The 111,794-nt window shown below is 71.3% G+C and carries 110 protein-coding genes and 2 tRNA genes (2 of these 112 running past the window's edge); 41 read left to right on the top strand and 71 right to left on the bottom strand.

What is annotated here, in order from left to right:
* Positions 1 to 1,061 carry the 5' portion of a GntP family permease gene (locus tag BLR90_RS07380; protein WP_091024038.1) on the bottom strand. Its footprint begins 307 nt before the window's first position, so 1,061 of the gene's 1,368 nt are visible here — the first part of the coding sequence; it begins with the start codon at positions 1,059 to 1,061; its stop codon lies off the left edge, out of view.
* Positions 1,062 to 1,230: 169 nt separating this feature from the next.
* Between BLR90_RS07380 and BLR90_RS07375 the strand changes: the two genes are divergently transcribed.
* A complete protein-coding gene (locus tag BLR90_RS07375) occupies positions 1,231 to 2,712 on the top strand; it encodes a choice-of-anchor Q domain-containing protein (protein ID WP_091024036.1) in 1,482 nt (493 codons plus the stop codon).
* A gap of 14 nt (positions 2,713 to 2,726) precedes the next feature.
* Here BLR90_RS07375 and BLR90_RS07370 read toward each other — a convergent pair.
* The 8 genes from BLR90_RS07370 to eno form a co-directional block, all read right to left on the bottom strand.
* Positions 2,727 to 2,803: transfer RNA gene (locus BLR90_RS07370), tRNA-Leu, on the bottom strand.
* A 64-nt stretch (positions 2,804 to 2,867) separates the two neighbouring features.
* Positions 2,868 to 3,422, bottom strand: coding sequence for a peptide deformylase (locus BLR90_RS07365; RefSeq protein ID WP_091024034.1), 555 nt, complete (start codon positions 3,420 to 3,422; stop codon positions 2,868 to 2,870).
* Complete coding sequence (locus BLR90_RS07360; protein WP_091024032.1) at positions 3,419 to 3,937, bottom strand: glycine cleavage system transcriptional repressor; 519 nt, start codon at positions 3,935 to 3,937, stop codon at positions 3,419 to 3,421. Before BLR90_RS07360 ends, BLR90_RS07365 begins: the two co-directional genes overlap by 4 nt.
* A complete protein-coding gene (locus BLR90_RS07355; protein WP_245715199.1) occupies positions 3,934 to 4,632 on the bottom strand; it encodes a uracil-DNA glycosylase in 699 nt (232 codons plus the stop codon). The genes BLR90_RS07360 and BLR90_RS07355 overlap by 4 nt, the downstream gene beginning before the upstream one ends.
* Before the next feature lie 10 nt (positions 4,633 to 4,642).
* Positions 4,643 to 5,536 carry a Ppx/GppA phosphatase family protein gene (locus BLR90_RS07350; RefSeq protein ID WP_091024029.1) on the bottom strand — a complete coding sequence of 298 codons (894 nt, stop codon included), beginning with the start codon at positions 5,534 to 5,536 and terminating at the stop codon, positions 4,643 to 4,645.
* Positions 5,533 to 6,057, bottom strand: coding sequence for a DUF501 domain-containing protein (locus BLR90_RS07345; protein ID WP_091024027.1), 525 nt, complete (start codon positions 6,055 to 6,057; stop codon positions 5,533 to 5,535). The genes BLR90_RS07350 and BLR90_RS07345 overlap by 4 nt, the downstream gene beginning before the upstream one ends.
* 3 nt (positions 6,058 to 6,060) lie before the next feature.
* A complete protein-coding gene (locus BLR90_RS07340) occupies positions 6,061 to 6,648 on the bottom strand; it encodes an FtsB family cell division protein (protein WP_091024025.1) in 588 nt (195 codons plus the stop codon).
* A 15-nt stretch (positions 6,649 to 6,663) separates the two neighbouring features.
* Positions 6,664 to 7,941 carry a phosphopyruvate hydratase gene (gene eno, locus BLR90_RS07335; protein WP_091024023.1) on the bottom strand — a complete coding sequence of 426 codons (1,278 nt, stop codon included), beginning with the start codon at positions 7,939 to 7,941 and terminating at the stop codon, positions 6,664 to 6,666.
* A 91-nt stretch (positions 7,942 to 8,032) separates the two neighbouring features.
* Here eno and BLR90_RS07330 point away from each other — a divergent pair, with 91 nt between their 5' ends.
* A complete protein-coding gene (locus tag BLR90_RS07330; protein WP_170254410.1) occupies positions 8,033 to 8,857 on the top strand; it encodes a class I SAM-dependent methyltransferase in 825 nt (274 codons plus the stop codon).
* On the opposite strand, the gene BLR90_RS07325 is transcribed toward BLR90_RS07330, so the two are convergent.
* The 14 genes from BLR90_RS07325 to BLR90_RS07260 form a co-directional block, all read right to left on the bottom strand.
* A complete protein-coding gene (locus BLR90_RS07325) occupies positions 8,836 to 9,462 on the bottom strand; it encodes a nucleoside triphosphate pyrophosphohydrolase (RefSeq protein ID WP_091024018.1) in 627 nt (208 codons plus the stop codon). The two genes, BLR90_RS07330 and BLR90_RS07325, sit on opposite strands and share 22 nt — an antisense overlap.
* Positions 9,463 to 9,468: 6 nt before the next feature.
* Entirely contained in the window at positions 9,469 to 10,170 is a 702-nt protein-coding gene (locus BLR90_RS07320; protein WP_143016145.1) for a hypothetical protein, read from the bottom strand.
* Positions 10,171 to 10,184: 14 nt separating this feature from the next.
* Positions 10,185 to 13,757 carry a transcription-repair coupling factor gene (mfd, locus tag BLR90_RS07315; RefSeq protein ID WP_091024014.1) on the bottom strand — a complete coding sequence of 1,191 codons (3,573 nt, stop codon included), beginning with the start codon at positions 13,755 to 13,757 and terminating at the stop codon, positions 10,185 to 10,187.
* Between the two features lie 82 nt (positions 13,758 to 13,839).
* Positions 13,840 to 15,165: a serpin family protein gene (locus tag BLR90_RS07310; RefSeq protein ID WP_091024012.1), complete on the bottom strand. Its 1,326-nt coding sequence runs from the start codon at positions 15,163 to 15,165 to the stop codon at positions 13,840 to 13,842.
* 34 nt (positions 15,166 to 15,199) lie between these two features.
* The gene (locus BLR90_RS07305; protein WP_091024010.1) at positions 15,200 to 15,607 is read right to left on the bottom strand and encodes a VOC family protein; all 408 of its coding nucleotides are present in this window, start codon (positions 15,605 to 15,607) and stop codon (positions 15,200 to 15,202) included.
* A gap of 93 nt (positions 15,608 to 15,700) precedes the next feature.
* Positions 15,701 to 16,540, bottom strand: coding sequence for a phosphate ABC transporter ATP-binding protein (locus tag BLR90_RS07300; protein WP_091024008.1), 840 nt, complete (start codon positions 16,538 to 16,540; stop codon positions 15,701 to 15,703).
* A gap of 99 nt (positions 16,541 to 16,639) precedes the next feature.
* Entirely contained in the window at positions 16,640 to 18,190 is a 1,551-nt protein-coding gene (locus BLR90_RS07295) for a substrate-binding domain-containing protein (protein WP_091024006.1), read from the bottom strand.
* Positions 18,191 to 18,312: 122 nt separating this feature from the next.
* On the bottom strand, positions 18,313 to 19,239 hold the full coding sequence (locus tag BLR90_RS07290; protein WP_091024004.1) for a sortase domain-containing protein: 927 nt from the start codon (positions 19,237 to 19,239) through the stop codon (positions 18,313 to 18,315).
* Positions 19,240 to 19,262: 23 nt separating this feature from the next.
* Complete coding sequence (locus BLR90_RS20945) at positions 19,263 to 21,902, bottom strand: type 2 periplasmic-binding domain-containing protein (RefSeq protein WP_170254402.1); 2,640 nt, start codon at positions 21,900 to 21,902, stop codon at positions 19,263 to 19,265.
* On the bottom strand, positions 21,899 to 23,539 hold the full coding sequence (locus BLR90_RS07280; RefSeq protein WP_091024001.1) for a phosphate ABC transporter substrate-binding protein PstS: 1,641 nt from the start codon (positions 23,537 to 23,539) through the stop codon (positions 21,899 to 21,901). Before BLR90_RS07280 ends, BLR90_RS20945 begins: the two co-directional genes overlap by 4 nt.
* Positions 23,536 to 24,702, bottom strand: coding sequence for a phosphate ABC transporter permease PstA (gene pstA, locus BLR90_RS07275; RefSeq protein ID WP_091023998.1), 1,167 nt, complete (start codon positions 24,700 to 24,702; stop codon positions 23,536 to 23,538). Before pstA ends, BLR90_RS07280 begins: the two co-directional genes overlap by 4 nt.
* Positions 24,703 to 24,707: 5 nt before the next feature.
* Positions 24,708 to 25,682 carry a phosphate ABC transporter permease subunit PstC gene (gene pstC / locus BLR90_RS07270; RefSeq protein ID WP_245715198.1) on the bottom strand — a complete coding sequence of 325 codons (975 nt, stop codon included), beginning with the start codon at positions 25,680 to 25,682 and terminating at the stop codon, positions 24,708 to 24,710.
* 345 nt (positions 25,683 to 26,027) lie between these two features.
* Complete coding sequence (locus tag BLR90_RS07265; RefSeq protein ID WP_091023996.1) at positions 26,028 to 26,828, bottom strand: 3'(2'),5'-bisphosphate nucleotidase CysQ; 801 nt, start codon at positions 26,826 to 26,828, stop codon at positions 26,028 to 26,030.
* A gap of 9 nt (positions 26,829 to 26,837) precedes the next feature.
* Complete coding sequence (locus BLR90_RS07260; protein ID WP_091023994.1) at positions 26,838 to 27,245, bottom strand: NUDIX hydrolase; 408 nt, start codon at positions 27,243 to 27,245, stop codon at positions 26,838 to 26,840.
* Between the two features lie 96 nt (positions 27,246 to 27,341).
* Between BLR90_RS07260 and BLR90_RS07255 the strand changes: the two genes are divergently transcribed.
* A complete protein-coding gene (locus BLR90_RS07255; protein ID WP_091023993.1) occupies positions 27,342 to 28,001 on the top strand; it encodes a hypothetical protein in 660 nt (219 codons plus the stop codon).
* 76 nt (positions 28,002 to 28,077) lie between these two features.
* Here the strand turns inward: BLR90_RS07255 and pth are convergent, their stop codons facing one another.
* The 5 genes from pth to BLR90_RS07230 form a co-directional block, all read right to left on the bottom strand.
* Positions 28,078 to 28,683, bottom strand: coding sequence for an aminoacyl-tRNA hydrolase (gene pth, locus BLR90_RS07250; protein ID WP_091023991.1), 606 nt, complete (start codon positions 28,681 to 28,683; stop codon positions 28,078 to 28,080).
* An 86-nt stretch (positions 28,684 to 28,769) separates the two neighbouring features.
* A complete protein-coding gene (locus tag BLR90_RS07245) occupies positions 28,770 to 29,456 on the bottom strand; it encodes a 50S ribosomal protein L25/general stress protein Ctc (protein ID WP_091023989.1) in 687 nt (228 codons plus the stop codon).
* 193 nt (positions 29,457 to 29,649) lie between these two features.
* Positions 29,650 to 30,435 (bottom strand): ABC transporter permease, encoded by a 786-nt coding sequence (locus BLR90_RS07240; RefSeq protein WP_091023987.1) that lies wholly within the window; start codon positions 30,433 to 30,435, stop codon positions 29,650 to 29,652.
* 10 nt (positions 30,436 to 30,445) lie between these two features.
* Entirely contained in the window at positions 30,446 to 31,219 is a 774-nt protein-coding gene (locus BLR90_RS07235) for an ABC transporter permease (RefSeq protein ID WP_091023985.1), read from the bottom strand.
* On the bottom strand, positions 31,216 to 32,202 hold the full coding sequence (locus tag BLR90_RS07230; protein WP_091023983.1) for an ABC transporter ATP-binding protein: 987 nt from the start codon (positions 32,200 to 32,202) through the stop codon (positions 31,216 to 31,218). The genes BLR90_RS07235 and BLR90_RS07230 overlap by 4 nt, the downstream gene beginning before the upstream one ends.
* 58 nt (positions 32,203 to 32,260) lie before the next feature.
* Here BLR90_RS07230 and BLR90_RS07225 point away from each other — a divergent pair, with 58 nt between their 5' ends.
* Complete coding sequence (locus BLR90_RS07225) at positions 32,261 to 33,421, top strand: SGNH/GDSL hydrolase family protein (RefSeq protein ID WP_091023982.1); 1,161 nt, start codon at positions 32,261 to 32,263, stop codon at positions 33,419 to 33,421.
* Here BLR90_RS07225 and BLR90_RS07220 read toward each other — a convergent pair.
* The 7 genes from BLR90_RS07220 to BLR90_RS07185 all read right to left on the bottom strand — a co-directional run bounded on the left by BLR90_RS07220 (position 33,412) and on the right by BLR90_RS07185 (position 41,349).
* A complete protein-coding gene (locus BLR90_RS07220) occupies positions 33,412 to 34,392 on the bottom strand; it encodes a ribose-phosphate diphosphokinase (RefSeq protein ID WP_281245378.1) in 981 nt (326 codons plus the stop codon). The two genes, BLR90_RS07225 and BLR90_RS07220, sit on opposite strands and share 10 nt — an antisense overlap.
* A gap of 61 nt (positions 34,393 to 34,453) precedes the next feature.
* Positions 34,454 to 35,908 carry a bifunctional UDP-N-acetylglucosamine diphosphorylase/glucosamine-1-phosphate N-acetyltransferase GlmU gene (glmU, locus tag BLR90_RS07215; RefSeq protein WP_091023978.1) on the bottom strand — a complete coding sequence of 485 codons (1,455 nt, stop codon included), beginning with the start codon at positions 35,906 to 35,908 and terminating at the stop codon, positions 34,454 to 34,456.
* A 90-nt stretch (positions 35,909 to 35,998) separates the two neighbouring features.
* Positions 35,999 to 37,255: a lipase family protein gene (locus BLR90_RS07210; RefSeq protein WP_245715216.1), complete on the bottom strand. Its 1,257-nt coding sequence runs from the start codon at positions 37,253 to 37,255 to the stop codon at positions 35,999 to 36,001.
* A gap of 6 nt (positions 37,256 to 37,261) precedes the next feature.
* Complete coding sequence (locus tag BLR90_RS07205; protein ID WP_143016142.1) at positions 37,262 to 38,818, bottom strand: M28 family peptidase; 1,557 nt, start codon at positions 38,816 to 38,818, stop codon at positions 37,262 to 37,264.
* 62 nt (positions 38,819 to 38,880) lie between these two features.
* Positions 38,881 to 39,561: a TetR family transcriptional regulator gene (locus tag BLR90_RS07195; protein WP_091023969.1), complete on the bottom strand. Its 681-nt coding sequence runs from the start codon at positions 39,559 to 39,561 to the stop codon at positions 38,881 to 38,883.
* Positions 39,562 to 39,615: 54 nt separating this feature from the next.
* On the bottom strand, positions 39,616 to 41,238 hold the full coding sequence (locus BLR90_RS07190; RefSeq protein WP_091023967.1) for a glycosyltransferase family 61 protein: 1,623 nt from the start codon (positions 41,236 to 41,238) through the stop codon (positions 39,616 to 39,618).
* Between the two features lie 32 nt (positions 41,239 to 41,270).
* Positions 41,271 to 41,349 (bottom strand) — tRNA-Gln (locus BLR90_RS07185).
* A gap of 42 nt (positions 41,350 to 41,391) precedes the next feature.
* Here BLR90_RS07185 and BLR90_RS07180 point away from each other — a divergent pair.
* Genes BLR90_RS07180 through BLR90_RS07155 form a run of 6 tightly spaced genes read left to right on the top strand, consistent with a single transcriptional unit; the run spans position 41,392 to position 49,497 of the window.
* Complete coding sequence (locus BLR90_RS07180; RefSeq protein ID WP_091023965.1) at positions 41,392 to 42,537, top strand: ATP-dependent DNA ligase; 1,146 nt, start codon at positions 41,392 to 41,394, stop codon at positions 42,535 to 42,537.
* Entirely contained in the window at positions 42,530 to 43,069 is a 540-nt protein-coding gene (locus tag BLR90_RS07175) for a hypothetical protein (protein ID WP_091023963.1), read from the top strand. The genes BLR90_RS07180 and BLR90_RS07175 overlap by 8 nt, the downstream gene beginning before the upstream one ends.
* Before the next feature lie 14 nt (positions 43,070 to 43,083).
* Positions 43,084 to 43,941 (top strand): hypothetical protein, encoded by an 858-nt coding sequence (locus BLR90_RS07170; protein ID WP_091023960.1) that lies wholly within the window; start codon positions 43,084 to 43,086, stop codon positions 43,939 to 43,941.
* Positions 43,941 to 46,625 (top strand): stealth conserved region 3 domain-containing protein, encoded by a 2,685-nt coding sequence (locus BLR90_RS07165; protein WP_091023958.1) that lies wholly within the window; start codon positions 43,941 to 43,943, stop codon positions 46,623 to 46,625. Before BLR90_RS07170 ends, BLR90_RS07165 begins: the two co-directional genes overlap by 1 nt.
* Complete coding sequence (locus BLR90_RS07160) at positions 46,622 to 47,311, top strand: hypothetical protein (RefSeq protein ID WP_091023956.1); 690 nt, start codon at positions 46,622 to 46,624, stop codon at positions 47,309 to 47,311. The genes BLR90_RS07165 and BLR90_RS07160 overlap by 4 nt, the downstream gene beginning before the upstream one ends.
* On the top strand, positions 47,308 to 49,497 hold the full coding sequence (locus BLR90_RS07155) for a glycosyltransferase (RefSeq protein WP_091023954.1): 2,190 nt from the start codon (positions 47,308 to 47,310) through the stop codon (positions 49,495 to 49,497). The genes BLR90_RS07160 and BLR90_RS07155 overlap by 4 nt, the downstream gene beginning before the upstream one ends.
* On the opposite strand, the gene BLR90_RS07150 is transcribed toward BLR90_RS07155, so the two are convergent.
* The 5 genes from BLR90_RS07150 to BLR90_RS07130 form a co-directional block, all read right to left on the bottom strand.
* Positions 49,398 to 51,017: a glycosyltransferase family 61 protein gene (locus BLR90_RS07150; RefSeq protein WP_091023953.1), complete on the bottom strand. Its 1,620-nt coding sequence runs from the start codon at positions 51,015 to 51,017 to the stop codon at positions 49,398 to 49,400. The two genes, BLR90_RS07155 and BLR90_RS07150, sit on opposite strands and share 100 nt — an antisense overlap.
* Positions 51,018 to 51,344: 327 nt before the next feature.
* Positions 51,345 to 52,427: a DNA polymerase domain-containing protein gene (locus tag BLR90_RS07145; protein WP_091023951.1), complete on the bottom strand. Its 1,083-nt coding sequence runs from the start codon at positions 52,425 to 52,427 to the stop codon at positions 51,345 to 51,347.
* A gap of 10 nt (positions 52,428 to 52,437) precedes the next feature.
* Entirely contained in the window at positions 52,438 to 52,848 is a 411-nt protein-coding gene (locus BLR90_RS07140; RefSeq protein WP_091023949.1) for a hypothetical protein, read from the bottom strand.
* Positions 52,848 to 54,089: a fatty acid desaturase family protein gene (locus BLR90_RS07135; RefSeq protein WP_091023947.1), complete on the bottom strand. Its 1,242-nt coding sequence runs from the start codon at positions 54,087 to 54,089 to the stop codon at positions 52,848 to 52,850. The genes BLR90_RS07140 and BLR90_RS07135 overlap by 1 nt, the downstream gene beginning before the upstream one ends.
* 84 nt (positions 54,090 to 54,173) lie before the next feature.
* Positions 54,174 to 55,247, bottom strand: coding sequence for a ferredoxin reductase (locus tag BLR90_RS07130; RefSeq protein WP_091024522.1), 1,074 nt, complete (start codon positions 55,245 to 55,247; stop codon positions 54,174 to 54,176).
* A gap of 92 nt (positions 55,248 to 55,339) precedes the next feature.
* On the opposite strand from BLR90_RS07130, the gene msrB reads away from it, so the two are divergent.
* Positions 55,340 to 55,744, top strand: coding sequence for a peptide-methionine (R)-S-oxide reductase MsrB (gene msrB, locus BLR90_RS07125; RefSeq protein ID WP_091023945.1), 405 nt, complete (start codon positions 55,340 to 55,342; stop codon positions 55,742 to 55,744).
* Positions 55,745 to 55,812: 68 nt separating this feature from the next.
* Positions 55,813 to 56,199, top strand: a complete 387-nt coding sequence (locus BLR90_RS07120; RefSeq protein WP_091023943.1) for a hypothetical protein — start codon at positions 55,813 to 55,815, stop codon at positions 56,197 to 56,199.
* 25 nt (positions 56,200 to 56,224) lie between these two features.
* Here BLR90_RS07120 and BLR90_RS07115 read toward each other — a convergent pair whose 3' ends face one another.
* From BLR90_RS07115 to hemG, 5 genes are read right to left on the bottom strand one after another with little or no spacing between them, the layout of a single operon-like run.
* Positions 56,225 to 56,515 (bottom strand): helix-turn-helix domain-containing protein, encoded by a 291-nt coding sequence (locus tag BLR90_RS07115; protein WP_218029479.1) that lies wholly within the window; start codon positions 56,513 to 56,515, stop codon positions 56,225 to 56,227.
* Between the two features lie 4 nt (positions 56,516 to 56,519).
* Positions 56,520 to 57,146: a hypothetical protein gene (locus tag BLR90_RS20940; protein WP_091023941.1), complete on the bottom strand. Its 627-nt coding sequence runs from the start codon at positions 57,144 to 57,146 to the stop codon at positions 56,520 to 56,522.
* A gap of 38 nt (positions 57,147 to 57,184) precedes the next feature.
* Positions 57,185 to 57,775 carry a hypothetical protein gene (locus BLR90_RS07105; protein WP_091023939.1) on the bottom strand — a complete coding sequence of 197 codons (591 nt, stop codon included), beginning with the start codon at positions 57,773 to 57,775 and terminating at the stop codon, positions 57,185 to 57,187.
* An 18-nt stretch (positions 57,776 to 57,793) separates the two neighbouring features.
* Entirely contained in the window at positions 57,794 to 58,501 is a 708-nt protein-coding gene (gene hemQ / locus BLR90_RS07100; RefSeq protein ID WP_091023938.1) for a hydrogen peroxide-dependent heme synthase, read from the bottom strand.
* A complete protein-coding gene (gene hemG, locus BLR90_RS07095) occupies positions 58,498 to 59,883 on the bottom strand; it encodes a protoporphyrinogen oxidase (RefSeq protein WP_091023935.1) in 1,386 nt (461 codons plus the stop codon). The genes hemQ and hemG overlap by 4 nt, the downstream gene beginning before the upstream one ends.
* Before the next feature lie 110 nt (positions 59,884 to 59,993).
* On the opposite strand from hemG, the gene BLR90_RS07090 reads away from it, so the two are divergent.
* Both BLR90_RS07090 and BLR90_RS07085 read left to right on the top strand, forming a co-directional pair.
* Complete coding sequence (locus BLR90_RS07090; protein WP_091023933.1) at positions 59,994 to 60,959, top strand: DUF4349 domain-containing protein; 966 nt, start codon at positions 59,994 to 59,996, stop codon at positions 60,957 to 60,959.
* Positions 60,960 to 60,993: 34 nt separating this feature from the next.
* A complete protein-coding gene (locus BLR90_RS07085; protein ID WP_091023931.1) occupies positions 60,994 to 61,776 on the top strand; it encodes an NYN domain-containing protein in 783 nt (260 codons plus the stop codon).
* Here BLR90_RS07085 and hemE read toward each other — a convergent pair.
* Positions 61,764 to 62,822, bottom strand: coding sequence for a uroporphyrinogen decarboxylase (gene hemE, locus BLR90_RS07080; RefSeq protein ID WP_176943975.1), 1,059 nt, complete (start codon positions 62,820 to 62,822; stop codon positions 61,764 to 61,766). The genes BLR90_RS07085 and hemE overlap by 13 nt on opposite strands.
* Before the next feature lie 73 nt (positions 62,823 to 62,895).
* On the opposite strand from hemE, the gene BLR90_RS07075 reads away from it, so the two are divergent.
* A complete protein-coding gene (locus BLR90_RS07075; RefSeq protein ID WP_091023928.1) occupies positions 62,896 to 63,549 on the top strand; it encodes a DUF3000 domain-containing protein in 654 nt (217 codons plus the stop codon).
* Positions 63,549 to 64,922 (top strand): HRDC domain-containing protein, encoded by a 1,374-nt coding sequence (locus tag BLR90_RS07070; protein WP_091023927.1) that lies wholly within the window; start codon positions 63,549 to 63,551, stop codon positions 64,920 to 64,922. The genes BLR90_RS07075 and BLR90_RS07070 overlap by 1 nt, the downstream gene beginning before the upstream one ends.
* A 33-nt stretch (positions 64,923 to 64,955) precedes the next feature.
* Here BLR90_RS07070 and BLR90_RS07065 read toward each other — a convergent pair whose 3' ends face one another.
* The gene (locus BLR90_RS07065) at positions 64,956 to 65,318 is read right to left on the bottom strand and encodes a hypothetical protein (protein WP_143016139.1); all 363 of its coding nucleotides are present in this window, start codon (positions 65,316 to 65,318) and stop codon (positions 64,956 to 64,958) included.
* Positions 65,319 to 65,453: 135 nt separating this feature from the next.
* Here BLR90_RS07065 and BLR90_RS21630 point away from each other — a divergent pair, with 135 nt between their 5' ends.
* Positions 65,454 to 65,585: a hypothetical protein gene (locus tag BLR90_RS21630; protein ID WP_281245377.1), complete on the top strand. Its 132-nt coding sequence runs from the start codon at positions 65,454 to 65,456 to the stop codon at positions 65,583 to 65,585.
* A gap of 5 nt (positions 65,586 to 65,590) precedes the next feature.
* Positions 65,591 to 66,106 carry a nucleotidyltransferase domain-containing protein gene (locus tag BLR90_RS07055; protein WP_143016138.1) on the top strand — a complete coding sequence of 172 codons (516 nt, stop codon included), beginning with the start codon at positions 65,591 to 65,593 and terminating at the stop codon, positions 66,104 to 66,106.
* A gap of 151 nt (positions 66,107 to 66,257) precedes the next feature.
* Here BLR90_RS07055 and BLR90_RS07050 read toward each other — a convergent pair whose 3' ends face one another.
* The 5 genes from BLR90_RS07050 to hrpA form a co-directional block, all read right to left on the bottom strand.
* On the bottom strand, positions 66,258 to 67,484 hold the full coding sequence (locus tag BLR90_RS07050; protein WP_091023921.1) for an HNH endonuclease signature motif containing protein: 1,227 nt from the start codon (positions 67,482 to 67,484) through the stop codon (positions 66,258 to 66,260).
* 270 nt (positions 67,485 to 67,754) lie between these two features.
* Positions 67,755 to 69,164, bottom strand: coding sequence for an ABC transporter substrate-binding protein (locus BLR90_RS07045; protein ID WP_170254403.1), 1,410 nt, complete (start codon positions 69,162 to 69,164; stop codon positions 67,755 to 67,757).
* Positions 69,165 to 69,201: 37 nt separating this feature from the next.
* Complete coding sequence (locus BLR90_RS20650; protein ID WP_143016137.1) at positions 69,202 to 69,636, bottom strand: type II toxin-antitoxin system PemK/MazF family toxin; 435 nt, start codon at positions 69,634 to 69,636, stop codon at positions 69,202 to 69,204.
* A 122-nt stretch (positions 69,637 to 69,758) separates the two neighbouring features.
* Positions 69,759 to 70,355 carry a hypothetical protein gene (locus BLR90_RS07040; RefSeq protein WP_091023916.1) on the bottom strand — a complete coding sequence of 199 codons (597 nt, stop codon included), beginning with the start codon at positions 70,353 to 70,355 and terminating at the stop codon, positions 69,759 to 69,761.
* Positions 70,356 to 70,364: 9 nt separating this feature from the next.
* A complete protein-coding gene (hrpA, locus tag BLR90_RS07035; RefSeq protein ID WP_091023914.1) occupies positions 70,365 to 74,153 on the bottom strand; it encodes an ATP-dependent RNA helicase HrpA in 3,789 nt (1,262 codons plus the stop codon).
* Positions 74,154 to 74,243: 90 nt separating this feature from the next.
* On the opposite strand from hrpA, the gene BLR90_RS07030 reads away from it, so the two are divergent.
* Positions 74,244 to 75,782 (top strand): FAD-dependent oxidoreductase, encoded by a 1,539-nt coding sequence (locus BLR90_RS07030; protein WP_218029483.1) that lies wholly within the window; start codon positions 74,244 to 74,246, stop codon positions 75,780 to 75,782.
* On the opposite strand, the gene BLR90_RS07025 is transcribed toward BLR90_RS07030, so the two are convergent.
* Positions 75,779 to 76,183: a hypothetical protein gene (locus BLR90_RS07025; protein WP_091023912.1), complete on the bottom strand. Its 405-nt coding sequence runs from the start codon at positions 76,181 to 76,183 to the stop codon at positions 75,779 to 75,781. The two genes, BLR90_RS07030 and BLR90_RS07025, sit on opposite strands and share 4 nt — an antisense overlap.
* A 110-nt stretch (positions 76,184 to 76,293) precedes the next feature.
* Between BLR90_RS07025 and BLR90_RS07020 the strand changes: the two genes are divergently transcribed.
* From BLR90_RS07020 to BLR90_RS07005, 4 genes are all read left to right on the top strand, one after another.
* Positions 76,294 to 77,031 carry a response regulator transcription factor gene (locus tag BLR90_RS07020; RefSeq protein ID WP_091023910.1) on the top strand — a complete coding sequence of 246 codons (738 nt, stop codon included), beginning with the start codon at positions 76,294 to 76,296 and terminating at the stop codon, positions 77,029 to 77,031.
* Complete coding sequence (locus BLR90_RS07015; RefSeq protein ID WP_091023908.1) at positions 77,028 to 78,383, top strand: sensor histidine kinase; 1,356 nt, start codon at positions 77,028 to 77,030, stop codon at positions 78,381 to 78,383. The genes BLR90_RS07020 and BLR90_RS07015 overlap by 4 nt, the downstream gene beginning before the upstream one ends.
* A 62-nt stretch (positions 78,384 to 78,445) precedes the next feature.
* Positions 78,446 to 79,672: an ornithine--oxo-acid transaminase gene (gene rocD, locus BLR90_RS07010; protein ID WP_091023906.1), complete on the top strand. Its 1,227-nt coding sequence runs from the start codon at positions 78,446 to 78,448 to the stop codon at positions 79,670 to 79,672.
* 48 nt (positions 79,673 to 79,720) lie between these two features.
* On the top strand, positions 79,721 to 81,595 hold the full coding sequence (locus tag BLR90_RS07005; protein ID WP_091023904.1) for an ArnT family glycosyltransferase: 1,875 nt from the start codon (positions 79,721 to 79,723) through the stop codon (positions 81,593 to 81,595).
* Here BLR90_RS07005 and BLR90_RS07000 read toward each other — a convergent pair.
* Positions 81,580 to 82,194, bottom strand: a complete 615-nt coding sequence (locus tag BLR90_RS07000) for a TetR/AcrR family transcriptional regulator (RefSeq protein ID WP_245715197.1) — start codon at positions 82,192 to 82,194, stop codon at positions 81,580 to 81,582. The two genes, BLR90_RS07005 and BLR90_RS07000, sit on opposite strands and share 16 nt — an antisense overlap.
* A gap of 51 nt (positions 82,195 to 82,245) precedes the next feature.
* Between BLR90_RS07000 and BLR90_RS06995 the strand changes: the two genes are divergently transcribed.
* Genes BLR90_RS06995 through BLR90_RS06980 form a run of 4 tightly spaced genes read left to right on the top strand, consistent with a single transcriptional unit; the run spans position 82,246 to position 86,262 of the window.
* The gene (locus tag BLR90_RS06995) at positions 82,246 to 83,709 is read left to right on the top strand and encodes a flavin-containing monooxygenase (RefSeq protein WP_091023901.1); all 1,464 of its coding nucleotides are present in this window, start codon (positions 82,246 to 82,248) and stop codon (positions 83,707 to 83,709) included.
* Positions 83,706 to 84,542 (top strand): SDR family NAD(P)-dependent oxidoreductase, encoded by an 837-nt coding sequence (locus tag BLR90_RS06990; RefSeq protein WP_091023899.1) that lies wholly within the window; start codon positions 83,706 to 83,708, stop codon positions 84,540 to 84,542. The genes BLR90_RS06995 and BLR90_RS06990 overlap by 4 nt, the downstream gene beginning before the upstream one ends.
* Before the next feature lie 34 nt (positions 84,543 to 84,576).
* Positions 84,577 to 85,107, top strand: coding sequence for a ribonuclease FAU-1 family protein (locus BLR90_RS06985; protein ID WP_143016136.1), 531 nt, complete (start codon positions 84,577 to 84,579; stop codon positions 85,105 to 85,107).
* Between the two features lie 24 nt (positions 85,108 to 85,131).
* Complete coding sequence (locus BLR90_RS06980) at positions 85,132 to 86,262, top strand: glutamate--cysteine ligase (RefSeq protein WP_218029481.1); 1,131 nt, start codon at positions 85,132 to 85,134, stop codon at positions 86,260 to 86,262.
* Here the strand turns inward: BLR90_RS06980 and BLR90_RS06975 are convergent.
* The 4 genes from BLR90_RS06975 to BLR90_RS06960 form a co-directional block, all read right to left on the bottom strand.
* Positions 86,259 to 87,368, bottom strand: coding sequence for a DNA polymerase IV (locus BLR90_RS06975; protein WP_091023893.1), 1,110 nt, complete (start codon positions 87,366 to 87,368; stop codon positions 86,259 to 86,261). The genes BLR90_RS06980 and BLR90_RS06975 overlap by 4 nt on opposite strands.
* Positions 87,365 to 88,465: an FUSC family protein gene (locus tag BLR90_RS06970; protein WP_091023891.1), complete on the bottom strand. Its 1,101-nt coding sequence runs from the start codon at positions 88,463 to 88,465 to the stop codon at positions 87,365 to 87,367. The genes BLR90_RS06975 and BLR90_RS06970 overlap by 4 nt, the downstream gene beginning before the upstream one ends.
* Positions 88,466 to 88,485: 20 nt before the next feature.
* Positions 88,486 to 88,818 carry a hypothetical protein gene (locus tag BLR90_RS06965; RefSeq protein ID WP_091023889.1) on the bottom strand — a complete coding sequence of 111 codons (333 nt, stop codon included), beginning with the start codon at positions 88,816 to 88,818 and terminating at the stop codon, positions 88,486 to 88,488.
* A 101-nt stretch (positions 88,819 to 88,919) separates the two neighbouring features.
* A complete protein-coding gene (locus BLR90_RS06960) occupies positions 88,920 to 89,570 on the bottom strand; it encodes an HNH endonuclease family protein (protein ID WP_091023887.1) in 651 nt (216 codons plus the stop codon).
* A 79-nt stretch (positions 89,571 to 89,649) separates the two neighbouring features.
* Between BLR90_RS06960 and BLR90_RS06955 the strand changes: the two genes are divergently transcribed.
* Positions 89,650 to 91,053 carry a WS/DGAT/MGAT family O-acyltransferase gene (locus BLR90_RS06955; RefSeq protein WP_091023885.1) on the top strand — a complete coding sequence of 468 codons (1,404 nt, stop codon included), beginning with the start codon at positions 89,650 to 89,652 and terminating at the stop codon, positions 91,051 to 91,053.
* Here the strand turns inward: BLR90_RS06955 and BLR90_RS06950 are convergent.
* Positions 91,021 to 91,881, bottom strand: coding sequence for an EamA family transporter (locus BLR90_RS06950; RefSeq protein ID WP_170254404.1), 861 nt, complete (start codon positions 91,879 to 91,881; stop codon positions 91,021 to 91,023). The two genes, BLR90_RS06955 and BLR90_RS06950, sit on opposite strands and share 33 nt — an antisense overlap.
* 82 nt (positions 91,882 to 91,963) lie before the next feature.
* On the opposite strand from BLR90_RS06950, the gene BLR90_RS06945 reads away from it, so the two are divergent.
* Genes BLR90_RS06945 through BLR90_RS06935 form a run of 4 tightly spaced genes read left to right on the top strand, consistent with a single transcriptional unit; the run spans position 91,964 to position 94,226 of the window.
* Positions 91,964 to 92,872, top strand: a complete 909-nt coding sequence (locus BLR90_RS06945; RefSeq protein WP_091023883.1) for a LysR family transcriptional regulator — start codon at positions 91,964 to 91,966, stop codon at positions 92,870 to 92,872.
* 5 nt (positions 92,873 to 92,877) lie between these two features.
* Entirely contained in the window at positions 92,878 to 93,153 is a 276-nt protein-coding gene (locus tag BLR90_RS21420) for a sigma factor (RefSeq protein ID WP_245715196.1), read from the top strand.
* Positions 93,154 to 93,192: 39 nt separating this feature from the next.
* Positions 93,193 to 93,384: a sigma factor-like helix-turn-helix DNA-binding protein gene (locus tag BLR90_RS21415; protein WP_245715195.1), complete on the top strand. Its 192-nt coding sequence runs from the start codon at positions 93,193 to 93,195 to the stop codon at positions 93,382 to 93,384.
* Positions 93,381 to 94,226 carry a hypothetical protein gene (locus BLR90_RS06935; RefSeq protein WP_091023881.1) on the top strand — a complete coding sequence of 282 codons (846 nt, stop codon included), beginning with the start codon at positions 93,381 to 93,383 and terminating at the stop codon, positions 94,224 to 94,226. Before BLR90_RS21415 ends, BLR90_RS06935 begins: the two co-directional genes overlap by 4 nt.
* On the opposite strand, the gene BLR90_RS06930 is transcribed toward BLR90_RS06935, so the two are convergent.
* Positions 94,223 to 95,407, bottom strand: coding sequence for a site-specific DNA-methyltransferase (locus BLR90_RS06930; protein WP_091023880.1), 1,185 nt, complete (start codon positions 95,405 to 95,407; stop codon positions 94,223 to 94,225). The two genes, BLR90_RS06935 and BLR90_RS06930, sit on opposite strands and share 4 nt — an antisense overlap.
* 38 nt (positions 95,408 to 95,445) lie before the next feature.
* On the opposite strand from BLR90_RS06930, the gene BLR90_RS06925 reads away from it, so the two are divergent.
* From BLR90_RS06925 to BLR90_RS06915, 3 genes are read left to right on the top strand one after another with little or no spacing between them, the layout of a single operon-like run.
* Positions 95,446 to 96,372 (top strand): matrixin family metalloprotease, encoded by a 927-nt coding sequence (locus tag BLR90_RS06925; RefSeq protein ID WP_091023878.1) that lies wholly within the window; start codon positions 95,446 to 95,448, stop codon positions 96,370 to 96,372.
* Between the two features lie 57 nt (positions 96,373 to 96,429).
* On the top strand, positions 96,430 to 97,995 hold the full coding sequence (locus BLR90_RS06920) for an alpha/beta hydrolase (protein WP_091023876.1): 1,566 nt from the start codon (positions 96,430 to 96,432) through the stop codon (positions 97,993 to 97,995).
* Positions 97,996 to 98,013: 18 nt separating this feature from the next.
* Positions 98,014 to 99,249 carry a phosphodiester glycosidase family protein gene (locus BLR90_RS06915; RefSeq protein WP_143016134.1) on the top strand — a complete coding sequence of 412 codons (1,236 nt, stop codon included), beginning with the start codon at positions 98,014 to 98,016 and terminating at the stop codon, positions 99,247 to 99,249.
* Here BLR90_RS06915 and BLR90_RS06910 read toward each other — a convergent pair.
* Entirely contained in the window at positions 99,227 to 99,700 is a 474-nt protein-coding gene (locus BLR90_RS06910) for a hypothetical protein (protein WP_091023872.1), read from the bottom strand. The two genes, BLR90_RS06915 and BLR90_RS06910, sit on opposite strands and share 23 nt — an antisense overlap.
* A 59-nt stretch (positions 99,701 to 99,759) precedes the next feature.
* Positions 99,760 to 101,007, bottom strand: coding sequence for a glucose-1-phosphate adenylyltransferase (glgC, locus tag BLR90_RS06905; protein WP_091023870.1), 1,248 nt, complete (start codon positions 101,005 to 101,007; stop codon positions 99,760 to 99,762).
* Between the two features lie 44 nt (positions 101,008 to 101,051).
* On the opposite strand from glgC, the gene glgA reads away from it, so the two are divergent.
* Entirely contained in the window at positions 101,052 to 102,239 is a 1,188-nt protein-coding gene (glgA, locus tag BLR90_RS06900) for a glycogen synthase (RefSeq protein ID WP_091023868.1), read from the top strand.
* Here glgA and BLR90_RS06895 read toward each other — a convergent pair.
* Positions 102,221 to 102,673, bottom strand: a complete 453-nt coding sequence (locus BLR90_RS06895) for a hypothetical protein (RefSeq protein ID WP_091023867.1) — start codon at positions 102,671 to 102,673, stop codon at positions 102,221 to 102,223. The genes glgA and BLR90_RS06895 overlap by 19 nt on opposite strands.
* A gap of 69 nt (positions 102,674 to 102,742) precedes the next feature.
* Here BLR90_RS06895 and BLR90_RS06890 point away from each other — a divergent pair, with 69 nt between their 5' ends.
* The gene (locus BLR90_RS06890) at positions 102,743 to 103,426 is read left to right on the top strand and encodes a hypothetical protein (RefSeq protein WP_091023865.1); all 684 of its coding nucleotides are present in this window, start codon (positions 102,743 to 102,745) and stop codon (positions 103,424 to 103,426) included.
* Here the strand turns inward: BLR90_RS06890 and BLR90_RS06885 are convergent.
* Both BLR90_RS06885 and BLR90_RS06880 read right to left on the bottom strand, forming a co-directional pair.
* Positions 103,411 to 104,163, bottom strand: coding sequence for a hypothetical protein (locus BLR90_RS06885; RefSeq protein WP_091023863.1), 753 nt, complete (start codon positions 104,161 to 104,163; stop codon positions 103,411 to 103,413). The two genes, BLR90_RS06890 and BLR90_RS06885, sit on opposite strands and share 16 nt — an antisense overlap.
* Before the next feature lie 33 nt (positions 104,164 to 104,196).
* A complete protein-coding gene (locus BLR90_RS06880; RefSeq protein ID WP_091023861.1) occupies positions 104,197 to 105,408 on the bottom strand; it encodes a lipase family protein in 1,212 nt (403 codons plus the stop codon).
* 66 nt (positions 105,409 to 105,474) lie between these two features.
* Here BLR90_RS06880 and BLR90_RS06875 point away from each other — a divergent pair, with 66 nt between their 5' ends.
* Positions 105,475 to 106,053, top strand: a complete 579-nt coding sequence (locus tag BLR90_RS06875) for a hypothetical protein (RefSeq protein ID WP_091023859.1) — start codon at positions 105,475 to 105,477, stop codon at positions 106,051 to 106,053.
* On the opposite strand, the gene BLR90_RS06870 is transcribed toward BLR90_RS06875, so the two are convergent.
* Positions 106,050 to 107,375, bottom strand: coding sequence for an HNH endonuclease (locus BLR90_RS06870; RefSeq protein ID WP_091023857.1), 1,326 nt, complete (start codon positions 107,373 to 107,375; stop codon positions 106,050 to 106,052). The genes BLR90_RS06875 and BLR90_RS06870 overlap by 4 nt on opposite strands.
* Before the next feature lie 150 nt (positions 107,376 to 107,525).
* Here BLR90_RS06870 and BLR90_RS06865 point away from each other — a divergent pair, with 150 nt between their 5' ends.
* Positions 107,526 to 108,050 carry a hypothetical protein gene (locus tag BLR90_RS06865; protein WP_091023855.1) on the top strand — a complete coding sequence of 175 codons (525 nt, stop codon included), beginning with the start codon at positions 107,526 to 107,528 and terminating at the stop codon, positions 108,048 to 108,050.
* A gap of 350 nt (positions 108,051 to 108,400) precedes the next feature.
* Positions 108,401 to 108,778 (top strand): hypothetical protein, encoded by a 378-nt coding sequence (locus tag BLR90_RS06860; protein ID WP_091023854.1) that lies wholly within the window; start codon positions 108,401 to 108,403, stop codon positions 108,776 to 108,778.
* Here BLR90_RS06860 and BLR90_RS06855 read toward each other — a convergent pair.
* Positions 108,769 to 109,431 (bottom strand): DUF6629 family protein, encoded by a 663-nt coding sequence (locus tag BLR90_RS06855; protein ID WP_091023852.1) that lies wholly within the window; start codon positions 109,429 to 109,431, stop codon positions 108,769 to 108,771. The genes BLR90_RS06860 and BLR90_RS06855 overlap by 10 nt on opposite strands.
* Before the next feature lie 5 nt (positions 109,432 to 109,436).
* Positions 109,437 to 109,601, bottom strand: coding sequence for a hypothetical protein (locus BLR90_RS20935; protein WP_170254282.1), 165 nt, complete (start codon positions 109,599 to 109,601; stop codon positions 109,437 to 109,439).
* 33 nt (positions 109,602 to 109,634) lie between these two features.
* Here BLR90_RS20935 and BLR90_RS06850 point away from each other — a divergent pair, with 33 nt between their 5' ends.
* Positions 109,635 to 110,231, top strand: a complete 597-nt coding sequence (locus BLR90_RS06850) for a hypothetical protein (protein WP_245715194.1) — start codon at positions 109,635 to 109,637, stop codon at positions 110,229 to 110,231.
* An 8-nt stretch (positions 110,232 to 110,239) separates the two neighbouring features.
* On the opposite strand, the gene BLR90_RS06845 is transcribed toward BLR90_RS06850, so the two are convergent.
* The 3 genes in view from BLR90_RS06845 to BLR90_RS06835 are tightly spaced (at most 46 nt apart) and all read right to left on the bottom strand, a layout consistent with a single transcriptional unit that may run on beyond the window.
* The gene (locus BLR90_RS06845; RefSeq protein WP_091023848.1) at positions 110,240 to 110,575 is read right to left on the bottom strand and encodes a TraR/DksA family transcriptional regulator; all 336 of its coding nucleotides are present in this window, start codon (positions 110,573 to 110,575) and stop codon (positions 110,240 to 110,242) included.
* Complete coding sequence (locus BLR90_RS06840) at positions 110,572 to 111,228, bottom strand: hypothetical protein (protein ID WP_143016133.1); 657 nt, start codon at positions 111,226 to 111,228, stop codon at positions 110,572 to 110,574. The genes BLR90_RS06845 and BLR90_RS06840 overlap by 4 nt, the downstream gene beginning before the upstream one ends.
* A 46-nt stretch (positions 111,229 to 111,274) precedes the next feature.
* Positions 111,275 to 111,794, bottom strand: partial view of a class F sortase gene (locus tag BLR90_RS06835; RefSeq protein ID WP_143016132.1) — the 3' end only. It continues 2,117 nt past the right edge of the window; 520 of the gene's 2,637 nt are visible here — the last part of the coding sequence; the start codon falls outside the window, past its right edge; its stop codon occupies positions 111,275 to 111,277.

Genomic DNA, 111,794 nt, shown 5'->3' with positions numbered 1-111,794 from the left:
GCGAGCAGGATGCTGAGGAACACCGGGGCGTTGGCATCGGCGGAGAACAGGTCCTCGAGGGTTGCGTCCATGCCGCTCGCAGCGATGACGGCGCCGAGCGACCCGCCGACGCCGGTGACCAGCAGGATCTCGCCGGTGGTGTGGAAGCCGGCGGTGAGGACCTTGCCGACCCCGTCGGACTCCATCGAGAAGCGCACCATGGCGAAGGCGATCAGCAGGCCCAGGAAGAGGGCGATGTTGGCGTCGCCGAGGAACGCGATCACGTCGTTGGAGGCGTCCGCCACGTCGAGGATCGCCGCGGTGGCGATCAGCACCAGCGGCACCAGGATCGGCAGCAGGCGGACCAGCAGCGGCAGTCGCACGGCGCGCTCGGCCAGGGGTACGTCCTCGGTCTCGTCGTGAGGACGGCCGTCCTCCAGGACCACGTCCTGGTCGTAGTCGGTCTCGTCGTTCCACAGGCCGCGGCCCAGCAGCACCCGGAACAGGAAGGTCGTGACCAGGGCGGTCGTCAGCCCGATCGGGAGGCCGTACATCAGGTAGGTGCCGAGCGGGACGTCCATCAGCCCGGCGATCGCGACCGCAGCGAGGCCGGGCACCACGAAGACGTAGCCCGAGAAGATGCCGATGGCCATCGCCCCGGCGAGCCACGGCAGGCCGTGCTTCCTGTCCACGGCCGGCGCCGACTCCTTGGCCATCGGCGCCGCCAGCACGACCTGCACGTCGACGTAGATGGACGGGAAGATCGTGGAGAGCGTGGCCGCCATGGCGTACGGCAGCCGCCGACCCACCCGGCGCGCGAGGATCTCCACCAGGTCGCGGAAGGTGCCCATCGAGTGGAGCAGCGCCCCGATCAGCACGCCGAATCCGATCAACAGACCCACCTCGGCCATGATCTCGCCGAAGCCTCCGGTGATCGCACTCACGGTGCCCTCGGCACCCTGGCTGGTGGCGAGCCCGAGGTAGACGCACGCCAGCAGCAGCGAGATCACCGGGTCGACCTTGAGGGCGATGATGAGCAGGATGGCCGCCAGGATGGCGATGGCCGAGTGCACGATCTCCATGAGCACGTCCGATCTTCCGAGAGTCCGAGGATCGACACGCTAGTGCCCCCGGTGGGGGTCGAGGGTCCAAGAATCCCGAACGGCGATGCAAGGCGACCGGTTCGACGGTTTCTCGCACCCTGCCGCGGTCCTTTCCGTACGATGACCGACCGTACCCGGAGGTATCTTCATGACTCGTCGCGTCCTGATCGTGCTCGCACTCGTGCTGGCACCGCTGACCCTCGCGCCCGTCAGTCCGGCGGCAGCTGCCGGCTTCACGGTCAACAGCAACAGCGATGCAGCTGACGCCGACCTCTCGGATCCGGCCTGCGCCACCGCAACCAGCGTCTGCACCGTGCGCGCCGCCATCCAGCAGGCCAACGCCACCGCGGGCTCCGACGTCGTCACCGTCCCCGCCATGACCATCTCGCTGGGATCACCACTCACCATCTCGAGCAACCTCACCCTGCGGGGCGCCGGCGCCCGCAGCACGATCCTGCAGGCGACCGGGGGAGCGCACGGCATGCTCCTGGTCACCTCTGGCGTCGTGAACGTCTCGGGTGTGACCGTCACCGGCGCGACCGGTGGTGGCGCCTTGGCGGTGTATCAGAGCGGCGGTGACCTGACCCTGCAGGGGATCAGGGTCACGAACAACAGCGCGTCAGGCGCGGGGGGCGCGTACGGTCCGGTCTACACGATGAACGGCACCATGACCGTGCGCGACTCCGAGATCAGCGGCAACAGCACGACCAGCACCAGCTCGAACGCCTTCGGCGGAGGCCTGTCGGTCTACAGCAGCACCGTGACCGTCCTCAACACCACCATCGCCGACAACACCGTCATGGCTGGCTCGGCCCAGGCGCTCGGCGGCGGGGTGTGGGCAGGGCTGAACAGCACGGTCACCCTCACCTCGTCCACCGTCGCCGGCAACACCGTCTCGGCGCCGAGCACGTTCGGCGCGGGGGTCTTCCAGAACATGGGCGGCACCGGCAGCGTCGAGGTGAGCGACTCCGTCCTCGCCCTGCCGCAGGGCGGCACCAACTGCGCCGCGGGCGGTAAGACGCCGGTCTTCCTCGGCCGGAACCTGCTCGACGACACCAGCTGCGGCGCGGCGGCTGCCACGCGCACGATCGGTCCCACGCGCCTCGGCGCGCTCGCCAACAACGGTGGACAGACGAACACCCGGGTTCCCGCGCCGGGAAGCCTCGCGCTCAACGCGGCGTCCACCTGCGCCACGCCGACCGATCAGCGCGGCCAGGCCCGTCCCATCGCCGGCAAGTGCGACCTCGGGGCGGCCGAGTCAGGCTCGAACCGAAAGGCCGCTGTGTCGGTGTCCAACCGGAAGCCTTCCGCCGGCTCGGACATCATCGCCACCGCGACCGCGCTGAACAGGGGCCTCGACCACAGCACGAGCACGCGGCTGACCGTGACGGCGTTCAGGGCGAAGGTGTTGTCGGCGACCGTGCTCGGGGGCTCGTGCCGTGTGTCCGGCAACCGAGCCACCTGCAAGCTCGGCACGGTCGCCAAGGGTACCCCCAAGCGTGTCCTGCTGGCTCTGCGCATGCCGGCCTCCGGGAGGGTCGTGATCACAGCCAAGGTCGGCGGCGCCCAAGCGGATCAGGTGAAGGCGAACAACTCGGCCACCGCGAAGGCCGTGGTCAGGGCCCGCTGATCGCGGGTTTCGGATGGTGCCCCCGGTGGGGGTCGAACCCACACTGAACCGCTTTTAAGGCGGCTTCCTCTGCCGGTTGGGATACGGGGGCGAGGTTGGGCCGGGTCGTCATACGGACCGTGGAGTCGCATCCACGTCTCGTATGACGTCCCGCGCTATAAGTAGGTCTTGCGCGCGTAGATCGCGTGGGCGCCGGCGGCGCGGTCGACGAAGAGCAGGCCGGCGCAGTGGTCGATCTCGTGCTGGAGGGCGCGGGCCTCGAAGGCGTCGGTGGCGATCGTGACCGTCTCGCCGGTGCCGGGCAGGGCGCCGCGCACGAGCACGCGGGTCGCGCGCTTCACGTCGCCGGTGAGGTCGGGCACGCTCATGCAGCCCTCCCTCGCCTTCTCGTTGCGGCTGGCTTCCACGACCTCAGCGTTGCACAGGACGAACGTGCCGTGGTGGGTCCGCGACTTGGGGTGCTCGGCGACGTCGACGCAGAAGACGCGCACTCCCACGCCGACCTGCGGCGCCGCGAGGCCGACGCACCCGGGGCTCACGCGCATCGTCGCGACCAGGTCGGCGGCCAGCTGCACGGTCTCGGCGGCGCACGGGTCGACCTCGGCGCCGGCGGTCGAGAGCACTGCGTCGGGGGCGCGTACGACGGGCAGCACCCGCCCGGGCACGCCCAGCTCGTCCTCCGTCCAGGAGGACACCCGCTCGTCGCTCACAGCTCGTCGGTCTCCGCCGGGTGCATCGTCGCGACGACGCCGACGTTGGCGGCAGCCGACCTGATCGCCGCCTCGACCCCGGCCACGTCGACCCCGGAGGGCAGGTCAATCTCGGCGACGAGCAGGTAGAGCTCACCGGCGAGCCGGGTGGTGAGGTCGGTGATGTTGCCGCCCACGGCGGCCACCTCGTTGACCACCGACGACACGATCCCCGGGCGGTCTCCCCCGTGGACGGTCAGCACCCACGGCGTCGCGTCGGTCGCGTCGACGTGCTCCTCCGGCACCTCACGCACGGTCACGGTCAGGGTGCCGTCGGCGGTCAGCGGCACGAGCGCGTCCCGGATCTCCGCGTCGCTCGCCGTACCGGCACAGATCAGCGTCATCGCGAAGTGACCCCGCAGCAGGGTCATCGTGGAGTCTTCGAGGTTCAGCCCGAGCTCCGCGAGACGCCGCGTGGTCTCGGCGATGATCCCGGGTCGGTCGTGGCCGAGGACGGTGATGGCGTGGAGGGTCACGCAGGCAGTATCCCAGCGGCGCGCCCGAGCACGTCGTCGAGCATCGGCTCGGTGAGCTTGCCGGTGAAGGTGTTCTGCTGGCTGGGGTGGTAGCAGCCGAGCAGCAGGAGCTCGCCGTACGGCGTCACGATGGTCGCCTCGGCGCCGTGGCCGAACTTCGGCTTGGGGCGCGGTACCTCCCAGCCGGCGCCGCGGAAGGCCCGCAGCGCGGCGTCCCAGCCGATCGTGCCGAGCGCCACGACGGTCCGCAGCGACGGCGCGACCAGGCGCAGCTCGACGTCGAGCCAGGGCGCGCAGTTGTCGCGCTCCTGGGTCGTCGGCTTGTTCTGCGGCGGCGCGCAGCGGACGGCGGCCACGATCCGGGTGTCGCGCAGCTCGAGGCCGTCGTCGGCGTGGGTGCTGGTCGGCTGGTTGGCCAGCCCGACCCGGTACAGGCTGGCGAACAGCCAGTCGCCCGACCGGTCTCCGGTGAAGAGCCGGCCGGTCCGGTTGCCTCCGTGGGCGGCCGGCGCCAGCCCGACGATCAGCACCCGGGGCTGCGCCACGCCGAACCCGGGGATCGGCCGGCCCCAGTAGGTCTCGTCTGCGAACGCCGCGCGCTTCTCGACCGCGACCCGCTCGCGCCACTCGACCAGCCGCGGACAGCGGCGGCACTCGACGATCTTCGCCTCCAGCGAGGCCAGCGTCTCTGTCACCGGGATGGGCTCACGCGATCGACCAGGCGATCCCGTCGAGGATGTCGGACTCGGAGACGACCATTGTCGAGACCGTCGTACGACGCAGGACGCGCGAGAGGATCAGCGCCCCGGCGTCGATGACGTCGGCGCGGCCGGGGTGGAGGTAAGGCAGCGTGAGCCGCTCGGCGACCGGCATCGCGACCAGCCGGTCGACGAAGTCGTGGACGGCGTCGACGGAGACCACCTGCTGGTCGATCGCCGTGCGTTCGTAGACCGGCAGGTCGAGGACGCCGGCGGCGACGGTGGTGACGGTGCCGGCGATCCCGACCACGGTGGCCGCGTCGCCCGGGGACACCGGGGCGGCGTCGAGCGCCGCGTCGATGTCGGCCACACACGCGGCGACCTCAGCGGCGGTCGGCGGGTCGGAATGGAGGTGCCGCTCGTGGAGGCGTACGGAGCCGATGTTCATCGAGGTGGCCGACTCCGGGGCGGTCGATCCCAGGATGAGCTCGGTGGAGCCGCCCCCGATGTCGACGACGAGCAGCGGCGCCTCGGGGTGGACGGCGAGGTTGCGGATCGCTCCGGCGAAGGCGAGCGCCGCCTCCTCGTCGCCCGACAGCACCTCGGGCCGGACGCCGAGCCGGGCGAAGACCCCGTCGCCGAAGACCTCCGCGTTGTCGGCGTCGCGGCTCGCCGACGTCGCGCAGAAGCGCAGCCGGCTCACGTCGTGGGCGGCGATCAGGGCGGCATAGTCGTCGATCGCGGCGAACACCCGGGCCAGCGCCTCGTCGGAGAGCCGGCCGGTCTTGTCGACGCCCTGTCCGAGGCGGACCATCCGGGACTCGCGTACGGCGACGTCGGGCAGGTCACCGATCAGCAGCTTGATCGTGTTGGTGCCGCAGTCGATGGCCGCGACGGTCATGGCTCGACGGTCTCGCCGGGCTCGACGGTGACGCAAGGACCGGCCGCCCACCAGTCACCGAGCAGCTCGAGCACCTCGTCGCCGAACGGGTTGACGCCCGGGCCGGCGGCCAGCGCGTGGCCGGCCAGGACGTGGAGGCACTTGACCCGGTCGGGCATCCCGCCGGCGGAGATGCCCGCGATCTCCGGTACGTCGAGCCCCGCCTCGCGGGCGAGCTCGTCGCGGGTCGCGAGGTAGGCCTCGTGCGCGGCGCGGTAGGCCGCAGCCAGCTCGGGGTCGTCGGACAGCCGTTCCTGCATCTCCTTCATCAGTCCGGAGCCCTCGAGGGTGCCGATCAGCGAGGCCGCACGCGGGCAGGTGAGGTAGAACGTCGTCGGGAACGGGGTGCCGTTGGGCAGCCGGGGCGCGGTGGTCACGACGTCGGGGTTGCCACACGGGCAGCGGTGGCCCACTGCGTGGATGGCACGGGGCTCGCGGCCCAGCTGGGCCTGGACGGTGGCCTCGTCGTTCGGTTGGATCACCGCTCACTCGCCGGTGGGCTGGCCGGAGCCGTCGATCTCGGTGAGCGGCGGAGGACCTTGCTTGGGCGGGTTGCCGGCGAGCTCGACCGACTCCCACGCGGGACCCCACCACGCCTCGGGGTCCTTGGCGTCGACGGCGGCCGGGTCGCTGAGCTCGGACTCGCTCTCGAGCGGGTTGCCGTCCTCGTCGAGCACGACGTAGGAGGTCTCCCCCGGCATCACGTAGCTGAGCCGCTCGCGGGCCTGGGAGCGCACGTAGGCCGGGTCGTCCCAGCGGCGCTTCTCGCGCTCGAGGTCGTCGATGTTGGCCGAGCGCTGCGCGATCTCCTCGAGGTAGGCGTTGTTCTCGGCGCGCTGGTCGAGGTAGGCGCGCATCGACGAGGCGTAGGAGACGGCCAGCACCGCGACCACCATGACCAGGATCGCGGCCCGGCCCGTCAGCCGTGGCCGCCGCTCGGCGCCGGGAGCCGCAGCAGCCCGCACGGGCGTCGGCGCCGGAGCGCCACGACCACCGCGGCCCGGGACCCGCCCGGGACCGGTGCGGCCCCGCGGGCGGGACCCGCGGGGCGGCGTACGGCGGCTGTCGGGCATCTCGGAGCCTCCGGGTCAGCCCTGGAAGCGCGGGAACGCGCCGGCGCCGGCGTAGCGGGCGGCGTCGCCGAGGTCGTCCTCGATGCGCAGGAGCTGGTTGTACTTCGCGACGCGGTCGGAGCGGGCCGGGGCGCCGGTCTTGATCTGGCCGCAGTTGGTCGCCACGGCGAGGTCGGAGATCGTGGTGTCCTCGGTCTCGCCGGAGCGGTGGCTCATCATGCAGCGGTAGCCGCTGCGATGCGCGAGGTCGACGGAGTCGAGGGTCTCGGTGAGCGTGCCGATCTGGTTGACCTTGACCAGCAGCGAGTTGGCCTGGCCGCCGCTGATGCCGCGCTGGAGGCGCTCGACGTTGGTGACGAACAGGTCGTCGCCGACGATCTGCGTCTTGGAGCCGAGCGCGTCGGTGATGGCCTTCCAGCCGTCCCAGTCCTCCTCGTCGAGGGGGTCCTCGATCGAGACGATCGGGTAGGCGGAGACCAGCTCGGCGTAGTAGGCGGTCATCTCGTCCGAGGACTTGGAGCCACCTTCGAACGCGTAGGACCCCTTCTCGAAGAACTCGGAGGCGGCGACGTCCATCGCGAACGCGATGTCGGTGCCGAGCTTGAGGCCGGTGGTCGCGACCGCCTCGGCGATCAGGTCGAGCGCGGCGCGGTTGCTGTCGAGGTTGGGCGCGAAGCCGCCCTCGTCGCCGAGGCCGGTGGAGAGGCCCTTCTTCTTCAGCACCGACTTGAGCGCGTGGTAGACCTCCGCGCCCTGGCGCAGTGCCTCGCGGAACGTCGGGGCGCCGATCGGCGCGATCATGAACTCCTGGACGTCGACGTTGGAGTCGGCGTGGGAGCCGCCGTTGAGGATGTTCATCATCGGCACCGGCAGCAGGTGGGCGTTGGGCCCGCCGACGTAGCGGTAGAGCGGGAGGCCGGCGGAGTCGGCCGCGGCGCGGGCGACGGCCAGCGAGACGCCGAGGATCGCGTTGGCGCCGAGCTCGGCCTTGTTGGGAGTGCCGTCGAGCTCGAGCATGGTCTGGTCGACGATCCGCTGGTCGTCGGCGGCGAGGCCTTCGACGGCCGGGCCGATCTTGTTGACCACCGCGGAGACGGCCTTCTCGACGCCCTTGCCGCCGTAGCGGTCTCCCCCGTCACGCAGCTCGACGGCCTCGAAGGCACCCGTGGAGGCACCGCTGGGCACCATCGCGCGGGAGAAGGAACCGTCGTCGAGAAGGACCTCGACCTCGACGGTGGGGTTGCCGCGTGAGTCGAGAATCTCGCGTGCTCCGACGGCTTCGATGGCTGCCACTGTGTGCGCTCCTGAAAGAGGTGAATGGGCTTGGACCCCAGCCTAGACCTGGGTCATGGCGCGGCTCGGGAGGCGGGCCCATACTCGGGTGATGAGCGCATCCGAGGACGATCAGTCACGCGAGGTCGCGGCGATGTTCGCGGCGATGTTCGACCAGCTGGCGAAGACCTACGACCAGTCCGGAGTGCCGTTCTTCACCACCATCGCCGAGGGGCTCGTCGGCCGGCTCCAGCCCGCAACCGGTGAGCGGGTGCTCGACGTCGGCTTCGGTCGCGGGGCCGCGACCTTCCCGCTGGCCGAGGCGGTGGGGCCGACCGGGAGAGTGGACGGCATCGACATCGCGCCCACCATGGTCGAGCTGGCGACGGCCTCCGCCCGCGACCGCGGTCTCGACCACGTGTCCCTGGCCGTGGGCGATGCCGCCGACCCGGCACTGCCGCCGGCGTCGTACGACGTGGTGGCGTCGTCGCTGGTCCTGTTCTTCCTGCCCGACCCGCAGGCCGCGCTGACTCGCTGGCGCGCGCTGCTGGTGCCCGGCGGCCGCCTGGGGTTCGCCACGTTCCAGCCATGGCCCGCCACCTGGCAGGCCATCGAGGACGTCTTCCGCGAGCACCTCGCGCCGGACGCGGCGACTACCACCCGGATGCCGGAGGTCTTCGCCGCGGACGAGAGCGTCGAGGAGCTGGTCGTCGCGGCCGGGTTCGGCGAGGTGCGCACCGAGGCGGCGACCTACCCGGTCCCCTTCGACGATGTGGAGCAGTGGCGCGTGTGGTCGCTCGGCACCGCGATGCGCGGGCTCTGGATGTCGATCCCGGCTGAGTCGCACCCGCAGATCATGACGCGGGTCGAACGGCTGCTCGACGACGCCGGCGGGACCCTCGACGTCGCGATCCGCTACACGTTCGGTCGCGCCTGAGCGACCACGCGGCGTACGGCGTCGCGCAGAGACTGCTCGGGGTCGGTGCCGGTCTCGCGGGCCTCGGCGACGAGCGCCAGCAGCCGGTCGCCCAGGTCGTCACCCGTCGGGAGCGGCGCGTCGCCCGCGCGGGCGAGCCGGTCGAGCACCTTGTCGGCGTAGAGCAGCGCGGGCAGGGTCGGCGGCAGTCCGTCGGTCACCTGGGTGCGCGCCTTCTCGGTCGCCTTGATCGCCTCCCAGGCCTCGTTGACGGCCGCCGCGTCCCGGGTCCGGCCGGCCTCGCCGAAGACGTGTGGGCCAAAAACGTGGGGGTTGCGCCGCACCATCTTCTCGGTGATCTCGCGGGCGACGTCGTCGAGCGTGAAGGCGCCGGTCTCCTCGGCGATGACGGCGTGGAAGTAGACCTGGAGCAGCAGGTCGCCGAGCTCCTCACGCAGATGGTCGAGGTCGCCGGTGTCGATCGCCTCGAGGGTCTCGTGGGTCTCCTCGAGCAGGTAGCGCGCCAGCGACCGGTGGGTCTGCTCGGCCTTCCACGGGCACTCCGCGCGCAGCCGCCGCATCACGGCGAGGAAGTCGAGCAGGGGCTCGGGCCCCACCTCGGACATGCAGGCTCAGCCGCAGCGCTGGGACTCGGGCAGGTTCTCGGCGTAGCCGGGGTCGGGCTCGTCGGCCTGGCCCGCCTTCGCGGCCTCGCCGACCGGGAAAGACACCTGCGTGTCCTTGGCGACCAGACCGCCGTCCTCGATGGTCACGCCGTACTCCGGGTTGAACTCGATGTCGTGGGTCTCGAGCCACTCGTTGAAGGCCTCGACGCCACGCTGTCCGGCCTCCTCGTTGGTGGGCTCGCCCACGCCCTCCTCGGAGAGCAGCTGCTCGCCGACGGCGATCTGGACGGAGGCGACGTAGGCCGAGGACGCCTCGATCTCGATCACGGCCTCCTGCTGCTCGTCGGTGAGCGTGGTGGTCTGGGCCTCGATGCCGGAGACGGTGCGGTCGTAGTCGGTGGTGGGCTCGACGCCGTGGTCGTCGGCCAGCTGCTCGGCCGCCAGGACCAGCGCGAGCTGGCCGGCGACGCCGCCGCGGAAGTAGCTGAGGGGTACGACGGAGCCGTCGGCGCCGAGCTGCTCCTCGAGGGCGTCGCAGTACTGCCCGACGAGTTCGTCGACCCGGTCGGTGGTGACCGTGCGGTCGTCGACCTGGGCGGCCACACCGGGCTGGAAACCGGTGCCGGTCACGCCACACCCGGTCAGGACCACGGCGAGGGCTGCGGCGGTGGTGGCCACCGCCAGGCGGGCTCGACGACTGGTGCTCACGCGTTCTCCTAGGGTCAGGTCTCGGGGTCGATCACGCTGTCGATCACCCCGCGTGCCCATTCAAGCAGGGCAACGCCGGTGAGCGGACGGCCGGTGGCGCCGGGAGTGCCCGGCCGCGGCACCAGGATGGTGTCGACCGGGGCCTTGACGATCGACTTGGGGTAGAGGCGCTGGAGCCGCAGCGTCCGCGACTCGGGCAAGCTGACCGGGGCGAACCGGACGTTCTTGCCGGCGATGGTGGCCTCCGTGATGCCGGCCCGGCGGGCGCGGGCGCGGAACCGGGCGACCAGCAGCAGCGCCTCGACCTCCTGCGGCGGCTCGCCGTAGCGGTCGAGCATCTCCTCGCGGATGAGGTCGACGTCCTCGTCGGCACGCACCTCGGCCAGGCGCTTGTACATCTCCAGGCGCAGCCGCTCGCTCGACACGTAGTCGTGGGGCAGGTGGGCGTCGACGGGGAGCTCGATGCGCACCTCCCGTACGTCCTCGTCGCTCGGGCCGTCACCGCGGAACTCGCTGACCGCCTCGCCGACGAGCCGCACGTAGAGGTCGAAGCCGACGTCGGCGATGTGGCCGGACTGCTCGCCGCCGAGCAGGTTGCCGGCGCCGCGGATCTCGAGGTCCTTCATCGCGATCGCCATGCCGCCGCCGAGGTCGGAGTGCTGGGCCAGGGTCGCGAGCCGCTCGTGGGCGGTCTCGGTCAGCGGCTTCTCGGCCGGGTACAGGAAGTAGGCGTAGGCCCGCTCGCGGCTGCGGCCGACGCGACCGCGCAGCTGGTGGAGCTGGCTGAGGCCGAGGGTGTCGGCCCGCTCGATGATCATCGTGTTGGCGTTGGAGACGTCCAGGCCCGACTCGACGATCGTGGTGCACACCAGCACGTCGAAGCTCTTCTCCCAGAAGTCCAGCATCACCTGCTCGAGCTGGTGCTCCCCCATCTGCCCGTGGGCCACCGCGACCCGCGCCTCCGGCACCAGCTCGCGGAGCTTGGCCGCCGCCTTCTCGATGGAGGTGACCCGGTTGTGGATGTAGAAGACCTGGCCCTCCCGCAGCAGCTCACGTCGTACGGCGGCCACGACCTGGCGGTCTTCGTAGGCACCGACGTAGGTGAGGACGGGGTGGCGCTCCTCGGGCGGGGTGGTGATCGTGGACATCTCGCGGATGCCGGTGATCGCCATCTCGAGCGTGCGCGGGATCGGCGTCGCGCTCATGCTCAGCACGTCGACCGACGTGCGCATCCGCTTCATCTGCTCCTTGTGCTCGACACCGAAGCGCTGCTCCTCGTCGACGATGATCAGGCCGAGGTCCTTGACCCGGATGTCGGGGTTGAGCAGGCGGTGGGTGCCGACCACGATGTCGACGCTGCCCTCCGCGAGACCGGCGGTGACCTCCTTGGCCTCCTTGTCGGTCTGGAACCGGCTGAGTCCCTTGACCACGACCGGGAAGCCGCTCATGCGCTCGGAGAACGTGCTCAGGTGCTGGGTGACGAGCAGCGTGGTGGGCACGAGCACCGCCACCTGCTTGCCGTCCTGGACCGCCTTGAACGCCGCCCGCACCGCGATCTCGGTCTTGCCGTAGCCGACGTCGCCGCAGACCAGCCGGTCCATCGGGACGGTCTGGCGCATGTCGGACTTGACCTCGTCGACCGTGGTCAGCTGGTCGGCGGTCTCGGTGAACGGGAACGCGTCCTCGAGCTCGCGCTGCCACGGGGTGTCCGGGCCGAACGCGAAGCCCTTGGTGGCCTGGCGGGCGGCGTAGAGCTTGATCAGCTCGGCCGCGATCTCGCGCACCGCCTTGCGGGCCCGGCCCTTGCGCTTGGCCCAGTCGGCGCCGCCGAGCCGGTCGAGGCTGGGCTGCTCGCCGCCGACGTAGCGGGTCACCTGGTCGAGCGCATCGGCCGGCACGTAGAGCCGGTCGGGAGGGCCGCCGCGCTTGCTGGCGCCGTAGTCGAGGACGAGGTACTCCCGCGTCGCTCCGCCCACCACGCGCTGCTTCATCTCCACGAAGCGGCCCACGCCGTGCTGCTCGTGGACGACGTAGTCGCCGGCGCTGAGCTCGAGCGGGTCGATCTGCTTCTTGCGGCGCGCGGGCATCTTGCGCATGTCGCGGGTGCTGGACTTCTGGCCGCTGATGTCCTCGCCGGTCAGCAGCGCCAGCCGGTTGACGTCGTCGACGAAGCCCTGCTGGATGGCGCCGCAGGTGACCGAGACGACCTGCGGGTCGAGGTCGGTGAGGTCGTCGACGAGCCGGGCCGGTACGTCGCGCTCGCCGAGCGCCTCGACCATCCGCTGGGCCGGGCCGTGGCCGAGGTGCACGACGACCGGGCGATAGCCGTCGGCGCGCCAGCGCTCGAGGTCGGCGATGGCGGTCTCGACGTCGCCGCGGTAGGCGTCGACCGGGTGCGCCGGCAGGGCACGGCTGGGGACGCCGACGTCCTCGGCCACACCGGTGGTCGAGGTGCGAGCGGAGCGAGCCTCGAGACCCAGATCGGTGTCGAGGCCGAAGGGGCTCATCGTCCACCACGGCAGGTCGAGCTCGAGGCTGCGCAGCCGGACGTCGGCGATCGCCTGGTACGACGCGGCGCCGAGGTCGATCGGCGCGGTGCCGCCGCTGGCGGCGACCGCCCAGCTGGCGCCGAGGAACTCCTCGCTGGTCGCGACCAGGTCGTGGGCGCGGCTGCGCGCCCGCTCCGGGTCGAGCACCAGCACGTGGGTGTCGGCCGGCATCAGCTCGACGAGGAGCTCCATCTCGTCGACGAGCACCGGCGCGAGGGACTCCATGCCCTCGGCCGCGATCCCCGCGGCGATCTTGTCGGTCAGCTCCAGGAGCTGGGGGTGGGCCCGCCCGAGCTCGGCCGCCCGGCGGCGTACCTCGTCGGTGAGCAGCAGCTCGCGACACGGCGGCGCCCAGAGCCGCTCGACCTTGTCGAGGGTGCGCTGGTCGGCGACCGAGAAGGAGCGGATCTCCTCGACGTCGTCGCCCCAGAACTCCACGCGCAGCGGGTGCTCCTCGGTCGGCGGGAAGACGTCGACGATGCCGCCGCGGACCGCGAACTCACCGCGCCGCTCGACGAGGTCGACGCGGGAGTAGGCCGCGTCGGCCAGGCGGCGTACGACGTCGTCGAGGGTGACCGTGTCGCCCGGGACCAGCTCGACGGGCTCGAGGTCGCCCAGGCCCTTGACCTGCGGCTGGAGGATCGAGCGCACCGGCGCGACCACCACCTGGAGCGGGCCGTTGGAGGCGTCGGTGCCGGGGTGGCGCAGCCGGCGCAGGATCGCGAGCCGGGTGCCGACGGTGTCGCTGCGGGGGCTGAGGCGCTCGTGCGGCAGCGTCTCCCAGCTGGGGTAGTAGCCGACCGTGGCCGGGTCGAGGAGGTCGCCGAGCGCGGCAACGAGGTCCTCGGCCTCACGTGAGGTGGCGGTGACCGCCAGGACCGTCCGGCCGGTGCGCACGAGTCCGGCGACGACGAACGGCCGCAGCGCCTGCGGGCCGGTCAGGTCGAGCGCCCGCACCCGGCCGTCGCGGGCGTCGTCCAGCACGCTGCTCAGGGTGGGGTCGGCGATGACGGCGTCGGCGAGGCCGGCGAGTGACACAGGTGCTCCCTGTTGGTGAGGGGGTGGCGTGACAACACAGCAGCCCCCAGTCACGAATTGACGGGGGGTGAGGGTCCTCAGTCTACGCCGAGGGGTCCGACACCCGGCCCACGAAGAGGGGGGTCCCGTGCTCGACGTCGTGGATGACGAAGAGGAACGGCCGGTCGACCACGACCGGCGTGAGCTGGGGCGCCGACGACTCCATCATCACGACCGCCGTCGCGGCCGCGGCCTCGGTGCCCTCCTCGTCGACGGCGATGAACGCCTGGTGAAGCACCGCTGAGATGTAGAGATCGGCCTCGGTCGTCATCGCCGAGAAGTCCGCATTGCCGGCCTCGAACGGCAGCGTCATCCCGAGCGCCATCAGGGCGTCACCCAGCGCTGCGTCGGTGCGGAAGGTCCACTTCGGCAGCAGCAGCCCCACCCCCTCCGGCTTCGGCGAGGCCAGGATCTCCGGCAGCCCACCGGCGACGACCTGCGCCTCGACGTCGGCCAGCCGCCCCTCGTCGGGCAGTACGACGGTCATGGCGACGCGGCCGCCGGCGTACGGCAGCGGGACCGCCTGCCAGCCGTCGCCCTTGCCGAGCGCGATGGGCCCGTCAGTCGGGCGCATCATCGGCACGCTGACCGTGCTGCCGTCCTCGAGGTGGAAGGGAGCGTCCTCGGTGAGGTCCTTCTCGAACGGCCGCTCCCACGGGGCCTTGAGGTAGATCGCGTTGACCAGCACCAGCCGGGTCGTCACGTCGAGGAGGTCCGGCGGGATGATCTCCTCGATCCGGTCGTGGGTCTGCTTCGCGGTCCACTCGTTGATCGCGGTGCGCGCCGCCTCCGTCGCTCCCACGTAGTCGACGGTGCGCATCCCGGCGCCGTACTCGCGGGCGAGAGTGTCGAGGAACGGCTCCTCGAACGTCATGGTCTCCTCGCCGAACAGCGCGTTGGCCGCGTCGAGCGCGACCTCTGCCTCGGTGCCGTCGGCGCGCTTCTGCGTCCCGGCCAGCGACTCGATGTGGACGGTGAGGGCGTTGAGACCCTCGTTGAGGGCGTCGTCGTCGGCGTCCATCACGTCGAGCATCTGGGTGCGGGTCTCGCCGACGGCGCCGTTCTGGGTCATCGCCAGCGCGACGGCCACCGAGTAGGGCGACAGCGCCAGGTTGCCGGGCTCGGTGGCGAGCTGGCCGTAGAGACCGGCGCCCAGCGCATGCACGGACGCGGACGCCGCCGGCACCGCGGTGGCCGGCGCCTCGGCACGTCGTACGTCGGAGGAGACCAGGCCCAGCTCCGTGTCGCCGCCCGGGGCCGGCGGGGTCGGCTTGCCGGGGTCGTCGCCGCAGGCCGCCAGCAGGGGCGCTGCCCCGACGGCGAGTGCGGACAGGGAGAGGGCACGGAGGAGGGAGCGACGATCGAGCATGCCGGTGGGACGGCCGCCGTGCCCGACTGGTTCCTCAGGCCTCGGCGCGCGAGGCCTCGATCTCCGCCTCGGACCGCAGGATGCAGAACTCGTTGCCCTCCGGGTCGGCCAGGGTGACCCAGCCGGTCCCCGGGCCGTACTGGCCGCGGTGGTCGCCGACCACGGTCGCGCCCAGGGAGAGCAGCCACTCGAGCTCCGCGTCGCGAGACGCGCTGCGCGGACGGATGTCGAAGTGGATCCGGTTCTTGACCGACTTCTCGTCGGGCACCTCGATGAACAGCACGCGGTGCCTGGTCTCGGGGTCGAGGATCATGCACTCCTCGTGGCCCGGCAGGTTCGGGTCGCCGTCCACGTCGACGTAGCCGAGCACCTGCTTCCACCACTCCGAGAGCTCGTAGGCGTTGCGGCAGTCGACGGTCGTGTGCGAGATCAGGGACGTCATGCCCGCCACTCTCTCCCGCCCCGGTGGTGCGAGCAACGCGAATACGGCACCGGAACACGTTGACCCGCCCGAAACTTTCGGGCGGGTCAACGCTTAGCCGAAGCGACCGTTGACGTAGTCGGAGGTGCGCTGGTCGCGGGGGTTCTGGAACATCGTCGGGGTGTCGCCGTGCTCGACGATCACGCCGGGGGTGCCCTGGGAGGCGAGGAAGAACGCGCACTTGCTCGAGACGCGGGCGGCCTGCTGCATGTTGTGGGTGACGATCACGATGGTCACCTCGTGGGCCAGCTCGAGCATGGTCTCCTCGATGACCCGGGTCGAGGTGGGGTCGAGCGCCGAGCAGGGCTCGTCCATCAGCAGTACCCGCGGCTTGATCGCCAGCGACCGCGCGATGCACAGCCGCTGCTGCTGGCCGCCGGAGAGGCTGCCGCCGGGGGCGTCGAGGCGGTCCTTGACCTCGTTCCAGAGCCCGCCCTTGGTCAGGCAGGACTCGACGAGCTGCTCCTTGTCGCTGCGCGATGCCTTGGTGCCGGTCAGCTTGAGACCGGCCAGGACGTTCTCGCGGATGGACATCGCGGGGAACGGGTTGGGCTTCTGGAAGACCATCCCGATCGCGCGGCGGGCGTCGATGAGGCGCTTGGACGGGTCGTAGATGTCCTCCCCGTCGAGTAGCACCTCACCGGCGAGCTGAGCCGAGGGCACCAGCTCGTGCATCCGGTTGAGAATCCGCAGGAACGTCGACTTGCCGCAGCCGGACGGACCGATGAGCGCCGTGATCGCGCCAGCGTCCATGGTGAGCGAGACGCGGTCGAGCACCTTGTGGGTGCCGAACCAGGCCGTGATGTCGCGGGCCTCGATCTCGGCGAGGCGCACCTCCCCCGGGGTCGGCGCCGGGACGGCGGGCAGGAGGGCGGTCGAGTCGGCTGCGTTCATCGTGTTCTCTCTTGGTGTGGGGCTGCGCCCGGGTGGCCGCCGTATGACGGCCACCCGGACGCGGGTGGGGCTAGTGGTCGAGCCGGGCTAGCGCTTGACCTACTTGAGCTGCTTGATCGTGAACGTCTTGGTCGAGCCGACGGCCACGCCGTTGCCGCCCCAGACGATCTTGAGCTTGTTCACGCCGGCCTTGAGCTTGGGCAGGGTGATCGTGGCCTTGCCGCCGACGAGCGACTTGGACGCGATCGTCTTGGTGCCCTTGAGGACCTTGACCGTGCCGGAGGCCTTCGCCGAGATGCCGGCGAGGACGACCGTGATCGTGCCCTTGGCGCGCTTGCCCGCCTTGACCGTCGCCGCGAAGGTCTCGGAGATCGACGACGAGGTCTTGACGGTGCCGGCACCGGTGTCCTCCGACGGGTCGAAGAACGACTCGGCGGCGGGGTTGAAGACGGCGCGGTAGGTGTGCGCACCCGGGGTGACGTTGCTCAGCGTGGCGACGGCCTGGCCCGAGGTGAGCGGCACGTTGGCCGCCAGCGGGGTCTCACCGTCGAAGAACGACACGGTGCCCTGGGGCGAGGTGCTGCCGGACACGACAGCCGCGAGCTTCGCTGTACGGGCCGACGGGCTGGAGACGGTCAGGGTGGTCGTGGTGACGACCCGTTCGTTCAGCGTGAAGTTGCTGGTCGCAGCCTGGGTGGGCGAGCCGCAGACGCCGCCGAAGTCAGGGGTGGCGAGCTGCTTGAAGCCGGCGTCCTCGATCAGCGAGCGGGCGCCGATGGAGCAGAAGAAGCCGTCCTCACCGAGCACACTGAGCACGTTCGCGTTGCCGACGTCGGTGCCGCGCACGACGTTGTAGACCGCGCGGTCGGCCTTGTAGCCGTTCTCGAGACGAAGCGTGGTCCCGAGGAGTCCGGCGCGCCCGACCGAGAACGGCGCGATCGCGTTGGGGTCGTTCTTGATCTGGCTGTCGTCGTGCTCCTGGACCTCCTGCACAGCGGCGCCGTAGGTCACCGCCACGCCGTTGTTCATGGTCTTGAGCTGCGCGTCCCAGAAGCTGCGCGTGCCCGAGCCCGGCTGCGGCGTCTTAGGGGCGATCGTGCCGGCGGTGCCACCGGGGATCTGGTTCCAGTTCGTGATGTTGCCCTTGTAGATCTCGACGATCTGAGCCGGCGTCAGGGTGGCCGGGGCGTTGGAGGGCACCGAGTTGGAGACCACCATGGTCAGAGTGTCGAGGGCGAAGGGGAAGGACTGCAGGCCGGCGGCCGTCTCCGCAGTGTTCTGCGCCGACGAGGAGCGGGCGAAGTCGACGTCGGGGTTGTTGCCGGCGCCGTAGAGCAGGGCCTTGCCGGCACCCGAGCCGTTGGGCCGGTTGACCGCGCCGCTGGGCAGGGTGATCTGGCCGCCGCCCGTGGCTGCGAACGTCGCGACCCGGAACGCGGGGGCGGGCGTCTGGGCGTTGAAGCTTTCAGCAAGGAGCTTGAGCGCGCCCTGGGTGGTGTCGGAGCCGACTGCGATCAGGTCGGAGGCGACGGGGGTGAAGGTGGTGTCGTTCGGGTCGACGGCGGCCGACGCGGAGCCGGCGGTCAGGGCGAGCGCCGAGGCGGTCACCGCTGCGGTGATCGTCGCGGCAAGCAGCTTGCGTGCGTACATCGTGTGTGTCTCCTTGATTGTGGCCGCGGATGCGACCGGCGTTGGGCACTTGCGAGTCTTGGTGCCAGACACCCGCCGCGAGGCGGGCTTCGTGCGTCGTTCGTCTTCTCGTCGTGCGTTCTTCAGATGACGTTCGGCAGCAGCCGCATCACCACATCCGTCGTCGCCCACGACAGGGCGATCGCGACCGGGCTGGCGACCACCCACACGAGCGGGGTCGACCAGCGTTGGCGGGCGGCGACGACCCCGAGGGTCAGCGCTAGCAGGAGAGTGAGGTTCAAGGCGAGCAGCGGCAGGGCGCCGTCGTCGGTGGCCAGTGGCTTCTCCGAGTCGGGTACCACGGCCGGCCGGCCGCTGGGCGCGGCGAACCCCTCCTCGGCGTCGGCGTCCGCGTAGAGCACCGAGTCGGGGGTGAGGCTCGCGAAGCGCCCGCCGCCCTCGGCCGTGACCAGGGTCAGCCGGGCGGCGCCCTCGACCAGGGGCTGGGGCAGCGGGTCACCTGGGCGCCGCAGCCCCAGCACGGTGAACTCCTGGGTGCCCTGTGCGGTCACGACGGTGATGACGTCGCCCTTGCCCAGGGCGCCCAGGTTGCCGAACGGCCCGCCGTACGTCGTGGCGCGGCCCATCACCACCGAGGTCCCCACCTGGCCCGGCAGCACGGTGTTGCGCAGGTGGCCGGGTCCGGCCAGCGTGTCACCCGACGCCGTGCCTTCCACGATCACCTCGTCGAGACCGATCCGGGTGCTGGTCATCAGGGCGACCGGGGCGCCGGCCGGCACCACCGGCCCGATGGGGGCAGTGGCGCTGGCCAGCTGGGTCCGGAGCTCGTCGTAGAGCAGGGCCTGGCTGCGGTCGTGGGAGAGGTTGCCGAGCAGCAGCAGCTGGGCGGCGACCCACAGGCAGACGATCGACAGCATCGTCAGCGACGACGAGAGGGCGATCGCCGTGTCGTCGGCGGGCCGCGGCGGGCGGACCGGGCGAGGGGCACGCGGGGGCCGGGGTGCGCGCTTGGCCCGCCGCGCCTTCTGGGCGCGGCCCTCTCGCTTCACGGCCGTGTCCGGAAGGGTTGCCGTCACGGTCGCCGCCGGGGCGGCTGGACGAAGAAGCGCAGCCCGCTGGCCAGGGCGATGCCGATCAGACCGACGATGAGCAGCGTCGGCAGGAGACCGCCGGCCATCGACGAGGTCAGTGCCGTGGTCTCGGGCATCGCGACCGGCTCGGGAGGAGCCGACGAGGTCGGCGGCGCGGCCGGCGAGGCGGTCATCGAGGGCTCGCCCCCACCCGGGGGCGGGGCGACCGGGCCACCGCCGGAGGGGTTGCCACCGCCGCCTCCGGGGTTGTCCGACGGCACGTCCGTGGGCTCCGGGTCGGGCTCAGGTGCCGGGGTCTGCTTCTCCACGGCGTCGGCGACCTCCTGGGCCGACGCGAAGAGCTTCTTGGTCGCGCCGCTGTCGCGGATGGGCACGAAGCCCCGGGGCAGCTCGCCATTGCCCGTGCCGACCTGCTGGCCCTCGGTCGTGGCCACCCGGATGAACTGGGCGACCTTGGCGGCCTCCTCCGGGTCCAGGTTGCGCAGCCGCGCCGCGGTGTAGACGACCATGGCGCCGGGGTAGGCGCGCGCCGACCGCTTGACGTCGGCCTGGTCCAGCACGAACGGCTCGTAGCGCTTGTCCTGCTCGGTCAGCGCGATCGCTGCGGACATCGAGTCGGCGTCAGGCGCGACGTACTTCCCTGTCTTCGTCTGCAGGGCCGCCGACCGCAGGCCGAAGCGCTCCTCGTCGCCCAGGCTGATGAGGCCGAGCATGAACCGCGACCCGAAGGACTGTCGCTCGACCCGGCCGAGCTTGTAGGTGCGCGTCGCCTGGTCGAACTCACAGCGGGTCTGCACATTGGGCCAGGCATCGAGGAGGGACTCGGCGATCTTGCGCAGCGTGGTCACCGGCGCCGCGAGCTGGGTGAAGTAGACGCTCGGGTTCTCCTGGCGGCAGGTGTTCTCGGTCTCGGGGATGTAGGAGTCGAGGAGCGGCCAGGTCGAGGTCGGGAGCTTGATGTTCTTGTAGGCCGGGTTGACCTTCATGCCCCACGGGTCCGGCTTCCCCTCGACGAACTCCATCGCCTGCTTGTCGCGCGCGATGTAGTCGGTGACCTGCTCGATCACGTCGGAGGACTCCGACAGGGACAGCAGCGAGGCGCCGACCTCCTGGGCGTTCTGGCTGAGGCCCGGGTTGAGCTTGACGAACTCCGGGTCGGCCATGATCGCCAGTGGGTTGTCGCCGATGCCAGGGTGCCCACGACCGAGGTCGGAGCCCAGGTAGGACTGGGTCATCAGCTTGGCGATCAGCCGCGCGTTGAGCTTGAGCGAGGTGAACTCGCCGGCGTTTTCGGGCTTGTCGATGACGTAGCCGACCGAGAAGCCGGTCACCGCGATCGGTGCGTAGCCGACCGGATCGGTGCCGCGGCGGTTGTGCCGACCCGAGACGATCGCGGCCGCCGCACCGCCGGTCTCCATGAGCGTGAAGCCCGCTTCGTCGGAGGTCCGGTTGTGCTGGAACTTGAAGCGCTTCTTGTTCAGGCAGTAGGCCGGCGACCACTGGAGCGCGGCCTGCGCGAGCAGCTCCGAGCCGTAGAAGCCGGTCGGGGCGCGAGGGTCGAGGATGTCGCAGGTGTCCGGCGGGAGGCCGAACGTGATCGGGATCGCGAACCGGTTCTTCCAGTTGGAGGCAGACCACCACAGGGAGGGAGACACCGCCTGGTCGACGCCGTCGTTGCCGAAGTTGCTGGAGCCGGGCAGGAAGCGGCCGCCCTTGCGGCAGGCCTTGTCCGCGTTGCTCATGGGGGTGGCCGGCAGGTCACAGCTGAGGCCGTTGATCGGGATCACGACGATGGAGCAGGCGACCTTGTGGTTGCAGCCGAGCGACTCGTTCTCGACGTCACTGCGGACCTCGAACTGAACCCCGCCGCTGCCGTCGGTGTCGGTGAACGCCGCGATCTCGTTGGGTGGGAAGGCCGCGCCCACCGCCGCCTCGGGCGGCATGTTGTCGGCGTCGCAGGCCGGGAACACCTCCCCCTTGCGCGTCACGAACGGCGTCAGGCGCGTGTAGAACGGGTCGATGTCGGCGGTGGGACACTGCTCAGCGGTGGGGAGCGGCTCCATCCCGGAGACTCGCGCCTTGTCCTCGGGATTGGCGTCGAGGTCGTGGGTCCACGAAGCCTCGCTCTCCGACCGGGTGATCTGCGAGCGCTGCGCCACCGAAGCGGTCCAGCAGGTCTCCGGGCGCAGCTGCTTCGCGGCCGGCAGCGACGGGTCGTCGATCCCCCGGCACTGCATGATCACGACCGGGTACTCCTGCTGGAGGCCGTTCTCCCCGTAGGGGTTGCTGGCCCGGCCACCGCTGGGCTGCGCGCCCTTCCAGTTGACCAGGATCCGCTGGCGGCCGCGCAGGTTCTTGGTCTGGTCGGCGGTCACGGTCACGGTGTTGCTCGGGAAGGAGTACGTCGTGCCGTCCGGGTTGGTGAACACCCGGGTGAGCGTCTTCGTGGCCTGGTAAGCCGGTCGGCCGGCCGCGGCAGCCGGCGGGGCGGTGGCGTCGGCGGGCGCCCACGCGACCAGGCCCGCCAGCAGGAGTGCGGAGGCGGACACCGCGAGCGGGCGCCGGCTGCGGTCGCGCACGTGCGCCCGCAGGCGCGTCAGGACGTTCATCGGGGTGCTCATCGGGCACCCGCGCCGGGCCGGCGTCGGCGCCGCAGGGACGCGCCGTACACACCGGGCAGGACGACCAGCCCGACTGCGAGCAGGGCCGCTAGCCAGCCGAACGTGCGGCTGTCCAGCGGTCGCTCCGCGGCGAGCTCGGTCGGGTTGGCGTAGATCGCCTCCTCGCCGGTGCCGGTGGTGGTGCCGCCGACGACCTCGCCGGTCGCGGGGTCGACCACCGGCGGGGCTCCCCCACCGGGTGCGTTGGGCGCACCCGTCGTACCCCCGGTGCCAGTTCCGGTCCCGGTGCCGGTTCCGGTGCCGGTTCCGGTCCCGGTGCCCTCTCCGTCGCCGCTGCCCTCACCGTCAGTCGACGGCGTGTTCTCGCCGGTCGCAGTGCCGCACGGTCCTTCGCCGACCTTGTCGCAGGAGGCGGGCTGGGGGGCGGTCTCGGCGAGCAGGTTCCGGTTGAGGTTCTTGCCGTCGAAGGTCGGGTTGTTACAGCTGCGCACGTCGCGGTCGGTCAGGTCCACTGCATCGTCGGCGGACTTGAGCTTGCCGATCTGCTCGAAGCCGGCCTGCACCAGGTTGAGCGGCAGCGGAGAGTAGCCGTAAGGGCCGGCCTTGGTCTGGCCCGAGCAGAGTGAGTAGTAGAGGAAGTCGGCCAGGGTCTGGCGCTTGGCCGTGGTCATGCGCGGGTCGTCCGCCGCGGTCGGGATGACCATGTAGGAGTAGGACGAGATCGGGTAGGCCCGCGGGTCGGCGTTGCGGTAGACGCCGTCCAGGATCTGGGTGAGGTAGAGCTGGGAGTTCTTGTCCTTGTTGATCTGGGCCTTGGTCAGCGCGACGGCGACGTTGTACTGCGTCGGCTCGACGTAGTAGCCGGCCTTGTTGAGCACCTTGACCACCGGGTAGTCCTTGTTGACCGGGTAGGAGTACTCGACGTAGCCGATGGTGCCGTTGCCCGCGAACCCGGCGATGGTGTTCATCACCTGGTCGGAGCCGGCCTGGCCGATCGCGCGACCCTCGCGCGGGTAGTAGGACGTGAGCCCGGAGCCTCCGAAGAACGGCCGCCAGACGCTGGGGTACTCCTTGTCCATCCACGTCGTGAACTGCGCCGTGGTGCCGGACCCGTCAGAGCGGACGACGGGCGTGATCGACAGCGACGGGAACTCCCGTCCGTTGTTGTCCGCGGTGATCGCGGGGTCGTTCCAGTTGGTGATCTTGTTGGTGAAGATCTTGGCGATCGTCTCCCCGGAGAGCCGCAGGTTGCGGACCAGGTCGTTGCCGATCTTGAGCTGGTAGGTGAACGCCGTGCCGCCAGCGACGATCGGCAGGTAGGCGTAGTCGCGGCCGTTGCTGGTGTCGGCCTGCCCCGTCTCGTCGGTGCCCTGGTAGGGGATCTCCGAGATCGCGAAGTCGGTGCTGTTCTGGGAGAAGTCCTTGCGGCCCTTCGAGGAGCCACCACCGGTGTAGACGACCTTCATGCCGTTGGCGTCCACGTCGGCGATCCACTGCTGCACGATCAGCTCCGACCACGTGGAGCCGGTGCCCTCGATCTGCGCATAGACCGTCGCGGACGCCGTCCCGGGCTGCGAGACCACGCAGCTCCCGGCGAGCACGAGGGCGAGGAGGTAGCGGACTGACTGGCGGTTCACCGGGGTGCTCGATTCGGGGAGAGGGCGCCGGCTAGCCGGGCGCGAATGGTCGGACCGGTCCCGCGAGGGCGGGCCAGCAGGCGGGCGATGACGAACAGGATGAGCACCAGGGCGAGGAGCACGAACGCGGCGCCGAAGGCCCGCGCGATCGCCTGCGGCTCGCCGCTGCGCACGTTGGTGTAGATGAAGAGGGGGAGCGAGTTCATGACCCCGTCGGTCGGGCCGGTGACCGTGAACGCGGCGGCTCCGGACGTGAGAAGCACCGGGCTCGTCTCGCCGACCCCGCGGGCGATGCCGAGGATCACCGCGGTCGCCAGGCCCGGACGGGCGGTCGGCAGCACGACGTACCAGACCGTGCGCCAGCGGCTGGCCCCGAGCGCGAGGCTCGCCTCCCGCAACCCGCCGGGTACGACGCGCAGCACGACGTCGGCGGCACGCGCGATGATCGGTAGCATCATCACGGCGATCGCGAGCGCGGCGGCGAGCCCCGAGCGAGGGAAGCCGAGCGCCACGATCAGGACGACGTAGATGAACAGGCCGGCCACGATCGACGGGAGCGCGGTCATCGCCTCGACCACCGTGCGCACGATGCGGGCGAACTTGCCTCCCACCTCGGTCATGAAGACGGCTGTGCCGATGCCCAGTGGCAGCGTGATCACCAACGCGATCCCGAGCTCGATGCCCGAGCCGAGGATGGCGTGGAGGATGCCGCCGGACTCGAAGCTGTCCTTCGGGCCGACCCCGCTCATGTCCTGGGTGTAGAAGTTGAGGTGCATCGCGGGGCGCCAGCCGCGCATGGCCACGAAGACGATGGTGCTCACGACCGCGGTGATGACCAGGATCGCGGCCCAGGTGACCACCGAGGTGGCGACGCGGTCCTTGACGTCAATCATCCCGCCCGTCATCGCCGCGGTCACGGCGGTGACCAGGGTGCCCAGCACGAAGCAGGCGATGAAGAACCACGGCAGGCCATCGAGCGGGAGCAGCCGCTGCGTGACCAGCCAGGCCAGGGCGACGCCTGCGGCCCACGAGCCGATGTGGGCGAAGCGCTCGTCGGGGCTGGGCTTGCCGAGCGACGCGCGCGGCACCGGCGGCGGTGCGTCGTCGTCGTACGTCGGAAGGTGGGTGAGCGGGGCGGTCGTCGGCTCGGCCTGCAGAGTCATGTGGCTCACGCGTCCGTTCCGGCGCCTGAGCGGCTGCGGTTGACCACGACGGCCGCCAACGTGTTGATGACGAGGGTGATCATGAACAGCACGAAGCCGGCGGCCAGCAGGGCGGACAGCTGCGACGTGCTGGCCTCGCCGAAACGGCCGGCGATCAGCGAGCTGACCGTGCTCGTGCCGATCTCGAGGATCCGCGGCTTGATGTCGAAGGCGGGCGAGACGATCAGGACCACGGCGATGGTCTCGCCGAGCGCGCGGCCGAGGCCGAGCATGGTGCCGCCGATGATGCCGCCGCGGCCGAACGGCAGGACGACCGAGGTGATCATCCCCCAGCGCGTCGCGCCGAGGGCGAGAGCGGCCTCCTTCTCGCCCGGAGGGGTCTGGGAGAAGACCTGCCGCATGACCGCGCAGGCCATCGGCATCACCATCATGGACACCGCGATGCCGGCGCAGAAGGCACTGGAGACGTAGCGCGTGGTGTCCCACACCGCCGCGTCCGGGTTGGTGTTCTCCACGTCGAAGATCGGGATCCAGCCGAAGTTCTGCTGGAGCCACAGGGCGAGCTCCGCGGCGTACGGCATGATCAGGAAGAAGCCCCACAGCCCGTAGACGATGGACGGCACGGCCGCCATCAGGTCGATCAGGGCCACGAGAGACGCGCGGAAGCGCACCGGCGAGTACTCGCTGATGTAGAGCGCCATCAGCACCGACAGCGGGAACGCGATGCTCATCGCGACCAGCGCGACGGAGACGGTACCGACCAGCACCGCCGCGATACCGATGACGTCCTTGTCGGGCGCCCAGTCGGACTCGGTGAAGAAGCTCCAGCCGTAGCGCTCGAGCGTGGGGTAGGCCTGCCAGGCCAGGAACACACCGACGCCGCCGATGATGACGAGCACCGAGGCCCCGATCGCTCGGGCCCCGAGCTCGAAGACCGCATCGCCTCCCGTCGACTTCCGGGAGATCTTGCGAGGGCGCACCTCCGCGACTGCGGCGGGCGTAGGAATCGTTGTCAACTGCTGGCTTTCCGGTGTTTCCGAGAGTGGCGCAAACACCGAAAGTCTCAGGAGATCAACGGAACGGTCGGCAGGTCCTGGATGAACGACAGGAGAAGAACGGGCCGTGGTTCGCCGAACAGGTCAGGCAATCGCCCTCGATCTAGTCACAACGGGCCATGCGGGCCTGTCCGCCCCTCCCCCGATCGGGCCAGGTGCCCCAATGCACGTTGACCCGCCCGAAACTTTCGGGCGGGTCAACGTGGAAGGCGGGTCAGCCCTGGGTCCGGGAGCACGAGCGAAGCGAGTACTCCCAATGGAGTGACGAAGTCACTCCACGCCGTGCTCCTTGATGAAGTCGAGGATCTGGTCGGCGAGCTCGGGGCGGCAGACGATGAGGTCGGGGAGGTAGACGTTGTCCTGGTTGTAGACCAGCGGCGAGCCGTCGATGCGGCTGGTGAACAGCCCGGCCGCGTCGGCGACCACGACGGGAGCAGCGGAGTCCCACTCGTACTGACCGCCCGCGTGCACGTAGGCGTCGGTGAGGTCGCGGACCACCGACATGACCTTCACCCCGGCCGATCCCATCGGGACCAGCTCGGCGCCGATCTCCTTCGCCAGGGCGTGCACGAACGCCGGCGGGCGGCTGCGCGACACCGCGATCCGCGGGGGTCCGGGCTTGCGGGGAGGTACGGCGGGAACCTGGCCGGTGTTGAACGTCTCGCCGAGCGCGGGCTGGGCGACGGCCCCGGCCGTCAGCTCGCCGTCGTGCTCGCCGTCCGGCGTCCGCTCCCACAGCGCCACGTGCACGGCCCAGTCGTCTCTGGGCGGCTCGGAGAACTCACGGGTGCCGTCGAGCGGGTCGATGATCCACACGGCGTCGGCCTCGAGCCTGGCCTTGTCGTCAGCACCCTCCTCGGACAGCACGGCGTCGTCGGGCCGGTGCTGCGCGAGCAGCGCCATCAGCAGGTCGTGCGCGGCGACGTCACCGGCGTCCTTGAGCTCGCGGCCCTCGAGCCCCTGCCCGCGTACGTCGAGCAGCTTGCGGCCCGCCTCCTCGGCCAGCCAGGTGGCCAGCACGTGGTCATCGGTCGCGGCTGCCTCGGGCGGTGTGGTGGGTTCGAAAGTCACGCGCTCACCCTAGCGAGGGCCTGAGACCTCGATGGCGCTCAGGATGCTCGACAGGCTGGCCGGGTGGGCCAACGTCAGGTCCGCGAGCTCACTTGGCCGGAACCAGCGAAGGTCGTCGTGCTCCTCGGGTGCGGCGTTGACCGGCTCCCCCTCCCACCGCGTGACGAGGAACGCGTGCACGTCGAGGGTGGGGTCACTGACCGGCATCGGGATGGGTGCGGGGTCGTGAACCCGGACACCGAGCTCCTCGAGGCATTCCCGAATGACGGCCTCGTGCGGCAGCTCCCCCAACTCGACATGCCCGCCGACGAGGTCCCAGCAGTCGGGGTACCACCGACGCGAGGGATGGCGATGCGCCAGGAGCACCAGCCCGTCGCGCACGAGCGCCGCGACTGAGATCGCGATCCGGTCGGCCATGGCGGCACCCTAGACGCGCACGCCCGGGAGCACTCTTTACCAGTGCCTTTGCCCGCATCCGGTGTCACCCGTTCCGAGTTGCTGGAAGATGGCGGCGTGGTGCGCACCCAGGTCTTCGCCGGCGTCGGGCTTGTCTCCGTCGGGCTGTTCCTTCCACTCTCGTTCGGTCTCGAGGCTGCTACCCGTCCGGCGGGAACGGATGGAGACAACGCAGCGGACAGCCTGCTCTACCTGCAGGAGCACGGGACGGCGTACGCCCTGAGTGGTTGCTGCCTCCTCCTGGCCGCGCTCGGCCTGATGCGCGCTGCTACCTCAGTCACCTGGCGCACCCCCTTCCAGACCGCTGTCGGTTCGGTGGCGGCCGGGCTGTGGGCCTTCACAGGCGCCCTGCGGATCTCCAGCCCCGGACCCATCGAGCACATCCGTGGATATGACCAGGACTGGGGAGAGGCGGCCTACCTCGTCGTGCAGATGGCCGGGACGCAGGGCGGCCTGCTCGCGGGGGTAGTGCTGACGGAGTTCTGGATCGTCACCGGGTGCCTGCTCGCGTGGCGGTCCCGCGCCCTGCCGCGCCTGCTCTGCGCGCTCGGGATGGTGGCGCTCCTCTATCCGCTCGTCTTCATCCTGGGCCTGGTACTCGAAGGCCTCGAGGACGGATTTTGGATCCTCGGCATCGGCTCGCTCGTAGTGGGCCTGCCCGCCTGGTTCCTGGCCAGCGGGGTCTGGGCGATCGTGACTTGGGCTCGGTCGCGTTGAGCCTCGAAACCACCTACGCGCACCGGTGATGGTGTCGAGGCTCCCGTCGCTCGCACCTCAACCATCGTCGAAAGCGTCAGGAGTTGTAGCGCTGCTGGGCCCTCTCGAGGCCCTCGGTAATCAGCGACTCGACGGCGTCGGCGGCGGTGTCGACCTGAAAGGGCAGCTCCTTGCGCTCGACACCGGAGTAGTTGGAGAGCACGAAGTCGCTGACGTCCTGGCGCCCCGGGGGCCGGCCGATCCCGGCCCGCACCCGGTAGAAGTCGCCGGTGCCGAGGGAGGAGCGCAGGGAGCGCAGTCCGTTGTGGCCGTTGTCGCCGCCGCCGAGCTTGGTGCGCAGGGTGCCGAAGGCGATGTCGAGCTCGTCGTGGATCGCGACGATCCGCTCCGGTGGCACCTTGTAGAAGGTCGCGAGCGCCTTGACCGGGCCCCCGACCTCGTTCATGAAGGAGCGCGGCCGGGCGAGCACGACCCGCGGCCCGGGCTGGCCGGGGGCGCCGAGGCGGCCCTCGGCTACCTCGGCGCGACCCGTCTTGTGCGACTTGAAGGGAGACCCGAGCCGACGGGCCAGCTCGTCGGCCACCAGGTAGCCGACGTTGTGCCGGTGGCCGGCGTACTTCTCCCCCGGGTTGCCCAGCCCGACCACCAGCCAGACATCGGCAGACGTCTGGTCGGTGGTCATGGCAGGGCCTTCCTCGTGATGGTGCGTCTCAGCGGTGGGTGAGACCGCCGAGAGGAGTCGGCCCAGGAAGCACCTGAGCCGCGCGATCACTCGCTGTCGCCACCCTCGGCGGGCTCCGCGGCAGCCTCGTCGCCGGACTCGTCGGCAGCGGCGGCGTCCTCGTCGGACACCTCGCGCTCGATGCCGGCCTCGGCCTCGGCCTCTTCGAGCTCGGCCTCCAGCGCCTCGGCGCTGACCTGCTCGGTGACGTTGACGATCAGCGTGTCAGCGTCGACCAGCAGCGTGGAGCCCGAGGGCAGCTTGAGGTCGGAGGCGAGGATCTGGGTGCCGGCAGTGGCGCCCTCGATGTCGATCTCGATGAACTCGGGGATGTGCGTGGCCTCGGCCTCGATCTGGACGGTGGCGTTCTCGGTGACCACGAGGGTCTCGCGCTGCGCGTCGCCGACCAGGTGGACGGGCACGTCGACGGTGACCTTCTCGCCCTTGCGGACGGCGACGAAGTCGATGTGCTCGAGCGTGCGCTTGATCGGGTCGACCTGGACCTCACGGGTCAGGGCGAGCTGCGACTTGCCGTCGATGTCGAGGTCGAGCAGCGCGTTGGAGCCGCCGTTCTTGAGCGCCATCATCGTGGCGTGGCCCGGCAGGGTGATGTGGATCGGGTCGTTGCCGTGGCCGTAGACGACGGCGGGGACCTTGTGCTCGCGGCGGATGCGGCGGGCGGCGCCCTTGCCGAACTCGGTGCGGGCCTCGGCCTGGATCTTCTCTGCAGACATCGTGTGACTCTCCTGTATGTGGTGGCTGGTTGGCCGGGGCGGAGAGCACAAAAGCCGCGCGACAGCGCGGCTTTCAAAGGCCGGCCCTGTCGATCACGGAGCTGGGAGGCTCCCTCGCCGAGGCAACTTGCCAATCTTAGACAACAGCCGGGGTACGAGGCGAATCGCCAGCACCAACTCCCAGGGCCAACGCCTAGTTGCGGTCGAGGCTGGCGCTGCGCCGGCTCTCGTCCTCGAAGAAGCGCAGCAGCGCTAGGCCGACGACCGTGTAGATGAGGCCGACCCCGATCTCGCGCAGCAGCAGCCCGTCGACCGCGCCGAGCCCACTGCCATCGGCGAGCAGCCGGGCAGCCTCGATCCCGTGCGTCAACGGCAGCCAGGTGCCGACCGCGGCCATCCAGGCCGGCAGGTCGTCGAGCGCGACGTTGACCCCGCAGAAGACCAGGAGCAGGCAGAAGACGACGTTGCCCAGTACGGCGCTCTCGCGCACCCGCAGCGCGACGGCACCCATGGCCAGGCCCAGGCCGGTGCATGACGCGGACGCGACCACGACCGCCAGCAGGATCGCCGGCCACGCGCTGCCCGGGATGTGCACGTCGAGGAGCAGCACGCCGGCGAGCACCCCGACCATCGCCACGCCCCAGCCGTTGGCGATCACCGGCAGCGCCCGGCCCAGGAAGAGCGGGATCCGCCGCGCCGGCGTGGCCAGGACGATGCCGAGAGTGTGACCCTCGCGCTCCCCGCCGATGGTGGCCCCCATCGCGAACAGGCACGGGATGGCCGCGTAGTTCAGCGCGTTTCCGATGACGTAGAACTCGTCGTTGCCGACGCCCGCGCTGCGCCCGATGTAGGCGAAGAGCAGGATCTGGCAGATCGGCGAGACCACCAGCGACGGGATCAGGATCCACGGGCTGAGCCAGTTGAACATCGCGCGGTAGCTCATCAGGCCACCGATGAAGAAGATCCGGACAGAGGTCATGCCAGGCCCCTCACGTCAGGGCCAGCGTCGCGTGCTTGCGGGCGGAGTCGACCAGCCGCTGCCCGAGGTAGGCCGCCAGGGCGGCGTAGACGCACCCGACGGCCGCGCACACGGCGAGGTCCACCCACGGGCTGCCGCCGTTGGCGGCCTCGCGGATGCCGGCCATCGCCCAGGTCGTCGGGATCGCCCACGACAGCGGCTGGATCCACACGGGCAATGACGAGACGGGGATCAGGAAGCCGCAAAGCAGCCAGCCGGGATACTCCAGCGCCGCGCCGAGCGCCCACGAGGTCCGGTAGCGCACGGCGGTGACCGAGAGGAAGAAGCCGAACAGCGCCAGGCTGAGCGCCGCCATCAGCACGCCGACCACGAACAGCGGCCAGCTCGCGACCTCGAGCCGCAGGTCGAAGACCCAGCGCTCCCACAGGATCGTGGCGACGACGCAGTAGAGCCCGATCGTCGAGAGGGCCATCGTGATCGGCACCAGCACCCGGGTCAGCGAGGTGGGTGCGGCGACCAGCAGCTCGAGGGTGCCGGCCCAGCGCTCACGGGTCAGCAGCGACGAGGCGATCACGCCCTGGCAGGTCCACATGCCCATGATCGCGGCGCCGAGACCGGCGTACTGGAGGGATTCCTCGTCGCCGTTGAGCCGGTAGACGAGCAGCGCCGCGGTCGCGAACATCAGCGGGAAGAACACCGCGAGCAGGCCGTCGAAGAGCGAGGTCGACAGCACCCGCAGCTGGAGCCGGTAGCAGACCCACTGCTGGTGGAGCAGCTGCCTCACCCGGGCACGTCCTGGGTGACCAGCTGGATGTAGGCGTCCTCCAGCGTCGGCTCGCGCGCGGAGACCCGGCCCACGTGCACGTCGCCGAGGCTCGCGAGGACCGTCTGGGTCACCTCTGCCCCGGCCTCGAACTGGACGATCAGGACCTGCTGCTGGCCGCGCTCCTCGACGACCACACCCTGCACCCCTGGTACGCCGGTCGCGGCGGCCACCGCGTCGGGTGCGACGCCGTAGGTCTCGATCTCGAGGACCCGCCCGGCGGTGACCAGACGCTTCAGGTCCTGGGGGGTCCCCTCCGCGACGATCTCGCCGGAGCGGATCACGGCGATCCGGTCGCACAGCTCGTCGGCCTCGAACATGTAGTGGGTGGTGAGCAGCACCGTCTTGCCGACGTCGACGAGCGAGCCGATCGTCGCGCGCAGCTCGCGGGCGCCGACGGGGTCGATCCCGATCGACGGCTCGTCCAGGAAGAGCACGTCGGGGTCGTGCAGGAGCCCGCGGGCGATGTGCAGCCGCTGCCGCATGCCGCGGGAGAACCCCTCGACCCGCTCGTGCTCACGGCCGGTGAGGCCGACCAGCTCCACGAGCTCCTCGATGCGCGCCTTCTGGCGGCGCGGGTCGACGCCGTACAGCTCGGAGAAGTAGCGCAGGTTGTCGCGCGCGGACAGCCGCTCGTAGAGACCGCGGTCGCCGCCGAAGACGTAGCCGATCCGGCGCCGGACCTCGCGCACGTCGTCGACCACGTCGTAGCCGAGGACCCGAGCAGTGCCCGCGGTCGGCAGCAGCAGCGTGATCAGCATCTTGATCGTGGTCGTCTTGCCGGCGCCGTTGGGGCCGAGCAGGCCGAAGAGCTCGCCGCGTTCCAGGTGGAAGGAGACGCCCTTGACCGCCTCGACCTCCTTGCGGCTGCGGCGCAGCACACCGGTGTGCGTGACGAAGCTCCGCTCGAGCCCCACTGCTTCGACGGCGAGGTCCGAGTTCACGCGTTGACACTAGGCCAGCCACCCCCGGCTTCTCGCGTCATTTACGTACCCTCATCCTGTGTCCCGTCCCCGAGCCCTCGTCGCCGCGCTCGCGGCCCTGCTCACGCTGACCTGCCTCGGGGGGCTCCTGGTCGCGTCGAACGCCGGCGCACAGGGCGCCGAGAGCGCCGGGAGCACCACGAGCACCTCGGGCAAGGTCGACGCCCGCGTCGGCACCCGCCTCTGCACGCTCCTCGGCCGGGCCTGGCTCGCCACCGGGTGCAGCCGCGCCACCTGCGAGCGCACGAGCGACCGCGCCCGCAGGAACACCAACGCCGAGGTGTGCTTCACGCCGTCCGGCCACTACTACGGCCGCCCGATCGACTTCCGTGCCTGCCGCTCGCTGCACCGCTACTGGGCACCCCAGGTCAACCTCTGCATCTCCAATCCCGCCCGCCACCGCGCGTACGTCACGCGGGCCCAGCAGTGCGTGGGCGAGTACAGCGACTACGTCATGGTCCGGGAGAGCCCCGGGGCGTGGGACGAGTGCGTGACGCCCGCCCGCCGCCGCCAGCTCGAGCGGATCGCCCTGGAGACCGGCACCCCGCTCAGCGAGGTCGCGGAGCAGCGCTCGCCCGCACTGTGTGCGCTGCGCGACAACGCGGAGTACGTCGGCGGGCGGTGCCGTGCGACCGACCCACCGACCTTCGCCGAAGGCGCGACGGCCGGGGCTCTGCTGGTCGGCGACTCGCTCAGCTGGCGTGGCGCCAACGAGCTGGCCGGGCTGCACCCACGCTGGTCGCTGGACGCGGTGCCGGGCCGCCCGGTGACCCAGCTGTCGTCACGCATCCGCCAGCACCTCGCCGCCCGAGGCGCCCCGGAGACACTGGTCGTCGCGCTGGGGACCAACCCGCGGGCGTCGTGGCGCAAGCGCGACTACGTCGCCGCCGTGGCCCTGGTGCCCGCCGAGACCCGGGTGCTCTTCGTGACGCCCTACCGCGACCCGGCCCAGAGCACGGCCTGGGCCGTGGCGCGACTGGAGGCCTACGACCGGTGGATGCGCGAGATCACGGCCACCCGTCCAGGCACCTGCCTGGCCGACTGGCGTGCCCTGGTCACCGACCAGCCCGAGCTGCTCGTCGACGGCACGCACCAGAGCCCCGAGGGCGAGGCGGAGTGGGCCGAGTTCATCTCGACGAGCTGGGACGCGTGCCCGCGACCGGCTGAGCCTCAGGCGTGACCGTCGAACATCGAGGTGACCGAGCCGTCCTCGAACACCTCGCGGATCGCGCGCGCGACCAGCGGCGCGATCGACAGGCAGGTGAGCTTGTCGAACTCGCGGTCGGGGCTCAGCGGCAGCGTGTTGGTGACCACGACCTCGGCGGCCGATGAGTTCTTGAGCCGGTCGACCGCGGGGTCGGACAGGATCGCGTGGGTCGCGGCGATGATCACGCCGGCGGCGCCGTCGTTCATGATCGCCTCGGCGGCCTTCACGATCGTGCCGCCGGTGTCGATCATGTCGTCGACGAGCACGCACATGCGGCCCTTGACGTCACCGACGACGCGGTTGGCGACGGTCTCGTTGGGCCGGTCGATGCGGCGGCTCTTGTGGATGAAGGCGAGGGGCGCGCCGCCCAGGCGGGACGACCAGCGCTCGGCGACCTTGATCCGGCCGGCGTCCGGCGAGACCACGGCGAGCGGCTGGGTGCCGTACTTCTCGCGCACGTAGTCGGCCAGGATCGGCAGCGCCATCAGGTGGTCGACGGGACCGTCGAAGAAGCCCTGGATCTGGTCGGCGTGCAGGTCGACGGTGATCAGCCGGTCGGCACCCGCGGTCTTGAACAGGTCGGCCATGAGCCGCGCCGAGATCGGCTCGCGGCCGCGGTGCTTCTTGTCCTGGCGGGCGTAGCCGTAGAACGGCATGACCACCGTGATCCGCTTGGCGCTCGCCCGCTTGAGGGCGTCGACCATGATCAGGTGCTCCATGATCCACTCGTTGATCGGAGCGGTGTGGCTCTGGATCACGAAGGCGTCGCAGCCACGCACCGACTCCTCGAAGCGCACGTAGATCTCGGAGTTTGCGAACTCGTAGGCCGCGGTGGGCACCAGGTCGGTCTCGAGGATCGCGGCCACCTCTTCGGCGAGCACGGGGTGGGCCCGGCCACTGAAGATCATGAGGTTCTTCTCGGTGGCCCGCTTCATTCCGCTCACGGTGAGGTGCTCCTGGGCTCGCGCGGGTGGTGTAGGGGCTGATTCTGCCCCCGCCGGTCGCTCAGCCCAACTCCGGGTCGTCCGGGTGAGACTCCTCACGGGCGGCCGCCTCGGCCGCCGCCGCCTGCGCGGTGCCGGCCCGTTTGGACTGCGCCCAGCCCGGCAGGTTGCGCTGGGGACCCGCGCTCACGGCCAGCGCACCCGGCGGCACGTCACGTCGTACGACGGTCCCGGCACCGGTCGCGGCGCCGTCGCCGATCTCGACCGGGGCGACGAACGTGTTGTTGGACCCCGTGCGGGCCTGGCGCCCGACCTTGGTGCGGTGCTTGGCGACACCGTCGTAGTTGGCGAAGATCGTGCCGGCGCCGATGTTGGTGCCCTCGCCGACCTCGGCGTCGCCGACGTAGGACAGGTGCGGCACCTTGGCGCCGTCGCCGATCACGGCGTTCTTGGTCTCGACGAACGCGCCGATCCTGCCGTTGGCGCCGAGCTGGGTGCCAGGCCGCAGGTAGGAGAAGGGCCCGACCGTCCCCCCCGCGCCGACCACCGCGAGCTCGCCGTGGGTGCGCACGACGCGGGCGCCGACGCCGATCTCGCAGTCCTTGAGCGTGCTGTCGGGGCCGATCACGGCGTCCTCGCCGATCACCGTCGCCCCGAGGAGCTGGGTGCCGGGGAGGATCGTGACGTCCGCTGCCAGCACGACGTCGGCGTCGATCCAGGTGGTGGCGGGGTCCATGACGGTCACGCCCGCGCGCATCCAGCGGCCCACGATCCGGCGGTTGAGCTCGCGCCCGAGCAGGGCGAGCTCCTCGCGGTCGTTGGCGCCCTCGGTCTGCCACGGGTCGTCGAGCGCGTGGGCCCCGACGGTGAGGCCCGCATCGCGGGCGAGCTGGACGGTGTCGGTGAGGTAGTACTCGCCCTTGGAGTTGTCGTTGCCGATCTGCGGCAGTGCCTCGAGCAGGAACTCCACGTCGAACGCGAGAATCCCCGAGTTGATCTCGGCGATCTCGCGCTGCGCGGGGCTGGCGTCCTTCTCCTCGACGATCGCCTCGACGTCGCCGTCGGAGTCACGCACGATCCGGCCGTAGCCGAAGGGGTCGTCGACGATCGCGCTCAGCACGCTCACCGCGCGCTGGGCCGCGTCGTGCTCGGCCGCGAACATCCGCAGGCTCTCGCCCTCGAGCAGGGGCGTGTCGCCGGTGGCGACGATGACGGTGCCGGTGCGTACGTCGCCGAGCGCCTCCATGGCCACGCGGACCGCGTGGCCGGTGCCGCGCTGCTCGTCCTGCACGGCCAGCACCACGTCGGGCAGCAGCTCCAGGATGTGAGCGCCCACGACCTCGCGCTGGTGGCCGATGACGGCCACGACCCGCTGCGGCTCGACAGCGCGCACCGCGTTGAGCACGTGGCCGATCATGCTGCGGCCAGCCACCGGGTGCAGGACCTTCATCGTCTTGGAGCGCATCCGGGTGCCGCCGCCCGCAGCGAGGACGATGACGGTCAGATCGCGTGACACTGCACTGCTCATGCTCCCGTGGGTTGTCGGTACCAACGCATGGTTTCACAGGTCGCGACACATGGCTCGGCGGCAGGTGAAGAACCCGCCTTACGGGTGGGGCGGTGAGCTCCGATGGGTCCGCTTGGGCGGGCCTGAGAGCAGCGACAGCATCCACCGGACAGACGCCGGCACTGCCTGCTCCTGCGAGTTGGTCGGCGAGTGTCCAGCTGGCCATCGTCCGTGAGTCACCAGGAACCCACGGTCTCGGTAGGTCTTGACCAGAGCCTCGGTGAACGCCACCGGAGCGACCAGGTCGAGCAGCCCCTCATCGATGCGGATCGGGACCTCACGCATCGGGATGTGTCGTACGTCGATCCGATCGAGCTCCCGGCGTAGGTAGGCCGCTGCCTCCTCGCCGCGCGGACCCAGGATGTCGCGCGGGGCGATCCCTCCCCAGGAGTCGGAGGCGCTCAGCCCGGTGAGGCAGCGTCGCTCGAGGTGCGGCCACAGGGCCAGCGCCCGTTCGCTGAGGCCGCCCCTTCGGAGCACCAGGCGCCGGAAGTGGGGATCGACGACAGCGAGTCCCTTGACGAGCAGGCCAGCGAGGCTGGTCAGCCCCTGCGTCACGCGCGGCACCGTGACCGGGGTCGGTTGGAGGGCCTGGAGGAGCACCTCCATCCGGGTGACCGGTGTGAAGGACGCGATGCCACGCAACGTCATGCCCGGCACGAGTCGGAGGCGGCGGTCGCCGACGTGCAGCGCCGCCACACCTCCCTCGGAATGGCCCGCTGCCACCCAACGCCCGTTGAGGGGCAGGATCCGGCGCACCGCCGCCACCATGTCGATCAGGGAGGTGGCCAGCGCCGGCCCCTGGAGGTAGGGGTGGCCGCCGGGCACGCCGAGGCCCTCGTAGTCAGGTCGGATGACGACGACCCCGGCCGCCAGCAGGGCTCGCGCCAGGTCGTCACCCTGCTGGGCCAGCCGGGTGTCCTCACCCGCGGGAACCTGGTCGCTGGTGGGTGCGCAGATGTCGGCCGCACCGGTGGTCATGTGCGCGTAGACGACCAGTGGCCACCCCGCGTCGGGCGTGGGCGCCTCCGGCACCAGGACGAGGCCCGTGGCCGCGACGACCTCACCGAGGGATGACGTGGTCGTGTAGCGGAGCACGAAGGCCTTCCCGGCACCCTCGAGCTGACTCGTCGGCCCGGCTGGGGAGCGGCGGATCGGCCGGCCTGGCTCCTGTCGCGCCGCCAGGACAGAGGTGGAGTCCGGTCCGGTCACCGCGGCGGGGGTCCCGGCCGAGGCCGTGGTGGCCGACGTCGTCATCGCCAACGTGATGGCTGCCGCGGCAGCTCTCCTCAGCATCACGCGTCAGCCGAGGTAGGGCACGGCAGCCAGGCCGATCCGGTTCGATGGTGTCTTCTCAAACCAGTCGATAATGTCGCGGTTCGCCTTGAGGATCGGAACCAGCTCCTCCTGGGCGACCGCGTCGATGTTGTCCGCCTCGTCGTAGAGATAGATCGGCCCGGCGATCAGGCTCACCGTGGGGACTCCGCAGAGGACAGCCCACGACGCGTCCGTGGGGATGCCCACCGGCTGGACCGCCTGGGCGTTGAGCATCGTCGTGGCACGGAGGTTGTGTCGAAGAATCGTCTGGATGATCATCGACTTGCCCTCCACGGACAGGTCCTCGAAGAAGCCGCGAGGCTCCACCTCGTCGAGCAGTAGAAGCTTGCCGTTGAGTCCGACCCGGCCCTTCTTGGCGATGTGCTCGATCGTGTCGTTCGCCACGATCCGGTAGGGGGTCTTCTGCTCCAGGACGTACTTCCGACCGAAGTGGTCATGGGCCTGGTAGCCCGTGAAGTGAGTGTCGAACGTGGTGAACATCAGCGTCTTGTCCCGCCGGATACCCCGTCGCCGCATCGCCCCGTAGTACTCCGCCAGCGCGAGGACCTCCGCCGTGCCGGAGCCGTCCTCAACTGCTCCCGGCCCCATCGAGTCGTGGTGGGACTGGACCATGATGGTGTCCTTGCTGCGGCCCTCGATCACGCCGATCGGCTGCCGGGCGACCACCTTGCGCCGGGTCGTGGTGAGCTTCATGGTCGCGGTGGGGTCCCGGTCGAGGAGCCTTCGCACCCGAGTCGCCTCGGCGCGGGTGATCCACATGCCCGGGATCGTCATCGGGGAACGGCGGTAGTACTCGTTGTGGTACTTGTTCGACGCGAAGTAGTCGGACAGGACGCCGATCATCCCGGCTGCTCCCGCTGCCTGTAGGGCATCGATCGTGTACGTCAGCGAGGTGATGTACGGGTTGGCCGACAGCAGCGTCTGGGCGTCCAGGATCTCACCGGACGGGTCGTTGATGAACTCCATCAGCGGCGTCAGCGCGATCAGCGGGGCGAGGAACTTCAGGTCGATCATCACGATCTTGCCGCGTACGTCGAGCCGCTCGAGTGCCGAGAGCGGCCGCTCGGCCAGATCCACCACCTCGGCGTGCAGTCCTCGCGGACCCAGGGTCCGCACCCCCGTTGCCTCGGGACCACCGATCAGTGAGTAGGAGATCGGGCTCTGGCTGATCTGCCGCCCGGCGATCACGAGGCTGGCGTCCTTGGCCGCCCACGAGTAGGACGTGGACCTCTCGAACCAGACCTTGTCCATGCCGGCAGCCCGCAGGCGGCGAGCGACGTACTCCGCGGCCTCGCGCCCTCCGGGGGTCCCGGTCTTGCGCGGGGCTATCGAGACCATGTGCTCGATGGTGCGCATCATCGAGGCTCTGCCGGGGAGGAGCGAGTCTCGAGAGGCGACGCCGGCGATGGCGCTGCCGCTCGCCGCGGAAGGGGCTGCCGAGGCGACGACAGCCGCACCGATCGCGGCAGCCGGGGCGGCGGACAGGATGGCGCGACGGCCGATGGAAGAGGGCACGTTCATGCAACGACTCCTGGGAGGGTGACGGTACTCACTCTCAAAGTAACGGTTATTACATATGAAAGTTACGCGTGGTCTGGGCCAGCTCCGAACATGGTGCTCACCCAGTCCGCGGCCAGGGGTGCCAGCGACTCGAGCCGCTCCCGGTCGCCGGCCTCCAGTGCGTCGGCGGCGAGCTGACGAATGCCGTAGACGCCGGAGAGGTAGGCCTCGAAGGGGAAGCGGTCACGCGCCCCCGGATCCCATTCGACGTGCTTGTCGAAGAGCAGCTTGGCAACGCCGGACAACGCCTCGCGCCGCCGTCGCCTGGCTCCTGGGCCCATGGCGTCCATCTCGACCTGGAAGGCCATCGCGACGACCGGGTCAGCGCTCAGGGCTCCGAGGTAGGCGTCGAGGACCATCCGGACGTACTCGCCCCACGGCCGACCAGCGCCGTCGATGACCGCGAGGCTGGTGAGGAGATGACCGATGAAGCGGTCGTAGGCCTCGAAGACGCACTCTTCCTTGGTGGCGAAGGACGAGTAGAACGACGACAGCGACAGACCGGCCCGCGAGCAGATGTCCTTGGGGCCGAAGTCGTGTGGCCCCCGGGCCGCGAGCAGCTCGGTGACCGCGATCAGGGTGCGTTCCCGCTGGATGCGCACGACCTCGTTCCGCCCCAGCGCGTTCTTGCCGCGCGGGAGAGATCGCGGCACCCGGAAGAACACGCCATCGGCGATAGGGCGGATCGCCTCGGCTGCCGACATTGCACGACTATCTCAGAGCCGGACGCCCGAGGGAGCCGACCACGGCCCGCGCGCTCAGAGCTCCGAGAGCACCGAGCGCAGGAACCGGCCCTCCTGGTCGGGGTCGACCGCGAAGTCGGAGTGGAACGCCTCCAGGCTGAAACCCTCCCCGCGAGGCACGTCGGGACGGCAGACCACCAGGTCGAGCCGGTGCCCCCGCAGCGCGGCCATCTGGTGCTCGTTGTGGGCCGGGTAGTTCTCCGACCCGACCACGACCACGTGCAGCGGGCGCTCTGCCAGGGCGATGTGGAACATCGCGCTGCCGGCGAACCCCGCGACCACCTCGGCGTCGCGGACCAGCCGGACCTGGTCGGCCAGCGGCAGGGTCTCGGGAGACACGACCAGGAAGCCCGCGTCCGCGAACCAGCCCTCGACCTCGTCGCGGTTGCGGCACGCGCGCTTGCCGTGGGTGCGGGTGAGGAAGACCCGACGTACCTCGCTCGGTGCGGTCCGTCCGGCGAGCGCGCTCCCGACCAGTTCCCAGGTGCCGAGGATCTCGGGGTGGACGAAGGAGCCGATGCCGTACGCCGGCGAGCAGGCCAGCAGCCGCTCGACCCGCACCGGGCCGGACGGCACCACGAGCGCCTCGGCGGGCACGCCGCCGGCCTCCAGCAGCTCCACCTGCCAGTTGGGGAGCGGCCGACCCTCGTGGCCCATCACGAGCGCCCGCAGGTCCGGGTCGAGCTCGCGGGCCCGGTGCCAGCCCCACAGGTGGGAGAGCTGCTCGGTCATCGCGTGGCCGAAGTGCTCCGGGAGGTGCGGGTCGAGGTGGAAGAACGTCCCCGGCAACGGCTCGGCCTGCGCCATCACGTCGTCGGGGCGCCGGAAGAAGCCGTGCGCCCAGTCGACCAGCACGGCGGTCCGCACCCGGTGCCGGGCGCTGTCCCGGAAGCTCTCGGGCAGCACGAAGTCGTCGGCCAGCACCGCCTGCCTCGGCAGGCACACGACGTCGCGGTAGGACCGCACCGACAGCGCCGGTGCCTCGACGTGGGTCGGCAGCGGGTTCAGCGGCGGCGGGGAGCTGGCCCGCACCTCCGCCCGCGCGTCCCACGACGCGGCCGGGACCGTGACCAGCACGTCGTCGGCCCGTCCCCGCAGGGTGAGGAACCGATCCGCCTCGGCCTCGCGGACCTTGGCCACGGTGTCGACCGTGACCTCGAAGGCGATGGCCTCGTCGGTGACGACCACCCCGGTCACCGAGTGCGCGAGCGCGGCCCGGTCGGCAACGGCGTCGCCGCGGCGGTCGCGACCGCGCGCCGGGGCGTGCGGCGGCGGGTCCTCCTGGAGCGCGGCGAGCAGGTCGTCCAGCCGCCCGGCCTCGCGTCGGTGAGCGTCGGGGTCGGGCTTCAGGACGAGGTAGCCACCGCCCCGGCGTACGTGGTGGACGAGTCGCAGCACCCGCTTGGTCGTGCCCGGGCCACGCGCGCAGTCGACCAGCACGTCGAGGCGTCCGAGCGCCGCCAGCCGCAGGTGCAGGTCGTCGAGGTCGCCGTCGACCTCGAGCACCACCGGGACCACGTCGTACGACGTCAGCAGTGCCTGGACGTCCGGCGGAGCCGGTTCGCCGGGCCGGACCACGAGGGCGACCCGACCCTCGCGTGCGTCCGCGAGCCGCGGGGCGAGCCAGGACCCGGTCACGAGCCGCAGTCTCGCACGCGGCCCAGCCAAAGCTCCCCGGGATGGAGTCGAACCATCGTCGCTAATCCTGATTCAAAGTCAGGCGGGCCCTGCCGGCAGACCAACCGGGGATAGGGGGAACACGATAGGCCCTCTCCGGGCTAGCCTCGGCGAGTGGACCTGCCCGTGATGCCGCCCGTCCAGCCGATGCTCGCCAAGGCGGTCAAGGGGGTGCCCGACCCGGCGAAGTTCGGCGGGCTGGTGTTCGAGCCCAAGTGGGACGGCTTCCGCTGCCTGGTGTTCAAGGACGGCGACGAGGTCGAGCTGACCAGCCGCAACACCAAGCCGCTGACCCGCTACTTCCCCGAGGTCGTCGAGGCGGTCCGCGCGCAGCTGCCGGAGCGGTGCGTGGTCGACGGCGAGCTGTTCGTCGCGAGCCTCTCCCCCGACGGCGACCGGCTGGAGTTCGAGGTCCTCCAGGAGCGGATCCACCCGGCGGCGTCGCGGGTCAAGCTGCTCAGCGAGACCACGCCTGCTGGGTTCGTCATCTTCGACCTGCTGGCGCTCGGCGACGAGTCCTACGTCGACCGGCCGCTGCGCGAGCGAAGGGCCGCGCTCGAGGAGTCGTTCGCCGGGCTGGCCGGCCCCTGCTACCTCACCCGCACGACCTCCGACCCGGCCGTCGCCGAGCAGTGGTTCACGGAGTTCGAGGGCGCCGGCCTGGACGGGGTGATCGCCAAGCCGCTGGACGCGCCGTACACCGCAGGTGGCCGCACCATGATGAAGATCAAGCACGAGCGCACCGCCGACGTCGTGGTCTGCGGCTACCGCGAGCACAAGTCCAGCACCCCGGAGCGCCCGCTGCTCGGCAGCCTGCTGCTGGGCCTCTACGCCGACGGCAACCTCCAGCACGTCGGCGTCAGCGCGTCGTTCACCGAGGCCCGCCGAGCCGAGCTGATCGAGGAGCTCCAGCCACTGGTGTGCGACATCGCCGACCATCCGTGGTCGGCGTGGGCTCGCCAAGAAACGGCACAGGCCATCGCCAACCCCGACTGGGTGCCGGGCACGCAGAGCCGGTGGAGCTCGGGCAAGGACCTCAGCTTCACGCCGCTGCGGCCCGAGCTCGTGCTCGAGGTGAAGTACGACGCGATGGAGGGCCGCCGCTTCCGGCACACGGCGCACTTCAAGCGGTGGCGCCCCGACCGCGACCCGGAGTCGTGCGGCTACGACCAGTTGGAGCAGCCTGTCCGCTACGACCTCGCTAGTGTGTTGAGCGGGGTCTCGACGGGCCCCATCGACTTAGGAGACGCACATGGCTGACTACGACGTGGTCCTGCTCATCGAGCAGGAGCTGAGCGCCGCCGACGCCGCCCAGCTGCGGTCGCTGCACGAGGGCCTCGACGACCCGGTGACCTATCACGTGCTGCTCCCGCTCGAGGACGCCGCGGCCCGGATCGAGGCGTCGATGGGGTCGCTGTCGGCCGGCGAGATGCTGGCGTCGCCCGCGATGGCGATGAGCGAGGTCGACCTCGACGCCGTACGCAAGGACTGCGAGGAGCGTTCGGCCAGGGAGCTGACCCACACGGTGGCGGCACTGGAGGCCGTCGGCGCGACCATCGGCAGCAGCACGGTCGTCACCGAGCCCCCGATCGACGCCCTGGCCGCCAAGGTCACCGCGGTCGACGGGCGCGAGGCGATCATCCTCACCCGCCCCCACGTGGTCGCGGAGTTCTTCCACCTCGACTGGACCAGCCAGGCCCGCCGCAAGATCGGCGTCCCCGTCCTCCACCTCCTCGAGCACGAGAACTTCGACGAGCAGGCCGGTGGCGGCGAGGGCGTCAGCGGGCTCTGAGCGACGTCCACCCCGTGAAATTTGCCCTGCGTCGACCCACCGACGCCCCCGAGCCGGTTGACGACGACGCTCCCCCGCCGCCCCCGACCCCTCCTCGCGGCCGGCCCGTCGCGGCGTACGCCGCCGTCGACGGCCGCACCCTGTGGCTGGCGGTCGACGCCGGCCCCGGCACGCTCGGCCTGCGCGACGACGCCGGCACCGTCGTGCCGCTGCGCAGCGCGGTCGCCGACGAGCAGCCGGGCTACCTGTCGGCGCGCGTCGACCTCGACGAGCTGTTCGGCACCGCGCAGGACACCACGGCGTACGACGCCGTGCTGGTCACCGGCGGGGGCTCGGCGAAGGCCGTGTGGTCCTACCCGCTGCCCGCGGAGAGCAAGGTGTGCCCCCGGGTGTCCGCCGACGGCACCCACCTGTGGGACCTGGCCCGGCGCGACGACGGCACCCTCCAGGTGGTGCGCGTCCCCCAGCCGGCCTCGGTGTGGCTGCGGTCGCTCCGGCTCGAGGGCGAGACCGTGACCGTCACGACGGACCCCGTCCCCGACGCCGAGCCGGAGCTGCGGCTGGCCGACCTTGAGGGCAACGTCGTCCTCACCCGGCAGATGACCCTGGGCGACGACGGGCTGCTTCGCGCGACGCTGTCGCTGGCCGACCTGCCGCCGGGCGACGAGGTGTGGCCGCGCGTGCACGTCGGCGACGTCCCCGTCCGCCGCCGCCACAACGACCTGGCCAAGCCGCAGCAGGCGACCCTGCTCCCGATGCTGTTCGGCGACGACCCGGAGACACCGATGCTGCGCTTCCGCTTCGCCCCCGAGGGCATGCTCGGCCTGCGGATCGCGGCCCGCGTTCCTGGCCGGCAGGAGGCGGGCGCCTGATGCGGATCGCCTACCTGATCGACGACGTCGACGCGATGACCGGCCCGGTGCGCTCGGCACTGACCCAGGCGCAGGCCCTGGCCGCCGACCACGACGTACGCGTCATCAGCGTGCGCCGCACCGCCGACGCCCCGCACTTCGCGGTCGACCCGTGCCTGCGGCTCGACTACCTCCTGGACCTGCGCGACCCGAAGGCGCCGACCCCGCTGGAGGCCGGCCTGGTCAAGCCGCTCGAGGCCAAGCGCCTGCGGGAGCGGGCGTCCACGGTCGCCCCCGGCCTCAGCGCCCTGGACGACCTGGTCCTCGAGGCCGCCTTCCCGGTGCTCGACATCGACGTCGCCGTCACCGTCTCCCCCGACCTCCTGCGGCCGGCCGTGATCCTGCTGCCCGACGACACGATCGTGATCCACCAGGAGCACCGCGTGCTCTCCGACCGCGTGACCGGGCTGGACACCCTGGCCGCGCACGCCCCGCGCGCCGACGTGGTCGCGGTGCTGACCGAGACCTCCGCCGAGTGGCTGCGCGACCGGCTCGGCGAGCTCGCGCCCGAGATCGTGGTCCTGCCCAACCCGCTGCCGATCGGCTTCGCCCCGCGCTCGCGGCTCGACCAGCCGCTGATCATGGCGGCCGGCCGGATCGTCCCCGAGAAGCAGTACTCCAAGCTGGTGCAGGCCTTCGGCGAGGTCGCCGACCAGCTCCCCGACTGGCGCCTGCGCATCTGGGGCGAGGGCTCGCAGCGCGGTGAGGTCCAGCGCCAGGTCCGCAAGTGGGGCCTCTACGACCGCGTCGAGCTCCCCGGCCCGACCACCCAGATGGCCGCCGAGTGGGCCAAGGCTTCGATCTGCGCGCTGTCCTCGCGCACCGAGAGCTTCCCGCTCGCCGCCCAGGAGGCCATGGCCGCCGGCGTGCCCGTCGTCAGCTTCGACTCGGCCTCCGGGCCCCGCGAGGTCATCGAGCACGAGCGCACCGGGCTGCTGGTCGGGCCCGAGTCGATCTCCGGCCTGGCCGCGGCGCTGCTGCGGCTCGCCTCCGACCACGACCTCCGGCTCCGGCTGGGCGAGGGCGCGCTCCGCTCGTCCAGGCAGTACGCCGCGTCGTCCGTCGCCGAGCGCTGGCACCGTGTCTTCGCCGACGCGCGCGCCCGTCGCGCCGGCCGTGGCCGGCTCGCGTCGCGGGCGCTCACCCCGCCGGCCCGCCGTCGCGTGGTCGACGGCTCCACTGCCGACATCTCCGGCCTCACCCCGGCGCAGGCCCGCCACGCCGCGCTGTCGCTCGCGGTCGAGACCGCCCGCGGGGTCACCGACTCCTGGCTGGTGGTGCCCGGCGACCACACCACCGCCACCGCGGTCGTGCTGCCGATGGCCGCACGCCGCGCCTTCCTCGACGCGCTCGCGGGCAGCGACCACCCGGCGTACCTCTGCCTGCGCGACCCCGAGATGCACGGCTGGCCCGAGCGCCGCGGCGAGATCGGAGCGCTGGCCCGCGACCTGCACCGCGGCATGACGTCGGTCGTGGCGCTCGAGCCGTGGCCCACCCAGGACGACGCGCCGACGGTGCTGTCGCAGGGCTGCAGCATCGACGTGGAGTTCTGGGAGAGCTCGCCGGAGGGCGACCTGCTCTCGCCGCGCCGCAACCGCTACGCCGACCGGATCCCGCACGAGGTGCCCGCGGTCGACCACGAGGTCGAGGGCGTCACGGTGCGCACCCTCCCCCTCATGGCCGCCCCGAGCGTGGCCCAGTGCGCCTTCCCGGTCGACATCGTCTACACCTGGGTCGACGGCGACGACCCGGTCTGGGACGCCTCCCGCCAGGCCCGGCTCGAGGGCATCGTCGGCACCGCCCAGACCCGCGAGTCCAGCGGCCAGGCGCGCTTCGTCGCCCGCGACGAGCTCCGCTACTCGCTGCGCTCGATCCACCTCTTCGCCCCGTGGGTGCGCCGCATCCACCTGGTGACGGCCGGGCAGGTGCCCGACTGGCTCGACACCAGCGACGAGCGGATCAACCTGGTCGACCACCGCGACATCCTCCCCGCCGACGCGTTGCCGACCTTCAACTCCCACGCGATCGAGACCGCGCTGCACCGCATCGAGGGGCTCGCCGAGCACTTCCTCTACTTCAACGACGACTTCTTCCTAGGTCGCCCGGTGCACCCCGAGGCGTTCTTCAGCCCGGCCGGGCTCAACGCCTGCTTCTTCTCCCCCACCACGATCGGCCTCACCGACACCGCCGACGCCGCGCCCTACCTCAAGGCCGCCTGGAACAACCGCAACCTGCTCTTCGACGCCTTCGGCCAGGTCACCACCAACAACCTCGCCCACGCGCCCTACCCCCATCGGGTCTCGGTGCTCGAGGAGATCGCGGCGCGCTTCCCCGCCGAGGTGGAGGCGACGGCCCGCTCGCCGTTCCGCTCCGACACCGACGTCTCGATGCTCAGCTCCCTGGCCCAGCACTACGGGCTGCTGACCGGGTCGTCGTACGTCGCCGCTGCCAACCTCGCGTTCGTCAACCTGGCCAACAACGACGTCGACCGCCAGCTGGAGCAGGTGCTCACGCGCGAGCAGGACTTCATCTGCCTGGGCGACCACCACGACCACGCGCTGCGCCAGTCGCGGCTCGAGGAGCTCCTCGCCGCCTGGTACCCCGCCTACTTCCCGGTCGCCGCACCGTGGGAGCTCGGCGGATGACCGCGGCGGTCACCTACGCACGCATCCTCGACGGCGAGACCCTCTGGCTGGCCGTGCCGGCCACGGCGGGCGAGACCCTGTCGGTGCGCGGTCCGGCCGGCGAGCAGCCGCTGCCGACCGAGCACGTCGACGGGCTGGCCGTGGCCCGCGCCCGGCTCGCCCCGCTGATCGACGGGGTGGATGACTCGCGGGTGGCCCTCACGTTCGCGCTCGGCGGCGAGACCCTCACCTACGACGGCGGTCCGCCGCCCGGGCCGACCAAGGTGCCGCCCACCCGCGACGGCCGCTGGCAGTGGCGGGTGCTGTCCGCCGACAGCGAGCTCCGGGTGACCCGGGTGGCTACGGAGCCGGTCGTGCGGGTCCTGTCGGTCACCAGCGACGACGACGGGGTGCTGCTGCGCCTGGACGTCGACGCCGGTGAGCTGGTCACGCTCGGCAACGACGAGCAGGTGCTGGGATCGGTCGCCGTCGCGGCCGACGGGGCCGCGCGGCCCGAGCTGCCGGCGGGCCGGCTGGCCGTGCGCCGCGACGCGGCGACCCTGCCCGTCGTACGACGTGAGCGCGACCTCAAGCGTCCGAACGCCGCCGTGGCGCTGCCCCAGGTCGCGGACGGCTGCCGCCTCCAGTGGCAGCCCGACGGCCGCCTCGTCATCGCCCCACCGAGCACCGGCCCGGTGGACCCGTGAGGATCGCCTACCTCGTCCCCACGATCCACGACCTGGGCGGCACGGCGAGCGCGATCGTCACCCAGGCCAACGCGATGTCGCGCCGGCACGACGTGGAGATCTACAGCCTCTACCGGGAGAAGGACGCGCCGCACTACGCGATCGACCCGGCCGTGACCGTCCACGACCTCGTCGACGCACTCGACCCCGATGACGCGGAGGGGCTGCGCGGGCGACCGCCGCTGCTCATCAACCCTGCCTGGGACCCCGGCCTCGACGCCCGGGCCGACGTGGCGCTCGAGGCCTTCCTGCCCGGGGTCACCGCCGACGTGCTCGTCACCGTCACTCCGGCGCTCCTCGCGCTCGCCACCCAGCTCGTGCCCATGGCCACGGCCGTCGTCCACCAGGAGCACCGCTCGTCCTCGCAGCGCACCTCGGGGCTCGAGCCGTTGCTGGGCTTCGCCCCCCGCGCCGACGTCGTGGCGCTGCTGACCGAGCCGATGGCGACCTGGCTGGCCGACGAGCTCGGTCCCCGCGCTCCCGAGGTCGTGGTGATGCCCAACGCGGTCCCGCCCGGCTTCCGCCCGCGGTCGCTGCGCGACGCGCCGCTGATCGTGGCCGCCGGCCGGCTGATGGGCGAGAAGCAGTACCCCCAGCTGATCTCGGCTTTCGCCTCCATCGCCGACCGGATCCCCGAGTGGCGGCTGCGGATCTTCGGCGACGGCCCGTCGCGCTTCGAGATGATGAGCACGGTCCGGCGGCTCGGTCTGTGGGACCGGGTCGAGCTGCCCGGCTCCACCACCGACCTGGCCAGCGAGTGGGCCAAGGCGTCGGTCTCGGCGCTGACCTCGCGCGCCGAGGGTTTCCCGCTGGTCATCCAGGAGGCCATGGCCGCCGGGGTGCCGGTCGTCGCCTACGACTGCCCGTCCGGGCCGCGCGCGATCATCGACGACGGGGTCGACGGGCTGCTCGTCGCCCAGGGCTCCGAGCCCGCACTGGCTGCCGCGCTGCTGCGGCTGGCCACCGACCACGACCTGCGCGACCGGCTCGGCGACGCGGCGCTGGCCAAGGCCGCGACCTGGGACGTCGAGGCGATCACCGCCCGCTGGGCGGAGATCTACGAGACCGCCGCAGCACGCCACGGCTCGCCGGCCGGGCGCAGCACGACCCGGCTGCTGGCCGGGCCCGCGCCCACACCCGTCGACCGGCACGAGGCACCCACCGGGGCACGGGCGCCGGGCGTGACGCCGGAGCAGGCGCGCACCACGGCTCACGAGATCGCCACTGCCGTGGCGGCCGGGGTGTGCGACGACTGGTTCCTCATCCCCGCGCACACCGCCGAGACCGTGCTCGTCCTGCCGATGACCACCCGGCGCGCCTTCCTCGACGCGCTCGCCGCGGCCGACCTGCCGCCGTACCTCTCCCTCATGGACCCGCCGCTGGGCGGCTGGCCCGGCCGCCGGGGCGTCCCCGCCGAGCTCGTCCCGCACCTCCGTGGCGGCCGCACCAGCGTCGTGCTCCTCGAGCCGTGGCCGGTCGTCGACGGCCGGCCCGCGCTGCTGGCCGGCTGCGGGCAGCGGGTGGAGTTCTGGGAGGAGGGCGTCGACGGCGAGCTGCACAGCCCGCCCGGGCAGGAGCCGCCGACGGTCGAGCCGGCCGCGGAGAAGCCGCGCACCCCCGTCGATGCCGTGGTGACGGTCGGGACCGAGCGCCGCGACGGCCACGACGGTCTGCGCTACGCGCTGCGCAGCCTCCACCTCTTCGCGCCCTGGGTACGCCGGATCCACGTGGTCGGCGCGTCCCCCGTGCCCGCCTGGCTCGACGCCTTGCACCCGATGCTCGAGCTGGTCGACCTGCCCGACCTGGCCGAGCAGGTGATCCACCTCGATGCGCACACCTACCTGGGCCGGCCGATCCACCCCGGACGATGGTTCGCCCCCGGCGTCGAGGTCGTGACGGCCTCGGTCGACCTGGACCGGGCCGACGTGCAGCGGGGGCTGTCCGACCTGCTGGACCGGGCGCAGGACTGCTTCCGGCTCGACGAGGACGGCTCGCCGGCGCGACCGCCCGAGGTGGTCGACGCCCTGGTGCGCGACTTCCTCGAGAGCTACTTCCCCGTGCCTGCACCGTGGGAGCGCAGCAGCGCCTCGAGCGCGGAGCCCAAGCGGTCGAAGTCAAAGGACCACGGCGACTGGAACGCCTCGTAGGACCAGTCGCCCTCGGGGTGCGCGATCTCGGCGGGGCTGAAGAAGTAGTCGATCGTCGCACCGTGGACAGCCGCGAACAGGTGCTCGTTGCGGGCGTCGTAGGACTCCTGGCTCAGGACGATCACGTGCTCGGCCCGGTGGGCGTAGGCGAGGTTGAACATGCCGGTGCCCGCGAAGCCGGCCACGACCCGGGCTCCCGCGAAGACCGCGGCCTGCTCCGGTTGGCTGAGCCCGCCCGGGCGGACGATCTCGAACCCGGCGTCGGCGAAGACCGCCTCCACAGCGTCGACGTTGCGGCACGGTCGTCCGCCCTCGCGTCGGGTCACGAAGATCCGCTCGGATGTCGTCCGATCCGGCTCGGCCATGCGCTCCCGCAGCCGGTCCCAGACCTCGGCAATGCGCGGGTGGGCGTAGAACGGTTCCTGGTTGTGCCACATCGGCGCCGCAGCGACCAGCGTGCCCACGCGTACCGGGCCGTCCACCCGCACGATGTCGTCGGGGTCGACGCCGAACCTGGTCAGCAGCTCGATGTCCGGCGGCACGCGGTCAGTGCCGGCGTAGCGCGGGTGGGTCCGGGTGAGCAGCTTGAGCTCCGGGTCGGCGGCCTTGGCGCTCTCCCAGCCCCACAGCTTGCTGAGCGCCTCGGTCATCAGGTGCCCGTAGTGACCGGTGTTGACGTAGTCGAAGTGGTAGTACGCACCGGCCAACCGGTCAGGGGGCGGGAGGGAGTCGCCCTTCAGCCGGGCGAACCGGCCGCGCACGTCGACCAGCCGCCCGTGGCTGAGCCGGTCGGTCAGGTGCCAGCGGAACGAGTCGGGGAGCAGCACCCCGTCGGCGTGGGCCACCGAGCCGGCGACCACCGTGAGGTCGCCGTCGTAGCGGCGCAGCTGGAGGGGCGGGTAGCGCATCTCGGCGTCGAGACCCCGGCCCCCGGCGCCGTGCACGGCGACCCGCGGCGGCGGCGGGAGCACGCCACCGGGGAGTACGGCGAGCTCCGTGGCGGCCAGGTCGCCCGGCCGGCTGTTGACCAGCCGCGTGGCCTCCGCGTGCCGGAGCTTGAGCAGGGTCTCGGGTCCCTTGACCACGCCGACCAACCGCTCGTCGGCCCACACCCGCGAGACGAGCGCGCCGTGCCGCGCCAGCCGGCTCTCGAGATCGCGGCCCGGGCCGACGGCCGTGCGGTCCACGACGTACATCCCGTCGGGCGCCAGGTGGGGCATCAGCTCCCGCAGCTGGTGACGGTGCCGGGCGGCGGGTGCCGAGGCCAGCACCACGACGAGGTCGACGGGCCCGTTGCGGCGCAGCACCCGGTCGCGCCGGGTGAGCCCCTGGGCCTCGCGCACCAGCAGCCGGGCAGCGGGGAACGCCTGCCGCACCGCCTGGACCAGGCCGTCGGGTGCCGCGGGGTCGCAGAACACCACCACGCGCAGCGGACGGTCTCCGCCGGCTGCCAGCGGCAGCCTGCGCAGAGCACTCTCGAGGTCGCAGCCACCTCGCTGACGCCGTACCCGAGTCGGCATTGTCACCCCTTCAACCTCACCCTTCACAGCTGTGGAGGTTGTTACCGAACGTTATACGTCGTGTGGATGTCCTGTTGCCTACAGGTGTAAGACGCATTCTTAGGTTTTGTAGATCGACACCACAAATGTTGATGACGGAGGACCGGGACCTCGCGGATCCGGGGGGATGACGCGAGGATCGGTCCACCGGAAGCATCAGTCCTCATGAGCGCTGGAGGGGCGACTCAGAGACACCTGGGGGGGTGTTGAGGACAGGTTGGATGGAACCCCGCACGGCGCCTCGCGGAGGGTGCGCCGAGCGGGGTTCCAGCCATTTCGGGCCAGCTCCTACGGGTCGATGCGGTTGCCCGCCTCGTCCCAGTGGGAGGCGACCTTCTTGCTCGGCTGCACCCGCGGCGGCTCGCCCGGCATCTTCGGGTGGTCCGGCGGGTAGTTGAGCTCGCCGCCCGGCAGCTCCTCCCACAGCCGGAGCAGCGGCTCCAGCGAGAAGGCTTCGTCGTCGATCGACGCCCAGGGGTCCCCGTCGGCGAGCCGCTCCGGCACCGTGAACAGGTTGAAGACGCTCGGATCGGTCACCCCGGCCAGCTCGTCCCAGTGCAGCGGGGTGGAGACGGGCGCGCCCTCGATCGGCCGTAGCGAGTAGGCCGACGCGATCGTGCGGTCCCGGGTGTTCTGGTTGAAGTCGACGAAGATCCGCTCCCCCCGCTCCTCCTTCCACCACGCCGTCGTCACCTGGTCGTCGCGCCGCTCCAGCTCACGGCCGAAGCCGATCGCCGCGTGCCGCACGTCCGCGAACTCCCACTCCGGCCGGATCCGGACGTAGACGTGCACCCCGCGGTTGCCCGACGTCTTGACGAAGCCGCGCAGCCCCAGGTCCTCCAGCAGCTCCTTGGCCACCCCGGCGACCCGCACCGCGTCGGTGAAGCCCGTGCCGGGCTGGGGGTCGAGGTCGATGCGCAGCTCGTCCGGCCGGTCGACGTCGGCACGTCGTACGGGCCAGGGGTGGAACGTGAGCGTGCCCATGTGGGCGCACCAGACCGGCACCGCGATCTCGGTCGGCACGATCTCCTCGGCAGTGCGACCGGACGGGAAGGTGATCTCGACGCTCTCGAGGTAGTCGGGCGCCCCCTTCGGCACCCGCTTCTGGTAGAACGCGTCGGCCTTCTCGCCGGGCCGTCCGGTCGCCAGCTTGATCTCCGGGCGTACGCCGGCGGGCCAGCGCTCCAGCGCCGTCGGCCGGTCGCGCAGCGCCCGCATCAGGCCGTCGCCGACGCTGGCGAAGTACTCCGCCACCATCAGCTTGGTGGCCTCGGGAGTGCTGTCGGTGGCCTCGTAGATGACCCGGTCGGGGCTGGACACGCGCACCGCGCGTCCGCCCGCGTCGACCTCGGCGGCAGGCGGCTTCGGCATGGCGCCGACCCTAGCCGGAGAGGACCGCCGTCAGCTGGAACGTCGGGCGCCGGTCGAGGTCCTCTCGGCCCGGCCGCACGAACTCGAAGCTCGCGGTCGTCACCACCACCCAGTCGTCGAGCACCTCGTCCTGGCCGAGCGCCGGCTCGCCGAGACCGGCGTACGCCGCCAGCAGGGAGCTGGCGCACGCCTCGTGCGTGGGCGGGAAGTGGAAGGCGTTGCGGCCCTCCTCGAGCCGCGAGCCGAGGAACGCGATGGGCCGGCCGAGGCCGGCACCGCACACACCGCAGACCCGGCTCAGGGCGCACTGTGTGACCCGCCGCTTGTCGAGCTCGCCCGGAGACGAGCACGCGAACGGCACTGGCACCCCGAGCCGCGGGTCGCGCGGCAGCTCGGCGAACGTCGTGGGCGCCGCGTCCATCAGTCGTGCTCGCGCTCGCGCGGGCTGCGCGAGTAGGCACCGAGCTCGCGCCGGCGGGGCTGACGCTCCTCGTCGGAGCGACGCTTGTGGTCGCGGGGCCGCTCGTCGGCGGTGTCGCGGCGCTCCGGCGGGGCCGGGTCGTCGGTCGCCGTCATGTGGTTGGGGAGCGACAGCTTCATGATCGTGCGGAACGTCTGGCCGTACTGCTTGTACAGCGGTCCGGTCGTGTACGGGATGTCGTACTTGTCGCACAGTGCCCGGACCTTGACCGAGATCTCCGGGTAGCGGTTGCTCGGCAGGTCGGGGAACAGGTGGTGCTCGATCTGGTAGCCCAGGCTGCCGCTGAGGATGTGGAGCGTCCGGCCACCCTCGAAGTTGGCCGAACCGAGCATCTGGCGGAGGTACCACTCGGCGCGGGTCTCGTCCTCGAGCTCCTCCTCGGTGAAGTGCAGCGCACCGTCGGGGAAGTGCCCGCAGAAGATGATCATGTAGGACCACAGGTTGCGCGCCAGGTTGGCGGTCGCGTTGGCCTTGAGGGTCGTCTTCCAGTGCTTGCCCGACAGGGCGGGGTAGACGATGTAGTCCTTGAGTATCTGGTTGCGACCCTTCTTCACGATCTGACGAAGCTGACGCTTCATCTCCTTGGGGTCCTTCTCGCCCTTGCGGATCCGCTCGAGGTCGAGGTCGTGCAGCGAGACGCCCCACTGGAAGAGCGAGGCGAGCAGCGCGTTGTAGACCGGCTGGCCGAGGTAGTAGGGGTGCCACTTCTGCTCGCGCGCCATCCGCAGCACGCCGTACCCGATGTCGTTGTCGTGACCGAGCACGTTGGTGAACTGGTGGTGCACGTAGTTGTGCGAGTGCTTCCACTGCTCGGCGGGCTGGGCGGTGTCCCACTCCCAGTTGCTGGAGTGGATCTCCGGGTCGTTCATCCAGTCCCACTGGCCGTGCATGACGTTGTGGCCGATCTCCATGTTCTCGAGGATCTTGGCCACGCCGAGCAGGCTGCTGCCCAGCACGGCCGCCGGCTTGCGGGCCTTGGCCGACTGGGTGCCGGCGATCAACGTGACCCGTCCGGCCGCGGCGAGGCCGCGCTGGATCTTGATCATCCGGTTGATGTACGCCGCATCCTTGGCGTTGCGGGACTCCTCGATGTCGGCGCGGATGGCGTCGAGCTCGCGTCCGAGCTGCTCGACCTCCTCCTCGCTGAGGTGGGTGTACTCCTTGACGTCGGCGATAGCCATTTGCAGGTTTCCTTTCGTCTTACGGGGTTTCGAGGCTCGGCCGCGGGCGGCCTCGCACCTCAACCTCCGCGCTTCGCGCGGACCTTAGATGTCGAACGTGCAGTCGCCGACGGCGGCGGTGACACAGGTCTGGACGGGCTCGTTGGGCTGCCCGAACTCGTCACCGCTGCGCAGGTCGCGGATGGTGCCGGAGACGAGGGTCAGGGTGCAGGTGTGGCAGATGCCCATGCGGCAGCCGTAGGGCATCCCGACGCCGGCCTGCTCGCCGGCCTCGAGAACCGTCGTGGCGCCGTCGGCGTCGATCGTCTTGTTCGAGTTGCGGAAGGTGATCGTGCCGCCCTCGCCGCCCTCGCCGCCGAGCTCGAGCGAGAACCGCTCGAGGTGGAGGTTGTCCTCCACCCCCGCCTGCTCCCAGTGCTCGGTGACGGCGTCGAGCATCGGCCCGGGGCCGCAGGCCCAGGTGCTGCGCTGCTTCCAGTCGGGACAGATCCGGTCCATCTCGGCCAGGTCGAGCATGCCGTCGACGTCGGTGTGCAGCTCGTGCAGCGTCAGCTGCTCGTGCTTGTCCGACAGCGCCTTGAGCTCGTCGCGGAAGATCATCCGGTCCGCGGTGGGCGAGGAGTAGTGGAGCACCACGTCGGGCATGGTGCCGCGGCGGTCGAGGGTGCGCAGCATGGCCATGACCGGCGTGATCCCGCTGCCGCCGACCAGGAACAGGACCTGGGCGGGCGGCGGGTCGGGCATCACGAAGTCGCCCTCGGGCTTCGCCAGCCGGACGATGGTGCCGGGCTCGAGGCCCTTCACCAGGTGGGCCGACAGCAGCCCCTCGGGCATCGCGCGCACCGTGATCGAGATGGTCCGACCGCTGCGCCGCGGCGGTGAGCTCACGGAGTAGGAGCGCCACTGGAACCGGCCCTCGACCTGCACGCCGATGCCGACGTACTGGCCGGGGCTGTGGTCGTAGTGCCAGCCCCACCCGGGACGGATCACCAGGGTGGCGGCGTCCTCGGTCTCGGGGATCACCTTCTCGATCCGCCCGCGCAGCTCACGAGAGCTCCACAGCGGGTTGAGCAGGGAGAGGTAGTCGTCGGGGTGCAAGGGGGTGGTCAGCTTCGACCCCGCCCTGCGCACGCGTTCCCAGGGGATTGTGCCAGCCATCCGCTCAGTGAACATGTGTTGACTGAGTTCCGTCAACCAGCCTTGGGGGTGAAGCGCTCGGCGAGTTTGTCTTAGCCCTTACCGTGGAGACCATGGGCTACCAGGTGGAGAAGACCGACGAGGAGTGGCGAGCCGAGCTCTCGCCCGAGGAGTACGCCGTACTCCGCAAGGCCGGCACGGAGCGGGCGTTCACGGGTGAGTACACCGACACTGAGACGACCGGCGTCTATCGCTGCAAGGCGTGCCAGGCCAAGCTGTTCGAGTCGGACACGAAGTTCCACTCCGGCTGCGGCTGGCCGAGCTTCTACCAGCCGATGAGCGACACGATCGAGTACATCGAGGACACCTCCGCCGGCATGAAGCGGGTCGAGGTCCGGTGCGCCAACTGTGGCTCCCACCTCGGTCACGTCTTCCCCGACGGCTACGGCACCCCCACGGGCGACCGCTACTGCATCAACTCGATCAGCCTGACCCTGGAGCCGGTCGCGGAGCAGTAACCGCCCAGACGGGCCATGGTGGCCCCGGGTAAAGCGGCGTTGACTCTCCCCAGGCGAAGGGGAGAACCATGGCATCCACGAGACTTCTGGTCCGGATCGGCGCCCTCGCGCTGGTCGCGACCACGCTCACGGCAGGACCTGTCAGCAACGCACAGCCGGCGGCCAAGGCCGAGGTTAAGTTCACGATCGCGCTCGCCCCTGATGGCAGCAAGGTCGTGGGCAAGGTGAAGTCGGCGCGCGCCGGCTGCAAGAAGAACGTGCAGGTCGGGCTCTTCTGGAAGGACGTCGGCTCGAAGAAGTTCATCTTCGTCGCCGACGACAACAGCAACCGCCTGGGGAAGTACGCGATCCTCGGGCCGGGTCGCAGTGACATCCCGCCGGGCAGGTACTACGTCCGCACCCACACCAGCGAGAAGTGCAAGGCGTCGCGCTCGGCCACGATCAGGGTCAGCTGAGGCACCAGCGGCGTGGCGATGAGCCCTAGGAGCTGAACCATCCGGACGGCCCGATCTCGGAGCCCATCCTCGGCACGTACTGGTCGAAGTAGATCCGTGCGATGAGCTCGCGGCGGCTGCGCACATCAGCCTTGTCGAACACCGCCTTCAGGTGGTCCTGGACGGTGTACGCCGAGACGTGCAGCGTCGCCGCGATCTCCTTGGTGTCGACGCCCTGTAGGACCAGCTGGGTGACGTCCCGCTCCCGCTGGGTGAGCCCGAAAGCCGCCACGACCAGTGCCACGATCTCCGGGGCCGGGTCCTCCTCGCCAACCACGCCCTCAGCTGACGTCGACCAGCGCGGAGCCGATGACGACCACGTCGTCGCCGTACTCCTGGTCGGCCCAGTCCTGGAACGAGCCGTCGTCGTAGATCACGTCGACCAGGACGTGGCCGCCGTCGTCGGCGTAGGCGCCCTGGGCGCCGGGGAGGCCGCCGAGGTCCTCGGCCATCGCCTGGAGCTCGGAGTCGGAGTAGTCCTTCTCGGGCTCGGGCAGAGGCGTGGGCTCCTCGTACATCGGGTCGTAGAGCGCGCCCGGGATCGCCTCTGTGAGGGTGAACGACGTGCCGTCCCAGGTGCCGGTGACCGCGAAGGTCCCCCAGCGCACCTCACCCTGCTGCTCGAACATGCCCGTGTGGTCGGCCCAGTCCCAGTTGGTGATCGCCGGGCCGCCGCACTGTGGCGGGTAGGACTCGGCGACCGGGCCCAGGCACAGCTCGACCGAACCGGTGTCCATGACGGTGGCCAGGTTGGCGCTGCGCACCTGGCCGGGCGCGGCCGTCACCTCGGTGGGGCGCTCGAGGCCGGAGCTCCCGGCCGGGTCGGTGGCCGTGTCCGCGGGGTCGTCGCCCCCGCAGGACGCGAGGAGCGGGACGGCCAGCAAGAGAGCAACGAGGGTGGTCTTCATGACCGTAGGACGCGGCGAGCCGGCGTCCGGTTCCGCGGTCACCCGACGGGCTGCAGCATGGATTGGACCACTACGACGCCTTCGCCGTACTCGTCGTCCAGGCGCTGCTGCAGGGTGCCGTCGTCGTAGATCACGATGAGCTCGACCACGCCCCCGGGTGTGCCGCTGCCGAGGTGCTCGGGGAGCTCCGTGAGCTCGCGCTGGATATCGAGTAGCTCCACCTCGGTGCGCTCGGGTGAAGGCGTGCCCGGAGGCTCGTACGGCGGCAGCTGCGACGCGTCGTACTCGTCGGCAGGCACCACCTCGGTGGGCGTGAAGTCGCTGCCGTCGTAGGTGCCGGTCACGGCGAACTCTCCCCACCGCACGCCGCTGGCGCTCTCGTAGGTCTCATCGTCCACGTCGGCCCAGTCCCAGCCGACAAGTGTCGGCCCGCCGCACTGGGGCGGCAGCGAGTCGGCAGCGCCACCGAGACACAGCTCGACACCGTCACCGTCGTCGAGCACGAGGGTTACGCCGCTGGTGAGCAGGGGCGCGTCGCTCGGGTCATCATCGATCGCCGTGCGACCACCACCCGCGTCGCCGCAGCCGACGAGCAGCGCGAGCAGGAGCAGCGGACCGAGGACCCTCATGTGCGTCTGACGCGACGGTCAGGGAAGGCGTTCCACGAGCTCGGCGACGGGCACCAGGGAGCCGGTGTAGAACGGCACCTCCTCGCGCACGTGCTTGCGGGCGTCGGAGGCGCGCAGGTGCCGCATCAGGTCGACGATCCGGTAGAGCTCGTCGGCCTCGAAGGCCAGCATCCACTCGTAGTCGCCGAGGGCGAAGCTGGCCACGGTGTTGGCCCGCACGTCGGTGTAGTCGCGCGCCATCTTGCCGTGCTCGGCGAGCATCCGGCGGCGCTCGGAGTCCTCGAGGAGGTACCACTCGTAGGAGCGCACGAACGGGTAGACGCAGATGTGCTTCTTGGGCGCCTCGTCGTTGAGGAAAGCCGGCACGTGGCTCTTGTTGAACTCCGCGGGCCGGTGCAGCGCCATCTGCGACCAGACCGGTGCGAGGCGGCGACCGAACGCCGTACGACGGAAGCGGTGGTAGGCCAGCTGGAGCTCCTCGCTGGTCGTCGCGTGGATCCACACCATCAGGTCGGCGTCGGCGCGCAGCCCGCTGACGTCGTAGACGCCGCGCACGACCACGTCGGCCTCGGCGAGCTCGGCGAAGAGCTTCTCGACCTCGGCGCCCTCGGCGGCCCGGTCGGCGTCACCGAGGACGTCGTCGAGCCGGAAGACCGACCACATCGTGTAGCGGATCGACTCGTTGATCTCGCGGACCCGGGCGGCGTTGGACGGCTGGTCGCTCATGGCTCCATTGTGCCGGGGCCGGTCGGCGCCCCCGTCAATGCCCTCGCAGCCCGGTGGCCGGACTCGACGACGGCGGCGATCCCGACCCCGTCGTACGCCGCACCGCAGACCGCCAGTCCGGGCACCCGCGCCACGTCGGCCCGGATCCGGGCGACCCGCTCGAGGTGCCCGACGGCGTACTGCGGCAGGCCGCCGCCCCAGCGCTGCACGTGGACGTCGACAGGGGTCGCATCGAGCCCGGTGGCGGCGGCGAGGTCGGCCAGCGACGCCGCGACCAGCTCGTCGTCGGTCGCCTGGAGCGCGATCTCCTCGCGGTGCCGCCCGAGCGAGGTGCGCAGGTGCACGAGACCTGACTCCGCGCCGGCGGCACGGACCCAGCCCCACTTGGCGAAGGAGAACGTCGAGGCCTTGATCCGGCGACCGTCGACCGGCGGCACGAGGAAGCCCGACGACCCGCTCTCCTCCAGCACCGCGACGTCCTCGGCCCGGAAGGCGAAGGTCACGACCGCCATGGACGCCGACTCGATGCCGGCCAGCTCGGCCGCGGCGCCGGGCGCGACGTCGGCGAGCAGCCGGGCCGTCGGGGCGGCCGGGGTCGCGAGCACGAGTGTGTCGCACTCGACCAGCTCGACCGCCGTCGTGGGACCGACCGTGAGAGCGAAGCCGTCGGGGGTGCGGGCCAGGGAGCGGAGGGTCGCGCCGGTGCGAACGTCGAGCGCCGCGGCGAGGGTGTCGGTCAGCCGACCCATCCCGCCGGGGATGCCGGCGAAGACCGGGGAGTCGTACGTCGTGGGGATGGCCGCGGCCTGCTCCAGCAGTGAGCCGTGCTCGGCGAAGGCGACCAGCTGGGGCACCGAGGCTCGGGCCGAGAGCTCCCGGGCGTGGCCGGCGTAGACCCCGCCGAGCAGCGGCTCGACGAGCCGGTCGACGACCTCGTCCCCGAACCTGCGCGCCACCAGCGCGCCGACCGAGATGTCACCCTCGATGACCTCCGGAGGCAGCGACGGCTCCTGCCTCACCCGAGCCACGCCCTCCTCGGAGAGCACGCCGGACGCCTCCAGCTGCTCGAGGTCGAGCGGCACGCCCATGAGCGAGCGGGGCAGCGGGCGCAGGGCGCCGCGGGTCCAGATCCGTGAGGACGCGAGGGCCGGGTGCTCGACCTCCAGGCCCAGCGCCCGGGCCAGGTCGACGCCCTCGGGACGGCGGTTGAGCATCGCCTCGGCCCCGACGTCGACGAGGACCCCGCCGACCTCGTGCCGGCACAGCTTGCCACCGACGTGGTCAGACTGCTCGAGGACCACGACCTGGTGCCCTGCGGCGACCAGGTCGCGGGCTGCGGTGAGGCCGGCGATGCCGGCCCCGACAACGACGCTCGTGCCCACGTCCTCAGCATGCCAGTCAGACCCCGTACCGCCGAGGCCGGGTGCACGGTCGCGGTGGTACGGGTGTTCGGGGCCGGGAACCGCGGGGGCGCACGACACGTCGTACTCCCATGAACCGCAGCCGCCGCCTCGCGTCCATCCCCGCCCTCCTCCTCGTCGCCCTCGTGGCCGCCGGCTGCGCGTCCGGCACCGACGATGCCGGCTCCGACATGAGCGGCGACGCCGACGGCGCCGCGGCCGCGGAGCGGCCCGCGGACGCCCCCGCGGGCGCCGCCGTCAACGACACCGACGCCGCCCTCCGAGACGGCATGAACCTCACCAGCGAGTCCGCGTACGACGCGTCGGCGTCCGGAGACGCGCTCGCCGAGCAGGAGCGGGCCCTGATCTCCCAGGGCAACGTGCAGCTGCGCTCCGACGACGTCGGGGAGGCGCTGTTCGAGGTGCAGAAGGTGGTCGACGAGCTCGCCGGGGAGATCTCCCAGAACGAGACCGCCACCGACGACGAGGGCGACGTCAAGCGGGCCCGGGTCGTGGCGCGGATCCCGTCGGCGCGGTTCGCCGAGGCGATGCAGTCCCTCGAGGGCGCCGCCACCCTGATCGCGTCGAGCTCCAACATCGACGACGTCACCACGAAGGTGATCGACAACAAGATCCGGCTCGAGGTCCAGCAGCGCAGCATCCGCCGGATCGCGCTGCTGCTCGACCGGGCCCAGAGCATCCGCGACATCGTCAACATCGAGGGCCAGCTCTCCCGCCGCCAGGCCGAGCTCGGCTCCCTCCAGCGCCAGCAGGCCTACCTCGCCGACCAGACCTCGATGGCCACGATCACGGTCTCGCTCGAGCGCACGAAGGCGAAGGCGGAGCCCCAGGAGAAGAAGGCGGACGAGAAGGGCTTCGTCGCCGGCCTCGACAAGGGCTGGACCGGGTTCAAGAACGTGGCGGTGGCCCTCGCGACCGCGACGGGTGCCGCGCTGCCGTTCCTGGTCGTCCTCGTGCTCCTCGGGGTGCCCGCCTGGCGCGCCGTACGCCGCGTCGGCCGGCGCCGCACGGCACCCGCCGCGACCAGCGGGGCCTGACCCGGTCCGTGGGGAGAGGGTTCATGATGGGCGGGTGCCCACCGCCCCCCGCCTCGCTGTCCTGATCGACGCCGACAACACCTCCCCCAAGCACGCCGGTGCCGTCCTCCGTGAGGTGGCCCGCTACGGGCTGCCGACGGTCAAACGCGCCTACGGCGACTGGACCACGCAGAACCTCGTCGGCTGGAAGAACGCCCTGCCCGGCCACGCGATCCAGCCGGTCCAGCAGTTCGCCAACACCTCGGGCAAGAACTCCACCGACTCGGCGATGATCATCGACGCGATGGACCTGCTCTACGCCGGCCACCTGGACGGGTTCGCGATCGTGTCCAGCGACAGCGACTTCACCCGGCTGGCGACCCGGCTGCGCGAGTCGGGGATGACCGTCTACGGGCTCGGCGCCCGCAAGACGCCCGCGTCGCTGGTGGCGGCGTGCGACCGCTTCATCTACCTCGAGCTGCTCACCTCCGACGCCAAGGACGAGGAGCCGGCCGACGAGGCCGACGTCGAGTCGCCGCCCCGACGCCCCGACCTGCGCCGGATCCTCGTGGCGGCCATCGACAACACCTCGCACGAGGACGGCTGGGCCTCGCTCGGCGCGGTCGGCAGCTACATCAGCGCCAACAACCCCTCCTTCGACGCCCGCGACTACGGCTCACCCCGGCTGGGCGCGCTGCTGAGCGCGCAGGACTACCTCGAGGTCGACCTCTCGGACACCGGCCAGGCCCAGGTCCGGCTCCGGACGAAGGTGGTCGCCAAGAAGGCGGCAGCCAGGAAGAGGCCGGCCAAGAAGCAGGCCACCGATCAGAGCGGGTAGGACTGCACGAACTCCGTGAGCTTCTTGAGCTGGTCGGGGTCGGTGGACGGGATGACGCCGTGCCCGAGGTTGAAGATGTGGCCGCGAGCGGCACGGCCGGCCTCGATGACCTCGGCCGCGCGAGCGGTCATCATCTCGGTGGGCGCGAACACCAGGGTCGGGTCGAGGTTGCCCTGGACGCTGCGGTCGCCGACCAGCGGGACGGCGCTCGCGAGCGGGGTGCGCCAGTCGACGCCGACGACGTCGGCTCCGGCCTCGCCCATCAGGCCGAGCAGGTTGCTGGTGCCGACCCCGAAGTGGATGCGCGGCACGCCGTGGCCACCGACGTGGGCGAGCACCCGCGCCGAGTGCGGCATCACCAGGGCCTCGTAGTCGGCCGGGGTGAGCGCGCCGGCCCACGAGTCGAAGAGCTGGACGGCGGACGCCCCGGCGAGGATCTGCACCTCGAGGTAGGCCGCCGAGATCTGGGTGATCTTGCGCATCAGTGCGTCCCAGACGTCGGGGGCGCCGAACATCATCGCCTTGGTCTTGGCGTGCTCCTTGGAGGGCCCGCCCTCGACGAGGTACGACGCCACCGTGAACGGCGCCCCGGCGAAGCCGATCAGCGGGGTCGCGCCGAGCTGGTCGGCCAGGCCCCCGACCGCCTCGGTGATGAACGGGACGTGCTCGGGCGTGAGGTCGGGGATCGCGGCGACGTCCTCGAGCGTGCGGACCGGGCTGGCGACGACCGGGCCCACCCCGGCGACGATGTCGAGGTCGACGCCCACCGCCTTGAGCGGCAGCACGATGTCGGAGAAGAAGATCGCCGCGTCGACGCCGTACCGGCGCACGGGCTGGAGCGTGATCTCGACGACCAGCTCGGGGTCCATGCACGACTCGAGCATCCCCACGCCCGTGCGGACGCGGTGGTACTCGGGCAGCGAGCGGCCCGCCTGGCGCATGAACCACACCGGAGTGTGCGGGACCGGCTCCCCGCGGGCGGCCTTCAGCAGGGCGCTGTCGGCGAGTCCGGGGTGCGGTGTTCTCCGGGGCAGGGGCACAGACATGGGGACAAGCCTCGCAGGTGCGGTCCGGCGTGTTCGCATCTGGGTTCTCGTCGCCCGGTCCTACTGTGGGCTCATGGTGGTCCGTCAGGAGTCGCGCACCGGCACCGGTGCCGAGGCGAGCCCCCCGGAGTTCCGGGCGGCCGTCGCCACCATGCGCGCCGCCACCCTGCGCCCCGAGATCTTCTGCGAGGAGATGCCGGCGCCGCAGCGGATCGCCCCCTACGCCGCCGCCCTCTCCGCAGACGTCACCATCGACGGGACCGACGTGGGCACCGGCCGGATCATCCTGCTGCACGACCCCGCGGGCAACGACGCCTGGGAAGGCACCTTCCGCTGCGTGGCCTACGCGCGCGCCGAGATCGAGATCGAGATGATCACCGACCCGCTGCTCGCCGACGTCGGGTGGAGCTGGCTCACCGAGGCGCTCGACTCGCACGGCGCCGCCTACACCGCCGCCTCGGGCACCGTCACCCGCGTCGCCACCGAGAGCTTCGGCGGCATGGCCGACGAGGAGGGCACCGCCCAGCTCGAGATCCGTGCCTCCTGGACACCGCTGGGCAGCGACGACGACGCCGGCCCGGGGGCCGGCCCCGGAGTCAGCCTGGACGTCGCCCCCCACGTCGAGGCGTGGGGCGAGCTCCTCTGCACCGCCGTTGGACTGCCCCCCGTGCCCGACGGCGTGACGGTCATGCCCGGCCGTCGCGGCCAGCGGGGCACGAGTCGCTGATGACCCTGGAACCAGAGACCACGCAGCCCGAGCAGCCCGAAGCCGAGCAGGTCGAGCCCGAGCCCGAGCCCGCGCCGCTCGCCGAGCTGCTGGCCCTGCGCGACGGCCTGCCCGACGTGGTCGAGACCGAGGCCGCGCTGCGGGTGGTCTGCGACGCCCTCGCCCAGGGCACCGGCCCGGTCGCGATCGACGCCGAACGGGCGTCGGGCTACCGCTACTCCAACCGCGCCTACCTCATCCAGCTGCGCCGCGAGGGTGCCGGCACGTCACTGGTCGACCCGATCGCGTTCACCTCGCTGGCGCCGCTCCAGGAGGCGCTCGAGGGGACCGAGTGGATCCTCCACGCCGCCACCCAGGACCTCCCGTGCCTCAACGAGATCGGCCTCTACCCGAGCTCGCTCTTCGACACCGAGCTGGCCGGACGGCTCCTCGGCTACCCGCGCGTGGGCCTGGCGACCCTGGTCGAGACGCTGCTCGGGCGCCGGATGAAGAAGGAGCACTCCGCGGTCGACTGGTCGACGCGTCCGCTCCCCCGAGCCTGGCTCGAGTACGCCGCCCTCGACGTCGAGGTGCTCGTCGAGCTGCGCGACCTGCTGGCCGCCGAGCTGGTCGAGACCGGCAAGGCCGACTGGGCCCGCCAGGAGTTCGACTACCTGCGCACCTTCGAGCTCCCGGCCCGCGTCGACGCCTGGCGTCGTACCTCCGGACTGCACCGGGTCCGCGGCCGCCGCGCTCTCGGCGCCGTACGCGCCCTCTGGGAGCTGCGCGACTCGATCGCCGAACAGCGCGACGTCACCCCCGGCCGGATCGTCCCCGACTCCGCGATCGTGGCCGCCGCCCACGCGATGCCGCTCGACCGGCAGGCGCTGCTCGACACCAAGGGATTCCACGGCCGCGGCGCCGACCGCTACGCCAGCCGCTTCGTGACCGCGCTGCGCGAGGTCGAGGCGATGGACGAGGCCGACCTCCCGACCCGGGCACCGCGCGGCGACGGCCCGCCGCTGCCCCGGGCATGGGCGGAGAAGGACCCCGTCGCGGCCCGGCGGCTGGCGCTGGCCCGCGAGGCGATGACCGCGCTCGCCGAGGAGCGCAACCTGCCGGTCGAGAACGTCCTGACCCCCGACTTCCTGCGCCGTACGCTCTGGACCCCGCCCACCACGCGCCGCGGCGACGAGCTGGTCGACGCCGTCGTCACCCAGCTCTCCGGCTACGGCGCCCGCGGCTGGCAGATCGCGCTGGCCGCCCCGGTCATCGTCTCCGCCATCCTCCAGGCGGACGAAGAGGCCGCCACCGAGCCCGAAGTACTGCCCCAACCGGACGAGCTTCCTGAGGAACTGCTCGACGACGCCGTCGAGGCCACCGAAGACGACTAGGCATGCTGCAGAAGCGTGCGTTCGTCCTCAGGGCTAGGGGAGGTCAACCCGGTCACGCCGAGCGAGCATTTCCTCCGCCACGCGCCGCTGCTCTGGACTGAATCTCTGGGGGTCCGCGTTCAGGATGTCAGCGCCCACTATCCAGACGACCTGGAGATCCGTCTCCGGCGTCGGATGCTCGGGGTCCAATACGACGCCAAGTGACCAGCACGAGTTGGTCGGCAAGTTCTGGCGCAGCCAGTGCAGGACCTGCGGAACGTCGGTGTCGGTCAGCAGCAGGCTGTCCACCGACCACGAGCTGCTGGGGGCGTCCCCGCCCTCGTAGATGAAGACGACAAAGTTCGCGCTCGGCCCCTCTCGGACCAGGTGCCGCTCGTCGAATCCCTTCACATGCATAGCCGTGAGCGTAGGCCCGGGCTTCCGCACAGCGCATGGTCGCGCGCTTCCTGCACTGCTAGTCAGATACTGAGCCATGCAGCGTTGGTCATCCTCGGGGTCGCGAGGGCGCTGTGCGCACACGTCTTCGAAGCGATGCGACAAGACGACGTAGACGTCGTTGCGATCGGCACCGGCGGAGACTCGTTCCACGCTCCGGCGCTCGCCTTCTACGAGAGCCTTGGCATGACCCCGTTGCCCGTCACCGTCCACTTCAAGGAGTTGTGATCGTCATGAACAGTCCGACGACTTCGACAACCCAAGCGGCAGCAATCCTCCAGAGCTTGTCGTCGGCGGGAGTTCGCTGCTGGGTGATGGGCGGGTGGGGTGTGGATGCACTCCTCTCACGATCGACTCGCGCACATCACGACCTGGACCTACTAGTGCGCGTTGACGACCTGGCAGTCCTTGGCCGTTGGATGGATGCCAACGGTTTCGCAGGGCTCTACGACTGGGAGGAGAGCCAGCCCGTCGACCTCGTTGACGGTCGCTACTCAAGCGCTTTCCTCGCAGGCCACAAGGACGGGCGCGAACTCGACGTGCACGGATTGAGAGTCGGCGACGATGGCACCTTCGAACTCGCAACTACCGACCCGTGGGCTCTGCCAGCCGACACGTTGACCGGACGTGGGGTCATCGGTGGCCTCGGGGTCGCGTGTGTATCACGCGAAGCGCAACGAGCCATGCACGTCGGCTACGACCTCCCGGCGCACCACGTGACGGACCTGCGGTTGCTTGGCTTCAAGTAGCAAGGCACCCCTCACGTGCTCGCACATCGGCGTGAGCGTGCACGTCTCTCAGAGTCTCAATCACCCGGGAGACGGGACACCTCAGTTAGATGCCGGCAGCTCGCGACTCTGGACGTGCCGATGACCCCTCCGTCGGCGGGGTGTGGGGCGGTCAGGGTCGTCGACGGCGTGGAGGGTCGACCGGTTCGGTGGCGGTGTGGTCACGGCGGAACAGAGGTCCGTGCGGGGATTGCCACAGGTAGGTCCCGCGGTCGAGGACGTCGTAGGACCACCCGCCGTGTGTCTTCAACCGATGGTGCCCGCGGCAGAGTGGGGCGGTGTTGCACGAGCAGGTGGATCCGCCCTCGCCGTAGGGCACGGCATGGTCGATGTCGCAGCTGGTCGCTGGTCTGGTGCACCACGGGAACACGCAGTGGTGGTCGACGAGAGCGTCTTGCTCGGCCAACCGGTCGGGGACCTCGTAGGCGTTGACGTGGATGTGATCAGCCAGGTCGATCACGGGCTTCACGACGATCGTGGCGTCGGGGTTGCCACACCATGCCCGGATGGTCTCGGCGAGCACGGGTGTCCTGGTGTTGTCGCACCGGCCGACGGTGCTGCCGCCGTGGATGTGCAGGACCAGGGGCCGGGGCTTGTCGTAGTCGAAGGTGGCCTGCCCTCGGGCGAGGTCGCCGACCGCCATGGCACGTCGGACGTCGAGGGACTCCTCGCAGCCGAGCTCGCGCAGCTCAGCCGCTCGCTGGGTCAGGACCTGGTCGAGGTCCAGGGCGTCGGGCAGGTCCAGGGTGCCGTTGACCTCGACCGTGCCGGCCGGGGACACGGCGTGCTTGTGGATGTCGAACCTGCGGCGCTCGGTCTCCTGCAGGCGGGACTTCTCCGCCGCCTCGGGGTCGAACCGGAGCTGTGCGGCGTCGATCTGGCGTTGGAGCTCGGCGTAGCCGATCTTGTGCGCGACGAACGCGACCCTTTGGTCCACGAACGCCGCACCCGCCTCGGGCAGGGCCATGGTCCGCTCGGCGATGAACCTGGCCTTCCAGAACGGCAGGTCCCCGGCCGCGACGCGCTCCCACACCCGGGGTAGCCGGTAGCGGATCTCGAGCGCGGCGCCGACGTACCTCTTCGCGGAGTCGGTCGAGACCCCGAGTGCGGTGCCGAGCTCCATCACCGCGAACTCCGAGACCCACGGCGCCCCGTCGCCGGCCAGCGGGATCCCGTGGTCACCGAACGACGCCAAGTCCTCATCGTCGGTCTGATGGAGGACGCACCAGTCGAGAACGTCTCGGAGGACCCCGAGCTCGGCCCGGTCGCGGACCGCGCGGTGGGCGCGCAGCGACGTCAGCACCTGGGTGCTGTCGTCGGGTCCAGTCGAGCTGCTCATAGGGTCAAGTACAGCAGGGCCCACCGACAGTCCGAGGCCTCAGAACCCTTGGTACACAGGGGATTCGCGAACTTTCTGAGACTTTACTTTGCGGCCCCGACCGCCGCCGCGAAGCAGGTGTTGTCTCCTTGACGGCGAGACCCGGGACGCTACGCGCGCGGGCCCCAGTCCCGCGCGCGAACAGGTGGTCTCGAGGCTCGTCGCTTGCGCTTTCACACCTCGACCAGCGACGGGGTGATCCGCACACCGCCACGAGGTCGTCGACGACGTCTAGCCGGACGACTCGCCGTCGGTCGGGCTCGGCGAGGCCAGCTCCGGGTCGAGCACGACGCGTGACTCCTCGTCGATCTGGGTCGTGAGGGCCTCGACGTCGGGCAGGGTCAACGTGAGCAGTGACCGGAGGCTGGAAGCAACGGCGCGCTCGAGCACGGGCCAGTCGTCCAGGAGCGGCGGCACCACCATCGAGCGGACGCTGCGGGTGAAGACCCCGGCGTGGAGGGGCAGCTGCGTCGACTGGAGGAAGTCCTCGGAGACCGAGACCGGCAGGCTGGCGGGAGCGAGGTAGCCCTCCGCCGCTACGCGGGCCACGGACTCCTGCGACACGGCGTAGACCAGGAAGTCGGCGGCCTTGGCGATGCTCGGCGCGTCGGGCGACACGCACAGCCCGGTGATGTCGCCGACGGTCGCGGCGTCGTCGAGGATCGGCATCGGCATCACGTCGAAGTCGAGGCCCTCGACCCGGCGCAGCTCGGGGGTGAGCTCACGGAAGCCGGCGACCATGCCGAGCTTGCCGCGCTTGAACCACTCGACCGCCGTCGCCTGCGTGAGCTGCTCGTCGGTGAGGGTGAGCGAGGCGTCACGGAGGAGCTCGAGGGTGCGGGTGAGGGCGTCGCGCGAGTCGTCCTCGGACAGGGCCAGGGAGGTCGGGTTGTCGTCGTCGTCGAAGAGCTCGCCACCACCGGAGTAGATAAACGGCGCGAGCCCGCGCAGCGTCGGGTCGATGTGTACGCCGCGCGTGTCACGCCGCGGGCGGGTCGCGAACTGCGCCGCCGCCGTGAACTGCTCGAACGTCCACTCCTCGTGGAGGTCGTCCTCGGGCGCGGGCAGCCCCTGCTGACGCATCCGCTCGAAGTCGATCAGGTCGGTGTTGTAGTAGATGACCATCGGCGAGATGCCGTAGGGCATGCACTGGAGCTCGTTGTCGGCCGAGAACGCCAGCAGCGCGTCGCGCGCGTAGTCGTCGGAGTAGTCGACACCGCGCTCGTCGAGCAGCTCGAGCAGCGGCTTGTTGAGCCCGGCCGCTCGCAGCTCGGCGAGGTCGCCGCGGGAGGCGAGGTAGAGGTCGGGAATCTCGGAGGTGTCTCCCGCTTCCGGGTCGGACGCCCGGCGGAGCGCGGCCGCGAACGCGTCGTGACTCGGCCAGTTGACCAGCTCGATCTCGGTCGCCTCGGCCTCGGCGTTGTAGGTCTCGACGAGGTCCTCGTAGGCCGCGACCTCCTCCTTGGCGCCCCAGACCCCGAACGTGAGCGTGGTCGGCTTCGGCGGCTTGGTGGAGGTGGTCGGGGACGGCGAAGGGTCCGGGGTGGTGCCGTCACAGGCGGCGAGCCCGAGGGCCAGGAGGATCGCGAGACCGCCGACGGCCACCCTGTGCCGGCCCGCGCTGATCCCGCCGTGCCTCATCTGACTCCCCGTTGGACGTGCGTACGAAGGCGCCACCCTACCCGGAGAGGAACCGCCTGGCCTCGGCGATAACCGCGTCGAAGGTGGCGGCGTCGAGGACGGCCCCCTCACGCCGTACGGCGTCGGACTCCAGCACCAGCAGCCGGTCCAGCCGGACCTCGCTGGGTCGTCCCTCGCGGTCCCAGCCGCCGCTGCCGACGTCCATCCAGTGCCGGCCATGGAGCGCCTCGTCGTCGGCGTCGAGGTCGTGGTCCTGGCTGGAGAGCATCAGTGCGAGCCACTGCTCCCCGCCCGAGGCCTCGCCACCCGTGCGTCGCCCGATCAGCAGCACCGGCCGGTCCTTGCCCTGGCTCGGGTCGTCCTCGTAGGGCACCCACGCCCACACGACCTCGCCCGGGTCGGGCTCGCCGTCCACCTCGGGCCAGTAGCCGATCTCGTCGGGACTCTCGTCGGGACTCACGTCGGGGCTCACACGAGCAGACTAGGTGAGTGCGTCGGACCGGGAGCGCCTCACGGCGCGTGGCCGCTCGTAGCGGCTTATTTTGGGACCCGGGGCTGCCGCGGCCCGACGCACTCGTTGTTCATTTTAGCCGGTCAGGCCAGCCCGCGCGTCAGTTCGACGTGGGCGGCGGCCTCCAGCTGCTCGGCCAGCAGCAGCATCCGCTTGACGTCGGCCTCGGTCGGGCCGGACAGCGTGGCCCGGCCGGTCGCGACCACCCGGGCGAACGCCGCGGCGCGGAACAGGACGTCGGCGAAGTCGCTGCCGGCGATGCCCCGGAGCACCTGGTCGACCATCGCCCGCAGCTCGTCGACCCCCGGGGGGTCGGCCACCCCGGCGACGACCCGCGCCACCTGGGCGTGCGCGCGGCCGGCCTCGAACTCGCGCGCGACCGTCTGCGAGTCGGCGTAGACCCACGAGCGCAGCAGGAAGAGCCGCCACAGGCAGCCGGCGAGCGAGTCGGCCGGGGAGCCCGACCACACCTCGGCGATGGACTCGATGCCCTCGGTGTCGGCCAGGTGCAGCAGCCGCTCGGCCACCGCGTCGTCGTCGCTGTCGCGAGCGCCCCGCACCAACAGCGCCGCCGCCCGGTCGCCCGCCTCGGTGACCAGCGCCGGGTCCTGGCCGCCGACGATCTCGTCGAAGAAGGCGCTGCCCCGCTGCATCGGTCGGTGGTGCGGCCGGTCGCTCATGGCCTCAGGCTACGACGCACCACTCAGCGCCTTGCGGATGCGCTGGTCGCTGACGGGGTAGGCGGTACGGAGGTGCTGGGCCCACAGCGAGACGCGGAACTCCTCCAGCATCCAGCGCACCTGTCGCAGACGATCGCCCGGCGGCCGGTCGGCGGGCAGTGCCGCCACCTGGTGCAGGTAGGCCTCCTGGAGGTCGGTCACCCGGTCCATCAGCGCCCGGTCCTGGTTGACCGCCGGGCCGCCCCCACCCAGCCGGTCGCGACGGTGCTGCAGGGCCGTGAGGTAGCGGACGTAGGAACGCAGCTGCACCACCCCGGCCTGCCCCACGAACCCACGTCCCACCAGTCGTTCGAGCTGCCCCTTCATGTCGGCCAGCGCGGGCAGCATCGGCAGGTCGGCCCGCCCCGCGAGCGCCTTGTCGGTGGTGCGCCACGCGTCCAGGACCCGCACCACCTCGGCCACGACGCCGGCAAGCTCGGCCTGCTGGGCGTGGCCGGCCGCGGCCAGCAGGACGTCGTACGCCGCCTGGTCACGCACCGCGGGGTGCGCGTCGACGACGGCCTGGAGCACGGCGTGGCGGCAGTCCTCGAGCAGCTCCGCGACGGAGGGGTACGGCGACCCCGCGAGGCCGAGCTTGTCCGCGTTGGACAGGCTGTCGAGCACCGCGCGGTCGGCGCGCGGCAGCCCGAGCGCGAGCAGCCGGGTGACCCCGAGGCGGTGGCGGGCGTCGCGCTCGTCCTCGGAGCCGAAGACGGCCAGGCCGACCGACGCGCCCTCGTCGACGAGGCCGGGGTAGCCCTGCACGTCGTGGCCGGCACGGACCTGGCGGAAGGACTCCTCGACGGTCCCGAACGTCCACGTGGTCTGGCCGTGGCGCGCGAGCCCGCTGTCGCTGGCGACCTCGGCCAGGGCCTGGGCGAACTGCGGGCGCAACGGCTCCTTGAGCGCCTCGAGGTCCTTACCCCGGGCCTGCTCGCGGCCGTCGGCGCCGACGACGCGGTAGGTCGGGCGCAGGTGCTGGGGCACCTTGGTCCAGTCCCACGCCGCGCGCGGCACCACGACGCCGGTGGTCGAGCGCAGGTGCCGCTCGAGCGCGTCGAGCAGCGACTCCTCACCGGCGGGCACGGCGGCGAGGAAGGCACGCGCGGTGTTGGGCGCCGGCACGAAGCTCACCCGCAGCGACTTGGGCAGGCTGCGGATCAGGCTGGTCACGAGCTCCTCGCGCAGGCCGGGCACGTTCCATGAGAAGTCGTCGGCGCCGACCCGGTTGAGGGTGGCGACCGGCACGTCGATGGTGAGGCCGTCGTCGGCGCTGCCCGGCTCGAAGTGGTAGCTGATCGGGAACGTCAGCCCCTCGCTCGACCACTGCTCGGGGTAGTCCTGCTCGCGGATCTCGTCGGCCGACTCGTGGCGCAGCATCGCCGGGTCGAAGGTGAGGAAGTCGGGGTTCTCGCGGCGCTTGACCTTCCACCACTGGTCGAAGTGCGCGCCACTGACGACGTCGCGCCCGACGCGGGCGTCGTAGAAGTCGAACAGGGTGTGCTCGTCGACCACGATGTCGCGGCGGCGCAGGCGGTGCTCGAGCTCCTCGACCTCCTCGAGCAGGGCCCGGTTGTGCTCGAAGAACTTCTGGTGCGTCGACCACTCGCCGTAGACCAGCGCGTGCCGGATGAAGAGCTCACGGCTGTACTCCGGGTCGACCTTGCCGAAGCCCACGAGGCGGTCGGCGACCAGCGGTACGCCGTACAAGGTCACCTTCTCGTGCGCCATCACCTGGGCACGCTTCTTGGACCAGTGCGGCTCGGAGTAGCTGCGCTTGACCAGGTCGCCACCGAGGCGCTCGGCCCACTCGGGCTGGATCGACGCGTTCTGACGGGCCCACAGCCGGGAGGTCTCGACGAGCTCGCCGGCCATCAGGAACGTCGGTTGCTTCTTGGCCAGGGCGCTGCCCGGGAAGATCGCGAACTTCGCGCCGCGCGCGCCGATGTACTCACGCATCGGGCGGCGCCCGCCGCGTCCGCGGCCGGACTCCTGCTCGCGCTCCTCCAGCAGCCCGATGTGGCTGAGCAGCCCCGACAGCAGCGCCTGGTGGATGCCGTCGGAGTCCATGCCGTCCTTGACGGGCCCGACCTCGATCCCCATCTCCTTCGCGACGCGGCGCAGCTGGGACTCGAAGTCCTGCCACTCGCGCACCCGCAGGTAGTTGAGGAACTCCCGCTTGCACAGCCGGCGGAACGCGCTGCTCCCGAGCTCGGCCTGCTGCCCCTTGAGGTAGCGCCAGAGGTTGAGGAACGTCAGGAAGTCGGAGCGCTCGTCCTTGAAGCGGTTGTGCATCTCGTCGGCCTGCTGGCGCATCTCGACCGGGCGCTCGCGGGGGTCCTGCAGCGAGAGGGCGGCCGCGATGACCACGACGTCGCGCACGCAGTCGAGCCGCTCGGCCTCGATGATCATCCGCGCCAGGCGGGGGTCGATCGGGAGCCGGGCCAGGCGCCGGCCGAGCTTGGTGAGCTTGCCCTCCGACAGCGCGCCGAGCTCCTCGAGCAGCTGCACGCCGGCGTTGACGTTGCGCTTGTCGGGCGGCTCCACGAACGGGAAGCGCCCGACGTCGCCCAGCCCCAACGAGGCCATCTGGAGGATGACCGAGGCCAGGTTGGTGCGCAGGATCTCGGGCTCGGTGAACTCCGGGCGGGACTCGAAGTCCTCCTCGGAGTAGAGCCGGATCGCGATGCCGGCCGCGACCCGGCCGCACCGGCCGGAGCGCTGGTTGGCCGACGCCTGGCTGATCGCCTCGATCGGCAGCCGCTGCACCTTGGTGCGCACCGAGTAGCGCGAGATCCGCGCGACGCCCGAGTCGACGACGTACCGGATGCCCGGGACGGTCAGCGAGGTCTCGGCGACGTTGGTCGAGAGCACCACCCGGCGTCCGGAGTGGGCGGAGAAGACGCGGTGCTGCTCGGCGGCCGACAGCCGGGAGTAGAGCGGCACGATCTCGACCGTGCCCAGCCGCTCGAGCTTGGCGTCACCGAGGGCGTCGGCGGTGTCGCGGATCTCGCGCTCGCCGGGCAGGAACACCAGGATGTCGCCGGGGCCCTCCGCACACAGCTCGCGTACGGCGTCGACGATCGCCTCGGTCTGGTCGCGGACGACGGTCTCGCCCTCCTCGTCCTCCTCGGGCCGCTCGACCAGGGGCCGGTAGCGGACCTCCACGGGGTAGGTGCGGCCCGAGACCTCGATGACCGGGGCGTCGAAGTGCTTGGCGAAGCGCTCGACGTCGATGGTCGCGCTGGTGATGATCAGCTTGAGGTCGGGCCGCTGCGGGAGCAGCCGACGCAGGTAGCCGAGCAGGAAGTCGATGTTGAGGCTGCGCTCGTGGGCCTCGTCGATGATGATCGTGTCGTACTTCAGCAGCTTGCGGTCGCGCTGGAGCTCGGCGAGCAGGATGCCGTCGGTCATCAGCTTGACGCGGCTGGCCTTCGACGTGCGGTCGGTGAACCTCACCTGGTAGCCGACCAGGTCGCCGAGCTCGGTGCCCAGCTCCTCGGCGATCCGCTCCGCCACCGACCGTGCCGCGATCCGGCGGGGCTGGGTATGGCCGATCAGCTTGCCGTCTCCCCCGTCCGCACGCCCCTGGCCGCGGCCCAGCTCCAGGCAGATCTTGGGCAGCTGCGTGGTCTTGCCGGAGCCGGTCTCCCCGGCCAGGATCACGACCTGGTGGTCGCGGATCGCGGCGGCGATGTCGTCACGCCGCTGGCTGACGGGCAGCTCCGCGGGGTAGACGATCTGGAGCTGGTCGGTCATGGCTGGGCCCATTCTGCCTTGTGCGCCCGCATCCGCTCACCAGGTTTCCGTCTTGCTAGAACACGTTCTAGTTGCGAGGATCGCGCGGTGATGGAGATGCAGGACGGGCAGCAGCAGTACGACGTGGTCGTGGTCGGCTCCGGCGGCGGCGCCCTGGCCGGCGCCGCGGTGGCCGCCAGGGCGGGGCTCTCGGTGCTCGTCGTCGAGAAGACGGCCATGATCGGCGGCACCTCGGCCTACTCCGGTGGCGCCTGCTGGCTGCCCGGCAGCCAGGTGCAGCAGCGCGCGGGGATCCCCGACTCGACCGAGTCGGCGCGGACCTACCTCGCCGCGATCCTCCAGGACCCGGATGCCGCCAAGGTGGAAGCCTTCCTCGCGCACGCTCCGGAGCTGGTCGCCGAGCTCGAGGCCGATGAGGGCATCGACTTCGAGTGGCTGCCATTCCCGGAGTACTACGACGCCCCGGGCCGGGTGCCGTTCGGCAGGTCCATCCAGCCCACCAACATCAAGCGCGGCGAGCTGCCTGCGGAGGTGGCGGACCTGGTCCGCCCGCCCGTGGAGCGCGACCGCGCCGGGGAGCCGGGCCGCAACACCCTCAGCGGCGGCCAGTCACTGATCGCCCGGCTCGCCGCCGTCGTGGTGCGCGAGGGCGGCGAGATCCGCACCAACCTGCCGGTCACCGGGCTGCTCACCGACGACACCGGGCGGGTCACCGGTGTGGCCGCGATGACCCCCGAGGGACCGGTCACGTTCGGCGCCTCCCGTGGGGTCCTGGTCGCCGCCGGCGGGTTCGAGGGCAACCAGGCACTGCGCGAGCAGCACGGCGTACCGGGAGACGTGGCGTGGACGATGGCGCCGCAGGGCACCAACACCGGCGAGCCGATCGAGGCCGCCATCACCCTCGGGGCGGCTGCGGACTTCAGCGCCGTCGGCTGGTTCTGTCCCGGGCTGGAGCACCCCGACGGCAGCGGCTCCTTCACCCTCGGCTTCCGCAGCGGCCTGATGGTCGACGCCCACGGTCGCCGCTACGCCAACGAGTGCCTGCCCTACGACCGCTTCGGCCGCGAGATGGCTCCTGCCTTCGACGGGGACGACGCACGGGTGCCGTCGTGGTTCGTCTTCGACTCCCGCGAGGGCGGACGGCTGCCCGCGATCGCGATGCCCGAGGGCGACCCGGCCGACCACCTCGCCGCCGGCACCTGGGTGCAGGCCGACACGCTGGAGCAGCTCGCCGACGCCATCGGCGTACCCACGGACGCGCTGACCTCGACGGTCGAGCGGTTCAACGGCTTCTGCGAGACCGGCAAGGACGACGACTTCGGTCGCGGCGAGGACGAGTACGACACGTTCTTCGCGGGCGGGACCGGCCCCAACAAGGCGCTCACCCCCTGCGACCAGGCGCCGTTCTACGCCGCCCGCTTCGTGCTCTCCGACCTCGGCACCAAGGGCGGCCTGGTCACCGACAGCGCCGGTCGCGTGCTGCGCGAGGACGGCTCCGCCATCCCCGGCCTCTACGCCTCCAGCAACTCGGCGGCCTCGGTCTTCGGCCCGGTCTACCCAGGTCCGGGGGCGCCGCTCGGCTCCGCGATGGTCTTCGCCTCGCTCGCCGTGAGGGACATGCTGGGCTAGGTGGTGTCTCCCGAGCTGTCGGTGGCGCCGCTGCTGTCGGGCTGAACGTCGTCCTGCGGGGTCATCGCCGGCGGTCCGCCGCCGTTGCCGCCCGGGGGCGCCTGCTGCTGCTGGAAGGGTCCCGGCCCGTTTCCCGGCCCGTTTCCCGGCCCGTTCCCGGGGCCGAAGCCGCCGCGTCCGCCGTCGTTGTCGGAGCCGTTGCTGAGCGCACCGAGCGCCGCGCCTCCGGCGCCGCCGAGGATCAGGCTGGCGATCGCCACGGCGGCGACACCGCGGATACCGAGCACGCGGTGGCGCCAGCCGGGCTTGGTCTTCTCGGCAGGCTGCTGGTCGGGCCCGGCCTCGGTGGCCGGGTCGGTGGCCGGGTCTGTGGGGGGCTGCTCATCGAAGTTGTCATTCATGGCACCGACGTTCGCGGGTCTCCCTGTGGACCACCTGTGTGCGGGAGGTGACGGCGCAATGAAGGCGCGCTCACAGCAAACGCACAGCGTCTGGCATCAGAGTGGTGCCCATGGCACCCGAGCAACCCGACCTCCTCCGCGCCGACGGCTCCCCGCTGCGCGTCCTCGTCGTCGACGACGAGGTCAACATCGCCGAGCTGATCTCGATGGCGCTGCGCTACGAGGGCTGGCAGGTGGCCGCCGCCCACACCGGCACCAAGGCGGTCAGCACCGCGAAGGACTTCCGCCCCGACGCGGTCGTGCTCGACATGATGCTGCCCGACTTCGACGGGCTGGAGGTGCTGCGCCGGATGCGCGCGGCCGACCCCTCCGTGCCGGTCCTCTTCCTCACCGCCCGCGACGCCGTCGAGGACCGGGTCGCCGGGCTGACCGCGGGCGGCGACGACTACGTCACCAAGCCGTTCTCGCTGGAGGAGGTCGTGGCCCGGCTGCGCGCGCTGATGCGCCGAGCTGGTGCGCAGCAGGCGCAGACGTCGTCGGTGCTCACGGTCGGCGACCTCACCCTCGACGAGGACAGCCACGAGGTGTTCCGCGACGGCGCGGAGATCAGCCTGACGGCCACCGAGTTCGAGCTGTTGCGCTTCCTGATGCGCAACCCGCGCAGGGTCCTGAGCAAGGCCCAGATCCTCGACCGGGTCTGGAACTACGACTTCGGCGGGCAGGCCAACGTCGTCGAGCTCTACATCTCCTACCTGCGCAAGAAGGTCGACGCCGGCCGGGAGCCGATGATCCACACCATGCGCGGTGCCGGCTACGTCCTGAAGCCCCACGCCGTGAGCCAGCCGTGAGCCTGCCCCGCTCGCTCACGTCGCGACTGGTCCTGGCCACCGTCGCGCTGGTCGCGGTCGCCGCGTTGCTGATCAGCAGTGCGACGGCGCTGGCCATGCGCAGCTACCTCAACGGCCAGCTCGACGACAAGGTGCAGTCGTCGGCCCGGCGCGGGCCCCCGGGTGCGCCTCCCGGCGGCGACTTCGGCAACCAGGAGCCCGGGACGCTCGTCGCGTTCCCGGACCTGGGCGCCGGCGAGATCCTCACCGAGCAGCGCTTCGAGGGCGAGGAGCTCTCCGACGAGGCGCTCGAGGTTCTTGCCGACGTCCCCGACGACGGCGAGGTGCACAGCATCGAGGTCCCGGGTCACGGCAGCTACCGGGTGACCGTCGACGACGACCAGGTCACCGGCCTGCCGACCAAGGCGGTCGACGACGCGGTCGCCTCGGTGGTGCGCTGGGAACTGCTGCTGACCCTGCTCGGGCTGGTGACCACGGGCGCGCTCGCCTCGACCGTCGTACGACGTCAGCTGCGGCCGCTGCGTGAGGTCGCCGAGACCGCCCACGCCGTCGCCGGGCTGCCGCTGTCGTCCGGTGACATCGGCGTCACCGAACGCGTCCCCGACCACCTCACTGACGAGCGCACGGAGGTGGGCCAGGTCGGCTCGGCCCTCAACACGCTGCTCGAGCACGTCGAGACCTCGCTGTCCGCGCGGCACCGCAGCGAGCAGCAGGTCCGGCAGTTCGTGGCCGACGCGTCCCACGAGCTGCGGACGCCGCTGAGCACGATCGTCGGCTACGCCGAGCTGGCGCGCCGCCGGCCGGGCGACGCCGAAGCCGCCGCGACGGCGCTGGGCAAGGTCGAGGAGGAGTCGGCGCGGATGACCCGGCTGGTCGAGGACCTGCTGCTGCTCGCGCGTCTCGACGCCGGCCGCCCGCTCGCGCACGAGGCGGTCGACCTGACGCGGGTGCTGCTCGAGGCCGTCGAGGACGCGCGGGTCCTCTCGCCCGACCACCGCTGGTCGCTGGACCTCCCTGAGGAGTCCGTCGAGGTGACGGGCGACGAGCAGGCCCTGCACCAGGTGGTCACCAACCTGCTGACCAACGCCCGAAAGCACACCCCGCCGGGCACCCACATCACGGTCGCCCTGGACGGTCGCGGGTTCGAGGTGCGCGACGACGGCCCCGGCTTCCCGCCCGAGCTGCTGGAGCACGCCTTCGAGCGGTTCGCCCGCGGCGACGCCGCCCGCAACCGCGAGGGTGGCGTCGGCCTGGGACTGGCGCTGGCGCAGGCGATCGTCGCCGCGCACGGCGGCACCGTCAGTCTCGACAGCGCACCCGGGAACACCAGGATTCTGGTCCGGTTGCGCTAGTGTTGGCACCAGATTGTCTGACAATCTTTGCCCCACCCTGACGCGACGAAAGACGAGCCGAGATGACGACCACCGTGACCGCAGCCCCGACGACCGCCACCGAGTTCGCCCGCGCCGAGGAACGCACCGCGCACAACTACCACCCGCTCCCGGTGGTCCTCGCCGAGGCCGAGGGCGCCTGGATGACCGACGTCGACGGTCGCCGCTTCCTGGACCTGCTCGCCGGCTACTCCGCGCTCAACTTCGGACACAGCCACCCGGCACTGATCGAGGCCGCCCACGAGCAGCTCGACAAGATGACGCTGACCAGCCGGGCCTTCGTGCACGACCAGTTCGCCGACTTCTGCGCCGAGCTGGGCGACCTGTGCGGCAAGGACCTCGTGCTGCCGATGAACACCGGCGCCGAGGCCGTCGAGACCGCCATCAAGGTGGCCCGCAAGTGGGGCTACGAGGTCAAGGGCGTGCCCGCCGACCAGGCGAAGATCATCGTTGCGTCCGGCAACTTCCACGGCCGCACCACCACCATCGTGGGCTTCTCCGACGACCCTGTCGCCCGCGACGGCTTCGGTCCCTTCACCCCCGGCTTCGTCACCGTTCCCTACGGCGACCTCGCGGCGCTCGAGGCGGCCATCGACGCCAACACCGTGGCCGTGCTCGTCGAGCCCATCCAGGGCGAGGGCGGCGTGGTCATCCCGCCCGAGGGCTACCTGCGCGGCATCCGCGAGGCCTGCACCCGCGAGAACGTCCTCTTCGCCGCAGACGAGATCCAGTCCGGCCTGGGCCGCACCGGCCGCACCTTCGCCTGCGACCACGAGGACGTCGTCCCCGACATCTACATCCTGGGCAAGGCGCTCGGCGGCGGCATCGTCCCCGTGTCGGCGATCGTCGCCGACCGCGACATCCTCGGCGTGCTCAAGCCCGGCCAGCACGGCTCGACCTTCGGCGGCAACCCGCTGGCCTGCGCCGTCGGCCGCAAGGTCGTCGGCATGCTCGCGACCGGTGAGTTCCAGCGCCGCGGCGAGGAGCTCGGCGTGCTGATGCGTGAGCGCCTCGAGGCCATGGTCGGCCACGGCGTCCTCGCCGTCCGCGTCCGCGGGCTGTGGGCCGGCGTCGACATCGACCCGGCCGTCGGCACGGGTCGCCAGGTCTGCGAGGCCCTGATGGCTCGCGGGGTCCTGGTCAAGGACACCCACGGCTCCACGATCCGTCTGGCCCCGCCGCTCGTCGTCTCCGCCGAGGACCTCGGCTGGGGCCTCGACCAGCTCGCCGCCGTGGTCACAGGTGGCTGACAGGTTCGCCTGACCGTCCTCCCAGCGGGGGCGGCGATCGTCGGCTGCATGACGATCACGGCGCCGACCCGACCGGCCGAGAACACCCACGACCTCGCGGCCCCGGCCACCGCCTCCCGCCGACGGGTCAGGGTCGAGCCGGAGCGGGCGGCCCTGGCCGGGCTGCTGGTCGCGACAGCGGTGCTCTACCTCTGGGGCCTCGGCGAGTCCGGCTGGGCGAACTCCTTCTACTCCGCCGCCGCCCAGGCCGGCTCGGAGTCGTGGAGCGCGCTGTTCTTCGGCGCCTCGGACGCCGCGGGGTCGATCACCGTCGACAAGCCGCCCCTGGCGCTCTGGCCGATGGCGCTCTCGGTCAAGGTGTTCGGGCTGTCCTCGTGGAGCATCCTGGTGCCGCAGGCGCTCTTCGGGGTCGGCGCCGTGGCTCTCCTGCATGCCACGGTCCGTCGTACGACGGGCTCCGCGTGGGCCGGGCTGCTGGCCGGAGCGACGCTCGCGCTGACGCCGGTGGCGGTGCTGATGTTCCGCTTCAACAACCCCGACGCCTTGCTCACCCTGCTCCTGGTCGGCGCCGCCTACGCCACGTTGCGCGCTCTCGAGGGTGAGCACGCCGTGCGCTGGCTGGCGCTGGGCGGCGCCCTGGTGGGGCTGGCCTTCCTGACCAAGATGCTCCAGGCCTTCCTGGTGCTGCCGGCCCTGGCGCTCGTCTACGCGCTCTTCGCCTCCGTGCCGCTGTGGCGCCGGCTCGGACACCTGCTGGTCGCCTTCGGAGCGATGGTCGCTGCCGCCGGTTGGTACATCGCGGTGGTGGAGCTCTGGCCGGCCGGCTCGCGGCCCTACATCGGCGGTTCGCAGGACGACTCGATCCTCGAGCTGACCCTCGGCTACAACGGTCTCGGCCGGATCACCGGCGAGGAGGCCGGCTCCGTCGGCGGCGGCAACGGCTGGGGCTCGACCGGCCTCCTGAGGATGTTCGGCTCCGAGAACGGCGGCCAGGTCGCCTGGCTGATCCCCGCGGCGCTGGTCCTCGGCGCGGCCGCGCTCTTCTTCGCCCGGCGCGCTCGTCCGGCGGTCACGCTGTGGCTCACGTGGCTCGTCGTCACCGCCCTCACGTTCAGCCTGATGGCCGGGATCTACCACGCCTACTACACCGTCGCGCTCGCCCCGGCCATCGCGGCGCTGGTCGGCATCGGCACCTGGGCGCTGTGGCGGCGCCGTGACTCGCTCGTCGCCACCGCGCTGCTCGGCGCGGCCACCGCGTTCACCGTGGCCTTCGCCTTCTTCCTCCTCGACCGCACCCCGGACTGGCTCCCCTGGCTCAAGTACGTCGTCGCCACGCTCGGCCTCGCCGCCGCCGTGATGGTCGTCGGCGTGCGGCACCTGCCGCGCCGGGTGGGTGCCGTCGTCGCCGCGACCGCACTGGTCGCGGCCCTCGCCGGCCCAACGGCGTACTCACTGGCCACGGCGGCCACCGCCCACACCGGCTCCATCCCCAGCGCCGGACCCAGTGAGACCACGCCGGACGGACCCATGGGCATGGGCGGGGGCATGGGCGGGGGCATGGGCGGAGGCATGGGCGGAGGCATGGGCGGCCTGCTCAACGGCAGCGCCCCGACCGACGCCCTGACCGAGCTGTTGCTCGCCGACGCCGACGACTACACCTGGGTCGCGGCGACCGTCGGCGCCAACTCGGCCTCCGGCTACCAGCTGGCCACCGAGGAGCCGGTGATGCCGATCGGTGGGTTCAACGGCACCGACCCGAGCCCGACCCTCGCGGAGTTCCAGGACCACGTGGCCCGCGGCGAGATCCACTACTTCATCGCCGGCGGAGGTACCTCCGAGATCAGCACCTGGGTGGCCGAGAGCTTCGAGGCGACGACCGTCGACGGCGTCACGCTCTACGACCTTAGCTACGCGTCGGGCTGAGCCGCGACCAGGGCCGGCAGCGACGTGGCCATGATCGCGATCAGCTCGTCGCGGCTCACCCCGGTGGGGTGGGCGTGCCAGGTGAGCACCAGCTCCTCGGACATCGCCGACCAGCCGCGCACCAGCAGCCGGTTGGTCGGGGTGTCGGTGATGATCGTGCCCAGTCCCGATCCAGCCTGGGCGTCCTCGCGGAACACCCGGTCGGTCAGGGCCGAGCGGGCCTCGTCGTAGATCTCGCGGAGCGTGTCGTTGCCCCCGGCCGCGCCCTTGACCAGCGACAGGTAGCCCTCGTAGTTGGCCACGACGTAGTCGACGTAGGCGGTCACCGAGATCAGCAGCCGCTCGATCGGGTCACCGTCGACCGGCGGTGCGGTCTGGGCGATCAGGTCGTCGGCCGCCCGTCGTACGACGGCCTCGTGGAACGCGTGCTTGTTCCCGAAGTAGTGGTAGAGCAGGCCACGCGAGATCCCGGCCTCCTCGGCGAGCACGTCGATCGACAGCTCGTCGAGCGACCGGGTGGCCAGCAGCCGGACGCCGAGGTCGAGGAGCTGGGACCGGCGCTCCTGGGGCGAGAGCCGCGTGCGTGTGGTTGCCGTCACGGCGCCCAGTATATTGACACTTGTTCAATAACGGCAATACGGTCGGTCCCCATGAACACCAAGAGCGTGGACCACCTGATCGTCGGCGCCGGCTTCGCCGGCCTGTGCGCGGCGATCAAGCTCCAGGAGGACGGCGAGACCGACTTCGTGGTGATCGAGAAGGGCGTCGACGTCGGGGGCACCTGGCGCGACAACACCTATCCCGGTGCGACCTGCGACGTCCCGAGCCAGCTCTACTCCTACTCGTTCGCCGCCTACGACTGGTCGAACTCCTACTCCCCCCAGCCCGAGATCCAGGACTACATCAAGCGGGTCGCCGCCGAGTCCGGCACGCTCGACCGCTTCGTCTTCGACACCCCCGTCGACGACGCCACCTGGGACGCCGGAACCGAGCGGTGGACCGTGACGACGCCCAACGGCGTCTGGTCCGCGCGCTTCCTGATCGTCGCCGCCGGCGGCCTCTCGGCACCCAAGCTGCCGGAGATCGAGGGCCTGGAGACCTTCCAGGGCGACCTCTTCCACTCCGCGCAGTGGGACCACGACGTCGACCTGTCCGGCAAGCGGGTGGCGATCATCGGCACCGGGGCGTCGGCCATCCAGATCATCCCCGAGCTCCAGAAGACCCTGGAGGCCACGGGCGGCCACCTCGACGTCTACCAGCGGACCGCCCCCTGGATCATCCCCCGCAACGACCGGCCCTACAGCCGGCTCGAGCGGCTGGCGCTTCGCCGACTCCCGGGCCTGCAGAAGCTCTACCGCACCGGGCTCTACTGGGCGCACGAGGCCTACGTGCCGGCGTTCACGATCGAGCCCAAGATCGCCGCCCCGGCCCGCAAGGTCGCGCTCAAGAACATCGAGAAGGGGATCAAGGACCCGGCCCTGCGCGAGAAGGTGACGCCGCACTTCGCGTTCGGGTGCAAGCGGGTGCTGCGCTCCAACACCTACTACCCCGCCCTCGACGCCGACAACACCGAGCTGGTCACCGACCGGATCGTCAAGGTCACCGGCAACGCGGTCGTCACCGACGACGGCGTCGAACGGGAGGTCGACGTCCTGGTCGTGGCGACCGGCTTCTACACGACCGAGCTGCCGTTCACCGAGCACATCACCGGTCGCACCGGGCAGACGCTGGCCGACCGCTGGCGTGAGACCGGCATGGCCGCCTACAAGGGCACGACGGTCCCGGAGTTCCCCAACCTGTTCATGCTCGTCGGCCCCAACACCGGCCAGGGCCACACCAGCATGATCTTCATCATCGAGTCGCAGGTGGCCTACCTGCGCGACGCGATCCGGACCATGCGCCGCGACGGCCTCACCGCGCTGGAGCCGTCCCAGGCCGACACCGACCGCTGGAACCGCAGCCTGCAGAAGCGCATGGAGCGCACGGTGTGGACCACCGGCGGCTGCCAGAGCTGGTACCTCGACGAGCACGGGCGCAACACCACACTGTGGCCACGCTCCACGGTGGACTTCCGGCGCCGGTTGTCGTCCTTCGACGTGGAGGCCTACTCATGAGGACGCTGGACGGCAAGGTCGTCGTGATCACCGGGGCCGGCTCCGGCATCGGGCGCGCGCTCGCGCTCGACCTGGCCCGACGAGGCTCGCTGCTCGCGATCTCCGACGTCGACGAGGCCGGCCTGGCCGAGACCGTCGAGCAGGTCAAGGCCGCGGGCGTCAGCGAGGTCCGCAGCGACCGCCTCGACGTGGCCGACCGCGCCGCGTTCACGGCGTACGCCGCCGCGGTGGCCGAGCACTTCGGCCGGGTCAACGTGATCATCAACAACGCCGGCGTCGCGCTGGCCGGCGACCTCGAGGAGCTCACCTACGACGACCTGGACTGGATCGTCGGCATCAACTTCTGGGGCGTCGTCCACGGGACCAAGGAGTTCCTCCCGCACCTGATCGCGTCCGGCGACGGACACGTGGTCAACCTGTCGTCGCTCTTCGGGCTGATCTCGATGCCCGGCCAGAGCGCCTACAACGCCACGAAGTACGCCGTGCGCGGGATGACCGAGGCGCTGCGCGAGGAGATGCTCGTCGCCGGCCACGCGGTCGGTGTCACCGCAGTGCACCCCGGCGGCATCAAGACCGCGATCGCCCGCAACGCCCGGGTCTCGGCGAGCGAGGACAAGGTGGCCACGGCCGAACTCTTCGACAAGAAGCTCGCGCGGATGACGCCGGAGAAGGCCGCGGAGATCATCGTCAAGGGCATCCTCGCCAACAAGGCGCGGGTCCTCGTCGGCATTGACGCCCACGCTCTGCACCACTTCGCCAAGCTCACCGGTTCGCGCTACCAGGACGTCGTGGCCCGCGCGGCGAAGAAGGTCCAGCCCGCGAAGGTGGTGTGACCCACTCACCGACGAGCCTGCTAGAACGGTGCGCGTGACCCCTGCGCCCGGCGACGTCGTACGCGTCGTGATGACCAAGTGGGGGCGGCGACCGCACTGGGAGTTCGACGGCGTGCTGCTCGGGTCCGACCACCACGGTGACTGGATCGGGCTGTCGACCGGCAGCACGATGTCGCGGCCCGGCGCCGACTACGTCGCCCCGGTCGACCAGGTCATCCTGGTGCCAGCCCCGGGCGCCAACGCCGAGCGGGGCTGGGTCGCCACCTTCCACGCCGCGCACGGACCGGTGCACACCTACGTCGACATGACCACGCCGCCGTACTGGGACCGGTTCGAGGTTCACGCGGTCGACCTGGACCTCGACGTCATCCGGGGTACGGCGGGGCGGGTGTGGGTCGACGACGAGGACGAGTTCGCGCAGCACCGCGTGGAGCTCGGCTACCCCGACGAGATCGTCGAGCTCGCGGTCGCCACCGCCGAGCGCGTGCACCGCGCGGTGCTCGACGAGGCCGCGCCGTTCGACGGCAGCGCCGGCACCTGGCTCAACCTGCTGGCGCACCGCTGAGGAGCGATGTGCTTCGCTTGCCGCGTGCGCATCGACTTCCGCGGCTCGCCGGAGCCGACCCTGGGTGTGGAGTGGGAGTTCGCCCTGGTCGACCGCCGGACGCGCGACCTGCGCAACGACGCCTCGCACCTGTTCGCACGAGCGCGGCCGCGGCTGCGTGACCCGAGCCGGCTCCACCAGGAGATGCTGCGCAACACCGTCGAGGTGGTCACCGACGTGTGCCGCACGGTGCCCGAGGCGATGGCCAGCCTGCGCGAGACGCTCGCGGCCGTCGTACCAGCCGCCGACGAGCTCGGGCTCGACCTCTTCGGGGCCGGCACCCACCCGTTCGCGTCGTGGACCGCGCAGGAGCTGACCGAGGGGCACCGCTACGCGGAGCTGATCAACCGCACCCAGTGGTGGGGGCGGCAGATGCTGATCTGGGGCGTGCACGTGCACGTCGGGATGCCCAACCGCGACCGCGTGATGCCCGTGCTGTCGGCGCTGCTCAACTACTACCCGCACCTGCAGGCCCTCTCGGCGTCCTCGCCGATCTGGGCCGGCGTCGACACCGGCTACGCCTCCAATCGGGCCCTGATGTTCCAGCAGCTGCCGACCGCCGGGCTGCCGTTCCAGTTCGCCACCTGGGCGGAGTTCGAGAGCTTCGCCAGCGACCAGCTCACCACCGGCGTCATCGATGACCTGTCGGAGATCCGCTGGGACCTGCGCCCCGCGTGCCACCTGGGCACGCTCGAGAACCGCGTCTGTGACGGCATCTCCACTGTCGAGGACCTGGCCGGCCTGACCGCGCTGATGCACTGCCTGGTGGTGGACCTCGACACCCGGCTCGCGGCCGGCGAGACCCTGCCCAGCCTGCCGCCGTGGCACGTGCAGGAGAACAAGTGGCGGGCCGCCCGCTACGGCCTCGACGCGATCGTGATCGTCGACGCCGCCTCCGACGAGCGGCTGGTCACCGACGACCTCGCCGACCTGCTGGTCCGGCTGGAGCCGGTCGCCGAGCGGCTCGGCTGCTCCGCCGAGCTGGCCTCGGTGAGCGACATCCCGGCCCGCGGTGCGTCGTACCAACGGCAGCGGGCGGTTGCCGAGCGCACCGGCGGCGACCTGGTCGCGGTCGTCGACTCGGTGGTCCTCGAGCTCCGCGCCGGCCTCGGCTAGTAGCCGCCTTCGGGCGCCGTCATCTCGAGGCGGACGCCGAGCAGACGGACCGGTCGGTCGTGGTCGACCCGGCCGAGCAGCTCGACCGCGGCCGCGGCCAGCACCTCGGGGTCGTTGGTCGGCGCCGGGAGGGTGAGGCTGCGAGTCACGGTGAAGAACGGCCGGAACCGCACCTTGATGCCGACCCGGGCCGCCGGCCGGCCCTCCGCGTCGATGTCGGCGACGACCTTCCGGGTGAGACGACGGGCAGCGTCCTCGACCTCGGTCCAGACCTCGAGGTCGGTCTGGAAGGTCTCCTCGCGGCCGTGCGCCCGCGGCACGTAGGGCGTCGGGTCGACCGGGCTGGAGTCGACGCCCCGGCCCAGCCGGTGGAACCACGGCCCCATCGTGGGTCCGAGCTCCGCAGCCAGCACGCGTACGTCGGACCCGGCGAGGTCGCGCACGGTATGGAGGTCGAGCGCGGCGAGCTTCTTCGACGTCTGGGAGCCGATCCCCCACAGCGCCCGGGTCGGCCGGTCGCCCATCAGGGCGTTCCAGGTGTCGTCGGTGATCGTGTAGACCCCGCGCGGCTTGCCGAAGTCGGTCGCGATCTTGGCCTGGAGCTTGTTGTTGCCGATGCCCACCGAGCAGTGGAGCCTCGTCGCCTCGAGCACCTCGGCGCGGATCTGCTCGGCGAACGCGACCGGGTCGTCGGCCCGCCCCTCGACCCGCCCCTCGACCTGTCCCTCGGCCTGTCCCTCGGCCGGCTCGCGCGCGGCGATGAACGCCTCGTCCCAGCCCAGCACCTCGACGTCGACCGGGACGCCGTCCCACTCCAGCGAGCGCAGGGTGTCCATGACGACCACCGAGGCCGCGTCGTAGGCCGGCCCGTCAACCGGCAGGAACACCGCGTCGGGGCACTTCTTCTTGGCGAGCCGGAGCGGCATGCCCGAGCCGACGCCGAACTCGCGCGCCTCGTAGGACGCCGTCGACACCACGCCGCGCTCCGTCGGGTCTCCGCGACCGCCCACCACCACCGGGAGGCCGGCCAGCTCGGGGCGCCGGAGCACCTCGACCGCCGCGATGAACTGGTCGAGGTCGACGTGGAGCACCCACCGACTGGTCATCGTGGTGGTGGCGGCAGCGCGTCGGAGGACTCCATCTGGTCCATGCCGGTGAGCAGCAGCAGGTCGACCACGATCGAGCGGAGCTGGGCCAGGATCACCTCGGCGGCGAGGACCTCCGAGCGCTCGACCTGTCCGGTGGCCTGGCCCACGGCCAGGATCGCCGGCCGCGCCGCCTCAGCCATCCGGTCGGCCGCGAGCTCCTGGGCCACGAGCTCCGCGGCAGCGGCGAGCTCGGCGGCGAGCTGTGAGTAGGAGTGCGGGACCGCGCGCCGGTAGTAGGCGGTGACGGCGGTCTGCCGCACCAGCACGCGGGTGCTGCGCAGCGCCCGGTCGAGCGGGTCGACCAGGTCGCTCATCCGCCGCAGGTTGCCCTTGTGGCGCACCCGGAACGGCGACGACGCCACCACCGACATCCCCTCGTCGGCGGCCGACTGGAGCTCGCGGATCAGGTGGTCGGTGGCCCGGGCGTGGGCGAGCAGCTCGAGACCCCGGTCGGCCTCGCCGTCGACCATCACCTCGCCCGCGGCACGCAACAGCTCGGCGACCTTCTCCATCACCTTCGCCGCCTGCTCCCGCGGACGCCGCAGCGGTGCGGCCGGCGCGACCGTGGCCGCGACCAGCGCCACGCCGCCGCCGATCAGGGCGTCGGTCCAGCGGGTCAGCGCCGCTCCGGGGTCGGGCAGGAGGGTGCTCACCACGATGGACTGCACCGCCGCCTGGGTGACGAACAGCTGCCCGCCGTCGAGCAGGAACGCGATCGTCATGGCCAGCCCGACGATCAGCACCAGCTGCCACGCGCCCGAGCCGAGCTGGATCACCAGCAGGTCGGCGACGAACACCCCGATCGCGACGCCGAGGGTGACCTCGGCGACTCGCCGCAGGCGTTGCCCGTAGGACGTACCGAGGCTGACCACCGCCGCGATCGGCGCGAAGAAGGGCGTGTCGTGGCCGAACAGGTCGGCCGCGACGAACCACGCCACGCCCGCCGCCAGCGCACACTGCGCGATCTGCCAGCGCTTGGAGCTCAGGCGGGCGAGACGCTCGCCCATCGAGGACCGCCCGCGGGTCCACATGCGGTCGAGCGGGCGCGCCTCCATGGGCGCATCGTCTCACCCGGTCACTGCGACCTCGCGTAGTCGATGGAGCGCTGGAGGTCGCGGAGGTCGCGGTACCAGACGCGGACCTCGGTGCGGCAGCGCACGCGGTCGACGTAGCGGTCGTACTCACCGCACTCGGCATAGGCCTCGGAGTCGGTGGGCGGGAAGATCGAGGTGCCGTCGTAGTAGTAGATGCCGAAGCCGTTGGCCTTGTCGCCCTCGACCCCGATGATCGTCTTGGGGGGCGGTTCGTAGGCACGGTCGGGGGCGCCATCGGAGGCGAGGGCCGGCGCGCAGAGCACGCCGGCGACGAGAGCGGTGAGAGCGGACAGGGCTGAGAGAAGAGTTTTCATGGCCCGGACGCTAGGAGCGGCGAGGGACAGGCAGCAGCCTCGTGAAGGCCCGCTGTGGAGACGGTGGCCGGTAACCCGACCTGTGGACGTTATCTGGCCGACTATCGAGCCAGAGTGACGGTGATCGTGGAGTTCGTGCACCCGGACGCGAGCGACGAGAGCGCCGACTTCTCGCCGCTGTTGACGCTCAGCCGCCAGCGGTGCTTCACCGCGACCCACTCGCGCAGGTAGCGGCACTTGCTGTAGGTCGGCAGCCACTCGGCAGGGTCCTGGTCACCCTTGGCCTGGTTGACGTTGTCGGTGACCCCGACCAGCGACCGGGAGTCGCCGAGGTCGTTGGCGTAGGCCTGACGGGTGGCGGTCGACCACGAGCGGGCCCCGGAGTCCCAGGCCTCGGCCAGCGGCACCATGTGGTCGATGTCGACGTCGCTGGGGTTCGTCCACGAGACCTGGTCGTAGTAGGAGTACCAACGTCCGCCGGACAGCGAGCAGCCGCTGCCGACCGTGACCGGGTCGTCGGCCTCGCTGATCAGGACCTCGTTGCGGGTGCTGCAGCCGTCGCCGTCGGCGTCGACCCAGTGCGGGAAGAGGCTGCGGGCGTAGCCGGTGCGCACCTCGGCGGCGACCGGCAGGTCGGCGATCGCGGTCGTCAGCGGTGCGGAGTAGTCCTCGGCGAACGCCGCCGACGGGACCGCCACCAGTCCGACGGCCAGGAACGGTGCGATCAGGAGCTGAGCGGTACGACGCAGCATGGTTCTCCCCGAGAGATATGGCCGAGCGATATGGCCGAGTGACGTGGCCGTTGGAACGACTATCGCCTAGGTTCGCCCAATGGTCACTCCCATCGATCCCACGTCCGCCGGATTTCTGCTGGCCGAGAACCGCAGCATGCCGATGCACGTGGGTGGCCTCCAGCTGTTCAAGAAGCCGGAGGGGGCGGGCCGCAACTACGTGCGCGACATGTTCGAGCAGATGCGGCAGGAGGACGAGATCGCGCCGCTCTTCCTCAAGCGGCCCTACCGGTCGGTGCGCACCGCTGGCCAGTACGTGTGGAAGCCCGACGAGCAGTTCGACATCGAGCACCACGTCCGGCACAGCGCGCTGCCCAAGCCCGGCCGGGTGCGCGAGCTGCTCGAGCTCTGCTCCCGCCTGCACGGCACCCGGCTCGCCCGCGAGCGGCCGCTGTGGGAGGCGCACATCATCGAGGGGCTGCGCGACGGCCGGGTCGCGATGTACACCAAGACGCACCACGCCCTGGTCGACGGCGTCTCCGCGATGCGGCTGCTGGCCAGCGTGCTCTCGACCGATCCCGACAAGCGCAACATGCCCGCACCGTGGGGCGTCCGCCCGACGGCCCGGTCCAGCCGCGAGCTGGAGCGCGCCGAGACCAGCCTGGCCGACGTACCCGTCCAGGCGCTGCGTACGGCGCTGGGCATCACCGCCGAGGCGGCCGGCATGCCCGGCGCGCTGGTGAAGACGCTCAGCAAGGGGCTACGCAACGAGACGTCGGCGCTGTCGCTCTACGCACCGCGCACGATCTTCAATCAGTCGATCACGGGGTCGCGCCGCTTCGCCGCCCAGGACTGGCCGGTGGAGCGGCTGCGCGAGATCGGCAAGGCGACCGGCACCACCATCAACGACGTGGTGATGGCGATGTGCAGCGGCGCCGTACGCACCTACCTGACCGAGCTCGATGCCCTGCCCGAGGCGCCGCTGGTGGCGATGGTGCCGGTCGGCCTCAACGCCAAGCAGTCGCAGGTCGCCTCCGCCGAGGGCGGCAACGCCGTGGGTGCGGTGATGGTCCAGCTCGCGACCGACCTCGCCGACCCGGCCCGGCGTCTCGCGACCATCCACCGGTCCATGAAGGACGGCAAGGAGGCGCTCTCGTCGATGACGCCGATGCAGATCCTGGCGATGAGCGCGATCGGCCAGGCGCCGGCGATCCTGACCCCGCTGCTGCGGATGCAGGGCATCGTCCGGCCGCCGTACAACCTGATCATCAGCAACGTGCCCGGCCCGCGCACCACGCACTACTGGAACGGCGCCCAGCTGCTCGGCACCTATCCGCTGTCGATCCCCATCAACGGGATGGCCCTCAACATCACCTGCACGTCGTACGACGGCAACATGGCGTTCGGCCTCACGGGCTGCCGGCGCACGGTCCCCCACCTGCAGCGCCTGCTCACCCACCTCGACGACGAGCTAGGCCACCTGGAGAAGGCTGCCGGGCTCTAGCTCCCTGGCACCGGTGCGCTCGGCACCGATGCCCGCCGCGACCACGAACAGCACGCCCGCGACCGCGAGCCAGCCGGGCGCCTGGCTCAGGAAGATGAACCCGATCACCAGGGCGAACGCCGGCTCCAGGCTCATCAGCGTGCCGAAGGCCGAGGTGGTGAGCCGGCGCAGCGCCAACAGCTCCAGCGTGAACGGCACCACCGGCAACAGGATCGCCAGCCCGACGCCGATCAGCAGCAGCTCGGGGGTGAGGTGACCGAACGTCGACGGCCCCGCGACCGCGGTCGCGACCAGGCCGGCGACCGGCATCGAGACCGCGAGCCCCTTGATGCCGAGGACCTCGTCACCCACGCGCTGCGTGAGCAGGATGTACGCCGCCCAGCAGCACGCCGCACCCAGGGCGAACGCCACCCCCACGGGGTCGGCGGCGCCGCTCCACGGCTGGGTCAGCAGCAGCACGCCGACCGCCGCGAGCGCCGGCCACAGCTTGCGGCCGCCCTGCCCGCGCGCGATGGCGACGCCGAGCGGCCCCAGGAACTCCAGCGCGCTGGCCGTGCCGAGCGGCAGGCGGTCGAGCGCGGCCATGAACAGCATCGTCACGCTCGCGGTGACCACGCCGAGCTGCACACAGGTCCAGAACGAGCGACGCGAGAAGTCCGAGCGGCGCGGCCGCACGACGACCAGCAGGATCACGCCCGCCCAGGCCAGTCGGAGGAAGGCGGCTCCCTCGGCCCCGAGGTCGTCGATCAGGCCTACCGACACGGCCAGCCCGAGCTGCACGCAGAGCATGGAGACGACGGCCATCGAGGCCCCGGTGCGTGCGGTCATGGGTCCAGTAGACCGCTGAGAATCGTTCACGTCCACGTGAGGATCATGGACATACCGTTCATGATTCGTGGACACTGACTGGATGGACGTCCGCCGCCTCCGGCTGCTGCTCGAGCTCTCCCGCCTCGGCTCGATGCGTCAGGTCGCCGAGGAGCTCGGCTACACCACGTCCACGGTGTCCCAGCAGCTCGCGGCCCTCGCCCGCGAGGCCGGCACCCCCCTGGTCGAGCCCGACGGCCGCAGGGTCCGCCTCACCCCCGCAGGCCGGCGGCTGGCCGACCACGCGGTCACCATCCTGGCGGCCGTCGAGGCCGCCCGCCTCGACCTCGGCCCCGACGCCGAGCCGGCCGGGACCGTCCGCGTCGCCGGCTTCGCGACCGCCGTACGACGCTCCCTGCTGCCCGTCGTCGACGCGCTGAGCGCCTCACACCCCCGCGTGCGCGTGCACGTCCACGAGTACGAGCCGCTCGAGGCCTTCGACCTGCTCGCCGCCGACGATGTCGACCTCGCGCTGACCTACGACTACAACCTGGCGCCCGCGGGGCTGCGCAGCGACCTCGACGCCATCCACCTCTGGGACGTCGAGTGGGGGCTGGGTGTGCCCTCCGACGGCCGGGCACCGGGCGGCGACGCGGCCGCGGTGTTCGCCGCGTTCTCCGACCACCCCTGGATCGTCAACTCCCGCAACACCGCCGACGAGGACGCCGTGCGCACCCTGGCCTCGATGGCCGGCTTCACGCCGCGCATCGAGCACCAGATCGACAGCCTCGACCTGGTCGAGGACCTGATCCTGGCCGGCCTCGGCGTCGGCCTCCTCCCCCGCACCCGTCGCTGTCAGCGCGGCGTCCGGGTGCTGCCCCTGCGCGACCCCGGCGTCGTCCTGCGCGCGTACGCCGTCACCCGCCGCGGGCGCGAGGACTGGCCGCCGCTGCGGCTGGTGGTGGAGCGGCTCCGGACGGGTGCAACCTCCGAGGGCACAGATCCCGTGTGAAGGGCATGGCACCGGACTCGGAGACCGACTTCCGCGACTGGGCGGCGGCGAGCCGCTCCCGCCTGCGCCGGACGGCGTACCTGCTGTCCGGTGACTGGCACCTCGCCGACGACCTCGTCCAGGATGCCCTCACGCGGGCCTACGCGGTCTGGCCGCGGGTCGCGCGCGGTGGCCAGCCCGACGCTTACGTCCGCAAGATCCTGCTCAACCTCTACCTCGACCATCGGCGCCGGCCAGCACGGCGCGAGGACTCCCGGGCCGAGCTGCCGGACGCGTCGTAGGTCGGGTGGTCCGAGGAGCAGCTGGGCGAGCGGGAACGCGTGCTCGCGGCCCTGCGCGAAGTCGCTCCCGGCCAACGGGCGGTCCTGGTGCTGCGGTTCTGGGAGGACCTCTCGGTCGAGCAGACCGCCCACGCACTCGGCGTGGGCACCGGCAACGTCAAGAGCCAGACCAGCCGCGGCCTCGAGGTGCTGCGCGGCGTGCTGGCGGCCCATCAGGAGGAGACATCATGAACGACGTCCGCACGCTCTTCGAGGGCCTGGTCGCCGACCCGCCACCCGACCCACTGGACCTCGACCAGGTTGTCGCCCGCGGCACCCACCGCCGTCGCGTACGTCGGGCCGTCACCGCAGGTGCCGGGCTGGCCGCGGCGCTCGTGGTCGGCTCCGGGATCGCGGTTGTGGCGATGCCCGACGACACCAAGACCGCCCCGGCGGTCGTGCCGACCGGCCTCCCTGACCAGGTCGAGGTTGTCTGCACTCCCGAAGGCGTGACCCTCAGCGCCACCACGATTACAGCTCAGGACAACGGTGTGGTGCTGGTCGTCTCGAGCACGATGCCGCCCGGCACGTCACTCAGCTACTTCTCGGACGGCGGCTTCTCGGGCGAAGCCCTCGGAGGCGGCCAGCGACTGCCCGCTGAGCCACAGACCTGGACCCTCCCGCTGGCGCCGGGCATGATCACCCTGGCCTGCGACCCGCCGGGGATCGCCGACCCCGACGAAGAGGTGACGATGACGGTCACCGACCCCGAGGGCTACTGGCGGGGCGAAACGATCACAGACCCCCCATGCTCACCGGGCCTAGGGCCCTCGTGGGTCATCGGCATCAGCAGAGGCACCACCCCCGACGAGGCCGTCGAGGGTGTCCTGGACGGGTTCCGTGAGCTGAACGACGACCTGCCAGTGGACGAGGCTTCCGCCTTCCTCGCGCGGCGGGCCTCGCCTATCGGCTACGTCGGATCCGGCACCGAGACCCGGGTGATGTTCAAGGACAACAGGCCCTTCGCGACCATCGTGGTGACGGGCTCGGGATCTGAGTTCGTCGCCAGGCCCGATGCCATGTGCGGCCGCTAGTCCGTCAGGTCCACGAACCCACCACCGACGACCTCGGCCACGGCAAGCAGCCGGGCGCGGGTGATGTCGGCGACGGCGGCGTAGCCGGCGAGCTGGGCGTTGGAGCCAACCCGGGTGGGCTCGGTGGAGTTCACCGAGAGGCAGGTGCGGGTGCCGCCGTCGGCGACGTTGGCCAGCGCGACCGCGTGCCCCGTCGTACCGCTGCCGGCGAAGAAGTCGAGCACCCGCGCGTCCGCCGGCATGGTTCCGAGGATCCGCCGGATCAGCCCGGTCGGCTTCGGCGACTCGAAGACGTGGCCGAGGATCTCCTTCAGCTCGGCGACCGCGGTGTCGGTGGAGCCGACCTCCTCCGACATCCAGATGGTGCGCAGCTTCTTGCGCCGCCCGCCCGGGGTGTCGCGGTGGAGCCAGTCCTTCTGGAATACGTCGACCCGCTCGCCGCGCACGCCCTTGACGGTCCGACAGACGAGGTCGTCGGGCCGCTCGTCGATCCGCGGCCGGCTCCAGCGCCACACCGCCGGCGTACCGTCCCCGAAGACCGGCAGCACCTCGACCGCGCCGTCGAACGGCGCCGTGCGCACCGCGCCCGTGGCCGGGTCGCCCCAGACCGGGAAGTGCAGCGTGCGCGCGGTCGCGGGGTTGAACTTCTTGTTGGTGTTGCGCAGCGGCAGGTGCCGGAAGCGGCGACCGTCGTCGTCGGTCAGCGGGAAGTCGTGCTCGCTCACGGTCTCCGACGTGCTCGCGTCGAGCACACACATCGAGGCGTCACGTGCGTAGGCGAGCAGGTACTCATGGCTGGTCGCGAAGCCCTTGCCGAGCTGGCGGCCCTTGGGGTTGAGGTTGACCACGATCTGCGCCAGCAGGTTGCCGGCGCCGTACACCTCGTCCATCAACAGCCGGAGGTACGCCGCCTCGTTGTCGTCGATGCTCACGAAGATCGCGCCCGTCGGCGCGAGCACCGAACGGGCCGCCTCGAGGCGAGGGCGCATCATCGCGACCCACGCCTGGTGGCGGTCGTTGTCGTCGTCGCCGCGGATGTCGTCGTGGTAGGCGAACCCGTTGCCGGTGTTGTAGGGCGGGTCGATGTAGACCAGGTCGACGCTCGCCGGCTCGAGGGTGCGCAGCACGTCGAGGTTGTCGCCCGCGACGAAGGCGTTCCAGGGCGGCGCTGCGACGGTCACGGCCGCACCGTAACCGCTCGTGGGTCATGATTTCGGGCGTGGGCGGGTTCAGGCGGTCGCGGCGTCGCGCCGAGGAGCAGTGGCAGCGCGAGCTGCTGCGCGAGATCCGGGCCCTCGAGACCACCGACGACAGCGTCGACGTCGGCCTGGACGGTGGGACGGTGACGCCGATCCGCGGCCCGCTTCCCAAGCCGCCCCGCAGCCGCCCGCCGCGACGTGAGCGCGTAGGCCGCGTGAGCACTGACCGCCGACGGACCTTCGCGACCGTCGGGGTCACGGCGTGCGTCGTGGTCGCGCTCGCGCTCTTCAACCTCAGCCCCGGGGCCGCCCAGGTGCGGCAGTGGCTAGGCATCGGCGCCGACCGTCTCGGCGCCGCGGTGGACGGCGACGGCCGCGGCGACTACGCGTTCCTCGCCACCCGCCGCGGCACCGACCAGCCGATCGGCTGGAGCCCCTGCGACCCGATCGAGTACGTCGTCAACCCCGACGGCGCGCCCGACGACTGGGAGGACCTGGTCGACGAGGCGGTCACGACCATCAGCGAGGCCACCGGGCTCCTCTTCGACTACGGCGGCGAGACCGACGACCGCGACTTCGAGGGCCGATTCGGAATCGGCGGCCGGCCCGAGCCCGTGCTGGTCGGCTGGGCGGACGAGGACGAGGTGAGCGGCCTGGCCGGGGACGTGGCCGGGCTCGCCGGACCGATGAGCCGCGGCAACGGGCTCATCGAGACATACGTCACCGGCCGGGTCGTCCTGGACCAGGACGCCTTCGAGGACCTCGAGCCCGCCATCGGCACCGAGCGCAAGCAGCGCGCGATCATCGTGCACGAGCTCGGCCATCTCGTCGGCCTGGACCACGTCGACGACCCCGATGAGCTGATGTACGCCGAGACCGGGGTGACCGAGCTCGGGCCCGGAGACCGCAGCGGCCTGGCGATCCTCGGCGACACCCCCTGCGCGTGACGTCGTGACCGCGGTCACATTCCGTGACCTCCGCCACTCGTGGGAGTTGAGCAGGGCATGACGCCTCGCTCGCTCCTGGCCCTGCCGCTCGGCTCCGCCCTGCTCGCCGCAAGTCTTGCCGCCGTACCGACGAGCGCGGCGCCCGCGGTGGCCCCCGCCGCAGCGGCCAAGGTGACGGTGACCGACGGCTGCCTCAAGAGCGCCCCCGAGACGAAGGGCGGCACGCCGGTCAAGATCTGCTACTCGATCTTCCGGCCGGCGGGCGCGACCGCCGCCAAGCGCGTCCCGATGGTCATGCACAGCCACGGCTGGGGCGGTTCACGCACGACCGACGCCGCTGAGTTCACCGAGCTCACGAGCGCCGGCTACGGCGTCCTCTCGTTCGACCAGCGCGGGTGGGGCGAGTCCGGCGGCAAGGCGCACGTCGAGAACCCTGCCTACGAGGGCCGCGACGTCCGCGCCCTGGTCGCCCTGATCAGCCGCCTGACCTGGGTGCAGCAGGACGCCAAGGGCGACCCGCGCCTGGGCGCGATCGGCGGCAGCTACGGCGGCGGCTACCAGTTCGTCGGTGCCTTCGAGGAGCTGCGGGTCAAGGGCAAGCCGGTCTTCGACGCGCTCGCGCCCGAGATCACCTGGCACGACCTCTCCCAGAGCCTGGCGCCCGAGGGCGTCGTCCGCACGGAGTGGGCGCTGGCGCTGAGCGCCGCGTCGGTGCCGGCGCAGGCCCTCCCCAACAACATCTACAAGGCGCTGGTCGAGGGGAGCGCCACCGGCCAGTGGCCCGACGGCTCGACCCCCGGCAGCGAGAACCTCGTGAAGTTCTTCGAGAAGAACGGCCCCAAGTGGCACGTCGACCACGGCCGCAAGCTCGACATCCCGGTCCTCTTCGGCCAGGGCACCACCGACTCGCTGTTCCCGCTCCAGCAGGGCCTGGCCAACTGGCAGAAGGCGATCACCAAGCGCGCCCGCAAGCAGAGCATGTTCATCGGCTACAACGGCGGCCACGTGCTGCCCTCGGTGCTCCCCCAGGGCGTCAACGTCACCTCCGACCCGTGCAGCAAGCGGCTCGCCGGCGGCGACTTCCGTGACCTCACCGTGAAGTTCTTCGACGCCAACCTCAAGCGCGAGCCGATCGAGATGCGGGGCCTGGGCAAGATCCACCTCGCCACGCCCACGAGCACCTGCACGACGGTCTCCTCGGTCGCACCGAACACGACGTACGCCGTCGGCACGGTCGCCACGACCGCCGGACCGGCCGGCGCTCCGGTGCCCTACCCGGTCGTCGAGGGCCCGATCCGGATCGCCGGGTCGCCGTACCTCACCGGCAGCGTGACCGCGCTCGGCACCGACAACCGTGCGTTCTACGGCCTGGCCATCGGCACGACGCCGCTGGACGCCCACCTGATCCAGAACAACGTGCTCCCGATCCGCGAGGTCGACCCGGTCACCGGAGTCGTCCGCCGGATCGTGCTGCCCTCGGTCGCGGTCAACGTGCCCGCCGGCCAGACGCTCTACCTGATCGCCTCGCCCGTCAGCGACACGTTCGCCACCATGGGCTCACGCACCCCGGGCGCGGTGGTCATCGACGACACGGTGGTCTCACTACCAGTTGTGGGCCGCTGAGTCTTTACCCTGGGAGCAGTGCGCTCCCTACTTCCCCGGATCGCAGCCGCGGTGCTCGGCTGCGCTCTCCTCTCTGCGCCGCCTGCTTCGGCCGGCGGCGAGAAGAGTGACCCCCGACCCGAGCCCCACTACGTCCCCCAAACCTCGGACAGGCAGACCTCGGACGGCGTCCAGGGCGAGATCGCGACCCCGATGCCGCGCTACCTGCGCGGGGTCACCACGACCACGGTCCGCGCCAAGTGGGAGGTGGCGCCCGGCGTCACCTACACCCGCTGGAGCCAGCACGACGCCCGCGGGCCGATCCGCGCCCACCTGCTCACCGTCGACCTGAGCACGCCCGGTCTCGCGCTCGACTACGCCTCGCCCGGGCTGGTACGCCGTACCGACCAGGTCTCCGACATCCTCGCCCGCCACCGGGCGATCGCCGGCGTCAACGGCGACTTCTTCGACATCGGCGACACCGGCGCCCCGCTCGGCCTCGGGCAGGACCGGCAGATGGGCTTCCTGCACGCTCCCCGCGGCGGCTGGAACTCCGCGTTCTTCCTCGACGCCAAGGGCCGCCCCGACATCGGCTACCTGCCGCTCAAGATGAGCGTCCTGCACCGGCCCAACCTCGCGATCACCAACGTCAACTCCCCCGAGATCCGACCCGGTGGCATCGGCATCTACACCAAGAAGTGGGGCCCCACCTCGGGCTACCGGGTGACCGGCGGGCAGCAGCAGAAGGTGCGGATGGTCCGCGTGGTCAACCAGCGCGTGGTCGAGATCAAGAACAAGCTCACCGTCAACAAGCACATCAACGGCTTCCTGATGATCGGCCGCGGCGAGGGCGCCAAACGGCTCGCCGGCCTGCGCAAGGGCTCCAAGGTGCTGCTGCGCGGTCGCCTGCAGGGTGGCCCGACGATGGCGATCACGGGCAACAAGTTCCTGATCCTCGACGGGGTCGTCCAGGTCATCAACGACCGCGAGATGCACCCGCGTACGGCGATCGGGATCGACCGCGACACCGGCGAGGTGCTCATGCTGCTGATCGACGGGCGGCAGAGCTTCAGCCGTGGCTACACGATGGTCGAGCTCGCCGAGCTGATGCAGGACCTGGGTGCCGACGAGGCGCTCAACCTCGACGGGGGCGGGTCCAGCACGATGGTGGCGCGTGGACCCAGCGGCGGCATGGGCGTGGTCAACAGCCCCTCCGACGGGGTCGAGCGGATGGTGGCCAACGCCATCGAGGTCACGTACCAGGCACCTCGATGACCGCCACGCTGGTGACCGGTGCGAAGCACTCCTTCAGCGGGTCCGCGACCTTGTCCGCCTGCACGGTGTAGCTCTCCTCGGTCTCGACCACGGTCACCCCGGGAGGTACGTCGCAGCCGATGGCCACCACGGCGGCCGACACGACGTAGCCGTCGCGCGGCTCGTGGTCCTGCACCTCCGCGGTGACCTCGTCGCGGAAGCCGCCGTTCTCGAACTGCTCGACGAAGGCCGTCAGCTCCTCCGGCCCGGGCAGCGGGGTCAGCGTCGGCGAGACGGTGCCGCCGGCCGCGGTCTCCGAGACGATCGCCAGCACCGTGTAGTCGAGCGCCGTGGGCTCCGGGCTGGACCGGCTCTCCGGGTCGGAGGCGGTGTCGTCACCGCAGGCACCGAGGAGCGGGGAGCCGAGGAGCAGTGCGGGCAGGATCAGCAGCGTTCCGAGAGGTGTGCGCATGGTGATGGGACGGTACCCAACGGCGTCGGGTTCCCCTCCCAGGACTCAGCTGGGGGAAGTCAGCCGGGGAACTGCTGGTCCTTGCCGAGCACGGTGAGCCCGTCCTCGACCAGGAACCCGCGTGCGCGGTCGGCGGCGAGGTCGACGCCGATCTGGGCGCCGGCCGGGACGACGACGTTCTTGTCGAGGATCGCGTGGCGGACCACGGCCCCGGCGCCGACCTGGACGCCGTTCATCAGCACCGATCCCTCGACCACCGCACCGGCCGCGACCCCGACGCCGGGCGACAGCACCGAGCGGGTCACGCTGCCGCCGCTGACGACGGTGCCGGGCGAGAGCAGGGCCTCGTCGACGTGGGCGGGCGCGCCGTTGGCGCCCTGCACGACCTTGGCCGGCGGCTGCGGTCCGTAGGAGGTGTAGATGGGCCACTCGAAGTTGTAGAGGTTGAAGACCGGCAGCGGCGACACGACGTCCATGTGGGCGTCGTAGTAGGACTTGAGCGTCCCCACGTCGCGCCAGTAGCCGCGGTCGCGGTCGGTCGCGCCGGGCACGACGTTGTCCTTGTAGTCGTAGACGCCGGCGAGCTCACGCCGTACGAACGACGGCACGATGTCGCCGCCCATGTCGTGCTTGGAGCCCTGCGTGGTGGCGTCGCGGGTGACCGCCTCGATCAGCGCGTCGGCGTCGAAGACGTAGTTGCCCATCGAGGCCAGCACCTCACCGGGGCTGTCGGGCAGGCCGGTCGGGTCCTTGGGCTTCTCGAGGAACTCGCGGATCCGCGACGGGTCGTCGGGGTGGACGTCGATGACGCCGAACTGGTCGGCGAGCCCGATCGGCTGCCGGATCGCGGCGACCGTGCAGGCCGCGTCGCTGGCGACGTGCTGAGCCACCATGTGCGAGAAGTCCATCCGGTAGACGTGGTCGGCGCCGACCACGATCACGATGTCGGGCTTCTCGTCCTTGAGCAGGTTGAGCGACTGGTAGATCGCGTCGCCGCTCCCGAGGTACCAGTTCTTGCCGACGCGCTGCTGCGCCGGCACGGGGGTGACGTAGTTGCCGAGCATGGTCGACATGCGCCAGGTCTGGGTGACGTGGCGGTCGAGGCTGTGGGACTTGTACTGCGTCAGCACCACAATCTTCAGGTAGCCGCTGTTGACCACGTTGGACAGCGCGAAGTCGATCAGCCGGTAGATACCGGCGAACGGCACCGCGGGCTTGGCGCGGTCGGCCGTCAACGGCATCAGCCGTTTGCCCTCGCCACCCGCGAGCACGATGGTCAGAACCTTCTTGCGCTCCGCGGCACTCATGCCTTCACCGTAGCCCGGATTCGATCAGCGGTAACGTGCCCGGCGTGAGGGTCGACGTGTTGAGCAAGGAGTACCCGCCCGAGATCTACGGCGGGGCCGGAGTGCACGTCACCGAGCTGGTGCGCGCGCTGCGTTCCCGGCCCGACGTCGACGCCCGGGTGCACGCGTTCGGTGCGCCGCGCTCCGAGCCGGGGACGTCGTCGTACGCCGACCTGGCCGAGCTCGCCTCGGCCAACCCGACGCTGCGCACGCTGGGGGTCGACCTCGCGATCGCGGACGCCTGCGCCGGCACCGACCTGGTGCACTCGCACACCTGGTACGCCAACATGGCCGGCCACCTCGCCGGCCTGCTGCACGGCGTCCCCCACGTGGTCTCGGCGCACTCGCTGGAGCCGTTGCGGCCGTGGAAGGCCGAGCAGCTCGGGGGTGGGTACGCCGTGTCGTCGTGGGTGGAGCGCACCGCCTACGAGGCCGCGGCGGCCGTGATCGCGGTGTCGGCCGCGATGCGCGACGACGTGCTGACGTCGTACCCCGCCATCGACCCGGCCCGCGTGCATGTGGTCCACAACGGCATCGACACCGAGGACTGGGCGCCCCACCACAACCCCGAGGTGGTCCGCGCGCTCGGCGTCGACCCCGACCGTCCGTCAGTGGTCTTCGTCGGCCGGATCACCCGGCAGAAGGGGCTGCCGCTGTTCCTGCGCGCGGTCGCGCAGCTGCCTCCCGAGGTGCAGATCGTGCTGTGCGCGGGCGCGCCGGACACGCCCGAGATCGAGGCCGAGGTGGAGGCGCTGGTGGCCGACCTCGCCGCGACCCGCACCGGCGTCGTGTGGATCCGGGAGATGCTGCCGCGCCCCACCGTGTGCGCACTGCTCACCGCGGCGACGGCGTTCGCCTGCCCCTCGATCTACGAGCCGCTCGGCATCGTCAACCTCGAGGCGATGGCCTGCGAGACCGCGGTCGTCGCCACCGCGACCGGCGGCATCCCCGAGGTCGTCGTCGACGGCGAGACCGGCCGGCTGGTGCCGATCGAGCAGGCCATCGACGGCACCGGCACTCCCCTGGACCCCGAGGGCTACGTCGCGGACTTCGCCGCCGCGCTGCTGGAGGTCGTCGCCGACCCCGTCCGTGCCGCCGAGATGGGCGCCGCCGGGCGCCGCCGCGCGGTGGAGGCGTTCGCGTGGCCGGCGATCGCCGAACGGACCGTGGGGATCTACCGGTCCGTGTTGTGAGCGCGGCGCCGGTCGTCGAGCTCGAAGACGTCGGCGTCGGGGCGGTGCTGGAGCACCCGCTCGTTGACCCGGTTGTTGCTCACCGTGATCTCGCGGACGCCGTCGAGCAGCACCCGACCGGTGAGCCGATGGCCGCCGGTGAGGCCGTTGCGCAACGCCAGCGCCAGGGACGCCTCCGTGCGCGGCGCCAGGAACTCACGCGCGAGGAAGCGCAGCCAGCCCGCGGTGGTCGTGGCCGCCTCGGCGTCGGGCAGCGCGTCGAGCACCAGCTCGCAGCCGTCGGGCGTGGGCGACCACGGCGAGCGTGAGCTCGGCTGCCCGGGCCACACCCGTCGTACGTCGCTGTCCTGGAACGACGCGACGAACGCGACCTCGACCACGTTCAGCGGTGGCTCGACGAGGACGCGTTGCGGCGTGCGTGACGGTGTGCGCAAGTGACACTGCTCCAGACAGCAAACGAAGGTTCCCCCGAACCTTCGCGCTCAGGCTACTAGATTCACGCCGTGACCAAGCTGATGTTCGCCCTCTGGGGCCCCGACCTCACCGCGTCCCTGCACTCCGCTGACCTGCGCGAGGCGCTGAAGGCAGCCGGTGCGGAGCGGCTCCAGGTCAACGTGGACGACGCGCACGTCGCGCCGGCGATGCGGATCCCGACCGGCGACGAGCCGATCGGCGCGATCGTCAGCGTCTGGACCTCGGGCCCCGCCGACGTCGTCGTCGCCGCCCTGACGGCGGTCGCCGAACGCGTCGCGGGCTGGGAGGTCGAGGAGCGGCGCCCGATCGACCCGCCCGAGACCTGGGACGGCTCCCGCAGCGAGGGACTGGCCAACGTGGCCGTGCTGCGCCGGCCCGACGAGCTCTCCCAGGAGGAGTGGCTGCACCGCTGGCTGGTCGACCACACGCCGATCGCGATCGCGACGCAGGCCACGTTCGGCTACCTCCAGAACGTCGTGGTCGCGCCGGTCACGCCCGATGCCCCCCCGATCATGGCGCAGGTGCACGCGTTGGTGGAGGAGCTGTTCCCGATCGAGGGGATGAGCGACATGCACGCGTTCTACGGCAGCGGTGGGGACGACGCCGTACTCAACGAACGACTGACGACGCTGATGGCCAGCGTCGCCCGGATCGGTGCCGACCGCGACCTCGACCTGGTGCCGACCAGCCGCTACCTCTACTCGCTGACGTAGCGGTGGACGATGGTCCCGTCGAGCGTGGCCTGGAGGTAGCCGCTCTCGCTGAACTCGTTGGACGCGTAGGCCGAGAACCAGCCGCCGTTGTCGAACGGGGGTCCGGGCTTGCGGATGATGACGTACCAGCTGGTGGGGTCTTCCACTAGCCTCTTCGCCTTCTGCACCAGCCTGATCATCACCTGCGGGTCGATCTGGGTGAGGTCGAAGCGCTCGTAGCTCGAACGCCCCTTGCCGGGATCGGCGAGCTCGCCGTTGTAGAAGTAGCTGAACGCGCGCTGGCCGGTCGCCTGCGCGGGAACCGAGAGTGAGGCGTACTCGGGGTAGATGTTCGCCTCGAAGACCTCCGTCGAGCCGGTCTCCTCGCGGATCGCGTCGCGCAGCTCGTTGAAGCCGCTGACGGTGTGCAGCTTCGGCGGCGGCGGGGGCTGGTCGATGTCGGGGAACTCGATGGAGGGCTCGTCGAACTCGAACTCGAACGCATCGTCGGAGTCGCTGGCCGCGTTGATGATGCCGACGATCACGCCGATGACGACCAGCAGGATGACGACGAACGGGATGAGCACGCACCCCGCCTTGGAGCTGGGCTTGGTCCCGAACAGCCGCGCCACCTCAGGTGACGACGTCTGGGGCGGTCCGTAGATGTTGGGCGGTGGGGGCGTCTCCGGTGGCGTGTACGTCGACCAGGCGGGGTCGTTGCGCTCGGGGCCGTCGTTGCTCCCGTTGTCCGGTTCCACGGGGAGCACGCTAGTGGTGTCAGCGGGTCCGCGTCAGTACCGGAAGAGTCCCTTCACGAACGGCACGGAGTCGACCAGCGACGCCTGCATGGTCGTGTTGTGGTCGGTCGGGTAGGTCCGGAAGGTCACGTCCGCCCCGCCGGCCCGCAGCAGACCGACGTACGCCGCGGTGGTCTCCATCGGCACGTCGGTGTCGACGAGGCCGTTGGCCAGGAAGATCGGCTTCTCGAAGCTGGTCTCGGGCATCCCGAGGTAGGCGCGCGCGGTCTCGACGTACCCGGGCAGCGACGCGAGCGGGCGGTTGAAGAAGTCACCCATCGCGTGGCCCTTCACGGCCTCCTCGAGCTCGATGATGCAGGCCGTCTCGGCGAGGTCGACGAACTGCTTGCCCTCGGGCGTGAGCGCGCTGTCGATGTCGAGCTCGGGGTGCACCTCGCGCATGCCGACGAGGATGTAGAGCAGGTACGCCGTCAGCGCCTGGCTCGCGTCGACGGGCAGGACACCCGGGCCGGGCAGGGAGACCAGCACCTCGATGAACGCCGGCGTCCCCGTGCCCACGCCGCCGCGGAAGTCCAGTCCCTTGCCCCCGAACTCGGTCGCGTAGCTCGCAGTCGCGATCGCCCCGCCGCCTCCCTGCGACTGCCCGATGACGACCCACTTGTTGCTCAGCCGCTGGCTCTCCGGCAGGTGCGACTGCGAGAACCGGCGCGCGGCCTTCACCATGTCGACGACGTTGTGGGCGGTGGAGCGGTTGTGCAGGTAGGCGTGCACGCCCGTGGTGCCCAGACCCGCGTAGTCGCTCGCGACGATCGCGTAGCCCTGGCGCATCCACGTGCCCAGGTAGGCCCAGTCGCGCGCAGGCATCGCCGGACCGACCGACGACGGTGCGCAGCCGTCACCGATCCCGGACGTCCCGTGCGCCCACGAGATCACCGGCCAACCGCCCTTCGGCGCCCGGCCCTTCGGCACGAACACCGTCCCGGTGCTCGGCGTACGGCGCCCGAAGGCGTCCGTCGTGACGTACTTCAGCTTGAACGCCCGGCTCGTCGTCTTCGGGATCCACAGCGAGCGCTTGAGCGTCTCCGAGGACAGCACCGTGCCGACCGGCTTGGCGGACGACTTGGAGGACGACTGGGCGGAGGCCTTCGCCGCCTGCTCCGGTGTCTCGGCCTGGACGGACGCGGGTGCGAGACCGGCGGTCACAAGAGCGGCGGCGGCGAGCACGGCGGCGAGGCGGATGCGCATGCGTTGTTCAACGCCAGCGACGTCCGGAGGTCACTGTGGAGCTCGCCACTCGCTAACGTTTGCCGCGTGGATCCACTCGACGTCGAGGCCCGGCACGACGAGATCGAATTCGCCATGCGCGCCGACAAGGCGGAGGCCCATGAGGCTTTAGGCCGCTCGATCCCGCAGGGCGAGTACGGGCGGGTCACCTTCCTCTCCACCGCCGCCGAGCACTGGATGATGCGAGGCGAGAACGACCGCGCGCGTGCCTTACTGGAAGAGATCCAGGACGAGCCCTCGGAGGGCGAGGTCGCCACTCGCGCGACCCAGCTACAGCTGGCGTTCGCCACTGGTGACGAGGTCTGGGCGACCGCACTGCTGAAGCAGCTGCTGGCCGACTTCCGGGCTGACCTCGTCACCGTCTCCACGTGCCACTTCGTCGGCGACCTGCTTCGGGAGAACAACGAGGTCCGCCAGGCGCATCGGTGGCTCACCCTGCCTCTCGCGTACGTCGACCCCGACGACGACCTCGATGCCGTCGAGGAGATGTGTGTCGAGAGCCGCGCGCAGGTGCGACGTCAGCTCGGGTTTCCCCACGATCGTTTCGACGCGGTCGCCGACGAGCTCGCGGCCATCCGCCGCAACTCCCGGGGCGCGACGAGCTAGCTGGCGAGGTCGAGCTGCGGCATCGGGCGGTAGATCTCGCAGGTCAGGACCCGGGTGTTCGGGCGCACGGGCAGGGGTGGTGCCTGGGACTGGTGGGTGTGTCCGGTGGGGGTGGTGATCTGCACGGTGTGGCGCTGGGGCCACTGGCTCTGGGTGTGATGTCGCCACCCGGGGGCTTCCTTGGCGTAGTTGCAGGCCTCGCACAGCCCTTGGCCGCCATCGAGGGTGCTACGGCCGCCCCGGTGGCGGGGTGTGACGTGGTCGCCGTGGCGGGCGGGGGCGTCACACCACGGCGTACGGCAGGTCTCGCCGTCGCGGGCGAACAGCAGGCGTCGCAACGCGCGGGGGAAGAGAATGCCTTTGGAGTCCATCGCGACCAGTGAGTTGTCGTCGGGGTGGGCGTACAGGCGCCGGATCAACACCTTGCCGTCGGCGTCGGCGAGGAGCTTCCTGGCGATCCCGGCGGGGATCGGGCCGTGGCCCACGAGGTGGGCGGGGGTGGTGTCGTCGTCGAGGAGCATGTCGGCGTTCATCACGAGCTGGACCTCGACCCCGCGGGTGCCGGCGAGGGCCGGGCGGCAGAGCCGGGCGACGAGCTCGTCGGCGATGATCTGGTCGCGGGTGCGGTCGTCGCCGATCGCGCGCCGCAGGTCGGCGTACTCCCGGAGGCAGTCCATCGCGACCACGGCGTCCTCGGCGAGCACCTCGGCGCTGATCCGGGCCATCGAGTCCGGCAGGCCACGTGCGGTGACCCGACGCCGGGTCCGGGCCCGTGCAGCGCGGTGCTCGGCGGCGGCGGTGTCGAGCTGGTAGGCCAGCCGGCGGGCGGACACCATGACCTCACGGTTGCCCATCCCGGCCAGGCGGGGTCCGAGGGTCGCGTCGAGGAGACCTCGGTCGGCGCGGCACAGGTCGGGGGACTCGCGGGCCAGGATCTGCGCTCGGTACTCGTTGATCTCGCCCCGGCCGAGCGCGGCCAGGGTCTCGGGCAGGTCGTGGACCAGCGCCAACGCGAGGGCGGTGTGCTGGCGTCCTTCGTGGGGTGACTCGTGGCGGGCCAGGGCGACCTCGTGGGCCACCGCCCGACCCCGACGCTGCGCCGGCACCCCGGCCCGGGCCTCACGGACGAGGCGACGGGAGTGAAGATCGGCGGTCAACCGTGCCTTGGCCGCGGCCGCGGCGCAGGTGAGGCGCTCCATCGCCTCGAGCTGGTCGACCAGCTCCTGCTCGTCGAGGCCTGCGCCGTCGATGTCACCGACGAGCTCGACCCAGAACGCGGCCGGGTCGGGCCGCATCTTCTGAGTCGTGGCGATCTCGAACATGTCTTCGATTATACCGCGCACCACTACCTGGTCAATGGGTCGCGGCGATTTCCACAGGTGGATTCTTCCGGCTTCCGGTCCGGGCCGGGGAGGGGTACTTTCTCCTCATCGCCTCGGTCTGGGCGTGCAGCATCTCGGGAAGGACCAGCGTTGATCCAGGTTCGGTTCGCCGCACTACTCGCGGCCCTCACCCTCGTCCTCGTCGGCTGCTCCGACGACGACCCCGAACCCAACGTCGACCCCACCCCAAGCACGAGGCCTAGCGACACCGCGGAACCGACTCCGACCACTTCAGCGCCGCCCGCGTCCTTGACTCCCGTTCAAGCCGTTCGCGCTTGGGTGCAGGAGCGGAACCGGGCACTGACCTCCGGCGACACAACTGCTCTACGTGGGCTGACTGCAGACAAGTGCGGTTCCTGTGAGCCCTACATCGATCTGATCGAGGATGTCTATGCGGCCGGCGGGAGCTACGAGACCACGGGTTGGACCGTCGACAACGCCAAGGAATTGGAGGACCTGGAGGTCACGGCGGCCATAACCATGGGCGCGGGCGTCATGATCGCCGCATCAGGAACCGCCCCTGACAAGTATGAAGAAGACAAGGCCATCTTCCGGTTCAAGGTGAAGCCCTTTGAGGGTGGGCTTGTCGTTTCGTACATCGGATTAATCCGATGATCCCGCGACTCCTCGCGATGGCGGTTCTGACTTCTTGCGTGCAGCTAGCAGGTCTTGCTCCTGCTGCAGCCGGATGCAACCGGGTCGAGCAGGTGGTGATGATCGACAACCAAATCAGGACTGTTGTCGTCGAAATCTGCGATTCTGAGAACCCTGGATCGAACGCAGACACGGCGGCCGATTTGCCGACCACCCCTGTCGGCAACGCGGCCTGCATCGGAGTGGCCGGCGTGATCGGTGCGGATCCCGAAGACTATTGCGCGACGCCGGAGCTACCCGTAGAACTCCTAACCTCCGGTCTGGTCGCCGCCGCGTTTCGTGACCTGCCTCTCCCGCCCTCCGAGCTGATCGTGCAACCTCCCAACGGCCGCACGCTGGTCAACTTCGACACGAACTTCTACACCGAGACGGCACCCCTCGACCGCACCATCCGGCTGTTCGGCCAACAGGTCGACCTGAGGATCTGGCCCAGCAGCTACGAGTGGCACTTCGGCGACGGCGCGAGCACTGCCACCGAGTCGGCCGGGTCGCCGTACCCCGACCTCGAGATCACCCACAACTACACCGCCAAGGGGCAGGTCGGGCCGGCGGTGGACACGACCTACTCCGCCGAGTTCCGCGTCAACGGCGGTGCGTGGCGACCAGTGCCCGGCACCGTCACGATCCCCGGCGACGCAGTCGCGCTCGAGGTCGTCGAGGCCACCCCGGTGCTGGTCGGCTACAGCTGAGCGAGCGACGCCTGGGGCTGATGCCGAGGGTTCCGCCACACCATGTGCACGAGGATCAGCACCGACACCAGGGCGGCGTACACGCACCACAGCGACGCGAACGCCTGGGCGTAGGCGAGACCGACGATGGTCAGGCCGATCAGGTTCAGGACGCCGAACGCGACGACGGTCCGGTAGCTCGAGACCACGCAGGCGCCCATGGTGGCCACGACGTAGGCGCCGGTCCACAGCTCCTGGAAGCCCAGGCCGACGCGGTACTCGAGCCCGAAGTCGTGCGCCACCACGTCCAGGCCGTTCTGCCACAGGCGTAGGCCCATGTAGGCCGACACCACGACGCCGACGGCCAGGAAGGGCACCACGAGCCGCCGCCGCGAGGACGTCTCGATCAGCCACACGGCCAGCGGGAAGAGGGTGGGCAGGAGCGGCAGCGCGATCACGACGTAGACAAGAGCGGCCAGGTGCGCGAGGTCCGACGACACCGAGCCGTCAACGCCGGCCCAGACGACGGCCTCCACGAGCTGGTGGACGCCCAGGAGCAGCGGCAGCGCGGCGAGCGGCACCTCGCGCGGCTCCCGCACGTGGCTCAGGGACAGGACGCCGATCGGTAGGAGCACGGCCCCCGCGACCAGGTCTGCCTCCATCGAGAAGCACACGCGGGTCAGCCCTCCCGGGCGTTCTCGATGTCCGCGAGGCGCTGGTGCAACTGACGTCGTACGTCGTCGGGCGTGACCTGCGCGCGCTTGCGCTGCTCGCGCGCAATGATGGCCCCCGTGGCGGCCACCCCGGTCAGCCCCGCGATCCCGAGCAACTTCCACAGCTTCATCGACAGGACTCCCTCACGTTGGACACGACCAGCTTGACCCTCGACGCGGCCGTGGAGCTGACCCGCACCGGTGACCTCTGGCTCTTCCGCGGCCAGTCCGCCGCCGACCACGCTATCCGGGTCCTGACCAACGCACCGGTCAACCACGTCGGCATGGCGGTCGTGATCGACGACCTGCCTCCCTTGATGTGGCACGCCGAGCTCGGCAAGGGCCTTCTCGACGTCTGGACCGGCAAGCACCACCGCGGGGTCCAGCTCCACGACCTGCGCGGCGCCGTCGAGCAGTGGTGCGGGCGCTACGGCCAACGCGCCTGGCTGCGCCAGCTCGACGCCGAGATCACCCCCGACATGGAGGCCGCCGTGCTCCGCGCGATCGCGCGGCTCGACGGTACGCCGTTCCCGCCGACCGCCAAGCTGGCTGCGCGCTGGGCTCGGGGGCGGGTCCGCAGCAAGGCCCCCGCCGAGCTGACGTACTGCGCCGAGGTCGTTGCCGGCACGTACCAGGCCATGGGTCTGCTGGACGGCGGCCGCCCGACCAACTACTACGACCCGGGCACGTTCTGGTCAGGCGACGAGCTCGACCTGGAGCTCGGGGCGAGGCTCGGCGACGAGATCCGGGTCGTCACCTAGGACGTGTCCTAGGCGCAGGCCACGCACGTGCGCGCCGTCGGGCGGACCTCCAACCGCGCGGCGGCGATCGCGTTCCCGCAGACCTCGCAGCGGCCGTAGGTGCCGTCGTCCAGTCGGGACAGCGCGGCGTCGACCTCGTCGAGGTGCTGCGTTGCCTGCCGGACCAAGGCGTACACCTGCGAGCGCTCGAAGGCGATCGTCGCGCCCTCAGGGTCGTGCTCGTCATCGGCGTTGGTGTCGCGCGACGCGTCGACCACGCTGCGGAAGTCGCCGCGCAGCGTCGCCAGCCGGGCCGAGGTCCGCTCACGGTCGGCGAGCAGCCGGTCTCGCGGGGTGTCGCTCACTCGCTGCGGCTCTCCCGCGCCTCTTCGTACGCCGGGGCGCGCAGCCGCGTCACCCAGCCGTACTGCTCGAGCCCGGGCAGCTGGTTGCGCACCGGGTCGAACGAGATGTCCTGGTCGGCTCCCACGGTCTCCGAGAGCCGCAGGTCCGCGAAGTGGCGCCACTCGCCGTCGCCGACGGAGCACCGGAGCTCGACCGTCGAGAAGCCGACGGCCCGGGCGCCGAGGACGATCGGCCCGGCGCTGGTGCTGTAGGGAAGGAGCGTCGTCAGCGGCCGCCCGTAGGTCGACTTGCTGAACGTGAGCACGAACCGCGACAGGCGCCCCGAGCCGGTCGTGGCGAACAGCAAGTCGCCCGTGGTGCCGTCGGCGTTGGTCATCTTGATCGCCAGGCCGTGGATGTCGGGCAGCTGCCGCGGCAGGCCGATCGCCCGCGACTCGCGCACGACGACCTCGTCGGTCGAGACCGTGTCGAGGAACTCCACGCCCAGCGGCGGCTCCACGCCGTGCCGGTAGAGGCAGGCCTCGAGCACCCGACCCTGGGGGTGCAGCGGCTTCGCCGCCGGGCGTACGGCGGCCAGGGCGCGCGTTGCGCCACACAGCACGGCCCCGCCGACAGAGGAAGCACCACGAACGGCAGCGGTGAGCAGTGGCATGGGCACTCCTGGTGGTCTGAGGGTCCCCGGTGCCCAAATCGGTCGCTCACGACACCTCCTCCGCGGTCACGACCAGGTTGTCGGCGTAGTGGAAGCCGCCACCGGACGTGCTCCTGCGGTTGGTGCAGGTCACGAGGTGGAGCAGGTGCGGGCCGTCGGTGCGGAAGAGACGGCCCGGCACGCCGCGACTGCGCGCGAAGCGCTCGATCCGTCGTACGACGAACCGGTGCGTCTCACCCGCGGGGTCGGTCCAGCGCACCACGTCGCCGACCCGCGCGTGCCGGAGCCGCCACAACGCGCCCGGCCGGTCGTGCCGGTCGGACACGTGGCCCGAGATGACGCTCGCGCCGAGCAGCTCTCCGGCCGCCGCGGTCGTGGTGAGCCAGCCGAGCCGCCGGCGGTTGTTGGGGATGGCCATCGTGCCGTGGTCGAGCCCGACCGCGTCGACGGTCGCGCGGATGCCGACCCGGTCGATCGTCAGCACCCCGGCCGGGCGGCGACGCGCCGCCGGCGTCGCGGGAGCGACGTACGGCCGGTAGAGGTAGCGCGGCTCGGCACGCCGGGTC

This window comes from Nocardioides szechwanensis, from assembly GCF_900103935.1.
Classification (GTDB): Bacteria; Actinomycetota; Actinomycetes; order Propionibacteriales; family Nocardioidaceae; genus Nocardioides; species Nocardioides szechwanensis.
Note: the sequence above shows the minus strand (reverse complement) of the source record. Positions and strands in the feature narration are given on the sequence as shown.

Bases quoted from the DNA above. Each gene is read 5' to 3' on its own strand.
- BLR90_RS07375 (WP_091024036.1), top strand. From the start codon at position 1,231: ATGACTCGTCGCGTCCTGATCGTGCTCGCACTCGTGCTGGCACCGCTG.
- BLR90_RS07350 (WP_091024029.1), bottom strand. From the start codon at position 5,536: ATGACCGTCGCGGCCATCGACTGCGGCACCAACACGATCAAGCTGCTG.
- BLR90_RS07340 (WP_091024025.1), bottom strand. From the start codon at position 6,648: ATGCCCGACAGCCGCCGTACGCCGCCCCGCGGGTCCCGCCCGCGGGGC.
- BLR90_RS07330 (WP_170254410.1), top strand. From the start codon at position 8,033: ATGAGCGCATCCGAGGACGATCAGTCACGCGAGGTCGCGGCGATGTTC.
- BLR90_RS07325 (WP_091024018.1), bottom strand. From the start codon at position 9,462: ATGTCCGAGGTGGGGCCCGAGCCCCTGCTCGACTTCCTCGCCGTGATG.
- BLR90_RS07310 (WP_091024012.1), bottom strand. From the start codon at position 15,165: ATGCTCGATCGTCGCTCCCTCCTCCGTGCCCTCTCCCTGTCCGCACTC.
- BLR90_RS07305 (WP_091024010.1), bottom strand. From the start codon at position 15,607: ATGACGTCCCTGATCTCGCACACGACCGTCGACTGCCGCAACGCCTAC.
- BLR90_RS07300 (WP_091024008.1), bottom strand. From the start codon at position 16,540: ATGAACGCAGCCGACTCGACCGCCCTCCTGCCCGCCGTCCCGGCGCCG.
- BLR90_RS07295 (WP_091024006.1), bottom strand. From the start codon at position 18,190: ATGTACGCACGCAAGCTGCTTGCCGCGACGATCACCGCAGCGGTGACC.
- BLR90_RS20945 (WP_170254402.1), bottom strand. From the start codon at position 21,902: ATGAGCACCCCGATGAACGTCCTGACGCGCCTGCGGGCGCACGTGCGC.
- pstA (WP_091023998.1), bottom strand. From the start codon at position 24,702: ATGACTCTGCAGGCCGAGCCGACGACCGCCCCGCTCACCCACCTTCCG.
- BLR90_RS07260 (WP_091023994.1), bottom strand. From the start codon at position 27,245: ATGGCCGACCGGATCGCGATCTCAGTCGCGGCGCTCGTGCGCGACGGG.
- pth (WP_091023991.1), bottom strand. From the start codon at position 28,683: ATGACCACCGACCAGACGTCTGCCGATGTCTGGCTGGTGGTCGGGCTG.
- BLR90_RS07245 (WP_091023989.1), bottom strand. From the start codon at position 29,456: ATGTCTGCAGAGAAGATCCAGGCCGAGGCCCGCACCGAGTTCGGCAAG.
- BLR90_RS07240 (WP_091023987.1), bottom strand. From the start codon at position 30,435: ATGACCTCTGTCCGGATCTTCTTCATCGGTGGCCTGATGAGCTACCGC.
- BLR90_RS07210 (WP_245715216.1), bottom strand. From the start codon at position 37,255: ATGCTGAGGAGAGCTGCCGCGGCAGCCATCACGTTGGCGATGACGACG.
- BLR90_RS07205 (WP_143016142.1), bottom strand. From the start codon at position 38,818: ATGAACGTGCCCTCTTCCATCGGCCGTCGCGCCATCCTGTCCGCCGCC.
- BLR90_RS07195 (WP_091023969.1), bottom strand. From the start codon at position 39,561: ATGTCGGCAGCCGAGGCGATCCGCCCTATCGCCGATGGCGTGTTCTTC.
- BLR90_RS07175 (WP_091023963.1), top strand. From the start codon at position 42,530: ATGGCTGACTACGACGTGGTCCTGCTCATCGAGCAGGAGCTGAGCGCC.
- BLR90_RS07165 (WP_091023958.1), top strand. From the start codon at position 43,941: ATGCGGATCGCCTACCTGATCGACGACGTCGACGCGATGACCGGCCCG.
- BLR90_RS07160 (WP_091023956.1), top strand. From the start codon at position 46,622: ATGACCGCGGCGGTCACCTACGCACGCATCCTCGACGGCGAGACCCTC.
- BLR90_RS07150 (WP_091023953.1), bottom strand. From the start codon at position 51,017: ATGCCGACTCGGGTACGGCGTCAGCGAGGTGGCTGCGACCTCGAGAGT.
- BLR90_RS07145 (WP_091023951.1), bottom strand. From the start codon at position 52,427: ATGCCGAAGCCGCCTGCCGCCGAGGTCGACGCGGGCGGACGCGCGGTG.
- BLR90_RS07140 (WP_091023949.1), bottom strand. From the start codon at position 52,848: ATGGACGCGGCGCCCACGACGTTCGCCGAGCTGCCGCGCGACCCGCGG.
- BLR90_RS07135 (WP_091023947.1), bottom strand. From the start codon at position 54,089: ATGGCTATCGCCGACGTCAAGGAGTACACCCACCTCAGCGAGGAGGAG.
- BLR90_RS07130 (WP_091024522.1), bottom strand. From the start codon at position 55,247: ATGGCTGGCACAATCCCCTGGGAACGCGTGCGCAGGGCGGGGTCGAAG.
- msrB (WP_091023945.1), top strand. From the start codon at position 55,340: ATGGGCTACCAGGTGGAGAAGACCGACGAGGAGTGGCGAGCCGAGCTC.
- BLR90_RS07120 (WP_091023943.1), top strand. From the start codon at position 55,813: ATGGCATCCACGAGACTTCTGGTCCGGATCGGCGCCCTCGCGCTGGTC.
- BLR90_RS20940 (WP_091023941.1), bottom strand. From the start codon at position 57,146: ATGAAGACCACCCTCGTTGCTCTCTTGCTGGCCGTCCCGCTCCTCGCG.
- BLR90_RS07105 (WP_091023939.1), bottom strand. From the start codon at position 57,775: ATGAGGGTCCTCGGTCCGCTGCTCCTGCTCGCGCTGCTCGTCGGCTGC.
- hemQ (WP_091023938.1), bottom strand. From the start codon at position 58,501: ATGAGCGACCAGCCGTCCAACGCCGCCCGGGTCCGCGAGATCAACGAG.
- BLR90_RS07090 (WP_091023933.1), top strand. From the start codon at position 59,994: ATGAACCGCAGCCGCCGCCTCGCGTCCATCCCCGCCCTCCTCCTCGTC.
- hemE (WP_176943975.1), bottom strand. From the start codon at position 62,822: ATGTCTGTGCCCCTGCCCCGGAGAACACCGCACCCCGGACTCGCCGAC.
- BLR90_RS07075 (WP_091023928.1), top strand. From the start codon at position 62,896: ATGGTGGTCCGTCAGGAGTCGCGCACCGGCACCGGTGCCGAGGCGAGC.
- BLR90_RS07070 (WP_091023927.1), top strand. From the start codon at position 63,549: ATGACCCTGGAACCAGAGACCACGCAGCCCGAGCAGCCCGAAGCCGAG.
- BLR90_RS07065 (WP_143016139.1), bottom strand. From the start codon at position 65,318: ATGCATGTGAAGGGATTCGACGAGCGGCACCTGGTCCGAGAGGGGCCG.
- BLR90_RS21630 (WP_281245377.1), top strand. From the start codon at position 65,454: ATGCGACAAGACGACGTAGACGTCGTTGCGATCGGCACCGGCGGAGAC.
- BLR90_RS07055 (WP_143016138.1), top strand. From the start codon at position 65,591: ATGAACAGTCCGACGACTTCGACAACCCAAGCGGCAGCAATCCTCCAG.
- BLR90_RS07050 (WP_091023921.1), bottom strand. From the start codon at position 67,484: ATGAGCAGCTCGACTGGACCCGACGACAGCACCCAGGTGCTGACGTCG.
- BLR90_RS07045 (WP_170254403.1), bottom strand. From the start codon at position 69,164: ATGAGGCACGGCGGGATCAGCGCGGGCCGGCACAGGGTGGCCGTCGGC.
- BLR90_RS07040 (WP_091023916.1), bottom strand. From the start codon at position 70,355: ATGAGCGACCGGCCGCACCACCGACCGATGCAGCGGGGCAGCGCCTTC.
- hrpA (WP_091023914.1), bottom strand. From the start codon at position 74,153: ATGACCGACCAGCTCCAGATCGTCTACCCCGCGGAGCTGCCCGTCAGC.
- BLR90_RS07030 (WP_218029483.1), top strand. From the start codon at position 74,244: ATGGAGATGCAGGACGGGCAGCAGCAGTACGACGTGGTCGTGGTCGGC.
- BLR90_RS07025 (WP_091023912.1), bottom strand. From the start codon at position 76,183: ATGAATGACAACTTCGATGAGCAGCCCCCCACAGACCCGGCCACCGAC.
- BLR90_RS07020 (WP_091023910.1), top strand. From the start codon at position 76,294: ATGGCACCCGAGCAACCCGACCTCCTCCGCGCCGACGGCTCCCCGCTG.
- rocD (WP_091023906.1), top strand. From the start codon at position 78,446: ATGACGACCACCGTGACCGCAGCCCCGACGACCGCCACCGAGTTCGCC.
- BLR90_RS07005 (WP_091023904.1), top strand. From the start codon at position 79,721: ATGACGATCACGGCGCCGACCCGACCGGCCGAGAACACCCACGACCTC.
- BLR90_RS06995 (WP_091023901.1), top strand. From the start codon at position 82,246: ATGAACACCAAGAGCGTGGACCACCTGATCGTCGGCGCCGGCTTCGCC.
- BLR90_RS06990 (WP_091023899.1), top strand. From the start codon at position 83,706: ATGAGGACGCTGGACGGCAAGGTCGTCGTGATCACCGGGGCCGGCTCC.
- BLR90_RS06975 (WP_091023893.1), bottom strand. From the start codon at position 87,368: ATGACCAGTCGGTGGGTGCTCCACGTCGACCTCGACCAGTTCATCGCG.
- BLR90_RS06970 (WP_091023891.1), bottom strand. From the start codon at position 88,465: ATGGAGGCGCGCCCGCTCGACCGCATGTGGACCCGCGGGCGGTCCTCG.
- BLR90_RS06965 (WP_091023889.1), bottom strand. From the start codon at position 88,818: ATGAAAACTCTTCTCTCAGCCCTGTCCGCTCTCACCGCTCTCGTCGCC.
- BLR90_RS06960 (WP_091023887.1), bottom strand. From the start codon at position 89,570: ATGCTGCGTCGTACCGCTCAGCTCCTGATCGCACCGTTCCTGGCCGTC.
- BLR90_RS06955 (WP_091023885.1), top strand. From the start codon at position 89,650: ATGGTCACTCCCATCGATCCCACGTCCGCCGGATTTCTGCTGGCCGAG.
- BLR90_RS06950 (WP_170254404.1), bottom strand. From the start codon at position 91,881: ATGACCGCACGCACCGGGGCCTCGATGGCCGTCGTCTCCATGCTCTGC.
- BLR90_RS06945 (WP_091023883.1), top strand. From the start codon at position 91,964: ATGGACGTCCGCCGCCTCCGGCTGCTGCTCGAGCTCTCCCGCCTCGGC.
- BLR90_RS21420 (WP_245715196.1), top strand. From the start codon at position 92,878: ATGGCACCGGACTCGGAGACCGACTTCCGCGACTGGGCGGCGGCGAGC.
- BLR90_RS06935 (WP_091023881.1), top strand. From the start codon at position 93,381: ATGAACGACGTCCGCACGCTCTTCGAGGGCCTGGTCGCCGACCCGCCA.
- BLR90_RS06920 (WP_091023876.1), top strand. From the start codon at position 96,430: ATGACGCCTCGCTCGCTCCTGGCCCTGCCGCTCGGCTCCGCCCTGCTC.
- BLR90_RS06910 (WP_091023872.1), bottom strand. From the start codon at position 99,700: ATGCGCACACCTCTCGGAACGCTGCTGATCCTGCCCGCACTGCTCCTC.
- glgC (WP_091023870.1), bottom strand. From the start codon at position 101,007: ATGAGTGCCGCGGAGCGCAAGAAGGTTCTGACCATCGTGCTCGCGGGT.
- BLR90_RS06880 (WP_091023861.1), bottom strand. From the start codon at position 105,408: ATGCGCATCCGCCTCGCCGCCGTGCTCGCCGCCGCCGCTCTTGTGACC.
- BLR90_RS06870 (WP_091023857.1), bottom strand. From the start codon at position 107,375: ATGTTCGAGATCGCCACGACTCAGAAGATGCGGCCCGACCCGGCCGCG.
- BLR90_RS20935 (WP_170254282.1), bottom strand. From the start codon at position 109,601: ATGAAGCTGTGGAAGTTGCTCGGGATCGCGGGGCTGACCGGGGTGGCC.
- BLR90_RS06840 (WP_143016133.1), bottom strand. From the start codon at position 111,228: ATGCCACTGCTCACCGCTGCCGTTCGTGGTGCTTCCTCTGTCGGCGGG.